We start from the raw sequence: 83,258 nt of genomic DNA on the forward strand, positions 1-83,258 counted from the left end.
ACTGCTTTGAGGTTGCAGATAGAACTGACGAAGTCAGCTCAAAGCACTGCTTTGAGGTTGCAGATAGAACTGACGAAGTCAGCTCAAAGCACTGCTTTGAGGTTGCAGATAGAACTGACGAAGTCAGCTCAAAGCACTGCTTTGAGGTTGCAGATAGAACTGACGAAGTCAGTAACATATCTACGGCAAGGCGACGTTGACGAGGTTTGAAGAGATTTTCGAAGAGTATTATCTTTTCACATTCGGTCTCCTTATATAAAAAAGCGATTCATTTTGAACCGCTTTTTCTTATTTATCGCCCTTGTTACGAATAACAAAGCCTGTTTTCTTTTCGCTTGAAGTATTGCGTGGTTTTTTATTATCCTTACGGTAACGTTTTTCCTTATCAAAACGATCGTTGCCACGACTTCCTTTGTTGAACTCATCACGACGACCACCACGACGGTTGTCTCCACGGCGATTATCACGACGGTCATCTCCACGACGACCTCCTTTAGCTTTACCACCGAAGCCATTACCTGACGGTTTAAACGGTAGTGGTTTTTCACGCGCAATCTCCACTTCAGGAAGGCTATCTGGATCTTGGACTGTCAGACTCAAGATATACATTGCCAATTCTTCTGGAGTAAATTCGGCAGCTAGCTTACGAGCGTCCTTACCAAATTTCTCAAAGTTGGCACGAATGGTTTCATCTGCAAAATCACGTTCGATTTTCTTGAGAGCTACTTGTTTTTTAGCTTGGAAGGCTTCTTCTGCACTTGCAGGTTTGAGACCTTTCATGCGTTTCTTAGTCAAGTTTTCAATGATTTGGAGGTAGCCCATTTCATTTGGTGATACGAAAGTAATAGACTGACCTGACTTACCAGCACGACCTGTACGACCGATACGGTGAACATAGCTTTCAGGATCTTGTGGAATATCGTAGTTATAGACATGGGTCACACCTGAAATATCCAAGCCACGCGCTGCAACGTCCGTCGCAACTAAAACATCAAGGTTCCCATTTTTGAAGTCACGAAGGACACGAAGACGTTTGTTTTGGTCTAGGTCTCCATGAATTCCTTCTGCACGGAAGCCACGGATTTTCAGACCACGAGTCAATTCATCCACACGGCGCTTGGTACGACCAAATACGATAGCAAGTTCTGGTTGTTCCACATCCATGAGACGAGTCATGGTATCAAATTTTTCTTGTTCTTTAACTCGGATGTAGTATTGATCAACCAATTCTGTGGTCAATTCCTTAGCAGCAATCTTGACATGCTCAGGTTCTTTCATAAACTGAACACCGATACGTTTGATGGCATCTGGCATAGTTGCTGAGAAGAGCAAGGTTTGTCTATTTTCAGGGACACGCGAGATAATGGCTTCGATGTCTTCAAGAAAGCCCATGTTGAGCATTTCATCGGCTTCGTCAAGGATAAGCGTTTCAATATCTTGTAATTTCAAGGCCTTGCGTTTAATCAAGTCCAAGAGGCGACCTGGAGTTCCCACCACGATATGGGCACCAGATTTAAGAGCCTTAATTTGTTTTTCAATGCTTGATCCACCATATACTGAGCGGACTTTGACTCCCTTACTACGACCAAAGCGGAAGAGTTCTTCTTGACTTTGGACAGCGAGTTCACGAGTTGGAGCGATAACCAAGGCTTGGATGGTCGCTTCTTCTGTACGGATTTTTTCAAGGGTTGGCAAGCCAAAGGCTGCGGTTTTTCCTGTACCAGTCTGAGCTTGACCGATAACGTCCTTGCCTTCTAGAGCCAAAGGAATGGTTTGTTCTTGGATAGGACTGGCTTCTACAAAACCAGCTTTTTCAATCTCTGCTAGCAAATCAGCAGACAAGTTTAATTCATTAAATTTCACGTTGTTCTTCTTTCTAAAGGTGGTGCGAAGCCACCCTATAGGACTTAGTTTATACTTTTCTTTTTATGACGTATTTTCATATACTGGATACAAAATCGTGTTGCTTCTTTTCCACAAAAGAAAAGTACTGTTTTCTTTGCAACCCATCTAGTATAACACAAGACCAGAGCAAAAGATAGCCCCATTTCTACAGAAAATCATGTAAGCGGTTTTTGGCTTTCCTTTTTGATGGAACGACCTAGATAATAAGACAAAGCCAAGGCGATACTATATAAAATGATAAAAACGAACAAGGTTTGTGTGTAAGAATGAGCCATTTTATAAGTTTCTGCTAATAAAATAGGTCCTGCTAAACCAGCCATGGCCCAAGCTGTTAAAATATATCCATGCAGAGCAGCCAATTCCTTGGTTCCAAAAATATCACTGAGATAAGCTGGAATCAAAGAAAAACCAGCTCCATAGCAAGTCATCAAAATAGACATAGCGACTACAAATAAAACGGAATCTGTAAAGAGCCAAAGTGAGAGAGAAAAGAAAAGATTGACAAGCAGTAATATACTAAAGGTTAGGGGGCGACCGATATAGTCAGATAAGCTCGCCCAGAGCAAGCGACCAAATCCATTGAAAATCCCTAAAACGCCCACCATTACTGCTGCATGACTTGTAGACAAGCCAGCCATCTCCTGTGCCATTGGCGATGCCGCTGAAATTAAGCCTAAACCACAAGCTATGTTGATAAAGAAAATAATCCAAAGTATATAAAACCGATTGCTTTTTAGAGCCTGATTTGCAGCCATTCCTTGCGTCAAAGAGGCTGTTTTTTCTTTCCCTGAAGCAGATAAAATTGCAAGCTCTTGCTCATTTGGACGCTTAATGAATTGTGAAGCTAGGAGCATGATAATAAAGTAACTTGCACCTAAAATATAAAAAGTTTCTACAAGCCCTACCCCTGCGATGAGATGTTGCGCTATGGGACTAGTCAATAAAGAAGCAAAACCAAACCCCATAATCGCTAAACCTGTTGCGAGACCACGTTTATCAGGAAACCATTTTATAATCGTTGACACAGGGGTAATATAGCCTGCTCCCAAACCAAGCCCACCTAAAATGCCATAAGCGAGATACAACAACCACAGTTCCTGACGGTCTATCGCAAATCCTGTTAAGATATTTCCACCTGCGTATAGAAAAGCAGATAGACTCCCCATGACTCTCGGACCAAATTTTTCTACCAAACGTCCCATAAATGCAGCAGATAAGCCCAAACAAAAGATTGCTAGACTAAAGGCAAAGGCAACAGAAGCCTGATCCCATCCCGTTTTTTCAATAATAGGGTTGCGATAAACACTCCAAGCATAAGTAGAACCCAGCATTAAGTGTAAAATGACCCCAGCAAAGGCAATAATATAACGATTCGATTTCATAAAACCTCCTATTTTCGGAAATTTATTCTATCTTATATAAAAATAGATAGGATTTTAGTTTATCAAGCTTGTCAAAAAATTACTAGTTTTTTGTCTGGAAAGCGTTTTTATCTTTTTCTGTCTTTTTCGTAGCAGAATTGTGCAAAAGTTTTTTTCTTGTGCTAGAATGAAATGCGAATAGGAGGAACTCTAAATGTTAACTTATGATTTAATCGTTATCGGATTTGGTAAAGCTGGTAAAACACTAGCTGGTAAATTGGCTTCAGCTGGCAAAAAAGTTGCCCTCATTGAACGTAGCAAAGCTATGTACGGTGGAACTTGTATCAACATCGGATGTATCCCAACTAAAACTTTGCTAGTTGCTGCTGAGAAAGACTTGTCTTTTGAAGAAGTCATTGCTACCAAAAACACGATCACTGGTCGCCTCAATGGTAAAAACTATGCTACTGTTGCAGGTACAGGCGTAGATATCTTTGATGCGGAAGCTCACTTCCTTTCAAATAAAGTCATTGAAATTCAAGCTGGTGATGAAAAGAAAGAACTGACTGCTGAAACAATCGTCATCAATACTGGTGCTGTTTCAAACGTCTTGCCAATCCCTGGACTTGCTACAAGCAAAAACGTCTTTGACTCAACAGGTATCCAAAACTTGGACAAATTGCCTGAAAACCTTGGAGTCCTTGGTGGTGGAAATATCGGTCTTGAATTTGCCGGCCTTTACAACAAACTTGGAAGCAAGGTCACAGTTCTAGATGCCTTGGATACTTTCCTTCCTCGTGCAGAACCTTCCATCGCAGCTCTTGCTAAACAATACATGGAAGAAGATGGCATTGAATTGCTTCAAAATATCCATACTACTGAAATCAAAAACGATGGTGACCAAGTCCTTGTCGTGACTGAAAACGAAACTTACCGTTTCGACGCCCTTCTCTACGCAACTGGACGCAAACCAAATGTAGAACCACTTCAACTTGAAAATACAGATATTGAACTAACTGAACGTGGCGCTATTAAAGTAGACAAACATTGTCAAACAAACGTTCCTGGTGTCTTTGCAGTTGGAGATGTCAACGGTGGCCTTCAATTTACTTACATTTCACTTGATGACTTCCGTGTTGTTTACAGCTACCTTGCTGGAGATGGTAGCTACACGCTTGAAGACCGTCTCAATGTACCAAACACCATGTTTATCACACCTGCCCTTTCACAAGTCGGTTTGACTGAAAGCCAAGCGGCTGATTTGAAACTTCCATACGCCGTTAAGGAAATCCCTGTTGCAGCAATGCCTCGTGGCCATGTAAATGGAGACCTTCGCGGAGCTTTCAAAGCTGTTGTTAATACTGAAACAAAAGAAATTCTTGGAGCAAGCATCTTTTCAGAAGGTTCTCAAGAAATCATCAACATCATCACTGTTGCTATGGACAACAAAATTCCTTACACTTACTTCACAAAACAAATCTTCACTCACCCAACCTTGGCTGAGAACTTGAATGACTTGTTTGCGATTTAAGTTGAAATCTCATCTTAACTGACAGCCCTCTTTGGGCTGTTTTTGCTTCTGCGAAACACCAAATCTGTCTTTTCCCTCTTTTGTGATATAATAGAAACATGAACTTAAAAACTACTTTGGGCCTTCTTGCTGGGCGTTCTTCCCACTTCGTTTTAAGCCGTCTTGGCCGTGGAAGTACGCTCCCAGGAAAACTTGCCCTTCAATTTGATAAAGATATTTTACAAAACCTTGCTAAGAACTACGAGATTGTCGTGGTCACTGGAACCAACGGAAAAACCTTGACAACTGCCCTCACTGTCGGCATTTTAAAAGAGGTTTATGGTCAAGTTCTAACCAACCCAAGCGGTGCTAACATGATCACAGGAATTGCGACAACCTTCTTAACAGCCAAATCTTCTAAAACTGGGAAAAATATTGCCGTCCTAGAAATCGATGAAGCCAGCCTATCTCGTATCTGTGACTATATCCAGCCAAGCCTTTTTGTCATCACCAACATCTTCCGTGACCAGATGGATCGCTATGGTGAGATTTACACAACTTATAAGATGATTTTGGATGCTATTCGTAAGGTGCCTACTGCCACTGTTCTTCTTAATGGAGATAGTCCACTTTTCTACAAACCAGCTATTCCAAATCCTATACAGTATTTTGGTTTTGACTTGGAGAAAGGGCCAGCCCAGCTGGCTCACTATAATACAGAAGGGATTCTCTGTTCTGACTGCCAAGGAATCCTCAAATATGAGCATAATACCTATGCAAATTTGGGTGCCTATATCTGTGAAGGCTGTGGATGTAAACGTCCTGATCTGGACTATCGCTTGACAGAACTGGTTGAGTTGACCAACAATCGCTCTCGCTTTGTCATTGACGGACAAGAATACGGTATTCAAATCGGTGGTCTCTACAATATCTACAACGCCCTAGCTGCAGTTGCTATCGCCCGTTTCCTTGGTGCAGATTCACAACTCATCAAGCAGGGATTTGACAAGAGCCGTGCAGTCTTTGGACGCCAAGAAACCTTCCACATCGGGGACAAGGAATGTACCCTCGTCTTGATTAAAAATCCAGTCGGTGCGACCCAAGCTATCGAGATGATTAAACTAGCTCCTTATCCATTTAGCCTATCTGTCCTCCTAAATGCCAACTATGCAGATGGAATTGACACCAGCTGGATCTGGGATGCTGATTTTGAACAAATCACTGATATGGACATTCCTGAAATCAACGCTGGCGGTGTTCGCCATTCTGAAATCGCACGTCGTCTACGAGTAACAGGCTATCCAGCTGAGAAAATCACTGAAACAAGTAGTCTGGAACAAGTTCTTAAAACCATTGAGAACCAAGACTGCAAGCATGCTTATATTCTGGCTACCTATACTGCTATGCTTGAATTCCGCGAACTGCTGGCTAGTCGTCAGATTGTTAGAAAGGAGATGAACTAATGGTTTATACTTCACTTTCCTCAAAAGATGGCAATTACCCCTATCAGCTCAACATTGCCCACCTCTACGGTAACCTCATGAATACCTACGGGGACAATGGAAACATCCTCATGCTCAAGTATGTTGCTGAAAAACTGGGAGCCCATGTGACGGTTGACATCGTTTCTCTCCATGATGATTTTGATGAAAACCACTATGACATCGCCTTTTTTGGTGGTGGTCAAGACTTTGAACAAAGTATTATTGCAGACGACCTACCTGCTAAAAAAGAGAGCATTGACAACTACATCCAAAATGACGGTGTGGTTCTGGCTATCTGCGGTGGTTTCCAACTATTGGGTCAATATTATATTGAAGCTTCAGGGAGACGTATCGAAGGGCTAGGTGTCATGGGCCACTACACGCTCAACCAGACCAATAACCGTTTTATCGGTGACATCAAGATTCACAATGAAGATTTCAATGAAACCTACTATGGCTTTGAAAATCATCAGGGCCGTACCTTCCTCTCAGATGATCAAAAACCACTGGGACAGGTTGTCTATGGAAATGGAAATAACGAAGAAAAAGTCGGCGAAGGGGTTCATTATAAGAATGTCTTTGGTTCCTACTTCCACGGGCCTATCCTCTCTCGTAATGCCAATCTGGCTTATCGCCTAGTCACTACAGCCCTCAAGAAGAAATATGGTCAGGACATCCAACTCCCTGCCTATGAAGATATTCTCAGCCAAGAAATCGCTGAAGAATACAGTGATGTCAAAAGCAAGGCTGACTTTTCTTAAACAAAAGGAAATTATATCAAAGAACTCTGTTATCTTGTGGGAGTTCTTTTTGTCTGTTCTTTTACCCTTCTCCCTTGCATTTTCTCTCATTTTTTGCCAAAATAGAGGAGTAGAAAGAAGGTAGCATATGTCTAAATTACAACAAATCGTAACATATCTTGAATCAGAAAAACTAGACGTCGCTGTCGTATCTGACCCCGTCACAATCAATTACCTCACTGGCTTTTACAGTGATCCCCATGAACGCCAAATGTTCCTTTTTATCCTAGCGGATCAAGAACCCCTCCTCTTTGTCCCAGCCCTTGAGGTTGAGCGTGCTACTAGCACTGTTTCCTTCCCAGTTGTGGGCTATGTGGATTCTGAAAATCCATGGCAAAAAATGAAACATGCTCTACCACAGCTTGATTTCAAACGTGTCGCTGTTGAGTTTGACAATCTCATCTTAACCAAATATCATGGCTTGAAAATAGTCTTTGAAACTGCTGAGTTTGACAACCTCACACCTCGTATCCAACGCATGCGCCTCATCAAATCAGCTGATGAAGTGCAAAAAATGATGGTTGCAGGTCTCTATGCGGACAAGGCTGTTAAGGTTGGTTTTGATAATATTTCTCTTGATAAGACAGAGACAGATATCATCGCTCAAATTGACTTTGCCATGAAACGTGAAGGCTATGAAATGAGCTTTGATACCATGGTCTTGACTGGTGATAATGCTGCAAATCCGCACGGCATTCCGGCAGCTAACAAAGTTGAGAATAACGCCCTTCTCCTCTTTGACCTTGGTGTTCTAGTCAACGGTTACGCATCAGACATGACTCGTACAGTCGCTGTCGGTAAACCTGACCAATTCAAGAAAGACATTTACAACTTGACTCTTGAAGCCCAACAAGCTGCCCTTGACTTTATCAAGCCAGGTGTGACTGCCCATGAAGTGGACCGCGCTGCCCGTGAGGTCATCGAAAAAGCTGGTTATGGCGAGTACTTCAACCACCGTCTCGGTCATGGTATCGGTATGGATGTTCACGAATTCCCATCTATCATGGAAGGAAACGACATGGTCATCGAAGAAGGCATGTGCTTCTCTGTTGAACCAGGAATCTATATCCCTGGTAAAGTCGGTGTCCGTATCGAAGACTGCGGTGTTGTTACCAAGAATGGCTTCGACCTCTTTACAAGTACCAGCAAAGACTTACTTTATTTTGATTAATATTCATCTAATACTCAATGAAAATCAAAGAGCAAACTAGGAAGCTAGCCGCAGGTTGCTCAAAGCACTGCTTTGAGGTTATAGATAGAACTGACGAAGTCAGCTCAAAACACTGTTTTGAGGTTGTGGATAGAACTGACGAAGTCAGTAACCATATATACGGTAAGGCGACGCTGACGTGGTTTGAAGAGATTTTCGAAGAGTATAAAATCTTCCCACAATAAAACGCATACTATCAAGGTTTTCAATACCTGATACTATGCGTTTTTTCTGATTTTTAGGACTTTCTCCACATCCTCTTTACTTAATCTTCTTAATACTTTGACTAAGGATAAATCCTACAATCATCCCTACCATATTTTGCATGAAATTTGGTAAGATCTCTGGTAGGGCTGCTGTCCAGCCATTCATCAATGTAGAACCCAAGGCGTAACCCCCTACCATGGCAATCGTTGCTAAGATAAGGCCTAACCACTGAGTTTTTCCTTTAAGTCCTGCGAAAAATCCCTGCAAGCCATGGTTGAGCAAGCTAAAGAACATCCACTGAGGGTAGCCTGATAAGAGGTCAATCAAGAAACCTGCTAGTCCTCCGACTACAGCCCCTTCGCGACTACCAAAGTAGAAGGCCGTAAAGAAGACACCCGCATCTAAAAGAGTTAGAATGCCTGTCGGTGTTGGAATTTTTAAGAAATAACCTAGAACCACAGAGAGGGCGGTTAATAGTGATACAAGGGCGATTTTAGTTGTTTTGGTTTGCTTCATATTGTCTTACTCCATACTGATCTGCTTGTGCAATAGCACGATAAACGAAAGCCTTAGAGCTTTCTACTGCTGGTAAAAGTTCATCACCTTTGACTAGATGACTGGCAATGCTGGAGGCAAAGGTACAACCTGCACCAGCATTTTGCCCTTGGATGACGGGATTTTCTAGGACTGTAAAGGTTTGTCCATCATAAAAGACATCTACAGCCTTGTCCTGACTAAGGCGATTGCCTCCCTTGATAATGACTGCTGACGCTCCTAAGTCATGCAATTTCTGTGCTGCAGTTTTCATATCTTCAAGGGTTCTAATCTCTTGATCTGCTAGTAATTCTGCTTCAGGAAGATTAGGCGTAATCACACTGACATGAGGGAAAAAGCGAATCAATTCTTGACAGAGCTCACTTACAGCTACGTCGTGCGTTTCCTTGCAGACCAAGACAGGATCCAGAACCACAGGCACTCCTGGGCGTTGTTTGATAAAGTCCAATGCCTTCTCAGCCACACTGACAGTTGGAAGAAGACCAATCTTAATTCCCCCAAACTCCACATCACGCAAGCTATCTAATTCATGTTGAAAAATGGTATCGTCAGTTGGAAAGACTTCAAATCCTTTTTCTGTCAAGGCTGTCAAACAAGTCACTGCTACAAAGCCATGCAAGCCGTTCAAGGTATAGGTAGCCAAATCCGCGGACAAACCACCACCACTAAAAATATCATTTCCAGAAAGTGCTAAAATACGATTATTCTTCATAACGAATCTCCTTTAAATATAAACCATTTGGTGCTGCAGTGGGACCTGCAAGTTGCCTGTCCTTTTTCTCCAAGATGAGGTCAATCTGCTCTACTGGCATGCGGTTATTGCCAATTTTGAGTAGCGTCCCCACCATATTGCGAATCTGCTTATACAAGAAACCATTTCCTGAAAAGGTAAAGGTCAAAAACTGGCCTGTCTCATCCACCCTAAGGCTAGCTTCTGTAATAGTGCGAACCTTATCTTCTACACTAGTCCCAGAGGCTGTAAAGCCTGTGAAATCGTGGGTTCCCTCTAGCTTTTTGATTGCAATCTGCATTTGTTCCACATCGAGTTGGTAGGGAAAGTGAGTGGCATAGTGACGGCGCATCGGATTTTTGGGACGCCCCCTATCCACGATAAACTCATAGGTTTTGCTATGTTTGGCATAACGGCAATGAAAATCATCCGCTACAAGCTCAATCGAGATCACATCAATATCTTCAGGGGACTGAGTGTCTAGAGCAAAACGGAGCTTCTCCTCATCCATTTGATAAGGCAGGTCAAAATGAATAACCTGTCCTAAAGCATGAACCCCACTATCTGTCCTACCAGCACCGTGAACAGTGATAGCTTGCCCCTTATTTAACCTGGTCAAGGTTTTTTCAATTTCTTCCTGAACGCTACGCGCATGAGGCTGGCGCTGAAAACCAGCAAAGGCGTAACCATCATAGGAAATAGTTGCTTTATATCTCGTCATAACTTCTATTTTATCAAGAAAATAATCTGTAAACAAGTTCCTAAATCAAATAGTGTCTGGGTACAAAATTCACAAAAAGAAAAACTTAGGAAACCAATCCTAAGCTCTCTTTTGAAGTAAGTACATGACAAAGATAGATGTTACAATCAACCAACCTCCTAAGATGGTAAAGACTAGCATGCCATTGTGAGTTAGTAAGCCAATTGCACCTAGAACAAATGGGGTCGTAAAGGCTCCAAAACTACAGCCTAAAACTGCAAATGAAGTGGCTTGATTGAGGAGTTTAGCTGGAATTCGTTCAGAGACAAGTTGAAAAACTGTCGTCAAGGCTACACTGTAGGCAAAACCAGCCAGAATGCTTCCTGCTACTACCACCCACAAGGATGGAGCCAGAGCAATCACAATTTGCCCTAAACCGAAGGTAATACCAGACCAGAGGAGCAGTTTCTCTTTAAAGATAGAAATCAAGAAAGAAAAACTCACACCAGCCACAATCCCGATCAACTGCATGACACTAAGAACAAAACTAGATAACTGGGCATCTCCAAGTCCTCTTTCCACCATCAAACTTGGAATACGAATAGTAATAGCCGTATTGGTACAAACTACAACCGCTGCTTCAATAGCTAGGGTAAAAATCAAGCCTTTCATTTCTCGAGTTAAGCGACTTGCTTCCTTCGCTTTTTTCTTGACTTCTTTCTTTTCTTTTCTATAAGGGACAAAGAGCAGATAAAGGGTCAGCACCAAAAATCCAGCACTATAAGCTAGGAAGGTAGCTGTCCAACCAAAGGCCAACAACTGGCCGACTGCCAAGGTAATGAGAGAAGCTCCAACAACCTCTGCAGAACCACGTAGCCCTAACATCTGAATTCGCGTTTTCCCTTGATAACGCTCACTGATGATAGAAATAGCCTTGGCATTGATCATCCCAACTCCCAAACCAAAAAGAATCCGTGTTCCAAATACAAAAGGATAGGCTTGATACCAAAAGGGTGCTGTTCCACTCAGTGATAAAATCAGCAATCCCAAACTAATTTGTAAGCGCTCAGGAAAGATTTTTTCTAAAAAACCATTTAGTAGTAACATCATCATAATCCCAAAAGAGGGCAAGCTCGCCAAAAGCTCAATTTGTTCCTTAGGATAACCTTGATAATAGTCAAACATGGCTGGCAGGGCACTCGAGATGGAAAAGGACGTAATCAAAACGAGGGAGAGAGCCAAAATACTGGCCCGTTCTAAAAATTGTTTCATGAAATCTCTTTCTATATTTCTCTTAATCTTCTAATTTTTTGATAGTTATCAAACAAGCAAGAAAAGAAGAAGCCTCTTTAGTGTACAGACTCCTTCTTAAACTCGAAAATGAATCCCTTGTGTCTTAGGATGACTTTCTCTTGATTTGCTTAATAAAGTAGAAGATAAATCCTGCTACCATATAGGCAACAAAGATAATCAGACACCACTTGAATACGACATCCCATCCCTTGTTCACATTCAAAAAGAAGTAAGGGAAAGGATTATCCTTGGCATTTGGAATATTGAGTTTTAGAACCAAGCCATTAAAAAGAGCAAACATCATATACAGCAAGGGTAAAATCGTCCACACAATTGGATCCCAAATCTTGTATTGACCCTGTTTGTCAAAAAAGAGGGTATCTGCGAAAAACCAGAGGGGAACGATATAGTGGCAAAGGAAATTTTCCAGAGTATAGAAATTAGTCGCAATGGGCGCTAAGAGGAAATGGTAAATCACACAGGTAATCATGATACTCATGGTGACCCCACCTTTTAAACGCAAGAGACTTGGTCTTTGCCAGTTTTCACCTACACGGCTCATAACCTTTAGGAGATAAAGGGTAAAAATAGTTACCAAGAGGTTGGACAGAACCGTGTAATAGAGAAGCATCCCAAAACCACCATGCTTGGTAATTTCAAGATAAACTCCCGTAAAAGCCGCTAGAAACAAGAAGATACGGCTATAAAATACAAATTTATAGTGTTTTGACATACTTAAATCTTCTTCACAAACTCTGATTTGAGTTTCATGGCACCAAAACCATCAATCTTACAGTCGATATTGTGGTCGCCTTCTACGATGCGGATATTTTTCACGCGCGTCCCTTGTTTCAAATCTTTTGGCGCACCTTTTACTTTCAAGTCCTTGATGAGAGTTACTGTATCACCGTCAGCCAATTTATTTCCGTTGGCATCGATAGCGACAAGGCCCTCTTCTACATCTGCAACTTCAGCAGGATTCCACTCATAAGCACACTCTGGGCAAACCAGTAGGGCACCGTCTTCGTAGACATACTCTGAGTTACATTTTGGACAATTTGGTAAGTTGTTCATGGTTTCTCCTTATCATCATTCACTATTCTTTGAAAATCAAAATTTCTCGAACAGCAACTATTATACCCTAAAATCAGCATTTTGACAAATTTAGAAAAAACCGATATCCATCTATCGGCTTTTCTACATTTACATTCTTTTTTCAGCTTCTGCTTTGATTTTTTCAACTACTTCTTGAATGTTCAATCCAGTTGTATCAAGGTAAACTGCATCCTCTGCTTGTTTGAGAGGCGAAGTCTCACGATGACTATCCTTGTAGTCACGCGCAGCAATTTCCTCTTTTAGTATTTCAAGGTTTGTTTCAATTCCCTTGGCAATATTTTCCTTGTAACGACGCTCTGCTCTTTCATCTACCGAAGCTACTAGGAAAATTTTTAATTCTGCTTGTGGCAATACAACAGTTCCAATATCGCGGCCATCCATGACAATCCCGCCTTGCTGGGCGATTTTTTGTTGGAGAGAAACCAGTTTCTCACGCACTTGAGGAATTGCTGCAATAGCAGAAACATGATTGGTCACTTCATTTTCACGGATAGGATGAGTAATATCCACATCGCCTACAAAGACAAGCTGATCTCCAGTTTCTGAGCGTCCAAAGCTGATTGGATGCTGGTCCAACAAGGCTAGAAGGGCTTCGACTTCTTCTACTCCTAACTGGTTCTTGAGAGCCATGTAGGTCGCTGCACGATACATGGCACCTGTATCTAGGTAAGTATAACCAAAATCCTTAGCAATAATCTTTGCGACCGTACTCTTACCACTTGAAGCAGGACCGTCAATAGCAATTTGAATTGTTTTCATATCGGCTCCTATTTTATTTTTATAACATCACCTGGATTAGCAAACCAAGATCCTGTAGCCATGTGCCCAGGATTCAAGGCCTCTAACTGAGCAATGGAGATTCCTGCACGAGCTGCAATAGCTGCTTCCCCTTCTCCTGCTAAGACTTTTGTCGTCCCTTCTGGATCTGTAGCTTCCTCCGAGTGTTCAGAAGAAGATTCTGAACTCTGTTCAGGCTGGGAACTACTAGATGATGAAATCTGTACTACATTTGCATCTGAATCGTGAAAATCTTTCAAGGCTGCTGTGCGATTACTCCCACCTGATGAAAGATAGATGAGAACAATAATCATCACCACCACAATTACAAAGAAAATACTGGCTAGGATCGTCAAGACACGATTGGCCACTACATCTCTGCCTTGAGTTCTCTTACGACGTTCTGATCTTGTTTCTTCTTGATTTTCATAAATATCTTCTTGCCACGGTTCTTTTTCCATACCCTGCTCCTTGTTTTTTTTTACTTTTCTTATTACAATATAAATATGAAAATCACACTTATACCTGAACGATGCATCGCCTGTGGGCTTTGCCAAACTTATTCTGATTTATTTGATTACCACGATAATGGAATCGTGCGTTTTTACGATGACCCTGACCAACTAGAAAAAGAAATTTCTCCTAGCCAGGATGTCTTAGAGGCTGTTAAAAATTGCCCAACTCGCGCCCTGATTAGCAATCAGGAAGCCTAAATCAATAGCGATAATCCACTTCCTCTAGTTTAGCACATTTCCATGTAAAATTATAGTCTTTTCACTTTATTTTTTTCTGTAAAATCAGGAAGGTCACTTTTTTCTTTGATCAGATAAAGTGGTCTTTTTTTAGTCTCCAAATAAATTTTACTAATGTACTTGCCGAGAATCCCAATGGTCAAGAGTTGAATGCCTCCAAGAAAGAGAATGACAGCCATCAGAGAGGTCCAACCTGATGTCGGATTGCCCAAAATGAGGGTCCGAACCACAACAAAAAAGGTCATCAGTAGAGAAATAAAACAAGATAGGAGACCAGCTACAAAGGCTATAGTCAAGGGAAAATCTGAAAAATTAACAATCCCTTCAATGGAGTAGAAAAAGAGTTGCCTAAAACTCCAACTGGTCTTGCCAGCCTTCCTTTCGACATTTGGATAGTCCAGATAGTGGGTTTTAAAGCCGACCCAGGCAAAAAGTCCCTTCGAAAAACGATTGGACTCAGTCAAGCTTAAAATGGCATCGACCACAGACCTTCTCATCATGCGAAAATCACGAACACCTGACGGCAGGGCTACTGGACTGATTTTTTTCATGAAGCCGTAAAAGAGATCAGCACAGAAACTGCGAAAGAAGGGTTCTCCCTCCCGACTGGTTCTGCGTGTTCCTACACAGTCTAAATCTGCATTCTGGTCTAGTAAGTTTTTCATCTCAAGCAACATACTAGGAGGATCTTGGAGATCTGCATCCATCACCACCACCAGATCTCCTGTCGCATATTGCAAGCCTGCATATAGAGCAGCTTCTTTGCCAAAATTTCGCGAGAAAGAAATATAATGAACTGCCGGATTTTGTTCTCGATAGGCCTTTAAGAGTCTCAAGGTCCCATCACTTGATCCATCATCGACAAAAACATACTCGATTTCTGTTTCCAAATCTGGAAGTAAAGCTTCCAAAGCCTGATAAAAAAGAGGAAGTACTTCCTCTTCGTTTAAACAGGGGACAATGATTGACATCACCATCTTAGTCTTCAAATCCATTTGGATGCTTGCTTTGCCAACGCCATGCGTCTTCACACATTTGGGTGATGCCGAGTTCTGCTTCCCAGCCGAGTTCTGCTTTGGCTTTTGCAGGATCTGAATAGCAGGCTGCGATATCCCCTGGGCGACGTTCTACAATGCGGTAAGGAATTGGGCGCCCCACTGCTTTTTCCATGTTTTGGATAATTTCAAGAACAGAATAGCCTTTACCAGTTCCAAGGTTATAAACATTTAGACCTGAACCTTTTTGAATTTTTTTCAGAGCTGCAACGTGACCTTTAGCCAAATCGACAACATGGATATAGTCACGAACACCTGTTCCATCTTCCGTATCGTAATCATCTCCAAACACTTGCACTTGCTCTAGTTTACCAACGGCTACTTGAGTCACATATGGCAAGAGATTGTTTGGAATACCGTTTGGATTTTCTCCCAAATCTCCACTCTCATGGGCTCCGATTGGGTTAAAGTAACGAAGCAAGACCACATTCCATTCTGAGTCTGCTTTGTAAATATCCGTCAAAATTTCCTCTAGCATAAGCTTGGTGCGGCCATATGGGTTGGTCACTGAAAGTGGGAAATCTTCCAAGATTGGCACTGTATGCGGATCTCCGTAAACTGTCGCAGAAGAACTGAAAATAATGTTTTTACAGTTGTTTTCTTCCATGACCTTCAAAAGACTAACAGTTCCAGCGATATTGTTGTCATAGTAGGCAAGAGGGATACGGGTTGATTCGCCAACAGCCTTCAAACCAGCAAAGTGAATGACCCCTGTTGGTTCTTCTTGTTTGAAAATATCTCTGAGAGTATCAGTATCACGAATATCTGCCCCATAAAACGGAATTTCAACTCCTGTGATTCTTTCAACAACTTCTAAACTTTTTCTGTTACTATTCACAAGGTTATCCACCACAACAACCTGATGACCTGCTTGGATTAACTCAATAACTGTGTGGGTTCCGATAAAACCTGCTCCACCCGTTACCAAAATCTTTTCTTGCATCTTTTTTCCTCGATTCTCGGATCATTTTTTCTTATTTTACCATTTTTGATAGGGAATGTCATTTGCCATCCTAGAGGGGAGGCTAAAATTTCAGTAAAATTCTTATTTGCTTTTTACTCGTTTGACATAGTTTTCAATTGGGTAGTTTGCTGGGTCTAAGGTCATTTCCCTGCTTTGGACCAGTTGGGCTAGGTGGTAACCAATGATAGGACCAGTTGTGAGGCCTGATGAACCTAGTCCACTAGCAGCATAGACACCTGCTAAGCCAGGTACTTGCCCAAAGAAAGGTGAGAAATCACTGGTATAGGCACGGATTCCCACACGCTCAGCTCTTGAAGTCGCTACTGCCAAGATTGGATAGTGAGGCAAGGCTGCCTCCTCCATTTGTTGGAGTAAGGTTTCATCTACCGTCAAATCAAATCCCATGTCATTTTCATGGGTAGCGCCTAGGGATGATTTCCCACCTGCAAAAGGAATCAAATCCCACTCCCCTTCTGGCATAACAACAGGGTAAGCTGCCATGTCTTGGGCAAGCTGATAATCTCGGAGTTGTCCTTTCTGAGGACGAACATCTACAGCATAACCCAAGGGTTCTAATATGTGACCCAACCAAGCTCCCGTTGCCAAAACAACCTGGTCAAACACCTCTTCACCAATCTGGTAACCTGATGCTAAAGGTGTCAGAGTCACTTTTTCTTTGACCAGCTTGACATGACTGGCTTCCAGCAAACGAGTCACTAAGAGTTGACCATCTACTCTCGCTCCACCAGAAGCATAGAGCAAGCGGTCAAATCCCTGTAAGCCAGGGAATAATTCATTAGCTGATACTTGGTCTAGAATGGCTAATTGCCCTATCAAGGGAGATTCTTCTCTACGCTGGAGGGCTAGTTGATAGAGTTCTTCCAACTTGGATTCATCTCTTTTCAGGAGAAAGACTCCCGAACGTTGGTAAAAGTTGATTTCTTGCCCTGACTTGTCTAAATCAGCTAATAAATCCACATAAAAATCAGCCCCCAAGCGCGCCATCTTGTACCAAGCTTTATTGCGGCGTTTGGAAAACCAAGGACTGATAATTCCTGCTGCAGCCTTGGTTGCCTGACCCTGTCCATGGTCAAAAACGGTCACCTCTAGGTCACTTTCTTTCGAGAGGTAGTAGGCAGCTGTTGCTCCCACAATTCCTGCTCCGATAATAGCAACTTTTTTCATTGTTTTCACTTTCTAACTAGATATGGTGGAAAGGATTGGTCGATGCTTGACTAGGTACAATATCAATAGTCCAGCCATTTTCTCCTTTCCATTGATTAAGAAGCTCTGCGATTTTTTCCACAAACAGCACTTCGATATAGTGTCCTGGATCCAGTGCCAACAAGCCATCAGACAGCATATCCTGGGCAGTGTGGTAGTAAATATCACCAGTGATATAGACATCCGCTCCTTTAGCTAAAGCATCCTTATAGAAAGACTGCCCGCTACCACCACAGATGGCAACTCTTGAAATAGGCTTCTGCAAATCGCTCTCTTGATAATGCACCAATCGAAGGCTATCTAAACCAAAGACTTGCTTGACATTCTGGGCCAATTCCTCAAATGTCTGAGGCTGAATATTTCCAATACGTCCAATCCCACGTTCAGGGCCTGTTTCCTGCAGATAAGTCGTTTCCTCGATACCTAACATCTGACAGAACCAGTCATTGAGACCATTTTCAACGATGTCAATATTGGTATGACTTACATAAACTGCAACGTCATGCTTGATGAGATCAATGTAAATCTGATTTTGTGGACGGCTGGCTACCAAATCCTTGATGGGACGGAAAATCGGCGCGTGCTTGACAATAATCAAGTCCACACCCTTTTCAATGGCTTCAGCCACCGTTTCTTCACGAATATCCAGAGCAACCATGACCCTTTGGATATCCTTGTCCAAAGTTCCAATTTGCAGGCCACGACTGTCTCCCTCCATAGAAAATTCCTGGGGGCAAAAGGCTTCATAAGCTTGGATCACTTCACTTGCTAACATGGAGCACCTCCTTGATGGCTTGAATTTTATCGACTAGAACTTGACGTTCCTCCAGATTTTTTTCTGGGATTTGTCCAAGGGCAAACTCTAGCTTAGCAGCTTCTTTTTGCCATTTTTGGACAAAGACTGGACTGACCTCTTTGCACAAGAAAGGGCCAAAGTGAACATCAATGGCTGATAGCTTCATTTGTCCTGCTTCCACCACCAAAATCTCGTAAAACTTGCCAGCTTCTTCTAAGATGCTTTCAGCTACAATCTGAAACCCATTCTCTTGTAGCCAGATGCGCAAGTCGTCTTCACGATTATTGGGCTGGAGGATCAATCGTTCTACATTAGCTAACTTGTCCAAGCCTTCTTCTAAAATCCTAGCAATCAAACGACCACCCATACCAGCAATGGTAATGACAGACACTTGGTCTGCCTCTTCAAAAGCTGCCAGCCCATTGGCTAAACGGACTTGGATTTTCTCCTTTAGACCATGAGCTTCAACGTTTTTGACTGCGGACTGGTAGGGACCTTCCACCACCTCACCTGCAATAGCACTTTTAATTTGGCCTCTCTCGACCAAGTCGATAGGCAGATAAGCATGGTCACTTCCCACATCTAATAAAATGGCTCCCTGTGGCACAAAGGAAGCCACTAATTCTAATCTCTTTGAAATCATTCTCTCTCACTTTCCAAACTCTATTACCTCTTATTATACCACATTTCAGCTAGCACTCCTCCACCTAAAAAGACCGCAATCCACAGATTGCAGCCTTTCTTTATTTTTTCGCTTGGTAACGACTGGTTAAGATAAATATCACGGTAAAGACCAACATCATGACACCATAAACAGGTAAAGTTTGTCCTGTTAAGGTTGAAATTTCAAGCAATTTTTGAATTCTTGGGAAGAGAGCTGTTGCTAGGAAGCCTCCTACTGACCAAACAATCAAGAGGACACGCCATAGGGTAAATGGCATGCAGGCTCTAAATACGGATAAGAAACCAATTGACCCCAAGAGATAATAGAGTAGAGTTGAGATTTCTAACTCAGACCAACCTTGGCTACTTCCAAATATTTTCACAAACAGAACGCTGAACACAACCATGAGAGCACTTGGTAGGGCACGAAGCATGGATCTTCTAAGGAAATTTGGCTCAACAGGTTTGATATTTCTCTCAAAAGTCAGAACGAATGGCGGGAAACCTTCCACAAACTGGTCAATCATAGTAATCTGGATCGGAATGAAGGGGAAAATCAAGATCCATTCAGACCGCCCCAGAAGAGCACTGGCAATACAGATGACTGCGAGCAAGAAAGAATAGATGGTCTTTATCAAGAAAATAGGGGCGATATGGGCAATGTTATTGACTACACGACGGCCTTCAAAGAGAATCTCAGGAACATCATTAAAGTCAGAGTTCAAGAGAACTAGATTAGCAATCTGACGAGTCGCCGGATCTCCCTCAGCCATCACGATAGAACAATCCGCCTCACGAAGGGCCAGGATATCATTAACTCCATCCCCAGTCATAGCTGTTGTATGGCCTGCTTTTTTCAACGTTTGGATGATGAGTTTCTTTTGATGAGGGGAAACACGACCGAAAATGGCTGTTTCCTCAGCCATATCAACCAATTCCTCATCCGTGATTTTTGAGCAATCTACATAACTGTGATAGTCTGCAAAGCCAGCCTTCTGGGCAATACTGGACACAGTGACCGGATTATCACCAGAGATAATCTTGAGGCCCACTTCCTGAGAACGGAGATAGTCCAGCGTCTCTGCTGCTCCTTCTCGAATGGGATCCAAGATTTCCAGCAAGGCTTGAGCCTGAATATCAGATGGTTTCTGTGGTTTGTGATGGTCTAGTTTTTCCTGACTGAGGGCTAAGACCAAGACACGTGAACCTCTCTCCAAGGCCTCTCTGGCTTCTGGGACCTCAGAATCCAGCAACATCTCAGGCGCCCCTAAGAAAACTGTTCCCAAACCTTCCAATTCCATTGCTCCCCACTTGCGGTCGCTAGAGAAGGGGAGATTGGAAATCATAGGATAGGCTACTAGACCTTGGAAACGCTGGCGAATAGCTTGGGCAGTTGGATTTTTATCCTCACTATGGGCTATGTAGCTTGTCAGGATGCTAGCAAGCGCTGACTCTCCATACTGTTCGGTCAAAGGAAGAACGGCTTCCACCTGCATCTTTCCTTGGGTGATGGTACCCGTCTTGTCCAGACAGAGCATGTCCACGCGCGCCAAGGTCTCAACAGAGTACATCTCCTGCACCAAGACCTTTTTCAAACCTAGCTTGATCACTGCAGTCAAGAGCGAAGTAATGGTCAAAAGGGCGATTCCCTTGGGCAACATTCCCAGTAGGGCTGTCGACGAATTTACAACGGATGACTTGAGAGGCAGGCCTTTTAAAAGCAAGGCTTCTAGCAAGAGAGCCAGACCAAAGGGAATGATAATCTTCCCAGTAAAACCAGCTAACCTGTCCAGCGATTTCATGATACGAGAGTTGATTGGTTTAACGGTCTTGGCTTCCAGCATGAGTTTGGCAGCATAGTTGTCTGCACCGACATGGTGAACTTGAGCTAAAACTGACCCACTGGCTAGGAAACTTCCAGACAAAAGCAAGGCGTCAACTTCCTTTTGCACCAAATCACTCTCTCCCGTTAGCATGGCTTCATTGACTTCCGCAAAACCTTCCAAAACCAAGGCATCACTGGGAATCTGCTCTCCTGCAGACAAACGAATGACATCTCCTAACACCAATTCTTCAGGATTCAGAGCCACTTCTTGGCCATCACGAATGGTTTTGACCTTTTCCTTGGTCATGAGATTGAGCTTGTCCACCATGTGTTTAGCCCGCAGCTCGGTCACAATCCCAGAAAAAGCGTTAAAGCAGATAACAGCAAAAAAGACCAAATTGCTCCAAGCCTGCACAAAGGCAAGGGCCAAAGCAATGGCAAAGTTCAAAGCGTTAAAAAGGGTAAAGACATTTCGTTTAACGATTTGCCAAGTGCTAGTACTGGCCGATGCAGTAAAATCATTGACCAAGCCCTTAGCCTGTCTTTCCTTGACTTCTCTTTGGGTTAATCCCATAATCTTATTTTTATCCATAAATTCTATCATATCATTTTTTTTAACAGAATTCTAATCTCATCCCAAATATGCACCTAGTCAAGGGAAAAGTTTGCCAGCCCTCCTTTGATAAGGTATAATAATAACAAGAAAATAATCGAAGGAGATCGCATGTTTTATACTTATTTACGTGGATTGGTTGTCTTGCTCCTATGGTCCATCAATGGCAATGCCCACTATCATAATACTGATAAAATTCCTAATCAAGATGAAAATTATATTCTGGTTGCACCTCACCGCACCTGGTGGGATCCTGTTTACATGGCCTTTGCGACCAAGCCAAAACAGTTCATCTTTATGGCCAAAAAAGAACTCTTTACCAACCGTATCTTTGGTTGGTGGATTCGTATGTGTGGCGCTTTTCCTATCGACCGTGAAAATCCTAGCGCTTCTGCCATCAAATATCCTATCAATGTCCTCAAAAAAAGTGATCGCTCTCTTATCATGTTTCCAAGTGGGAGCCGTCACTCAAATGATGTTAAGGGTGGCGTAGCCTTGATTGCCAAAATGGCCAAGGTCCGTATCATGCCGGTTACCTACACAGGTCCCATGACTTTGAAGGGCTTGGTTAGCCGTGAGCGTGTTGATATGAACTTCGGAAATCCAATCGATATCTCAGATATCAAGAAAATGAATGATGAAGGCATTGAAACAGTCGCCAATCGCATTCAAACAGAATTCCAACGTTTGGACCAAGAAACGAAACAATGGCACAATGATAAAAAACCAAACCCACTCTGGTGGCTTATCCGCATCCCTGCCCTTATCCTTGCGGTTATCCTCGCTATCCTAACTATCATCTTTAGCTTTATCGCAAGCTTCGTATGGAATCCAGATAAAAAGAGAGAAAACCTTGGTTAAATAAATACAACAATCCCTTGGCAAAAGCCAAGGGATAAATCTTTTATTCGATTTTCCATTTTTTGGCCAACCAGCTGGAAAAAACTAGAAATCGCTCAGCTACTTGTTCATGGTGTCCATAAGGATCAAAGACAAACTGACCATTCGGATAGCGTTTCTCAAGACTAGTATGGATCTGCTCAGCATAGGCTGGTGCTTGAGCCAAGCGATTAGTATGGTGTGCTCCTTCTGTTTGACCATTCTGTAAATACAGCAAACAGTCTAGATTTTTCACTGTCTCTGCCTTGCAGTAAGTCACAAAATCAGGATACCAAAAGGAACCGCAGATGGAGAAGACACAGGAAACATTGTCAAAGCTGAAAAGACTGTAGACTGCCACCAAACCACCTAGTGAGTAACCTCCATAAGCAAGGCGATTTTTATCCAAGCGATAAAGCGACTGCAACTTGTCCAAAAGACCTCCAAATAAATGACTATGATAGGCATTTGCCTGACCGCCAAAATCTGGAGCCCCATCTCTCAGAGCAGATGTCGCCCATGGAGTGTAGTCGTCTAGGCGATTTTTAGAGGTTAAGCCCACTAAAATCACAGATTCGGAAAGAAACGATAGGAAATCCAAGTTTCCATCATTCAATAAAATAGCCGGATAGGTTTGATTGGGGTCGTAGTTAGAAGGAAGGCTGATTTTGACTTGAATTCCTTCCCAATCAAACTTATTATTTATTGATAAAGTCATTGATTTTCTCAAGGGAATCAATCACTGCTGGACCATAGTCCATCAATTCATCGTAAGAGATGGTCATGATTTTTTGATTCTTAATAGCAGGAACGCTTTCCAAAACAGCATTTGCCTTCATCAACTCTACTGCTTTTTCATCCAATTTTTTATTACGATCGCTGGTTACATAGATAATCAATTCAGGATCCATTGACACGAGGTTTTCCAAGGTCAAGCCTGATGTCCCCGTAGCAACGTTTGTATAACCAAGTTGGTTCAGCAAACTTTCTTGCAAAGCAGACTTGTAGGCACCGAAGGTTTCATCATTATAAGCAACCATAATCAAAGCCTTTTTCTTTTCACCTTGACTTGCTGGATTTGCTTTCTTAACAGCGTCAATTTTAGTTTGTAATTGGGCCGCGTATTCATTGGCCTTGTCCTGAACATTAAAAATCATTCCAAGATTTTTGACATCTTCTACGATATTCCCCAAATCTTGCTGAATTGTTGAGAGAGAAGCTTTTTGAGTATAAACTGGGATTTTGTTTTCATTCCAAGTGCTAACTGTCCCCAAGGATTTTTCAGAAAACATCATGTTTCGACCCATCACAGCGTCTGGCTCATAAGAAAGGACTGTCTCTTGTGAGACTGTTTTTTTATCCCCAATTTGAGGAATAGTCGCAATCGCGTCCTTGTATTTGTCCGTCACAGCATTGTCTGGATTGAGCATGCCAACAATTTTATCCTTCAACCCCAACTCCAATAAAATTTCAGTGGTTGAAAGATTATTTGTAATAACTTTTTCAGGTGTCTTGTCAAAAACTTGTTCGACTTCATTCCCTTTCGCGTCATAGGTCTTAACCGTTAACGGATAAGTCGTCTCTGTGCTCGCCTTTTGACTTGTTTCTGAGCTAGATTGAGTGGTAGCTTTTTCTGTAGTAGTATTGCCACAAGCTGCCATGGTTAGGGTAGCTACTGTTACCAGTAAAATGCTGAGTGTTTTTTTCATCTTGTTTTCCTTTTCATTCTTATAAATAGTGAATCATGGCTTGCTGATCCTCGGTCCAAGTCACCTGACTTTGAACTCCATATACAGTTTGCAATGACTCAGGGGTGATGGTCTCCTTTGGAGTCCCTTGGTAAAGGATTTCTCCCTCTTTCATTAGATAGAGATAATCCGAATAGCGACAAGCAAGTTGAATATCATGCAGGACAGCTAAAACATTGACCTTGAGCTCCTTCACAATGGCCAACAAGTCTAACTGATACTTGATATCCAGGTGATTGGTTGGTTCGTCCAGGAGCAAGAGAGTCGGTTCTTGCGCCAAGGCGCGGGCTAACAAAACTCGCTGTTTCTCTCCTCCTGACAGGGACGAATAGAGACGAGTTTTCTTCTCAAGCATATCCACCTTAACGAGGGCATCTTGAACGAGGGTATAATCTCTTTCCTTTTCCTTCTGTAAAAAAGAGAGGTGGGGAGTTCTTCCCAGCAAGACGATTTCCTCAACTGTAGAATCAAACTGCAGTTGGTTAAACTGGGTCACAACTGCCATTTGCTTGGCTGTTTCTTTGAGCGTCCATTGTTCCAGAGGCTTTCCATCTAGGCTTATCAAGCCTTTGTCCACCTTTTCCTGACGATAGAGGAGTTTAAGTAGACTGGTTTTCCCGCTTCCATTTGGTCCTAATATCGTGTGAAATTGATTTCCTTCAACCTTAAAAGAGACTCCTTTGAGGATTTTTTTCTCTCCCAGTCCAAAGTGGACATCCTGACAAATCAAGTCCATATCAGGTCCTCACCTCCCTTCGCCTACCTCCAACAATGTAGATAAAGAAGGGAGCACCTACTAAGGCTGTGAAAATACCAATAGGAAGCTCTGCGTTTGGAATGGTGATACGAGAGAGTACATCTGCCCAGATGACAAAAAAAGCACCCAGTAAAGTCGCAACAGGAAAAAGTCTCTTGTAATTCGTTCCTACTAACCCTCGAGCTAAATGTGGAGTAATCAGACCGACAAATCCAATAATCCCACAGGTTGCCACTAATACTGCTGTCAGCACAGCCACCATTGTCACATAAAGATACCAATAAAAGCGTAAGGGAATCCCCAAAGTTAAAGCAGCCTCATCTCCCATCATCATCGCATTGAAAACACGATACTGGGTAGAGAAAAATAGAAAGGCTGTTCCTACTACTATAGTTGGCAGGACCAAGTCTGCCCAGGAAGTCCCAGCGAGCGAGCCCATGGTCCAAAACTTAATGGTCATCACACTGTCCGCATTAGCGCCAACTGAGATAATAAAGTTGGAAAAAGCTAGAAAGAGAGCATTGACCACCGTTCCTGATAAGATCAGACTAGATGTTGTCATCCTTCCCTGCATAGAGGCAATGATGAGGACAGCAATTGTTGCCAAAATAGCTCCAAGAAAAGCTCCAAGGCTAATCATCACTTTTAAACCAAGAATGATGCTTAAGGTTGCCCCTAGAGTTGCACCCGCAGAGATTCCTAAGACATAGGGCTCAGCGATGGGATTGTTTACCGTGGACTGCATCACACTACCACACATAGAAAGGCCTGCTCCTACTATCAGACCTAACAATACTCGAGGAAATCTCATGTTCCATACAATGGCAAGAGTAGACTTGGAAACCTCTCCTATCTCAAGAGGAAATCCCAACCTTCTCAAAATAATCCGATAGGTATCTCCTAGATCAATCGCAACAGATCCCATTGAAACTGCTAGAAAGAGAGAAATCCCTAAAATACCTAGCAAAATAACTAAAAGTAACACAAATTGCTGGTCTTGTCGGCTTCCAGAAAATTTGGAAAGCATGCAAACCTCCTTTGATAGAATCTTAAAAATTTAGAAAATTCTCATGAAAAGTATACCATATTTTCAACAATGGAACAAGATAAGAAAAATAAATATAGTTGATCTTACAGTGCTAATAATCGTAACCTAAGATTATACTTGAGTATATCGAGGCAAAGTGACAACATAAAAAGCCCTCTGAAGTCAGAGAGCTGATTTGAGCTCGGGCTAAAATCCTAGTGAAACAAAAAAATCTACACGATCAGAAAAGTCTCTATCGTGCCATTTTCATACATGATATATAGTCCAAGTAGAATGAATACTAAGGGCACAATGATTCGCTCGTATTTTTCAATTGTCTCGAATATTAAGGGAATAGAGGATAAGACCCGACTAATCTCGCATAAGATAATTATGCCGATTACAAACACAAGCAAGGCCACGAGGGTCTGTGACCAATCTAATGAAGCAAAATAAGGTATATAGATACCTAAATTATCTCCGCCAGACGCAATTGTTAGCAATGTAACTGTCCAAAACAGTTGATTTGCCTTGCTTTGTTCTAATCTTTCAATAATTTCTTCCTCTTCTTCCTCTTCTTCCTCACCTTCTCCAACAATTGCAAAGCGAATCCCTAAATAGATAGGGATTAAACCAAGCAATCCAACCATCCATTCTTCAGGCACGAAATTAACGACATAAGCAGCAACTAAACTCGCCCCTACAAGTAAGCCTGTGCCTAGATATTGCCCCGCATAAATATGCCATTTTTGTTTATTCTGTGATAGCTGTGCAAATAAAATAAATAAAATAATTAAATAATCGATACTGGTGGAAATATAAACACCAATAGCAGATATGATTGTCTGTCCCATAAAAAACCCTCCTGTATTAGTCAGTAATAAATCAGCAGATTTTAGGAGAGCACAGACACATTAATTTAGCTATCGCTAGTGGGTAATTTCGAACATAGGAAAGCATTTTACTCCTCCTCAAAACGTAGTTACAAAGTAATTTCTAACTGGAATTCGGTGACTACTTCCATGTAAAGTATAACATACTATACTTTACTTCGTAAAGTGTGGGCTCTCCGAGTAGCTACGCACCTTTATGGTGTAATTAGCTGATACCATTTGAGGTTTTTGTAGTCTCCAAAATTGTGACCGATAAAACCTCAATAAAAAAGCCCTCTGAAAATCAGAGAGCTGATTTGAGCTCGGGCTAAAATCCTAGTGAAAAAGATGAAACTCCTTGTGTTCATCGAACACTGTGTCATTTCCCTATTTTCATACGGATTTCTTACGCCCTTAGCATCATGATTCTTGCTGGATAAAACGTTTATAGACTAGACGGCGAGGAGAAGATTGTACAAAATTTTTAGTGAAACAAAAAATCTCCCCGAAGGGAGATCATTCTGGTTTATTTTACCTTACAGTGCTAGGAACTGTAACCGAAGATTATACTTGAGTATATCGAAGTAAGGTAACAAAAGTAAAAAGCCCTCTGAAAATCAGAGAGCTCCAGTCTTGCTGGATAAACCGTTTATAGACTAGGCGACGAGGCGAAGATTGTACTAATGGTACATCGAGCCGAAGCCAACGAAGTATAGAAACGGTTTAGACGCAAGATTAACGACGAAGTCCTAGAGAGTTGATTAACTCACGGTAACGGTTAACGTCGTTTTTACGCAAGTATGCAAGCAAGTTACGACGGCGACCGATTTTTTTCATCAATCCACGGTAAGTAGCGTGGTCTTTTTTGTGTTGTTTGATGTGTTCGTTAAGGTGGTTGATTTCCCAAGTAAGGACAGCAACTTGAACCTCTACTGAACCTGTATCACCTTCGTGACGTGCATATTGTGCGATGATTTCATTTTTTTTCTCTTTTGAGATTGCCATGATGTTTCTCCTTTTTATTTGGCTTCATCCGAGTGACAGGTTGGCATGCCTGTAACCAAGAAGAAGTTATTTGTCTTTACGACATTCACTATTCTACCAATAACTAACTTCTTTGTCAACAGATTTACTTTCTTGTTTTAAACATGCTATAATAATCATAGCAAGAAATCTAAGTTATCTGTTGTTAAACGAGGTGATTATCATGCCTAGATTCTATTCCCATCTCCCCTACTATCTGGTCATATTTTTCTTTTATTGGCCACTTTATGAGTTGTTATCACTAATCATTTCTGACCCCCTTTTTCTCAAGAGTCTCTACGTAAATAATATTCTCTTCTTTACACCTCTGGTAATCTTGATTGTATCGTTACTCTATAGCTACCGTTTCCGTTTCACACTTTGGTGGTTAATTGGTAACGGACTGCTCTTTTGCTTTACTATCATAACTTTTGGTGAGTTTATACTAATTTACTTGCTAATCTATGAAACCTTGGCTCTGGTGGGCATGGCTTCTGGTATTGGCATCAAGCATATTCTACAAAAATGAAAAACAAAAAACTTTCACAAAATCCTTGAAAAATCTCACAATCATGCTATAATAATTCATAGAGACAAGTCACTTAGTCCCTTTCTACTAGAGAGTGCGTGGTTGCTGGAAACGCATAGAGAGCCTAAACTGATACTACTCTTGAGTTTTTTATGAAAACATAAAACGGTGGCCACGTTAGAGCCAATCAGAGGTGTCCCTCTCTTTTGAGGTACATAAATGAAGGTGGAACCACGTTGCGACGTCCTTTCGAGGATGTCGCAATTTTTTATGAGGAGGCTAACTATGGAGTTGCAAGAATTAGTGGAGCGCAGTTGTGCAATCCGACAAGCTTATCACAAACTGGAAGTTAAGCATCATGATTCCAAGTGGACGGTAGAAGAAGACCTCTTGGCTTTGTCTAATGATATTGGAAATTTCCAACGACTAGTGATGACCAAGCAAGGACGCTACTATGATGAAACACCTTACACACTGGAACAAAAACTTTCAGAAAATATCTGGTGGCTAGTAGAACTTTCTCAACGTCTGGATATAGACATTCTGACGGAAATGGAAAACCTCCTCTCTGATAAAGAAAAGCAATTGAACATTAAGACTAGGAAGTAGTCTGCAAAAAAGTCAATGCTTAGAAACTATGAAATAATAAAAAGGAGAACATCATGATTAACATTACTTTCCCAGATGGCGCTGTTCGTGAATTCGAATCTGGCGTTACAACTTTTGAAATTGCCCAATCGATCAGCAATTCCCTAGCTAAAAAAGCCTTGGCTGGTAAATTCAACGGCAAACTCATCGACACTACTCGTGCGATCACTGAAGATGGAAGCATCGAAATTGTGACACCTGATCATGAAGATGCCCTTCCAATCTTGCGTCACTCAGCCGCTCACTTGTTCGCCCAAGCAGCTCGTCGTCTTTTCCCAGACATTCACTTGGGAGTTGGTCCAGCCATCGAAGATGGTTTCTACTACGATACTGACAACACAGCTGGTCAAATCTCTAACGAAGACCTTCCTCGTATCGAAGAAGAAATGCAAAAAATCGTCAAAGAAAACTTCCCATCAATCCGTGAAGAAGTTACTAAAGACGAGGCACGTGAAATCTTCAAAAACGACCCTTACAAGTTGGAATTGATTGAAGAACACTCAGAAGACGAAGGCGGTTTGACTATCTATCGTCAGGGTGAATATGTAGACCTTTGCCGTGGCCCACACGTCCCATCAACAGGTCGTATCCAAATCTTCCACCTTCTCCATGTAGCAGGTGCTTACTGGCGTGGAAATAGCGATAACGCTATGATGCAACGTATCTATGGTACAGCTTGGTTTGACAAGAAAGACTTGAAAAACTACCTTCAAATGCGTGAAGAAGCTAAGGAACGTGACCACCGTAAACTTGGTAAAGAGCTTGACCTCTTTATGATTTCTCAAGAGGTTGGTCAAGGTTTGCCATTCTGGTTGCCAAATGGTGCGACTATTCGTCGTGAGTTGGAACGCTACATCGTAGACAAAGAGCTAGCTTCTGGCTACCAACACGTATACACTCCACCACTTGCTTCTGTTGAACTTTACAAGACTTCTGGTCACTGGGATCATTACCAAGAAGACATGTTCCCAACTATGGATATGGGTGACGGGGAAGAATTTGTCCTTCGTCCAATGAACTGCCCGCACCACATCCAAGTCTTCAAACACCATGTTCACTCATACCGTGAATTGCCAATCCGTATCGCCGAAATCGGTATGATGCACCGTTATGAAAAATCTGGTGCCCTCACTGGTCTTCAACGTGTGCGTGAAATGTCTCTTAACGACGGTCACCTCTTTGTGACTCCAGAACAAATCCAAGAAGAATTCCAACGTGCTCTTCAGTTGATTATCGATGTTTATGAAGACTTCAACTTGACTGAATACCGCTTCCGCCTCTCTCTTCGTGACCCTCAAGATACTCACAAGTACTTTGATAACGATGAAATGTGGGAAAATGCTCAAACCATGCTTCGTGCAGCCCTTGATGAAATGGGCGTGGACTACTTTGAAGCCGAAGGTGAAGCAGCCTTCTACGGACCAAAATTGGATATTCAAGTTAAGACCGCTCTTGGAAAAGAAGAAACCCTTTCTACTATCCAACTTGACTTCTTGCTTCCAGAACGCTTCGACCTTAAATACATCGGAGCTGATGGCGAAGAGCACCGTCCAGTTATGATTCACCGTGGAGTTATCTCAACTATGGAACGCTTCACAGCTATCTTGATTGAGAACTACAAAGGTGCTTTCCCAACATGGCTTGCACCACACCAAGTAACCCTCATCCCAGTATCTAACGAAAAACACGTGGACTACGCATGGGAAGTAGCGAAGAAACTCCGTGACCGTGGTGTTCGTGCAGACGTAGATGAGCGCAATGAAAAAATGCAGTTCAAGATCCGTGCTTCACAAACAAGCAAGATTCCTTACCAATTGATTGTTGGGGACAAGGAAATGGAAGACGGAACTGTTAACGTTCGTCGCTACGGTCAAAAAGAAACACAAACTGTCTCAGTAGATGATTTTGTTCAAGCTATCCTAGCTGATATCGCCAACAAATCACGCGTTGAGAAATAAGAACCTAGCACAAAAGCCTCCAGTCCGGAGGCTTTTTCGTCTCTTCTCACTCAAGGACTAGGTTCACTTGAGCAAACCGAATCCGCACTGTCGTTCCTTTTCCGACCTCAGACTCGATGCGAATCTGGTGCCCCAGTTCTTCAGAAATTTTCTTAGATAGGTAAAGTCCAAGTCCAGATGACTGCTGGGTTAGGCGTCCATTATACCCTGAAAAGCCACGTTCAAAGACTCGGAGGACATCACTGTTTTTTATCCCGATTCCTGTATCCTTGATACAAAGCTCTTGCCCGTACATATAAATCTCCAGACCACCTTCCTTAGTGTACTTGAGACTGTTTGAAATGATTTGCTCAATGACCACTAGTAGCCACTTTTTATCCGTTACGATTTCTTTATCAAGGTCATGTAGATTGACATTTAGGCCTTTTTGAATAAAGAAAAGAGCATATTTACGAATTATTTCCTTAACCAGATCCTCAATTTGAACCTGCTTTAAGACCAAATCATCATGGAAACTTTCTAAACGCAGGTACTGTAAAACTAGATTGGTATAGGAATCAATCTTGAAAATTTCCTGTTCTAATTGCTGCTTCAGTTGGCGGTCGGCTACTTCTGCAACTAAGAGTTGACTAGCTGCAATGGGGGTCTTAATCTGATGGACCCACAAGGTATAGTAATCCAGCAAATCCGTCAGTTTTCTTTCTGAATCTGATCTCTGCTGATAAAGTTCCATCTCACGCGCTTCTAATTTTTCAGCCAAGGCTCTTTCCAAAGGAGACTTGGCTTCCCTCTCACCATAGAGAAGTTCCTGACGATAGACCTGCATCTCCGCCAATATGTCCCAAGTGAAAAATAAGATGGTTACAAAGCAACACAAGAGGAAAAAGTAGAGAAAGTAAGTTCCTAAACTTGCGAATAAAAACTGAAAGAGCAAAACCAGAAACGTCAAAGAAAGCAGATAGACAAACAGGCGACTACGGGAGCGCAGATAGGCTAGAAAAAATTGTTTCCAATCAAGCATTCTTCAGTCCGTACCCTATTCCTTTCTTGGTCTCGATAAATCCTACCAAGCCCTGCTCTTCCAATTTTTTACGCAAACGAGCCACATTGACAGAGAGAGTATTATCATCAATGAAAAAGTCACTGTTCCAAAGCTCCCGCATGAGGTCATCACGCGCTACAATATTGCCCGCATGCTCAAACAAAACGCGTAAAATCTGGAATTCGTTCTTGGTCAAATTCAAGACTTGGCCTTGATAATGCACATCCATGGATTTGGTATTGAGGATAACACCAGCATATTCCAGTAAACTCTCGTCACGCCCAAACTCATAGGAACGACGCAACAAGCCCTGAACCTTGGCTAAAAGAACCTGCTGATCAAAAGGCTTGGTCACAAAGTCATCCGCCCCCATATTGATTGCCATGACGATATCCATAGCCTGGTCTCTCGAAGACAGAAACATGATGGGTACCTTGGAAATCTTGCGAATCTCCTGACACCAGTGATAGCCATTAAACAAAGGCAGTCCAATATCCATTAGGACCAGATGAGGTTCCGACTGAACAAATAGACTCAAAACTTCCATAAAGTCTTCTACCAGGACCACTTCAAATCCCCATTCAGAGAGCATTTTCCCGACCTGTTGACGAATGACCTGATCATCTTCTACTAATAAAATCTTGTGCATGCGCTCCTCCTTTTCTATTATTATAACAGATTTTTCCATGCTCGAAGGTCTGAAACTGAATTTGAAAGAGCTTGTTTTTAACCAGCAGATATAGGCAAGCCGACTAGCTAATTTGAGGGAAATTTGATAAGATAAAGAAAAGAAAGGAGCTCTTATGGCCAATATTTTTGACTATCTGAAAGATGTCGCATACGATTCCTTTTACGACCTTCCTTTGAATGAGTTAGACATTCTAGCCTTAACAGAAATCACCTACCTCTCCTTTGATAATCTGGTCTCCACAGCTCCTCAGCGACTTTTAGAACTGGCACCTCAGGTTCCAAGAGAACCTAACATGTTGACCAGCAAAAATCGCCTCCAGCTATTAGATGAACTAGCTCAACACAAACGCTTCAAAAATTGCAAACTCTCCCATTTTATCAACGACATCGACCCTGAGCTGCAAAAGCAATTTGCTGCTATGACATACCGCCTCACTCTCGATACCTATCTGATTGTTTTTCGAGGTACAGATGATAGTATTATTGGTTGGAAGGAAGATTTCCACCTGACCTATATGAAGGAAATTCCTGCTCAAAAGCACGCCATTCGCTATTTAAAGAACTTTTTTGCCCAACATCCTAAGCAAAAGGTCATTCTGGCTGGGCATTCCAAGGGAGGAAATCTAGCCATCTATGCTGCTAGTCAAATTGAGCAAAGCTTGCAAAATCAAATCACAGCAGTTTATACCTTTGATGCGCCTGGTCTCCACAAAGAATTGACACAAACCGAGGGCTATCAAAGGATAATGGATAGAACCAAGGTCTTTATTCCACAAGGTTCCATTATCGGTATGATGTTGGAAATCCCTGCCCACCAAATCATCGTTCACAGTACTGCCTTGGGTGGTATTGCCCAGCACGATACCTTTAGTTGGCAAATTGAGGACAAACACTTCGTTCAACTAGATAAGACTAATAGTGATAGTCAACAAGTCGACACAACCTTCAAGGAGTGGGTGGCCACAGTCCCTGATGAAGAACTCCAGCTCTACTTCGACCTCTTCTTTGGCACCATTCTAGATGCTGGGATTAGATCCATCAATGACCTGTCTTCCTTCAAGGCTATCGAACACATTCGTCATCTCTTCGTCCAAGCTCAATCCCTCACTCCAAAAAAAAGAGAAACCATGGGACGCCTCACCCAGTTATTGATTGATACCCGTTACCAAGCCTGGAAAAATAGATAAAAAGCTTATGAAAAGGTAATACTCTTCGAAAATCTCTTCAAACCACGTCAGCTTTATCTGCAACCTCAAAGCTGTGCTTTGAGCAACCTGCGGCTAGCTTCCTAGTTTGCTTTTTGATTTTCATTGAGTATAAAAACCTTTTCATAAGCTTTTTTGTTTTAAAGAAAAAATCACTCCTTCATCTGACTCTCTGCATCAGCCACGACTTGCTCTAAACTGGTCTGACCAAGTTCAGCCTCCATAGCCAGCTGAATTCTCTCCAATTTTTGATCCAAAACATCATGAATATGAGCTCCAACTGGGCAATTTGGATTTGGATTGTCATGGAAACTAAAGAGTTGACCGGTCTTACCAAGACACTCAACCGCTTGATAAACATCTAAAAGACTAATGTCCTTGAGATCCTTGACAATCTCTGTTCCGCCCGTTCCACGCGCTACTGAAATCAGCTCTGCCTTCTTCAACTGGGACAAGGTTTTTCTGATAATGACAGGATTGACCCCGACACTAGCAGCCAGAAAATCACTGGTCACCTTGCTTTCCTTCCCCTTGAGGGCAATAATAATCAGCATATGAGTCGCAATGGTAAATCTACTTGGAATTTGCATCCTCTTCTCCTTTTTATGAGGCTAGCCTGCCTCTACTCTTCTTTTTCTATTATTATACCCTTTTCAGTTGTAATGTCAATCGTTACCACTTTTCAACCAAGCATCTAATTCCCTATCATAACCCTCTTTCTGGGCCAATTCTCTCAAAAATTCCTGATGATGAGTATGGTGGATCCCATTGACCAGACTTTCATAATAAACCTCAAAATAGGGAAGTTTGAGGTCTTTAGCCAACTGCAATTCAGCTGCCACATCGTAGTCTACCCGTCGGAAGTCCATATCTACCAAGCCCTTGTCATCAAACTCCAAAATCATATACTGGGCCCGCAAGTCCTTCCGTAGCTGAGCGTCTAAAAAGAAAGGTTGCCCAATCGAACCAGGATTGACAATCAATTGTCCACCAGTCCCGTAACGAAGCAACTGCTGGTGAATATGACCATAAACAGCAATATCGCAAGGCGGATTGGTCACCAAGCGATCAAAATCCTCTTGCGCTCCAGTATGAATCAACTCTCGTCCCCAATTCTTATCAGGAAGATGGTGGCTAATTCCTACCGTCAAATCCCCAAACTGACGATGGATCTGGAGTGGTTGATTATGGAGCAGTTCAATTTCTTCTAGGGAAATCTCCTCTAGAACATACTGGCACTGGCGCAAGAGATAGCGTTGGCTGGGACGAGTACTATCCAATTCCTTACGGATACCATGCCACAGACTATCTTCCCAATTTCCCAAAACTCTAGCTGTAATCGGTAGTTGAGCCAACAAGTCCAAAATCCTTCTACGCCCTGTCCCTGGCATGAGAATATCTCCCAAAAGCCAGTATTCATCCACTCCTCGCTGCCGAGCATCTGCCAAAACAGCCTCCAAGGCGGTGGTATTTCCATGAATATCTGAAAGAAGAGCTATTTTCGTCATATCCATCTCCTCGTTTTTTCTCTTGCAATAAGTATAACATAAAAAGTCACAGCTAGAGAAATCTAGCTTTTTTTGATATACTAGATAAAGATATTAGACAAGAGGAAGCGAATGACCCCGAATAAAGAAGACTATCTAAAATGTATTTATGAAATTAGCATAGATTTGCATAAGATTACCAACAAGGAAATTGCTGCCCGCATGCAAGTCTCTCCCCCTGCCGTAACTGAAATGATTAAACGGATGAAGAGCGAAAATCTCATCCTCAAGGACAAGGAATGTGGCTATCTACTGACTGACCTCGGCCTCAAATTGGTCTCTGAGCTCTATCGTAAACACCGCTTGATTGAAGTTTTTCTGGTTCATCATTTAAACTATACGAGTGACCAGATTCACGAGGAAGCTGAGGTATTGGAACATACTGTCTCTGACCTCTTCGTGGAAAGACTGGATAAATTGCTTGGATTTCCCAAGACCTGCCCTCACGGAGGAACCATTCCTGCCAAGGGAGAACTCCTAGTTGAAATCAATAACCTCCCACTAGCTGACATCAAGGAAGCTGGCTCCTACCGCCTGACTCGGGTGCATGATAGTTTTGACATTCTCCATTATCTGGACAAGCACTCACTTCACATCGGTGATCAGCTCCAAGTCAAGCAGTTTGATGGCTTCAGCAACACCTTCACTATCCTTAGTAAAGACGAGGACTTACAAGTAAGTATGGACATTGCAAAACAACTCTATGTCGAGAAAATCAACTAATTTCTCCAATCCCCTACCAACCCTGAAAGTTTGATTTTCAGGGTTTTCTTATCTATTTTTTATATCAAAAATAGCATAAAAATCTAGTTATCCGCATAAAAACTGGACTTATCACACTTTATCAAGGTCAAAACCACTCAATTTACTACTAATTTACTACTTATGAATGAGCTTTGATACGACGATTTATCCTTGAAAAGTGAAGATATAAAGATACTTCCAATAAAATTTGAATATTTAATAGGTAGACACTTCAAAAAATGAGGTGTCTATTTTTTTACCCGATTTTGAAAGGAAGTGAACTTATGAAAACAAAAAATCAAGAATCAAAAGGTCGTTCCCCACTCTTTAAGACCATCAAACATTCATTCAGCCAATAAAAAAGAAAGGATAGGTAAAAATATGGAACTTAAATTTGTGATTCCCAACATGGAAAAAACATTCGGCAATTTAGAATTTGCTGGCGAGGATAAAGTCGTTCAGCGAAGAATCAACGGACGGCTAACTGTCTTATCAAGAAGCTATAATCTCTATTCTGATGTTCAAAGAGCAGATGATATTGTGGTGGTGCTTCCTGCTGAAGCTGGCGAAAAACATTTCGGCTTTGAGGAACGTGTGAAGTTAGTCAATCCACGTATTACCGCAGAGGGCTACAAAATCGGCACTCGTGGTTTTACAAATTACCTTTTACATGCTGACGACATGATAAAAGAATAAAGAAAGAGAGGAAAAATGATGAGATTAGCAAATGGCATTGTATTAGATAAAGACACGACTTTTGGAGAATTGAAATTCTCTGCTCTACGTCGTGAAGTGAGAATCCAAAATGAAGACGGGTCGGTTTCAGATGAAATCAAGGAACGTACCTATGACTTAAAATCCAAAGGACAAGGACGCATGATTCAAGTAAGTATTCCTGCCAGCGTGCCTTTGAAAGAGTTTGATTATAACGCACGGGTGGAACTTATCAATCCCATTGCGGACACCGTTGCTACTGCCACCTATCAAGGAGCAGATGTTGACTGGTATATCAAGGCAGACGATATTGTGCTGACAAAGGATTCTAGTTCATTCAAAGCTCAACCACAAGCAAAGAAAGAACCGACACAAGACAAATAGTCGCTAGGTAGAAAGGAGACTTTTTCGCATGAAACAGCGTGGTAAAAGGATTCGCCCATCTGGTAAAGATTTAGTCTTTCATTTTACGATAGCGTCACTCCTGCCTGTTTTCCTGCTGGTTGTCGGACTGTTTCATGTGAAGACAATCCAGCAGATCAACTGGCAGGATTTTAACCTATCACAAGCAGATAAGATTGACATTCCCTATTTAATTATCAGTTTCAGTGTCGCAATTCTTATCTGCTTGCTGGTAGCGTTTGTATTCAAACGGGTTCGCTATGATACGGTTAAACAACTTTACCACCGTCAAAAACTGGCAAAGATGATACTTGAAAACAAGTGGTATGAATCTGAACAGGTCAAAACAGAGGGTTTCTTTAAAGATAGTGCTGGTCGTACAAAGGAAAAGATAACCTACTTCCCTAAAATGTATTATCGACTTAAAAATGGCTTGATACAGATACGGGTGGAAATCACGCTGGGAAAATATCAAGACCAACTCTTACACTTGGAAAAGAAATTAGAGAGTGGCTTGTACTGTGAGCTGACGGATAAAGAGTTAAAGGATTCCTATGTGGAATATACTTTGCTCTATGACACCATAGCCAGTCGTATTTCTATTGATGAAGTAGAAGCTAAAGATGGTAAACTTCGCTTAATGAAAAACGTATGGTGGGAATATGATAAGCTCCCTCATATGTTGATTGCTGGTGGTACAGGTGGCGGTAAAACTTACTTTATACTGACACTGATTGAAGCCTTGCTTCATACAGATTCAAAACTGTATATTCTTGACCCGAAAAATGCTGACCTTGCGGACTTAGGTTCTGTGATGGCAAATGTCTACTATAGAAAAGAAGACTTGCTTTCTTGCATTGAAACATTCTATGAAGAAATGATGAAACGTAGTGAGGAAATGAAGCAGATGAAGAACTATAAGACTGGCAAAAATTATGCTTACTTAGGTCTCCCGGCACACTTCTTAATCTTTGATGAATACGTCGCTTTCATGGAAATGCTGGGAACAAAAGAAAACACCGCAGTTATGAATAAGCTGAAACAGATTGTCATGTTAGGTCGTCAAGCTGGCTTCTTTCTAATACTGGCTTGTCAACGTCCAGACGCAAAATATTTAGGCGACGGAATCCGTGATCAGTTTAATTTCAGAGTGGCTTTAGGTCGTATGTCTGAAATGGGCTATGGCATGATGTTTGGCAGTGACGTACAAAAGGATTTCTTCTTAAAGCGAATCAAAGGTCGTGGCTATGTTGATGTAGGAACAAGTGTCATATCAGAGTTTTATACTCCCCTTGTACCAAAAGGATATGATTTCTTGGAGGAAATTAAAAAGTTATCCAACAGCAGACAGTCCACGCAGGCGACGTGCGAAGCGGAAGTCGCAGGTGTGGACTGATCTTGCTGGCTGGTGTGGCAATAGCCACGCCAGCACTTAACCCCCCGTATCTAACAGGGGGGTACAAATCGACAGGAAACAGTCAAAAAAACATTAGAAAATCCTTTGGTTACAAGGGATTTACAAAATTTCAGCGTATGTCAAATGGGCTTTAAAAGTTGACATACGCCTTTTTGATTGGAGGGATTTTTACTGAATGAACAAACTTGGTTACAGCATTTAAAAGAAAAACGCTTGGCTTATGGACTATCTCAAAACCGTTTAGCTGTTGCGACTGGTATTACAAGGCAGTATCTAAGCGATATTGAAACAGGAAAAGTCAAGCCATCAGAGGATTTACAGCAGTCCCTTTGGGAAGCTCTGGAACGCTTCAATCCCGACGCTCCCCTTGAAATGCTGTTTGATTATGTAAGGATTCGCTTTCCGACAACAGACGTACAGCAGGTGGTCGAAAACATCTTACAACTGAAACTGTCCTATTTTCTTCATGAGGACTATGGTTTCTATTCTTATTCAGAGCATTATGCTTTAGGCGACATATTCGTCCTTTGCTCCCATGAACTGGACAAAGGAGTTCTGGTGGAATTGAAAGGTCGTGGGTGCAGACAATTTGAAAGCTATCTTCTGGCACAACAAAGAAGCTGGTATGAGTTCTTTATGGACGTTTTGGTGGCTGGCGGTGTGATGAAACGCCTTGACCTTGCCATTAACGATAAGACAGGGATTTTGAATATCCCTGTACTCACTGAAAAGTGCCAACAGGAAGAATGTATCTCCGTCTTCCGCAGTTTTAAAAGCTATCGCAGTGGCGAACTGGTACGCAAAGAGGAAAAGGAATGTATGGGAAACACCCTCTATATCGGTTCATTACAAAGTGAAGTTTATTTCTGTATCTATGAAAAGGACTACGAGCAGTACAAGAAAAATGATATTCCCATTGAAGACGCAGAAGTAAAAAACCGTTTTGAGATTCGATTGAAAAATGAGCGTGCCTATTATGCAGTCCGTGATTTACTCGTCTATGACAATCCAGAGCATACCGCCTTTAAAATTATCAATCGGTATATCCGTTTTGTAGATAAAGACGATTCCAAACCTCGTTCTGATTGGAAACTGAATGAAGAATGGGCTTGGTTTATTGGGAACAATCGTGAACGATTAAAACTAACCACAAAACCAGAGCCTTACTCCTTCCAAAGGACGCTGAACTGGCTATCTCATCAAGTTGCCCCGACCTTAAAGGTTGCGATTAAACTTGATGAAATCAACCAGACGCAGGTTGTAAAAGACATTCTCGACCATGCGAAACTGACAGACCGACACAAGCAGATTTTGAAGCAACAGTCAGTAAAAGAACAGGACGTGATAACAACAAAAAAATAACTCAAATACAAATTCATTGAATATAGAGAGGAGAACATTTTTATGAATTTTGGACAAAACCTTTATAACTGGTTTCTATCAAACGCTCAATCACTGGTGCTTTTAGCAATCGTTGTGATTGGCTTGTATCTTGGCTTCAAGCGTGAGTTTAGCAAACTGATTGGCTTTTTAATTATTGCGATTATTGCGGTTGGCTTAGTCTTCAACGCTGCTGGAGTAAAAGACATTTTACTAGAGCTATTCAATCGCATTATTGGTGCTTAAATAAAACCGTTCTTTTGTGGAATATAAGTGGTTTTCTTATGTTCCGCAAAGGAATGGTACACCAAACGAAGTGCGGTAGGGATTTTTGAATCTCTACAAAGAAAGGACGTGAATATATGGACGATATGCAAGTCTATATTGCGAATTTAGGCAAATACAATGAGGGCGAATTGGTCGGTGCGTGGTTTACCTTTCCCATTGACTTTGAGGAAGTCAAAGAGAAAATCGGCTTGAATGATGAATATGAGGAATACGCCATTCATGACTACGAGTTACCCTTTACGGTTGACGAATACACTTCCATTGGCGAACTCAATCGACTATGGGAAATGGTATCGGAATTACCCGAAGAATTACAATCGGAGCTATCTGCTCTGCTCACTCATTTTTCAAGCATTGAAGAACTAAGCGAACATCAAGAGGATATTATCATTCATTCCGATTGTGATGATATGTATGACGTGGCACGCTACTACATTGAAGAAACGGGTGCTTTAGGCGAAGTACCAGCTAGTCTTCAAAACTATATTGATTATCAAGCCTATGGTCGGGATTTAGACCTTTCAGGAACGTTTATCTCAACCAATCATGGGATTTTTGAAATCGTCTATTAAATCTGTCGGTACATTACTACTGGCAGATTTTCTATTTTACGGGGTGGCTCAATCAGCTACCCCTATTTTTTATGAAAGGATTGATTACATGAAGAAAATACGAAGCTATACCAGTATCTGGTCTGTGGAAAAGGTACTGTATTCTATCAATGATTTTAGACTTCCGTTTCCCATAACCTTTACGCAAATGACATGGTTTGTCGTGTCACTCTTTGCAGTGATGATACTTGGCAACTTGCCCCCTCTTTCCATGATAGAGGGAGCATTTCTCAAATACTTTGGGATTCCTGTGGCTTTCACATGGTTTATGTCTACAAAAACTTTTGATGGTAAAAAGCCTTATGGATTTTTGAAGTCTGTCATTGCTTATGCACTGCGACCAAAGCTGACCTATGCAGGAAAAAAAGTAACGCTTGGCAGAAACCAGCCACAAGAAGCCATTACAGCAGTTAGGAGTGAATTTTATGGCATATCCAATTAAATACATTGAAAACAATCTCGTCTGGAATAAAGACGGGGAATGTTATGCTTACTATGAGCTTGTTCCTTACAATTACTCATTTCTAAGTCCAGAACAGAAAATACAAGTGCATGATTCTTTCAGACAGCTTATCGCACAAAATCGTGATGGCAAAATTCATGCTTTACAAATCAGTACAGAATCCAGCATACGTTCTGCACAAGAGCGTTCCAAAAATGAAGTCACTGGCAAGCTCAAAGCGGTTGCCTATGACAAAATCGACCAACAGACAGACGCTTTAATATCCATGATTGGCGAAAATCAAGTGAACTACCGTTTCTTTATCGGCTTTAAGTTGCTTCTCAACGATCAGGAGTTTTCTATGAAAAGTCTTACCGTTGAAGCAAAAAATGCTTTGTCTGATTTTGTCTATGATGTGAACCATAAGCTGATGGGCGATTTTGTTAGTATGAGTAATGATGAAATCCTGCGTTTTCAGAAGATGGAAAAGCTCTTAGAAAATAAAATCTCTCGTCGTTTCAAAATCCGCAGGTTAGATAAGGACGACTTCGGCTATCTGATTGAACACCTTTACGGACAGACAGGCACTGCCTATAAAGAGTATGAGTACCATCTATCAAAGAAAAAGCTGGATAATGAAACGCTGATTAAATACTATGACTTGATTAAGCCTACTCGCTGTTTGGTGGAAGAAAAACAGCGATATTTGAAAATCCAGCAGGAAGATGAAACCGTCTATGTAGCTTACTTTACCATTAACAGCATTGTCGGAGAACTGGACTTCCCGTCCTCTGAAATCTTCTACTACCAGCAACAGCAATTTACATTCCCGATTGATACGTCAATGAATGTGGAAATTGTAGCGAATCGTAAAGCCCTATCTACTGTCCGCAATAAAAAGAAAGAACTGAAAGACTTGGATAACCACGCTTGGCAAAGTGATAATGAAACCAGCTCCAATGTGGCGGAAGCTCTGGAAAGTGTGAATGAGCTGGAAACCAATTTAGACCAAAGCAAGGAATCTATGTACAAGCTGTCTTATGTGGTAAGGGTATCAGCAAATGATCTTGACGAACTCAAACGTCGTTGTAATGAAGTGAAAGATTTTTATGACGATTTAAGCGTAAAACTGGTACGACCATTTGGGGATATGCTCGGCTTACATGAAGAATTTTTACCTGCCAGCAAGCGTTATATGAATGATTATATTCAATACGTGACCTCTGATTTCCTCGCTGGTTTAGGTTTTGGTGCTACTCAAATGCTGGGGGAAAATGAGGGGATTTATGTTGGCTACAGCTTAGATACTGGACGCAATGTCTATCTGAAACCTGCTCTTGCCAGTCAAGGGGTTAAGGGTTCAGTAACCAATGCGTTAGCGTCGGCTTTTGTTGGTTCGCTGGGGGGTGGTAAATCCTTTGCGAATAACCTTATCGTCTATTATGCGGTGCTTTATGGGGCACAAGCAGTGATTGTAGACCCAAAAGCAGAACGTGGCAGATGGAAAGAAACCTTGCCAGAGATTTCCCATGAAATCAATATCGTCACTCTGACTTCTGATGAGAAAAACAAAGGCTTACTTGACCCTTATGTGATTATGAAAAATCCCAAAGATTCTGAATCACTGGCTATTGATATTCTGACATTCCTTACGGGGATTTCCTCTCGTGATGGGGAACGCTTCCCAATCCTTAGAAAAGCCATTCGTGCAGTAACCAATAGTGAAGTACGAGGGTTGATGAAAGTGATTGAGGAATTACGGGTTGAGAATACGCCACTAAGTACCAGTATAGCCGACCATATCGAAAGTTTTACAGACTATGACTTTGCACATTTATTATTCAGTAATGGTTATGTGGAGCAGTCTATCAGCTTAGAAAAACAACTGAACATTATACAGGTTGCGGACTTGGTACTTCCCGACAAGGAAACTTCCTTTGAGGAATATACCACTATGGAGCTTTTATCCGTTGCTATGCTGATTGTCATTAGTACCTTTGCTTTAGACTTTATCCATACAGACCGAAGCATTTTCAAGATTGTAGATTTAGACGAAGCATGGAGCTTTTTACAGGTAGCACAAGGAAAAACACTATCTATGAAGCTGGTTCGGGCTGGTCGTGCTATGAACGCTGGGGTATATTTCGTGACCCAAAATACAGACGACCTCTTAGATGAAAAACTGAAAAATAACCTCGGCTTAAAATTTGCATTTCGTTCCACTGACCTTAACGAGATTAAAAAGACCTTAGCCTTTTTTGGTGTAGACCCAGAGGACGAAAACAATCAGAAGCGATTGCGTGATTTGGAAAACGGGCAATGCCTTATCAGTGATTTATATGGTCGTGTCGGTGTGATACAGTTCCACCCTGTATTTGAAGAACTGCTCCATGCCTTTGATACCAGACCACCTGTGCGAAAAGAGGTGTAAATGTGAAACCATCAATAGTAAACAGAATAAAATCAAACTGGACGCTGAAACGTCTAGGTAAAGTGGCAATGACAGTGGCTTTCACACTTGTGATTGCCATTTTTCTTTTAGCCATGCTGGGAACGGTGGTTCAAGCTGCGGGCTTGGTAGATGATACGGTCAATGTGGCAAATGAATACAGCCGATACCCACTTGAAAACTATCAACTGGATTTTTATGTGGATAATAGCTGGGGCTGGCTTCCGTGGAACTGGTCGGACGGGATTGGAAAACAGGTCATGTATGGACTATATGCCATTACCAATTTTATTTGGACAATCAGTTTGTATGTTTCCAATGCGACAGGTTACTTAGTACAGGAAGCCTATTCCTTAGACTTCATTTCCGCTACAGCAGATTCCATTGGTAAGAATATGCAGACCTTAGCTGGTGTGAGTGCAAACGGATTTTCAACAGAGGGTTTCTATGTTGGATTCCTCTTACTCTTGATTTTGGTTCTTGGGGTTTATGTTGCCTATACGGGACTGATAAAGAGAGAAACCACAAAGGCAATTCATGCCATTATGAATTTTGTGCTGGTGTTTATCCTATCGGCTTCCTTTATTGCCTACGCTCCCGACTACATTAAAAAAATCAATGACTTTTCATCAGACATCAGTAATGCCAGTTTATCACTTGGCACGAAGATTGTCATGCCCCATTCCGATAGTCAAGGCAAGGACAGCGTGGACTTAATCAGAGATAGCCTGTTTTCCATACAGGTTCAGCAACCGTGGCTACTGCTTCAATACAACAGTTCAGACATTGAAAGTATCGGTATTGACCGTGTGGAAAGCCTGCTCTCCACCAGCCCAGATTCCAACAATGGCGAAGACAGAGAAAAAATTGTTGCGGAAGAAATTGAAGACAGAAGCAATACCAATCTAACCATTACAAAGACCATTAACCGTTTAGGTACAGTCTTCTTCCTATTTGTCTTCAATATTGGGATTTCCATATTTGTATTCCTATTAACAGGAATCATGATTTTCTCGCAGGTACTTTTTATCATCTATGCTATGTTTCTGCCTGTGAGCTTTATTTTAAGCATGATTCCATCATTTGATGGTATGTCAAAACGAGCCATAACAAAGCTCTTTAATACCATTTTGACACGAGCTGGAATCACATTGATTATTACGACAGCATTTAGTATTTCAACCATGCTCTATACCTTATCGGCTGGTTATCCGTTCTTTTTGATTGCTTTTCTACAGATTGTGACCTTTGCAGGAATCTACTTCAAGCTGGGCGATTTAATGAGTATGTTTTCTCTACAGAGTAACGATTCTCAAAGTGTGGGAAGTCGTGTGATGAGAAAACCTCGTATGCTTATGCACGCTCACATGCACCGTCTACAGCGGAAACTTGGACGTTCCATGACTACTCTAGGGGCTGGGTCTGCCATTGTTACAGGTAAAAAAGGACAGTCGGGTTCGGGGAGTTCTGCAAGGACACAAGCAGATCACTCCCGACCAGACGGAAAGGAAAAATCAACACTTGGAAAACGTATCGGTCAAACCATCGGTACAGTAGCTGATACCAAAGACAGAATGGTAGACACTGCTAGTGGTTTGAAAGAACAGGTTAAAGATTTGCCGACCAATGCAAGATATGCAGTATATCAAGGAAAATCCAAAGTAAAAGAGAATGTCCGTGATTTAACCAGTAGTATTTCTCAAACCAAAGCGGACAGAGCCAGTGGACGCAAGGAACAGCAGGAACAAAGGCGAAAAACCATTGCGAAGCGTCGCTCTGAAATGGAACAGGTCAAACAGAAAAAACAGCCTGCTTCTTCTGTTCATGAAAGACCGACTACAAGACAAGAACAATATCATGATGAACAGACCTCAAAACAGTCTAATATTCAGACTTCATATAAGGAATCTCAACAAGCCAAACAAGAGCGTCCAGCAGTTAAGTCCGATTTTTCAAGTCCAAAAGTGGAACGCCAAGGCAATACCGTTCAAGAAAAAATCGTTCAAAAGCCAGCAACTTCAACCACTACAGCAGATAGAACTTCACAACGTCCAATCACAAAAGAACGTCCGTCTACTGTTCAAAGAGTACCACTACAAAATACAAGAAGTAGACCACCAATCAAAACCGCCACCATTAAGAAAGTCGGTAAGAAACCATGAAGTTGAAAACTTTAGTGATTGGTGGTTCTGGATTATTCTTGATGGTCTTCTCACTGCTTCTGTTTGTTGCCATTTTATTTTCAGATGAACAGGACAGCGGAATTTCCAATATTCATTATGGAGGTGTGAATGTTTCCGCAGAAGTGCTGGCTCATAAGCCTATGGTAGAAAAATATGCCAAAGAATATGGCGTTGAAGAATATGTCAACATACTTCTTGCGATTATACAGGTGGAATCGGGCGGTACTGCGGAAGATGTTATGCAGTCCTCGGAATCCCTCGGTCTTCCACCTAATTCATTGAGTACAGAAGAATCCATTAAGCAAGGTGTGAAGTATTTCAGTGAATTATTAGCCAGTAGCGAAAGGCTCAGTGTAGATTTAGAATCGGTTATCCAGTCCTACAATTATGGTGGTGGTTTCTTAGGGTATGTGGCTAATCGTGGAAATAAATATACCTTTGAACTGGCTCAAAGTTTCTCAAAAGAGTATTCAGGTGGCGAAAAAGTGTCTTACCCCAATCCCATAGCCATACCTATCAATGGGGGCTGGCGATACAACTATGGCAATATGTTTTATGTGCAACTGGTAACGCAGTATCTTGTCACAACAGAGTTTGATGATGATACGGTACAAGCCATCATGGACGAAGCACTGAAATATGAGGGCTGGCGATACGTTTACGGTGGAGCTTCCCCGACTACTTCTTTTGATTGTAGCGGACTGACACAATGGACGTATGGAAAAGCTGGAATTAACTTACCACGAACCGCACAACAGCAATATGATGTGACCCAGCATATCCCACTATCGGAAGCACAAGCTGGCGATTTGGTTTTCTTTCATTCTACCTATAACGCTGGCTCTTATATTACTCATGTTGGGATATACCTTGGCAATAACCGTATGTTTCATGCAGGCGACCCAATCGGTTATGCCGACTTAACAAGCCCCTACTGGCAACAGCATTTAGTGGGAGCAGGACGAATCAAACAATGAGAAAGGAAGATTTAATGATGAAATTTAGAAAAAATCAGAATAAAGAAAAACAGATACCAAAGGAAAAGAAACCTCGTGTCTACTATAAGGTCAATCCTCATAAAAAGGTTGTGATTGCCTTGTGGGTACTTTTAGGGCTTAGTTTCAGCTTTGCGATATTCAAGCACTTTACAGCTATAGATACTCATACTATTCACGAAACAACTATCATAGAAAAGGAATACGTTGATACTCATCATGTAGAAAATTTTGTAGAGAACTTTGCGAAAGTCTACTATTCATGGGAGCAATCCGATAAGTCCATTGATAATCGAATGGAAAGTCTAAAAGGCTATCTGACAGATGAACTTCAAGCTCTCAATGTTGATACAGTACGCAAAGATATTCCTGTATCGTCTTCTGTAAGAGGATTTCAGATATGGACGGTAGAGCCAACTGGCGACAATGAGTTTAATGTAACCTACAGTGTAGACCAGCTCATTACAGAGGGAGAAAATACAAAGACCGTCCACTCTGCTTATATAGTGAGTGTCTATGTAGATGGTTCTGGAAATATGGTACTGGTTAAGAATCCGACCATTACCAACATACCTAAGAAATCAAGTTATAAACCAAAAGCCATTGAAAGTGAGGGGACGGTTGATTCCATTACAACCAATGAAATCAATGAGTTTTTAACGACGTTCTTCAAGCTCTATCCTACAGCGACAGCCAGTGAACTTTCCTACTATGTGAATGACGGGATATTAAAACCAATCGGAAAAGAGTACATCTTTCAAGAACTGGTAAATCCTATTCACAATCGTAAGGATAATCAAGTCACGGTATCGCTGACAGTGGAGTATATCGACCAGCAGACCAAAGCAACGCAGGTATCTCAATTTGATTTGGTACTTGAAAAGAACGGGAGTAATTGGAAGATTATAGAATAACAAATATTGGTACATTATTACAGCTATTTTGTAATCACGTACTCTCTTTGATAAAAAATTGGAGATTCCTTGACAAATATGCTCTTACGTGCTATTATTTAAGTATCTATTTAAAAGGAGTTAATAAATATGCGGCAAGGTATTCTTAAATAAACTGTCAATTTGATAGTGGGAACAAATAATTGGATGTCCTTTTTTAGGAGGGCTTAGTTTTTTGTACCCAGTTTAAGAATACCTTTATCATGTGATTCTAAAGTATCCGGAGAATATCTGTATGCTTTGTATGCCTATGGTTATGCATAAAAATCCCAGTGATAAAAGTATTTATCACTGGGATTTTTATGCCCTTTTGGGTTTTTGAATGGAGGAAAATCACATGAAAATTATTAATATTGGAGTTTTAGCTCATGTTGATGCAGGAAAAACTACCTTAACAGAAAGCTTATTATATAACAGTGGAGCGATTACAGAATTAGGAAGCGTGGACAAAGGTACAACGAGGACGGATAATACGCTTTTAGAACGTCAGAGAGGAATTACAATTCAGACAGGAATAACCTCTTTTCAGTGGGAAAATACGAAGGTGAACATCATAGACACGCCAGGACATATGGATTTCTTAGCAGAAGTATATCGTTCATTATCAGTTTTAGATGGGGCAATTCTACTGATTTCTGCAAAAGATGGCGTACAAGCACAAACTCGTATATTATTTCATGCACTTAGGAAAATGGGGATTCCCACAATCTTTTTTATCAATAAGATTGACCAAAATGGAATTGATTTATCAACGGTTTATCAGGATATTAAAGAGAAACTTTCTGCCGAAATTGTAATCAAACAGAAGGTAGAACTGTATCCTAATATGTGTGTGACGAACTTTACCGAATCTGAACAATGGGATACGGTAATAGAGGGAAACGATGACCTTTTAGAGAAATATATGTCCGGTAAATCATTAGAAGCATTGGAACTCGAACAAGAGGAAAGCATAAGATTTCAGAATTGTTCTCTGTTCCCTGTTTATCACGGAAGTGCAAAAAACAATATAGGGATTGATAACCTTATAGAAGTGATTACGAATAAATTTTATTCATCAACACATCGAGGTCAGTCTGAACTTTGCGGAAAAGTTTTCAAAATTGAGTATTCGGAAAAAAGACAGCGTCTTGCATATATACGTCTTTATAGTGGCGTACTGCATTTGCGAGATTCGGTTAGAATATCGGAAAAGGAAAAAATAAAAATTACAGAAATGTATACTTCAATAAATGGTGAATTATGTAAAATTGATAAGGCTTATTCCGGGGAAATTGTTATTTTGCAGAATGAGTTTTTGAAGTTAAATAGTGTTCTTGGAGATACAAAACTATTGCCACAGAGAAAAAAGATTGAAAATCCGCACCCTCTACTACAAACAACTGTTGAACCGAGTAAACCTGAACAGAGAGAAATGTTGCTTGATGCCCTTTTGGAAATCTCAGATAGTGATCCGCTTCTACGATATTACGTGGATTCTACGACACATGAAATTATACTTTCTTTCTTAGGGAAAGTACAAATGGAAGTGATTAGTGCACTGTTGCAAGAAAAGTATCATGTGGAGATAGAACTAAAAGAGCCTACAGTCATTTATATGGAGAGACCGTTAAAAAATGCAGAATATACCATTCACATCGAAGTGCCGCCAAATCCTTTCTGGGCTTCCATTGGTTTATCTGTATCACCGCTTCCGTTGGGAAGTGGAATGCAGTATGAGAGCTCGGTTTCTCTTGGATACTTAAATCAATCATTTCAAAATGCAGTTATGGAAGGGATACGCTATGGTTGCGAACAAGGATTATATGGTTGGAATGTGACGGATTGTAAAATCTGTTTTAAGTACGGTTTATACTATAGCCCTGTTAGTACTCCAGCAGATTTTCGGATGCTTGCTCCTATTGTATTGGAACAAGTCTTAAAAAAAGCTGGAACAGAATTGTTAGAGCCATATCTTAGTTTTAAAATTTATGCGCCACAGGAATATCTTTCACGAGCATACAACGATGCTCCTAAATATTGTGCGAACATCGTAGACACTCAATTGAAAAATAATGAGGTCATTCTTAGTGGAGAAATCCCTGCTCGGTGTATTCAAGAATATCGTAGTGATTTAACTTTCTTTACAAATGGACGTAGTGTTTGTTTAACAGAGTTAAAAGGGTACCATGTTACTACCGGTGAACCTGTTTGCCAGCCCCGTCGTCCAAATAGTCGGATAGATAAAGTACGATATATGTTCAATAAAATAACTTAGTGTATTTTATGTTGTTATATAAATATGGTTTCTTGTTAAATAAGATGAAATATTTTTTAATAAAGATTTGAATTAAAGTGTAAAGGAGGAGATAGTTATTATAAACTACAAGTGGATATTGTGTCCTGTATGTGGAAATAAAACACGATTAAAGATAAGGGAAGATACTGAATTAAAAAAATTCCCCCTCTATTGTCCGAAATGCAGACAAGAAAATTTAATTGAAATAAAGCAGTTCAAAGTAACTGTGATTACAGAGCCAGACGCAAAGACGCAGAGCCGATAAAATGAGATTAATACAATCTCATTTTATCGGCTCTTTCCGTTATGTATGGATTCTTTTAATTAGTCTTCGATGTTTCTTGCTTCGTTGATACCGCTGGCTAAAGATTCCATTAAGGATAGTTCTTTGTCTGTAAAGCTATCCATGTATTTCTCTATCTGTAATCGTCGGGTGCTTTTTACCAAGTTATTAGCAGGTAGGGGTCCCGAGCGCCTACGAGGAATTTGTATCGATAAGAAATAGATTTAAAAATTTCGCTGTTATTTTGTACATTTAACTTGACGGTGACATCTCTCTATTGTGAGTTATTAGTGGTACAGTTTTCAACCGTTTTAATTATAAAAAAGTGGTGCATTTTTAAATTGGCACAAACAGGTAACGGTTATTGCAGGTGTATTTCTTATCTATGGGTTTAACATGGATTTTATCATTAAAATCATGAGTATTGTCCGAGAGTGATTGGTCTTGCGTATGGTTAACCCTAAAGTTATGGAAATAAGACTTAGAAGCAAACTTAAGAGTGTGTTGATTGTGCATTATCTTAAAATTTTGTATAATAGGAATTGAAGTTAAATTAGATGCTAAAAATTTGTAATTAAGAAGGAGGGATTCGTCATGTTGGTATTCCAAATGCGTAATGTAGATAAAACATCTACTGTTTTGAAACAGACTAAAAACAGTGATTACGCAGATAAATAAATACGTTAGATTAATTCCTACCAGTGACTAATCTTATGACTTTTTAAACAGATAACTAAAATTACAAACAAATCGTTTAACTTCTGTATTTATTTATAGATGTAATCACTTCAGGAGTGATTACATGAACAAAAATATAAAATATTCTCAAAACTTTTTAACGAGTGAAAAAGTACTCAACCAAATAATAAAACAATTGAATTTAAAAGAAACCGATACCGTTTACGAAATTGGAACAGGTAAAGGGCATTTAACGACGAAACTGGCTAAAATAAGTAAACAGGTAACGTCTATTGAATTAGACAGTCATCTATTCAACTTATCGTCAGAAAAATTAAAACTGAACATTCGTGTCACTTTAATTCACCAAGATATTCTACAGTTTCAATTCCCTAACAAACAGAGGTATAAAATTGTTGGGAATATTCCTTACCATTTAAGCACACAAATTATTAAAAAAGTGGTTTTTGAAAGCCATGCGTCTGACATCTATCTGATTGTTGAAGAAGGATTCTACAAGCGTACCTTGGATATTCACCGAACACTAGGGTTGCTCTTGCACACTCAAGTCTCGATTCAGCAATTGCTTAAGCTGCCAGCGGAATGCTTTCATCCTAAACCAAAAGTAAACAGTGTCTTAATAAAACTTACCCGCCATACCACAGATGTTCCAGATAAATATTGGAAGCTATATACGTACTTTGTTTCAAAATGGGTCAATCGAGAATATCGTCAACTGTTTACTAAAAATCAGTTTCATCAAGCAATGAAACACGCCAAAGTAAACAATTTAAGTACCGTTACTTATGAGCAAGTATTGTCTATTTTTAATAGTTATCTATTATTTAACGGGAGGAAATAATTCTATGAGTCGCTTTTGTAAATTTGGAAAGTTACACGTTACTAAAGGGAATGTAGATAAATTATTAGGTATACTACTGACAGCTTCCAAGGAGCTAAAGAGGTCCCTAGCGCCTACGGGGAATTTGTATCGATAAGGAATAGATTTAAAAATTTCGCTGTTATTTTGTACAATAAGGATAAATTTGAATGGTACCATAAACGACCGTTTATGGTACCTTTTCATTTTCCTGCTTTTTCTAAATGTTTTTTAAGTAAATCAAGTACCAAAATCCGTTCCTTTTTCATAGTTCCTATATAGTTATACTTAATGAGTTATGGTACATTTAAATTATAAAATTAAGGAGGTTTTTTTATGATTTTTGGCTATGCTCGAGTGAGTACGGATGATCAAAATCTTAGTTTACAAATTGATGCACTTACTCATTATGGAATTGATAAATTATTTCAAGAAAAAGTAACTGGTGCGAAAAAAGACCGACCGCAATTAGAAGAAATGATCAACCTACTACGTGAAGGAGATTCTGTTGTCATTTACAAGTTAGATCGAATTTCACGATCAACTAAACATTTGATTGAACTTTCTGAATTATTTGAAGAACTTAGTGTCAATTTTATATCTATTCAAGATAACGTAGATACTTCAACGTCTATGGGAAGATTCTTTTTCCGAGTTATGGCTAGTTTAGCAGAACTGGAACGGGATATTATTATTGAACGAACTAACTCTGGTCTTAAGGCAGCCAGAGTCCGAGGAAAAAAAGGGGGCCGTCCAAGTAAAGGTAAGCTATCAATTGATTTAGCTTTAAAAATGTATGACAGCAAAGAGTATTCTATTCGTCAAATTCTTGATGCCTCTAAATTAAGCAAAACAACCTTTTACCGTTACCTCAATAAAAGGAATGCTTAAGATATGGCTATGAAAAGAATTTTAACTACTTCACAGCGTGAACAACTTCTTTCTGTAGACCACTTATCAGAAGAGGATTTTAAAGCGTATTTTAGTTTTTCTGATTATGATCTGGAGGTTATTAATCAACACCGTGGAAAGGTCAATAAACTAGGATTTGCGATACAACTTTGTTTGGCCCGGTATCCTGGGTGTTCTTTAAGTAATTGGCCGATTAAATCAACCAGACTAACTTCTTATGTGAGTCGACAGCTCCATCTTGATGCAATTGATTTAAATTCATATGATCATAGAAATACACGTGCAAATCACTTCAACGAGATCTTAGAAGTATTCAACTATCATCGATTCGGTAGTGCTAATACACAAAAACAGTTAATAGAATATTTAATTGAACTAGCTTTAGAAAATGATGACTCTATCTATCTAATGAAAAAAACAATTGATTTCTTAACTCGAAAAAGAATTATTTTTCCATCTATAGCTACACTTGAAGACATTATAAGCCGCTGTCGAGATAAAGCAGAAAACAACTTATTTTCAATATTACTCTGTTCATTAACAGATATACAAATTGAAAAACTAGAGAGTTTGTTTCAAATTTATGAAGAGACGAAAATAACTAAACTCGCTTGGCTAAAAGACATTCCAGGTAAGGCAAATCCAGAAAGCTTTATGAGTATTTGTAAAAAAGTGGAAGTGATTGCTTCCATGGGACTCGGGACAATTAATGTCTCCCATATTAATCGGAACAGGTTTCTTCAGCTAGCTAGACTAGGGGAAAATTATGATGCATATGACTTCTCCCGTTTTGAGCTTGAAAAAAGATACTCTTTACTTATTGCTTTTTTAGTCAATCATCATCAATATCTGATCGATCAACTGATTGAGATTAATGACCGCATTTTAGCAAGTATTAAACGCAAAGGGACACGTGATTCACAAGAACAGTTAAAAGAAAAAGGAAAATTGGCTACTAAAAAATTGGAACATTATGCTTCTTTAATTGATGCTCTTCACTTTGCAAAAGATAATGATAGTAATCCTTTTGACGAAATTGAACGAATCATGCCTTGGGAAGATTTAGTACAAGATGGAGAAGAAGCTAAAAAAATTACAGGTAATAAAAATCATGGCTATTTAGAAATGGTTCGAAATAAAGCTAATTACCTCCGAAGATACACGCCAATGTTATTGAGGACCCTTTCGTTCAAAGCAACTCCGGCAGCAAATCCAGTCCTCATGGCCCTAACTCAACTAACTGATTTACACAATAGTGGTAAAAGAAAAATACCGGCAGATACTTCTACTGATTTTGTGAGTAAAAAATGGAAAAGCCTTGTTCGGCCAGAAGAGGGGAAAATAGATCGGTCTTACTATGAGTTAGTAGCTTTCACCGAGCTAAAGAACAATATTCGATCAGGAGATATTTCAGTTGAAGGAAGTATGATCCATCGAAATATTGATGATTACTTAGTTGATTTATCTGCTTGTATTGATTCAGAAACTATTCCAGACACGTTTGAGGACTATTTAAAGGATCGGGAAATAATTTTAGATTTACAGCTTCAATTTTATTCGACAGTTGATAAGAGAATTTCAAGAGCAAACCTTAAAAAGTTGGAAAAAGTTACACCTAGCGAAGCAGAAATATATAGAAAAAAACTTTATTCAATAATTCCTAAGATAAGGCTTAGTGATCTTTTAATTGAGGTGGACAGTTGGACCAACTTTTCACAAGAATTTAGTCATGATTCTACAGGGAAACCGCCGAGTGAACAAGAAAGAAAAATTATTTTTGCTGCTTTGCTGGGTTTAGGGATGAATATTGGTCTTGAAAAAATGGCCCAATCAACTCCTGGAATTTCTTATTCTCAGTTAGCCAATGCCAAACAATGGCGCTTTTATAAAGAAGCTCTGACTCGTGCTCAATCTGTTTTGGTTAATTATCAGTTAAAGCTTCCTGTTGCAGACTTTTGGGGTGAAGGAAAAACCACTGCTTCAGACGGAATGCGCGTCCCAGTGGGCGTCTCAGCTCTAAAATCCGATGTTAATCCACATTACAAAAGTATGGAAAAAGGAGCTACAATGATTCGATCAATAAATGATAGGCATACGACTCATCATATCGAGGTTGCTTCAACTAATACAAGGGAAGCTACTCATACCCTTGATGGCCTACTTTATCATGAAACAGATCTAGATATTGAGGAACATTTTACTGATACAAATGGGTATTCTGATCAGGTGTTTGGAATGACCGCATTACTAGGCTTTGATTTTGAACCTCGCATCAGAAATATAAAAAAATCACAATTATTTTCTATCAAATCACCTTCCTACTACCCTAACTTATCAGAAGATATAAGCGGAAAAATCAATGTAAAAATTATTGAAGAAAACTATGATGAAATTAAACGAATCGCCTATTCGATTCAAACAGGAAAAGTATCTAGTTCTTTACTATTAGGAAAGCTAGGCTCATACGCACGTAAGAATAGAGTAGCTCTTGCACTGAGAGAACTAGGTCGCATTGAAAAGAGCATTTTTATGATAGATTATATTACAGATAGTGAGCTACGGCGAAGGATCACTCATGGACTAAATAAGACAGAAGCGATTAATGCTTTAGCTAGAGAACTATTTTTTGGGCGACGCGGAAAATTTATGGAGCGCGATATTCGCCGACAACTTCAAAGTGCTAGTGCGCTTAATGTGTTAATAAATGCAATAAGTATATGGAACGCCGTCTACTTACAAGCAGCTTATAATTATCTCGTCAAAATAGATCCCGAAGTAACTAAGTATATGAAGCATGTATCTCCTATTAATTGGGAGCATATCACTTTTCTTGGAGAGTATAAATTTGACTTGTTATCTATTCCTAAACACTTAAGAGAATTGAATATAAAAAATAAATAGGCCTTGAAACATTGGTTTAGTGGGAATTTGTACCCCTTATCGATACAAATTCCCACTAAGCGCTCGGGACCCCAGGTAAGAAAAATTCATCAACGGAAACATGAAGTAACGATACAAGGTCATAAAGAACTTGTATGCTGGGGTGTTGCCCTTTATTTTCAATATTAGTTAAGTACCGTGGGTCAATTTCAATCAATGCTCCCACTTGTTCACGAGTTAAACCTCGTTTCAATCGAGCTTCTTTAATGGCTAAACCAAAGGCTCTAAAATCATATTTATCTTCTTTTTTACGCATAGTAGACCACCTCTATACATTTTATTGTTCCTACTGAATTAAAAACAGGTATAGAAAAACGTGTTATATGGTTTATAGGTTTATATTTAATAAAAAGCACTACTAAACGCCAATAAAAAAACCGTTATATGGTAGTGCTATTTACGCTGTTAAAATATTGTATATTACTTCCAAATGGCGGTTTGTTGGAGGTCAACGTCGCCATGAAGTACATCATATACAATAAATTTCCTTACATTGGGTTCTTGTCAAAAAAAGTCGTCTATCTGCAATAGATAAGTACGTCCACCAATGTGGTTTTATAAATCATATAGATAGAATAACAGAAGCATGTAAACAGAGAAATAAATCTGTTTATATGCTTTTTTGGCTATTCAGAACTTTTTTACAAAGTTTATTTATCAGTAATGCAACAAATCCCCCTTTCACATTGGGACTAAGAGTGAAAGGAGATAAACGAGCAAGGCTCACTTCCTTTCCTAGACAGAAAGGGGGTGAGAAACATGAAACCATCTTCTTTTCAGACCACAATAGAAAATCAGTTTGACTATATCTGTAAACGTGCTATGGAAGACGAGCGAAAGAATTATATGCTTTATCTTTCAAGGATTGCAAAGCGTGAGGTGTCCTTTTCGGATGTTGGCGATTATCTTGTTAGCCAGTTTGCGACAACAGATAACTATTCAACTGACTTTCAGATTTTTACACTCAATGGGTTATCAGTAGGCGTTGAAAATGATTTGTTGAGTGAAGCATTACGTGAGTTGCCAGACAAGAAACGTGAAATTCTACTGCTGTTTTACTTTATGGACATGAGCGATTCAGAAATTGCAGACCTGTTGAAATTGAACCGTTCTACTGTCTATCGGCATAGAACCAGTGGACTAGCCTTAATTAAAAAGTTTATGGAGGAATTTGAAGAATGAAAACACAATATCCTATGATTCCCTTTCCTCTCATTGTAAAGGCAACAGATGGCGATACCGAAGCGATTAACCAGATTCTACATCATTACAGAGGGTACATAACGAAGCGTTCCCTACGACTTATGAAAGATGAATATGGCAATCAAAGTATGGTCGTTGATGAAGTCTTACGTGGAAGAATGGAAACCAGACTGATTACAAAGATTTTGTCATTTGAAATTAAGTAATATCCTCTCTCCTTTCGTGGAAGCGTGCTAAACCATTCCACGCTTCCCGAACAGGGAGGTTTGTTATTCCACCAAAGCATATTGAGCTTTCAATGTGTTTTGATAGGCTAACGAGCCATTGTTCTTTGAAAACTGAATAAAAGTAATCGAATACGTTTCGATAAGAAAAGAGCCAACGGAACTAACCGCCATGACCTATCTTATAAAGATAGCGAGCGATTCATGTTAGTGATCCGAGAAGCAATCTTTAGCAGGATTGCCTGCAACGACATTCTTATCGTGATAATGATACTCCCATACAGTCAATAGTCCGAGCGTGATAAAACCGTCGCAGGCAATGAGTATGGCTACATGAGAACCATGCAGGGGTGGAACTCCCGTGAGCTTTGCTAAAGCTGTTCGATTGCTGGTAAAACAACTTTTATGAAATCCAAATAAGTGATTTGGAAAGGAGGATTTTATGAAGCAGACTGACATTCCTATTTGGGAACGTTATACCCTAACCATTGAAGAAGCGTCAAAATATTTTCGTATTGGCGAAAACAAGCTACGACGCTTGGCAGAGGAAAATAAAAATGCAAATTGGCTGATTATGAATGGCAATCGTATTCAGATTAAACGAAAACAATTTGAAAAAATTATAGATACATTGGACGCAATCTAGCGTCGCCAAAGGGTCTTGTATATGATAAAATAGTATTAAGTCGTATCAAGGCTCTTTCCATAAAGGAAAGGAGCAAATGCCATGTCAGAAAAAAGACGTGACAATAAAGGTCGAATCTTAAAGACTGGAGAGAGCCAACGAAAAGACGGAAGATACTTATACAAATATATAGATTCATTTGGAGAACCGCAATTTGTTTACTCGTGGAAACTTGTGGCTACAGACCGAGTACCAGCAGGAAAGCGTGATTGTATCTCACTTAGAGAGAAAATCGCAGAGTTACAGAAAGACATTCATGATGGTATTGATGTTGTAGGAAAGAAAATGACACTCTGCCAGCTTTACGCAAAACAGAACGCTCAAAGACCAAAGGTTAGAAAAAACACTGAAACTGGACGCAAATATCTTATGGATATTTTGAAGAAAGACAAGTTAGGTGTAAGAAGTATTGACAGTATTAAGCCATCAGACGCTAAAGAATGGGCTATTAGAATGAGTGAAAATGGTTATGCTTATCAAACCATCAATAACTACAAACGTTCTTTAAAGGCTTCATTCTATATTGCTATACAAGATGATTGTGTTCGGAAGAATCCATTTGACTTTCAACTGAAAGCAGTTCTTGATGATGATACTGTCCCTAAGACCGTACTAACAGAAGAACAGGAAGAAAAACTGTTAGCCTTTGCAAAAGCTGATAAAACCTACAGCAAAAATTATGATGAAATTCTGATACTCTTAAAAACAGGTCTTCGTATTTCAGAGTTTGGTGGTTTGACACTTCCAGATTTAGATTTTGAGAATCGTCTTGTCAATATAGACCATCAGCTATTGAGAGATACTGAAATTGGGTACTACATTGAAACACCAAAGACCAAAAGTGGCGAACGTCAAGTTCCTATGGTTGAAGAAGCCTATCAAGCATTTAAGCGAGTGTTAGCGAATCGAAAGAATGATAAGCGTGTTGAGATTGATGGATATAGTGATTTCCTCTTTCTTAATAGAAAGAACTATCCAAAAGTGGCAAGTGATTACAACGGCATGATGAAAGGTCTTGTTAAGAAATACAATAAGTATAACGAGGATAAATTGCCACACATCACTCCACATAGTTTGCGACATACATTCTGTACCAACTATGCAAATGCAGGAATGAATCCAAAGGCATTACAGTACATTATGGGACATGCTAATATAGCCATGACGCTGAACTATTACGCACATGCAACATTCGATTCTGCAATGGCAGAAATGAAACGCTTGAATAAAGAGAAGCAACAGGAGCGTCTTGTTGCTTAGTAGTACAAATGAATTTACTACTTATTTACCACTTCTGACAGTTAAGACATGAGGAAATATGCAAAGAAACGTGAAGTATCTTCCTACAGTAAAAATACTCGAAAGCACATAGAATAAGGCTTTACGAGCATTTAAGAAAATATAAAAAGATAATTAGAAATTTATACTTTGTTTCAAAGAAAAAAGATAGTAAACGCTTTCGCACTCCAACTAAATATTGTATAATAATTATATTCAATATTACGTCACTAACAGATGAAAAAAGGAGGTTTTAGCATGAAAAAAATCATCTTCATCAAAACCATTGAGCTCCTTGCCATCGATGGAATTATGCTGGCATTTTTGACATTTAAAGAGGGGCTCACTTGGGATTGGATTTTAATTTATAGTGGTTGGCTCATTTTCTTTCACCCTGTGCTATTGGCCTATCTTTCAAACCAGCTTTGTGACCACTTTAGTCACCTCTATTCCCAGATTAGACCAAAATTCTGGCATTTTGCCTTACAAATCCTTCTATGGGATAGCCTGATGATTCTCTCCTTGATATGTTTGAGTGGTGTGCCACTTCTCCTTCAGGGAACTCTCCTAATCCTAGGACATCTCATCTCTTCCTATCGCATAAGCCAAAGACTGAAAAGAGACTTCCCAAAAGCCTATCAAGAAACGATTTCATTTTGGAGTATTTTATGATAGATGAGAAAAACCAAGCCGACTGGGCTTGGTCTTTCTTATCTATTTTTAGTATCTAGGATAATGGTAACTGGTCCGTCATTGACCAGCTCAACTTGCATATCCGCTCCAAAGATACCTGTCTGAACGGGTACTTCTTGCGCTAATTTTTGATTGAAAGCGTCATAGAAGTCTGATGCCATATCAGGCTTGGCTGCACCTGTAAAGGCTGGACGATTGCCTTTCTTAGTATCCGCAAAGAGGGTAAACTGAGAAATAGAAAGGAGTTCTCCTTCAATATCTTTGACAGACAGGTTCATCTTGCCTTCTGCGTCTGAAAAAATCCGCATGTTGACAAGCTTTCTCACAGCATAGTCCAAATCTTCCTCTTGGTCCTCTGGTCCTACACCAACCAGCAATAAGAGCCCCTGATTGATTTTCCCCTGAATCTGACCTTCGATACTCACTTGGGCTTTTGTAACCCGTTGGATAATGATTTTCATAATAGCCTTTCTAGTAAGAGCTCGGGCAATTAACCGTTAGTCCGTTTGACAGAGTAGACTTCTGGCACACTCTTAATCTTGTCCACAACCGTGGTCAATGTAGAGAGGTTGGCAATGCCAAAGGACACATGGATATTGGCAAACTTCATATCCTTAGTTGGTTGGGCGTTGACTGTTGATATATTCTTGGTTGTGTTTGAAAGAACTTGCAGTACATCGTTCAACAGTCCTGTACGGTTGAGACCGTAAATATCAATATGGGCCATATACTCCTTATTTGAGTTTGAGTACTGGTCTTCCCATTCCACATCAAGGAGACGTTGCTCGTAGTTTTCTTGGGCACGCAGGTTCATACAGTCCACACGGTGAATAGCCACACCACGGCCCTTGGTAATATAGCCGACAATATCGTCACCAGGAACAGGATTACAACACTTGGCAATCCGCACTAGGAGACCTGAGGCACCTTCAATGACCACACCACCCTCATGCTTGACCTTGAGGGTTTCTTTGTTTTCAACCTTGACTTCGCCACCCTTGACAAGTTCTTCTGCCTCCGCCTTGGCCTTGGCACGTTCTTCCTCACGACGTTCCTTTTCAGTCAGACGGTTAAAGACAGTAATAGCTCCAATTTCTCCAAAACCAATAGCCGCAAAGAGGGATTCTTCTGTCTTGTAGCTGGTCTTTTGTAGAACTTGGTCCATGTGGCGCTTGTCCATGAATTTATTTGCCACATAGCCGTTTTCTTGGAACTGGGCCATCAACATCTCACGACCCTTGTTGACTGACAGTTCCTTATCTTGGTTTTTAAAGAACTGACGAATCTTGTTACGCGCCTTGCTGGTCTTGACCATATTGAGCCAGTCACGGCTAGGACCAAATGAATTCGGGTTGGTGACAATTTCAACCTGATCCCCAGTTTTTAACTTGGTTGTCAGAGGAACCATACGACCATTGACCTTGGCACCAGTCGCTTTTTCACCAACCTTGGTATGGATTTCATAGGCAAAGTCAATCGGTCCTGAATCTTTGGGAAGAGAACGGACAGCTCCATCTGGGGTAAAGACGTAAATCTCCTCAGCCAGATAGTTTTCCTTGACAGAGTCCACAAATTCCTTGGCATCATCAGCCTGGTCTTGGAGCTCCATCATCTCCTTGATCCAGTTCATCCCAATAGCAGATTCCTTGCTGTTAACCTGCCCCTTAACGCCTTTCTTATAAGCCCAGTGAGCCGCAACCCCGTACTCAGCCACCTCGTGCATGGCCTTGGTCCGAATTTGGAACTCAATCGGTCCTTTTGGCCCATAAACTGTCGTATGGATAGACTGGTAACCATTGGCCTTGCGGTTAGCGATATAGTCTTTGAAACGACCAGGCATCGGTTTCCAAAGTTCATGCACATAACCCAACATGGCGTAAACATCACTTTGGGTGTCTAAAATACAACGAATGGCAATCAGGTCATAGATTTCCTCAAACCGTTTTCTCTTGTCCTGCATTTTGCGGAAAATCGAGTAAATATGCTTGGGACGACCGTAAATCTTCCCTTTTAGGTGACGATCTGTCGTATATTCCTCTAATTTTGTGACCACCTCATCCACCAAGGCTTCACGCTCCCTGCGCTTTTCCTTCATCATATGGGTAATCTTGTAAAACTCCGTTGGATTGAGATAACGGAAAGACAGGTCTTCCAATTCCCATTTGACACTGGAAATCCCCAGACGGTGGGCAAGTGGGGCATAGATTTCCATGGTTTCTTTGGAAATGCGCTCCTGCTTGTCTTTTCGAAGGTGCTTTAGGGTCCGCATATTGTGCAAACGGTCAGACAGTTTAACCAAGATAACACGGATGTCCTCAGACATGGCCATGAGCATCTTACGATGATTTTCCGCTAATTGCTCCTCGATTGATTTGTACTCGACCTTACCAAGCTTGGTAACCCCATCTACGATTACCCGCACATCAGGACCAAACTCTCTTTCCAAATCGTCCAAGGTCGCATCTGTATCCTCCACCACATCGTGCAAGAAACCACAAGCTACCGTTACAGCATCTAGCTTGAGTTTGGCTAAAATACCTGCCACTTGGATAGGGTGAATGATATAAGGCTCGCCTGATTTGCGATACTGACCACTGTGGCAATCCACCGCATAGACCAAGGCCTTATGGACAAAATGGACATCCTCTTCTGTTAAATATTCTTTGGTTAAAGCGACAACTTCTTCGCCTGTTAAATTCACTTCTTTTGGCATCTCTACTCTCCAATTCTTCCTACCATTTTATCACTTTTTTAAGAATATGAAAACTAGATTGGAACAGAATAGGAAAAAAATATTTCAGAATTGCTTGACAATTCTGAAATATTTTTTTATAATACATTGTACAGTTAGATTTTCTATTTAGGTGATAGAAGGAGAGATAGAAGAACGGAAACCATATTGTAACCTAAATATAATTTAACTCCCTATCCTTATCACCTTTTCATTCAAGTCAATATAGTTGAATGACGTCGTTTTACAAAGGAGTATTCTATGAAAAAAACTGTACTAACACTATTAGGAGCTACTGCTCTATCTATTACCGTTCCAATCACTGCTGCTGAAACTAGTACAACAAATAACTTTGAAGGTCCTCGTTATGAGCGTATATATTCTCATCGTTATAGTAAAACAGTAACAAAATACTATAACGATGATGGTTACATCCCACCAACTATCTACTATTCAGAATATAATGATAGTTTCCATTCAACCTTCAAAGGAACACTTGAAATAGACAGTGTACGAAGATCAAACGGTGGGACTCGTGTCACATACACTGGTACCTTGACTGGATTTTGGAATTAAAAATCCTCAAGATGCTTTCTTTTATCCTTTAGTTTATAAGGAGAACGCCTATGAAAAAAACTGCTATTTCTATCTTTGCTCTCCTAGTGTTAGGAGTTTGCTGCCTGTTCCTATTCAGCCAGCAAAGCTATAAAAAAACAGTCGTTCAATACTATGCTAACGACCAGAACCTGCCCAATAGGATAACTTATAGTGAATATAATGATAAACGAGAAGCCAACTACGGTGGCACTCTAAACATCACATCTATCAAACAAGCTAATGACGGAGTTTATGCGACCTATGAAGGGCAATTGACACCTCTCCAATATTGATAAATTGATAACCAGCCTGTCTTCATCTAGTCATGCTGGTTTTTAAGTTCATTCTAAATCCTTACCTATTCGCCCCAACTGTGCTATACTTAATTTAGTACATTCTTTGAGATTGGAGCCAATATGAAAATCCATAAAACCGTGAATCCTGTTGCCTATGAAAACACCTATTACCTAGAAGGCGAAAATCACCTCATCGTTGTCGATCCTGGCAGCCATTGGGAAGCTATTCGTCAGACAATAGAGAAGATCAACAAACCGATCTGTGCTATTCTCTTGACCCACGCCCATTATGACCATATCATGAGTCTGGACTTGGTTCGTGAGACTTTTGGCAATCCTCCTGTCTATATCGCAGAGAGCGAAGCTAGCTGGCTCTATACTCCTGTCGATAATCTCTCTGGGCTTCCTCGCCACGATGATATGGCAGATGTGGTCGCAAAACCTGCAGAACACACTTTTATCTTTCACGAAGAATACCAACTGGAGGAATTTCGTTTCACTGTCTTGCCAACACCAGGTCACTCTATCGGCGGTGTTTCTATCGTCTTTCCTGATGCTCATTTGGTCTTGACAGGTGATGCCCTGTTCCGTGAAACAATCGGACGAACGGACCTTCCGACTGGTAGCATGGAGCAACTCCTCCATAGTATCAAAACCCAACTTTTGACCCTACCAAACTACGACGTCTATCCAGGGCATGGTCCAGCTACTACTATCGCTCACGAAAAAACTTTCAATCCTTTTTTCTAGTAAAATGATGACAATGTCTATCGCATTTTAAGTACACTATCCAGCAAATCTTTCTATTACAAAAGGCATCCAGCCAAGGTTTTCACACCTGATTGGATGCCTTTTTTCTGATAACTAGATTTTTTGCATTACCAAATAATCACGCGCTCCTCTGACGAACGCCACATACCATCTCCTTCTTTGACATCATAGGTTGTAAAGAAATCATCGAAGTTTGGTACTTGTACATTGACACGGAGTTTGGCTGGCGCGTGCACATCGACGCTAGCCAAGAGTTTCATAAATTCTGGACGACCTTTCATGCGCCAGATACGACCGAAGTTGTAGAAGAATTCTTCTGCCGAGAAGTCTGGTTCTCTCTTAGCTGCTTCAAGCGCCGCAGCGATTCCTCCCAAGTCAGCCACGTTTTCTGATACAGTCAATTTACCGTTGATAGTTGCTCCATAAGAATCCTGTCCATCAAACTGGTCAATGACTTTTTGTGTTTTCTCCTTGAAGGCAGCATAGTCGCTCTCTGTCCACCAATCCTTGAGGCTACCATTTTCATCAAAGGAAGCTCCGTTGGTATCAAAGGCGTGGGAAATTTCATGGGCAATAACTGCCCCAATACCACCGTAGTTAGCAGAAGATGACTGATGCAAGTCATAGAAAGGTGCTTGTAAAATAGCCGCTGGGAAGACAATCAGGTTCTTCTGTGGATTGTAGTAGGCATTGACCATATGAGCAGGCATGCCCCATTCCTTGTAGTCAACAGGTTGGTTCCACTTGCTCCAACTGTGTTTGATTTCCACACGCGCAAAGGCTAGAGCATTGTCAAAAAGGCTAGCATTTTCATCCACTACCTTATCCTTGTAGCGTTCTGGCAATTCTTCTGGGTAACCGATATAAGGCTTGATAACATTGAGTTTGACGATGGCCTTGTCACGAGTTTCAGGAGTCAGCCAGTCATTTTTAGCCAAGCGTTCCTTATAGACATCAATCATAGTTGCCACTTTTTTCTCCACATCCGCCTTGGCTTCTGGGGAGAATTTTTCATGGGCATACCAGAGACCCAAGGCTTGTTTGAAAGGACCTTGTGCTAGCTGGTAGGCTGCCTTGACCTTGTCTTTGGCTTCTGGAACTCCTGAAAGCGCACGGCTATAAGCACCTGACAAGACACGGATTTCTTCTGTTAAATAGCTGGTTGAAAGATTCACAACACTTAAAATTAAGGTTGCCTTGAGGAGAGGCCATGTCTCTTCACTATAGAATTGATCTGCTGCTTGCCAGAAACGTTCTTCGTCTACGATAACCTTGTCTGGCACTTGTCCAAGAACGGCTTGGAAAAAGTCATCCAAAGGTAGGGCAGGCGCAAATTTCTTGAAATCTTCATATGAGTATGGATGGTAGAGTTTAGCATACTCTGAACTTTCTTCATTAGAAAGCACTACTGACGCCACTCGACGGTCCAATTCTAGTCTTTTCTCTAACAAGTCTTCAATTTCTACATCAGAGAAATCATAAGCCTTGAGGAGATTTGCGCTGCTTTCTTTCCAAAGAGTCAAGAGTTCCTCACGTTGAGGATGGTCTTCTGCATAGTAGGTCGTATCTGGTAGGATCGTGCTTGGAGCGCTAGCCCATAGAACATTGATTCTGGCATCCATAAAGTCTGGCGATACACCAAAAGGAAGGAAATTAGGTTTGCCAGCAAGCTCAAACTCTGCTAGTCTAGCTGTAAAATCTGCAAAAGTCTCCAATTCTTGGAATTCTTTAAGGAGTGGTAAGACAGGTGTGATACCGTCAGCTTCTCTCTTATCAAAATCACGAACTAGGCGGTGGTATTTGACAAAGTTTGCCAAGATAGCATCCTCAGGCACCTCTTCACCTGCCAACCACTTGTCTGTTGTCGCCAACATCAAGTCTTCAATTTCCTGGTCTAAATCAACAAAACCTCCCGTTTGAGACTTATCTGCTGGAATTTCAGCTGTCTGTTGCCATTCCCCATTGATAGCATCATAAAAATCATCTTGATAACGTGTCATCTTGTTCTCGCTTTCATTTGTACTTGCTTTTAGCTTAACAAAAATTGCTTGAGAATGCAATTAAAAATGAACGGATGTTTCCCATCATTTTTCAGTTATTATTTTAATTTTTTCAAAAATTAACTTGACTTAATTTTTTTTTTAATGTATATTAATAAACAGGAGGTATACAAGTGTATGATACGTATCGAAAACCTAAGTGTCTCTTATAAAGAAACGTTGGCACTTAAGGATATTTCACTGGTGCTCCAAGGACCAACAATTACCGGTATCATTGGTCCAAACGGCGCTGGGAAATCAACACTATTAAAAGGGATGCTGGGAATTATCCCACATCAAGGTCAGGCATTTCTCGATGACAAGGAAGTTAAAAAATCCTTACACCGAATTGCCTATGTCGAACAAAAAATCAATATCGACTACAACTTTCCCATCAAGGTCAAGGAATGCGTCTCGCTAGGACTCTTTCCTTCTATCCCTCTCTTTCGCAGTTTAAAGGCTAAACATTGGAAGAAAGTGAAAGAAGCCCTTGAAATCGTCGGTCTAGCTGACTACGCTGAACGGCAAATCAGTCAACTGTCTGGAGGTCAATTCCAGCGGGTCTTGATTGCCAGATGTTTGGTACAGGAAGCCGATTATATCCTCTTGGATGAACCCTTTGTTGGGATTGACTCTGTCAGTGAGGAAATCATCATGAATACGCTGAGAGATCTGAAAAAAGCTGGGAAGACGGTTCTCATCGTCCACCACGACCTCAGCAAGGTTCCCCACTACTTCGATCAAGTCTTGCTTGTCAATCGAGAAGTGATTGCCTTTGGTCCAACCAAAGAAACCTTTACCGAAACCAATCTCAAAGAAGCTTACGGTAATCGACTCTTTTTCAATGGAGGTGACCTATGATTGCAGAATTTATCGATGGATTGCAAAAATTCCATTTCCTACAAAATGCCTTGATAACAGCTATTGTCGTCGGGATTGTAGCTGGAGCTGTAGGATGTTTCATCATTCTACGCGGGATGTCACTCATGGGAGATGCCATTTCACATGCTGTCTTACCAGGTGTAGCCCTCTCCTTCATCTTGGGCCTTGACTTCTTTATCGGAGCCATTGTCTTTGGACTGCTAGCTGCCATCATCATTACCTACATCAAGGGAAACTCGATTATCAAAAGCGATACCGCCATCGGCATTACCTTTTCTTCTTTCTTAGCCCTCGGTATCATCTTGATTAGTGTCGCTAAAAGTTCAACTGACCTTTTCCATATCCTTTTTGGTAATATCCTAGCCGTCCAAGATACGGATATGTTTATTACTATGGGTGTTGGGGCAGTCATTCTCTTGTTAATCTGGATTTTCTTCAAGCAACTCTTGATAACTTCCTTTGATGAACTCTTGGCTAAAGCCATGGGAATGCCTGTCAATTTCTATCACTACCTTCTCATGGTACTCTTGACTCTCGTGTCTGTGACAGCCATGCAAAGTGTCGGAACTATCCTGATTGTAGCCATGCTGATTACCCCAGCTGCAACTGCTTATCTGTATGCTAATAGCCTGAAAAGCATGATTTTCCTTTCCTCAACCTTTGGAGCTACTGCTTCAGTTTTGGGGCTCTTTATCGGCTATAGCTTTAACGTTGCGGCAGGTTCTAGTATCGTGCTTACAGCCGCTAGTTTCTTTCTCATTAGCTTCTTTATCGCTCCCAAACAACGATATTTGAAACTAAAAAATAAACATTTGTTAAAATAAGGGGCAAAGCCCTAATAAATTGGAGGATCTAATGAAAAAATTAGGTACATTACTCGTTCTCTTTCTTTCCGTCATTGCTCTTGTAGCATGTGCTAGCGGAAAAAAAGATGCAGCTTCTGGTCAAAAACTAAAAGTTGTTGCTACAAACTCAATCATCGCTGATATTACTAAAAATATTGCTGGTGACAAGATTGATCTTCATAGTATCGTTCCGATTGGTCAAGACCCACACGAATACGAACCACTTCCTGAAGATGTTAAGAAAACTTCTGAGGCAGACCTCATTTTCTATAACGGTATCAACCTTGAAACAGGTGGCAATGCTTGGTTTACCAAATTGGTAGAAAATGCCAAGAAAACTGAAAACAAAGACTACTTTGCAGTCAGTGAAGGTGTTGAAGTCATCTACCTTGAAGGAAAAAATGAAAAAGGTAAAGAAGACCCACACGCTTGGCTCAACCTTGAAAATGGGATTATCTTTGCTAAAAATATCGCCAAACAATTGAGTGCTAAAGATCCTAACAACAAGGAATTCTATGAAAAAAATCTCAAAGAATATACTGATAAGTTAGACAAACTTGATAAAGAAAGTAAGGATAAATTTAATAACATCCCTGCTGAAAAGAAACTCATTGTAACCAGCGAAGGAGCATTCAAATACTTCTCTAAAGCCTATGGTGTCCCAAGTGCTTACATCTGGGAAATCAACACTGAAGAAGAAGGAACACCTGAACAAATCAAGACCTTGGTTGAAAAACTTCGCCAAACAAAAGTTCCTTCACTCTTTGTAGAATCAAGTGTGGATGACCGTCCAATGAAGACTGTTTCACAAGACACAAACATCCCAATCTACGCTCAAATCTTTACTGACTCTATCGCAGAACAAGGTAAAGAAGGCGACAGCTACTACAACATGATGAAATACAACCTTGACAAGATTGCTGAAGGATTGGCAAAATAATCTAGATGTTAGTTTATCTATTACTAGGTTCTTGTCTCTCTTTACATTACTTCTAATATTAGCTTTGTTAGTTCTATCTCTAGCTAAAAAAAGCGTTTATAAGAATAAAGATTTCTTAAATCAGTACGAACGAAGTGAGTTTTTACCAGATATTTCTCACTGTAGTGGTATCCTAGATAAGAACTTTGATCTTATCTAGGACGGAATTTTTGAGACCTAAGGCTCAAAAATTAGGGATGAAATTCCGAAGGAAGTTGCTCCCGTCCGCACTACCTTCGAGAAATATCAAATAGATAAAAAATCTGAAAAACGTCATTCTCACATTGAGCTGGCGTTTTTTTCTATGCCCATATTTCCGGTCAAATCATTGGAAAATTCCGACTGTTTCAGCTAAAATGGAAGAAAAAAGATTGGAGTATCTTATGGTAACTTTTCTCGGAAATCCTGTGAGCTTTACAGGTAAACAACTACAAGTCGGCGACAGGGCACTTGATTTTTCACTCACTACAACAGATCTTTCTAAAAAATCTCTGGCTGATTTTGATGGCAAGAAAAAAGTCTTGAGTGTCGTGCCTTCTATCGATACAGGTATCTGCTCAACTCAAACGCGTCGTTTTAATGAAGAACTGGCTGGACTGGATAATACAGTTGTCTTGACTGTTTCAATGGACCTACCTTTTGCCCAAAAACGTTGGTGCGGTGCTGAAGGTATTGAAAATGCCATCATGCTCTCAGACTATTTCGACCATTCCTTTGGACGTGATTATGCCCTCTTAATCAATGAGTGGCACCTCCTGGCACGCGCAGTCTTTGTCCTCGATACTGACAATACGATTCGCTACGTTGAATACGTGGATAATATCAACTCTGAACCAAACTTCGAAGCCGCAATTGCAGCTGCTAAAGCCCTATAGAAAAAATCCTCTGTCACAAAGAGTTTTCTGCTCTTTGAAGCGGAGGATTTTTGTTTACAAGTAAATACAAGATCAATCAGCTAAAAACAACTACCTTATACTCTTCGAAAATCTCTTCAAACCATGTCAGCTTTATCTGCAACCTCAAAGCGGTGCTTTGAGCAACCTACGGCTTGCTTCCTAGTTTGCTCTTTGATTTTCATTGAGTATTACTCTACAGATTTCAAGGCTTCAAGCATATCAATCTTTCTCAGATGGCGATTGACAAAGAAACCAAGCAAGGTCAGAATGGTGCTTACTGCTGCCACTGGAATTACATAGACTTCCCAACCTACCTGCGGATAAAAGAGAATAGTCGCAGGCGAAATCATTTGAATCAAAAATTGGTGTAAATAGAAACCAGCTACCAGACCAAGTACGATTCCCACAAGGGACAGCACAATCGTCTCACGGTAAATGTAGAGAGTGACTTCTTTATTATGAAAACCGAGAACCTTGATAGTAGAGAGTTCACGGATTCTCTCAGCTACGTTGATGTTAGTCAGATTGTAGAGGATAACAATAGCCAACAGAACCGATACGATGACCAAGATGGTCATGGTCTGATTGAGTGAACTTGCGACCGAGTCAAAGAGTCGAATGGCTGAAGCATTTTGGACAACGCTGGACACCGCAGATTGATTCATAAGCAAGCCTGCCTGCCTTTCGATACTAGTAGCACTGGTATCCCTTAGCGAGACCAAATAAGTGTTGGCTTGGGGTAGCTGTCCGTAAAGTTGCTCATAGCTAGCCTGACTCATATAAATAAAGTGACCAACGTAGTTCTCAGTAATAGCAGCGACCTTTAGCCCCTTACCTTCAATTTCTAAAGTTTGTCCAAGCTTGACACCTGCCAACTGGGCGAGTTTAGCTGTGATGACAACTCCATCTTTTAATGTCAACTCTTGCTGATGGTCTTGCAGATGAATAAAGGGAGTCAAATCCTCCTTCTCTGTCATCATAAGCGTAATGGTTTGAAGACCAGCCTTACCTTTGAAATCCTTGTCTAGCGTTTTAGAATAGATTTTCTGATAGGCTTTGATGTCCTGCCCTTTCAACACTCCTTCTAGCTCTTTCTTGTCCTGATTGGTCGCACTAGGATTTTCAGAAACAATCATCTGATACTGTTGGATTTGTTGAAACTGTCTGGACGGAACTCCTGCCACAGAGGATTGGATTCCCAAACCTGCAAAGAGAAGGGCTACAGAACCTGCCACACCAAAGATCGTCATCAACATCCGCTGCTTATAACGGAAGATATTGCGGGCTGTTACCTTATGAGTAAAACTGAGACGGCGCCAGATAAAACCGATGCGCTCCAGTAAGATTTTAGCTCCTTTAACAGGAGGTTTAGGCAGTAAAAGCTGGGCTGCTTCGTCATGAAGTTCCCTCCGAGCTACCAAGTAGGCTGGTAACACACTCGCCAACCAACTTAAGACAAGAGCCAGTAAGCTATAGGTCCAATAGAACTGAATCTGGGTTTCTCCCACCACCATGCCTTTTGTAATGACACTTGAAATCACACTGGCTAGTAAATAATGGCCAAGTATACTACCTAGAGCTGTTCCGACAGTCCCAGCTACTAGGCCGTAGAGGAGAAACTTGGCGATAATATCCTTGCTACGATAACCCAAGGCCTTAAAAATCCCAGCATGTGTTCGCTCTTCATCCACAAAGCGAGTCATGGTCGTAAAGGTCACCATGGCTGCTACGGCATAAAGCACCACAGGAAAGATATTGCCCACTGCTCGAATACTGGATGAAGCATTGCTATACATGAGATAGCCCTGACCACCTGGCATAGTCTGACGATTATAGACCTGATACCTTGGCTCCACCAAATCATCCAAGACTTGCTGATGTTTTTCTAATTTTTCCTTTTCTTGGTCTAGATTTTGTTCAGCCTGCTTTAGCCTATCCTCTTCCTTGCTCAATTCCTGCTTGGCTTGGGTAAGTTGAGCACTGGCCTGCTCTCTCTGGGCTTGAGGAAGCAAGGCTAGTTGACTTTCTTGAGCCTGTATACGAGCTTGAGTAGCTGCTAAACGACGCTTGCCTTCCTGCAAATTAGTCTCAGCCTTGTCAAGGGTCTCTTGCCCCTTATCGAGAGACTCTTGCCCTTCTTTTTTCAACACTTGCAGACGTGCCTTGCCATTATCTGACAAAGCTTGTTCAAGCTCTTCCTGATGTTGCTTGGATTTCTCTTCATAAGCTTCTGAAAAAACATTTAAACCTGCCAAATCTTGATATTTCAAACGAGCTATATTGTAAACTTTCTGATCAAACTGACTAGGTAAAATCACTCCATAGGCTGTCAGAGTCCCACTTCCACTTGCTGCGTAGCCCATATCTCGCTGGGAGAGGATTTCAGCTGAATCCACAAAACCAGTAATGGTATATGTATGATTTTTTAAAGAGGAATGACCACCTTCTTTTTCTTTAAAGCTAATCTCCTGTCCCACACGATATTGACCTTGCAAATGACTTGCCAAGGCGATTTCCTTATCTGACTGCGGAAGTCGTCCCTTTCTTAGCTGAAAGGTTGAAATTCGATCTGGTTTGGAGTACAGCCGAATGGCATCCTGCCCATTATCCATAGTCACATCTGTCAAATAGCCAAACTCAACCTCTGCGCCCTGCGTCTGTTTTAGTTCTTCTTGATCTTCTTGATCCAAACCATAATTAGACATAACTGCCAAATCCAAGGTTTGAGCAGCTCTTAAATAAGCATTAGCTGTCGCCTCCATGTTGGGGCTAGTCACTTTGAGGCCTACTAGGGCTAAAGAACCCAACATCATCAAGGTCAAGATGGATAAAAAACGCCCCTTGGAGCCTGTGAAGGACTGAATTAAGTCCTTCCAATAGGTTTTTCGCTTGATCATGCTAGTACTCCAAACTATCGATATCCTGAGGATGCTGGTTGATCACCACATCCTTGACACTGGCATCGTGCATATGAATCACGCGATCAGCAATGGGCGCCAAAGCTCCATTGTGAGTCACGATAATCACCGTCGCTCCCTTTTGACGAGACATATCTTGGAGGATTTTCAAAACCTGCTTGCCCGTCTGATAATCCAAGGCACCTGTCGGTTCGTCACAAAGGAGAATTTTAGGATTTTTGGCTACCGCGCGTGCAATGGAGACTCGCTGTTGCTCCCCTCCAGAAAGCTGAGCTGGAAAGTTATTGAGACGATGAGCCAGACCTACATCTGTCAAGACCTGTTCAGGATCCAAGGCATCCGTCACGATTTCAGAAGCCAGTTCCACATTTTCCTTAGCAGTCAAATTGGAAACTAGGTTATAAAACTGAAAAACAAAACCGACATCATTGCGGCGGTAATTGGTTCGCTGGTGGGAACTATAGTCTGCAATATTGGCACCATCAATCCAGATTTCCCCCTCATCATTGGTATCCATTCCCCCTAGGAGATTGAGAACTGTTGACTTACCTGCACCAGATGCACCAAGGATAATAACCAATTCACCCTTCTCAATCTCAAAATTCACATCACGATTGGCCACAATCTCCGTGTCCCCAACCTGATAACGCTTGTAACAGTGTTTCATCTCAATATAAGCCATCAGACCCACCCTCTCTTAAACAAATTATACTCCTCGAAAATCTCTTCAAAACACTGTTTTGAGCAACCTGCGGTTAGCTTTCTAGTTTGCTCTTTGATTTTCATTGAGTATTACTTCCTATTACCATTATAACGCTTTTTCAACTAGTTGGAAACTGCTTACATTCTCAAATCCTTATTAAAAGGCAGTCTCAAACCACTGCCTTCTAACATCTTCTTAAAAATAAAATTGAACCAGATTGCCTTCTGCTGTTGCTACCGAAATACAATCTTTCTCTATGCATTTCGCTTTTATTGTTTCTTTATCCAATTTAATCACACTCTTCTCAATACCTGGATAAGAGACTCTCAATTCTCCTCCACTTCTTGATAAAATGGTCATCTGTAAGAGTTTTTTATCCTCCCACCTCATGCTCACTTCAAAATGTCCACGTGCCATTAAGCCTGAAACGGAACCTGTTGACCATGCATCAGGTAGGGCAGCTAGAGGTACCAGATAAGCTGTATGAGACTGGAGCAACATTTCTGCCATGCCACTAGTAGCACCAAAATTACCATCTATCTGAAAAGGAGGATGGCTACACCAAAGATTTGGCAAGGTGGATGACTTTAACTGCTCTGCTAATAATTTATGGGCTCGATTGCCATCTCCCAAACGCGCCCAGAGATTGATCTTATTAGCCTTGGACCAACCTGTGCCCCCATCTCCACGATCATTGAGACTAGCACGCGCGGCTTCAAGATACTCCTGCCCCTTATAGCTAAAGAGATTGCCAGGATAGAGTCCCACCAGATGGGAAGCATGCCGATGTTGGGCCTCCACTTTCTCATTTTGAAAATACTGCTCTTCCTCCTCATACCACTCCCTGATTCGACTAGATTGATTGATTTGAAGAGGATTAAGCAAGTCAAACTTCTGCTTGACCTCAGTCAACAAAGCCCCATCCAGTCCCAATTCTTGAGCAGCCTGAATAAAATCATGAAATAACTGCCAAATCAGAGATTGGTCATAGGTATTGCCAATCGAAATCGGCCCATGTTCTGGCGAATAAGACGGAGAAGACACCCAACGCTGCGCCTGCTGATCCTTATGTAAAAAGGCATTCCAAAAACGAACCGTTTCCCTCAACATGGGATAAATTTTCTCCCTGAGATAGTCTTGGTCCCTATAAAATGAATAGGCTTCATAAACAGTTTGCATCATCCACGCATTGGCAGCTGGTGACCAACCCCAATAGTAATCCCAACCAGGTGCCGTCCAGCCAAAAGGAGTCGCTTGAGTATGAACCAACCAACCATTCTCCTCTCCTTCCCGAGAGACGATTCCTGCATACCTTGCAGCCGCTATGCGACCATAGACACGCAAAACATCGATATAGTTGATAACCGGAAAGGCCGTCTCTAGGAGATTGGTAACATAGGCTGGCCAATAATTCATCTGCAGGTTGATATTCAGGTGATAGTCCGAATTCCAAGGAGGATTATCGACCGCATTCCAGACTCCCTGTAGGTTAGCTGGTAGAGCATCCGGACAGTCTCTAGAAGAACTAATCAATAAATACCGTCCATACTGGAAGAACAACTCCTCCAAAGCCTGCCCCTCTTGTGGCTTATAATTTTTTAACAAATCATCTGTAGTGGATGTGTCTACATCAGCTCCCAAATCCAATTGAACACGCTGGAATAATGCTTGGTAGTCCTCAATATGCCTTGATTTCAATTGGGCATAGCCCTTTTCTTTAGCTGTGTCCACCAAGTCTATCACCTGTTGCTCTAAATCTAGTTTCTTGCGATAATTACTAGCAGGATTTTGGGCAAAATCTGTCTTAGCCGCCAAGAAGAGATTGGCATAACTGGCTCCTGATATCTGAATCTTATCTGACCAGACTCTAATGTCTCCATCCGTTTCCCAAGCTAAACAGCTAGCAAACCGCAGGTCATTGTCCTTAACCCTCCCCTTCATCAAAATATGAGAATCAGTAATATCCAACTTGCATTCCTTGTAATCAGATTTTTCCTGTTCATACTTTCCATCAGAAGCCAAATCACGGGTCAAGGATAGTTCTATAGTAAAATCTAGAGTTTCCAACCCTTCCTTAGTAAAGCGCTGAATCAAGAGATCATCTGGAAAACTGGCAAAGGCTTCACGTTCAAATTTCGTTCCCTTATAGACATAAGAAGTCGTCGCAAGTGCCTTACTAATATTCAGCTGTCTCTGATAGTTCGTCACCTGAGACAAAGTCGTACCTTGCTGGCTGAACTCAATGAAAATATCCCCAAAGGACAGATAGGTCCCATATTGACTCGTTTTGGGCCCGACCAGGTGCTGTTCAGCCAGTTCCTTAGCCCGATTGTAATCTCTCTTTTCCAAAGCCTGCCGAATCTCAGCTAAAAAGTTATGCTGTTCTTGAAGATTTCCACCCTGATAATCTGAACTATCAGGAAGTGGACATCCAGACCAGAGACTTTTTTCATTGAATTGAATCCGCTCAGCCCCTATAAGCCCAAATACTTTTACCCCTAAAGAACCATTTCCTATCGGTAAGGCCTCTTCTTCCCAGCCCTTATATGTTGTTGACGCTGGTTGCTTGTAGGCCAGTACATAATCTTGTTTTTTATTCCTTATCATACTACCATACTAACATAAAAAGCCTAGAAATCAATTCTAGACTTACAATTTTTTATTTTCCAAGGTAGTATTCAGAAACTACGTTCAATTTTTCGTCAAATTCGAATACCAATGGTGGGAAGTTAGGGATTTCCACGTCCATGATTTCGTCATCTGACAAACCTTTGATATGTTTTACAAGGGCACGGATTGAGTTACCGTGAGCTCCTACGAATACGTTTTTACCATCTTTAAGAGCTGGAGCGATTTTATCTTCCCAGAATGGAAGGGCACGTTCCAAAGTCACTTTCAAGTTTTCAGCATCTGGGATAACTGAGTCGTCAAGTGAAGCGTAACGACGGTCAGTGTGAGCTGAGTGCTCATCATCACGGTCCATGTTTGGAGGCAATACATCGTATGAACGACGCCAGATGTGAACTTGCTCATCACCAAATTGTTCAGCAGCTTCAGCTTTGTTTTTACCAGTCAAACCACCGTAGTGACGTTCGTTCAAGCGCCATGATTTTTCAACTGGAACCCACAATTGGTCAGAAGCTTCAAGAGCCAAGTTAGTTGTTTTGATCGCACGTTTCAATACTGAAGTGTAAGCTTGGTCAAATTCGATACCAGCTTCTTTGATCAATTTACCAGCGTCAATCGCTTGTTGTGTACCTTTTTCAGACAAATCAACATCAGCCCAACCAGTGAAAAGGTTAGCTTTGTTCCATTCAGACTCACCGTGGCGAGCAAAAACCAATTTTACCATTAGATGGATTCTCCTTTAAATTTTCCGAGGTTTCCCCTCGTTTATCTATTCTATTTTACACAATTTTTCACAAAAAAGCTAGTCAAAACCAAAAAGGAAAGAGTTTCACACATGAAGAAACGAAACCTATCTTCATGTGCTACCCTAATTAGTAAATTTATTTTCCTCATCAAAAATTGAACTTCTAAAATCATCAGTTTTATCTAGATAAGCTTTGAAAATAGCTTTTTTAAGTTTGTAAACTTTACTACTTTCTTTTGGATATAATATTGAAGCATAATTAGTAGCATCCGCCTGAACCGCTTCTTTAATTATATTTCTTAACTTAGCAATACTATCAATAGTTATTGTCTCTTGACGACCCCAATTGTTAGGGTTTACAAAGCTAATTCTTGATAATTTATTGAATTTATTTTCTCGTTCTTTATACATCGCTTTTTTAAACTCAACCCAAGAAGAATATTCATCATTAAATACTTTTTTAAGCACTAGTTTATCTGTGACCAATCCTATTTCTTTACCATATGAATTAATCTTGCTTCCATTAGCTTTTGCTTCTTTTTCATACTGATTAGAAATATACGGAACCATACCTTCTTTATATCCTTTAGCAGCTAATAGTTCAAATGCCATACGACGCCCCATTAAATCACCTGGAGTTCCTTTATCACTACTTAAGGCAGAATATATAGGTGAGAAAAGATTAATTGTGTAGTATCCATTTCGTTTATACTCACCTTCATTTATATATTTTCTTCTTGTGATTATATCGTTTTCTATTAAACTATTGAAAGAGGTTAACTTGTTTAGCTCATCAAGATTTAATCTACGAACAACATTTGTTGCATAAACTTCATTTCCATCAGGATCAGGTTTATACTCATTCTCTATTTTCCTTAATAGCTCACCTTTCTCATTGGCACCTAAGTTAACTACTGCTTCTCCTTCTAATTTTTCAAGTGTATAAACTAAATCGAATAAGTTATGCATATATTTACGCAAGTCTTCTGCATTATTAAATCGTTGAGTTGGATTTTTCACTTGTAGTCTATTAGCATTTTCCGCTTCATCATATTTCAATACAGAGTTTATCGTGATTGTTGCATCATCTGGATGATCGGGAGCTTGTAATAATCCTTTTGCATAAAACTCTGGTCCTAATCCGCTTCTTCTTCCATATCCTCCAAGATAAATTTCTCTATCTGAGTTATGTGTCATTTCATGTGTATAAGTTACCGCTCCAGATTTATCTAACATACGATAAGCCATATAGTAGAATGCATCACCCGTAGCATAAGCACCATGTTGATTATGAACTACATTGTTTCCTGCTGGCCCAAAGAAATATTTTATCGCAGGGTGATTTGTTGAAAAATCCGCTTGGCTAACTACTTTATTATCATCATTACCAAATCTAAATGCATCATAAACTAGTACACTTCTATATAATTTTTCTTTATTTTCTTTATCTAGAATTTTATACCAATAATCATAATGATCTCTAAATCGTTTAGCCGCTGCTTCTGCATTCTCTTCAACAAATTTATTTAATTTTTCTCCCTTAGGATAGTCAGAACTTCTATATCTGTCATAGGCTCCAAATCCTATAGTTGAAATATTCGCTATCATAAACACTGATTTTTCAGGTAGTGTTAATAACGGTAACACCATACTTTGATATTTCCAAGAAGGGCTAGTTAATCTATCATATACTCCAATAGAATACTTCGTCCCTTCCTTAGATTGTTTTTCGCTTACTTCAGGAATTGTAGATTTTTCTTCTACTATATAAGCTTTAGATTGTTCTTTAAACCATTCGTTATTTGTTTTATTCGGCACTAAAACTTTTCTATATTTTTCCAATGCCTCAAATAAACTCTTAGTTCCATAATTTTTTGATAATAATACATTATAAGTAATTACATTATTTTTAGCTAATAAATTGTTAAATCCTGATTTACCTAGCTCAATAACATTATCTAATGCAGAACTATTAGATTTACCAAAGAAATCTAAATGATATAATACTAAATCTTTTGCACTTGCATTATCATATTTAAAATTATACCAACGTTCAAGATATGTTAAACCTAAAAGCAACGCCTCTTTATTATTCTTAATTTTTTCTACTACATAATTATCTATTATCGAATTATTATTTTCAGCTATTGCCGCATCTGCAGAAAGAAGTTTTGATAAAGTATCTTCAATATTTGCTTTTGTTTTATCGAACTGTTCATCTAGATATAATTCTGTTAATTTTATATCATTAGAAATATCTAATACTTTTCTAACATCAGCTGAATTATATTGAACAGATTTCAGATCATTTAAAACAGATTTTACAATATTATTGTAATTATGTAATAACGTATTAGGTGTGTATATTAATTTTGTATTAGTTATTTCGTATTCTGCTACTTTAGAGAAATCTTGTAGATATTTTATATCTAATGTTTGAGAAGTATTATCTGAATAATGTAGTAACAACTTATTAATACTAGCTTTATGTTTATTAATATCAGAAATTACTTCTTTGTCATGCATTGAAACTACAGACACAAGATCCTTAGTATATAAAGCATTATTAGTATCCACTAAATTACCATACTTAACAATAGTCTCTCTGTTATAAAATGGCAGTAATTTTTCTATATTTTTATACACCCTTAACCTAGAAACATCAACATCTTTTAATTTACTATAATCCGTTCCATATTTAGAAGAGAAATTAAAGTCCTCAGTTTTAATATTATTTTTAGGAACAAGTTGAGCTTTTTTCACATTAATCTCATCCGCTTCTAGCACAGTTCCTCTTTGCTCTTCAGAATCTTTACTTAGCACTTCATCATCTACTTGAACTACTTTTACTACCTTATTATTTTTATTACTATAAGTGTCCTTTGCTTTTATACCGTCAAAATCATAACCAGCTATAGCATTACCGTTAGTAACATTGACATCGCTTAGTACATTAGAAAGTCGACCTGAATTTTCAACTTCACCTGAATTATCCCAAAGATTACCTACTACACCACCAACTTTACCAAATTGTTTAACATTATTTAGATTTCCTTCAACATAACTATTTTTGATAGTTGCATTTTTATCAATGGCTCCCGCTATACCACCAACAACTTGGTCTCCTTTATTAGCATTCGTAGCCATATCGATTGTTGAAATTGATCTGTCTATTGAAGCATTAACACCTGAAAGTTTTCCTACTAAACCACCTATTTGATAAGTAGCATTTGTATTATAAGTATTTGTTATTCTACCTGTAAAACTACTATTAGAAATTGTAGAGTTAGTTACTTTTGAAACTAAACCACCAATACTGCGTTCACCAGCAATTACACCAGATGAATGAACATTAATAATTTTAGAACCATTACTCGCCTCTTTCGCTATTGTAGCAGCATCTTCTTTCAAAGAAACATTAGCTTCTTTTATTGAAAGATCTTGAATAGCAGCATGATTTAAAACTTTAAATAACGGTTTTTTCAAGTTATATATAGCATAGTTCTTATCATTGTTTGTACCTATTAATGTACCACTAAATTCTTGATTTATATAACTTTCTTGACCATCCGAAAGTTCTACTTCACGAGCATCCATAGTTGCTCCTAAACGAAACGTACCATGTAAATTTCTATTCATTGCTTCTACTAGATTTTTAAATGATGTATAAACTTCGTTTTCACTATTAATAGTTTTTGGTAAATAATAAGTATAATTTTCTACAGTACTATCATTTTCATGTTGAATTAAATCATTTGCTCGACCAACAATTTTATATACTTCTTGATTATCTCTTCTGACACTTGTAATACTTGAGACAGGTAACATCACATCTTTAAACTTCTCTGATTTTACTTTCATAAAGTAGTTACTAGGATTATTTGGAACCGTATCAAATGAGGTTACATGTCGATATTTATTATTTTCTACTGTAAATAATTCCACATTTGAAATATTCCTAAGCTCTAGTTTCTTGTCGACTTGTTTTTCTTCTGCTTTTGGTGCTGATTCTTCTTTTCCTGTAGATGTTCCTTCTGTTGACGCTGTTGGGTCTGATCCTACTTGTACAGCTGGTTCATCACCCTGTGGTTTTTCTGAATCTGAATTAGATGATTCTGAGTTTTCGTTCACAGTCGAAGCTTCAGTATTTTGTGAATTTGTTTCTTCTTTATTGCCTTCTGTTACTGAAGGTGATGACTCTGAATTACCTGAATCATTTGTAGCATCTACAGATGGAATAGTTGAAGTTTCTGACGTTGGTTCGGATTTATTTTCTTCTCCAGCTGGTTGTGTAGCTGGTAACCCACCTTCAGAGACAGTTTCTGAAGCCGGCTGTTCTTCTGTAACTGTTGTATCCCCTGCAGATGAATCTTCTTCTTTCGACTCTGATTCTGATGGTACTTCTGAAGCTGGGGTTGCCGCCTCTGGCTCTTCCGCTTTTGGTGCTGTTGCTGTTTCCGTAGTTGCAAGTTCTTCAGCTTCCGATGTTGAATCTGTTTCTTCTTCTACAGCTGGCTGCGTAGCTGTTGACTCCCCTTCAGAAGCAGTTGATGAAGATTCAGTTGAAGAAACTGAATCCTCCGCTTTACCTTCTTCTCCTGATTCTTTTGGTGCTGGGGTTGCTTCTGCTATTATTCCTGGTTCTTCAGCTTCTTCCGTTGCTTCGGCTTTACCTTCTTCTCCTGCTGGTGTTGATTCCACAGTTGCAGATGTTCCTGGTTCTGCTGACTCTTCTGCTTTTGCTTCTTTTTCTGTTGCTTCTGGTGTTGTTACCGCTTCTTCTTTAGACTCAGCTGACGGTGTATTTGTTGCGCTATCTTGTTTTCCTGTCTCCTCAACAGAGGTTTCTTCTGCATTGCCTACTTCACTTGAAGTTGTAGCCTCTGTAGCTGCTTCTGTTGAAGCTGGGGTTTCTGGTTTTGATGGTGCTGGAGTTTCTTCTGCTGGTTGGCTTTGTTCTCCTGAAGTTGTAGCCTCTACCACTGGTGCTTCTGAAACTTCTGCTTTTGGTGTTGTTCCTGAAGCTTCTTCTGTTGAACCTAGAGTCGCTTCTGAACTTCCTTCCGCTGCTGGTGCACCTGTTGTAGCTACTTCTGAACCTGTTCCTGCTTCTTCAGTTTCTTTTACTTCATTTCCTGCTGTTGTTCCTGCTTCTTTTGGAGCTGGTTTCGCTGCCTCGGACTCTGTTACTTTTGGTTCCGGTGCTTCTGTTGCACCTGGTTGTTCTTCTTTATTTTCTGGAGTTGTAGGTGCTTCTGTTTTTGGTTCAGCCAATTCTGCTGACTCTGTTCCTGTTTCTCCTTCTGAAACTGTTCCTTCAGGTGTATCTTCTTTTGGAGTTGTAGGTGCTTCTGTTCCTGATTCTTCAGTTTCTTTTCCTGTTACTCCTGGAGTTACTTCTGAAGCCCCTTCTGTTCTTCCTGAAGCTCCATTTGCCACTAATTCTGTTGAATCTGGTGCTGATTCTGCTGTTCCTGTAAATGTTCCTTCAGGTGTTGATTCTGCTTCTTTAGGCTCAGCTGGTTTGGCTACCTCTGGCTCTTCTACTTTCGGCGCTGATTCTGTTGGTTCGGATTTACCTTCTTCTCCAGCTGGAGCTGGAGTTACAGCTTCTTCAGTTGTATTTCCTGATTTACCTGAAGTTGTACTATCCGCCTCTGGCTCTTCCGCTTTTGGTGCTGGAGTAGTTGCTACTTCTTCTGCTTTTGGTGCTACTGGAGCTTCTGTTTCTTCTTTAACTTCTGGGCTTGTCACAGCTGGTGCTACTAGGGCAGGCTCTTCAACTGATTCTTCCGCTCTTTCCACTACTGGTACTGATACAGGCTGATAAACTGGGCTATAGTTCACAGTCATTTTTTCAACTTTCTCAGTGACATCTGTTAATTCAAAGGTAACAGCTTTTGTTTCTTGGTCTTTCTTGAGCAAGACCTCATAAGTGCGAACTTCGCCACTTGCACCACTTTCTTTGATGACAATCTTGTGTTTTGTGACTGTATCTGAAACTGTTTCAGCTTCAGTAAAGTACAATTCATTGTGCGGTAAGAATAAATTCTTGCCTGAAGCTTGATTCATTTCTTGGAGTACATCTACAGGGATATTGCTTGCTTCGCTGATAACACTTAATGTATCTC

General features: G+C 40.4%; 77 protein-coding genes and 5 pseudogenes. 45 read left to right on the forward strand and 37 right to left on the reverse strand.

From position 1 onward, the window contains the following. A partial coding sequence (locus OVN23_RS06815) for a hypothetical protein (RefSeq protein ID WP_267240875.1) occupies window positions 1–200 on the forward strand: 200 nt, incomplete at its 5' end. Between the two features lie 88 nt (window positions 201–288). Here OVN23_RS06815 and OVN23_RS06820 read toward each other — a convergent pair. Beyond that, on the reverse strand, window positions 289–1,863 hold the full coding sequence (locus tag OVN23_RS06820; protein WP_173218596.1) for a DEAD/DEAH box helicase: 1,575 nt from the start codon (window positions 1,861–1,863) through the stop codon (window positions 289–291). Window positions 1,864–2,060: 197 nt separating this feature from the next. Then, window positions 2,061–3,287, reverse strand: coding sequence for an OFA family MFS transporter (locus OVN23_RS06825; protein WP_173218594.1), 1,227 nt, complete (start codon window positions 3,285–3,287; stop codon window positions 2,061–2,063). Window positions 3,288–3,480: 193 nt separating this feature from the next. On the opposite strand from OVN23_RS06825, the gene OVN23_RS06830 reads away from it, so the two are divergent. The 5 genes from OVN23_RS06830 to OVN23_RS06850 all read left to right on the forward strand — a co-directional run bounded on the left by OVN23_RS06830 (window position 3,481) and on the right by OVN23_RS06850 (window position 8,455). After that, on the forward strand, window positions 3,481–4,797 hold the full coding sequence (locus OVN23_RS06830) for an FAD-containing oxidoreductase (protein ID WP_061817748.1): 1,317 nt from the start codon (window positions 3,481–3,483) through the stop codon (window positions 4,795–4,797). Between the two features lie 98 nt (window positions 4,798–4,895). After that, the gene (gene murT / locus OVN23_RS06835) at window positions 4,896–6,239 is read left to right on the forward strand and encodes a lipid II isoglutaminyl synthase subunit MurT (protein ID WP_173252855.1); all 1,344 of its coding nucleotides are present in this window, start codon (window positions 4,896–4,898) and stop codon (window positions 6,237–6,239) included. Then, window positions 6,239–7,021 carry a lipid II isoglutaminyl synthase subunit GatD gene (gene gatD, locus OVN23_RS06840; RefSeq protein ID WP_033686811.1) on the forward strand — a complete coding sequence of 261 codons (783 nt, stop codon included), beginning with the start codon at window positions 6,239–6,241 and terminating at the stop codon, window positions 7,019–7,021. Before murT ends, gatD begins: the two co-directional genes overlap by 1 nt. Window positions 7,022–7,148: 127 nt before the next feature. Next, window positions 7,149–8,231, forward strand: a complete 1,083-nt coding sequence (locus OVN23_RS06845; RefSeq protein ID WP_173252854.1) for a M24 family metallopeptidase — start codon at window positions 7,149–7,151, stop codon at window positions 8,229–8,231. A 17-nt stretch (window positions 8,232–8,248) separates the two neighbouring features. Further along, window positions 8,249–8,455 (forward strand): hypothetical protein, encoded by a 207-nt coding sequence (locus OVN23_RS06850; RefSeq protein ID WP_267240876.1) that lies wholly within the window; start codon window positions 8,249–8,251, stop codon window positions 8,453–8,455. Between the two features lie 76 nt (window positions 8,456–8,531). Here the strand turns inward: OVN23_RS06850 and OVN23_RS06855 are convergent, their stop codons facing one another. From OVN23_RS06855 to OVN23_RS06890, 8 genes are all read right to left on the reverse strand, one after another. Then, on the reverse strand, window positions 8,532–8,993 hold the full coding sequence (locus tag OVN23_RS06855; RefSeq protein WP_050390887.1) for an ECF transporter S component: 462 nt from the start codon (window positions 8,991–8,993) through the stop codon (window positions 8,532–8,534). Beyond that, window positions 8,971–9,744 carry a bifunctional hydroxymethylpyrimidine kinase/phosphomethylpyrimidine kinase gene (locus OVN23_RS06860; RefSeq protein ID WP_173218585.1) on the reverse strand — a complete coding sequence of 258 codons (774 nt, stop codon included), beginning with the start codon at window positions 9,742–9,744 and terminating at the stop codon, window positions 8,971–8,973. The genes OVN23_RS06855 and OVN23_RS06860 overlap by 23 nt, the downstream gene beginning before the upstream one ends. After that, the gene (truA, locus tag OVN23_RS06865) at window positions 9,734–10,483 is read right to left on the reverse strand and encodes a tRNA pseudouridine(38-40) synthase TruA (RefSeq protein ID WP_173218583.1); all 750 of its coding nucleotides are present in this window, start codon (window positions 10,481–10,483) and stop codon (window positions 9,734–9,736) included. The genes OVN23_RS06860 and truA overlap by 11 nt, the downstream gene beginning before the upstream one ends. Before the next feature lie 99 nt (window positions 10,484–10,582). Further along, the gene (locus OVN23_RS06870) at window positions 10,583–11,734 is read right to left on the reverse strand and encodes an MFS transporter (protein WP_173218581.1); all 1,152 of its coding nucleotides are present in this window, start codon (window positions 11,732–11,734) and stop codon (window positions 10,583–10,585) included. A gap of 124 nt (window positions 11,735–11,858) precedes the next feature. Further along, the gene (locus OVN23_RS06875) at window positions 11,859–12,488 is read right to left on the reverse strand and encodes a Pr6Pr family membrane protein (protein ID WP_173218579.1); all 630 of its coding nucleotides are present in this window, start codon (window positions 12,486–12,488) and stop codon (window positions 11,859–11,861) included. 2 nt (window positions 12,489–12,490) lie between these two features. After that, the gene (locus tag OVN23_RS06880) at window positions 12,491–12,829 is read right to left on the reverse strand and encodes a zinc ribbon domain-containing protein YjdM (protein WP_001061596.1); all 339 of its coding nucleotides are present in this window, start codon (window positions 12,827–12,829) and stop codon (window positions 12,491–12,493) included. A 129-nt stretch (window positions 12,830–12,958) separates the two neighbouring features. Further along, the gene (gene cmk / locus OVN23_RS06885) at window positions 12,959–13,630 is read right to left on the reverse strand and encodes a (d)CMP kinase (protein WP_173218577.1); all 672 of its coding nucleotides are present in this window, start codon (window positions 13,628–13,630) and stop codon (window positions 12,959–12,961) included. 8 nt (window positions 13,631–13,638) lie between these two features. Next, window positions 13,639–14,109, reverse strand: coding sequence for an SAG1386/EF1546 family surface-associated protein (locus OVN23_RS06890; RefSeq protein ID WP_173218575.1), 471 nt, complete (start codon window positions 14,107–14,109; stop codon window positions 13,639–13,641). A gap of 45 nt (window positions 14,110–14,154) precedes the next feature. Here OVN23_RS06890 and OVN23_RS06895 point away from each other — a divergent pair, with 45 nt between their 5' ends. Next, complete coding sequence (locus OVN23_RS06895) at window positions 14,155–14,361, forward strand: ferredoxin (protein WP_173218573.1); 207 nt, start codon at window positions 14,155–14,157, stop codon at window positions 14,359–14,361. Between the two features lie 50 nt (window positions 14,362–14,411). On the opposite strand, the gene OVN23_RS06900 is transcribed toward OVN23_RS06895, so the two are convergent. From OVN23_RS06900 to OVN23_RS06925, 6 genes are all read right to left on the reverse strand, one after another. Next, complete coding sequence (locus tag OVN23_RS06900) at window positions 14,412–15,377, reverse strand: glycosyltransferase family 2 protein (protein WP_173218571.1); 966 nt, start codon at window positions 15,375–15,377, stop codon at window positions 14,412–14,414. Window position 15,378: 1 nt separating this feature from the next. Then, window positions 15,379–16,398 (reverse strand): UDP-glucose 4-epimerase GalE, encoded by a 1,020-nt coding sequence (galE, locus tag OVN23_RS06905; RefSeq protein WP_173218569.1) that lies wholly within the window; start codon window positions 16,396–16,398, stop codon window positions 15,379–15,381. A 102-nt stretch (window positions 16,399–16,500) separates the two neighbouring features. After that, a complete protein-coding gene (locus OVN23_RS06910) occupies window positions 16,501–17,604 on the reverse strand; it encodes an NAD(P)/FAD-dependent oxidoreductase (protein ID WP_173218566.1) in 1,104 nt (367 codons plus the stop codon). Window positions 17,605–17,620: 16 nt separating this feature from the next. Then, a complete protein-coding gene (locus OVN23_RS06915; protein WP_173218564.1) occupies window positions 17,621–18,418 on the reverse strand; it encodes a Nif3-like dinuclear metal center hexameric protein in 798 nt (265 codons plus the stop codon). Beyond that, window positions 18,405–19,082: a tRNA (adenine(22)-N(1))-methyltransferase gene (locus OVN23_RS06920; protein ID WP_173218555.1), complete on the reverse strand. Its 678-nt coding sequence runs from the start codon at window positions 19,080–19,082 to the stop codon at window positions 18,405–18,407. Before OVN23_RS06920 ends, OVN23_RS06915 begins: the two co-directional genes overlap by 14 nt. A gap of 100 nt (window positions 19,083–19,182) precedes the next feature. Then, complete coding sequence (locus tag OVN23_RS06925; protein WP_173218553.1) at window positions 19,183–21,519, reverse strand: cation-translocating P-type ATPase; 2,337 nt, start codon at window positions 21,517–21,519, stop codon at window positions 19,183–19,185. 132 nt (window positions 21,520–21,651) lie between these two features. Between OVN23_RS06925 and OVN23_RS06930 the strand changes: the two genes are divergently transcribed. Next, entirely contained in the window at window positions 21,652–22,401 is a 750-nt protein-coding gene (locus tag OVN23_RS06930; protein ID WP_173218551.1) for a lysophospholipid acyltransferase family protein, read from the forward strand. 43 nt (window positions 22,402–22,444) lie between these two features. Here the strand turns inward: OVN23_RS06930 and OVN23_RS06935 are convergent, their stop codons facing one another. From OVN23_RS06935 to rpsO, 6 genes are all read right to left on the reverse strand, one after another. Continuing rightward, window positions 22,445–23,137: an alpha/beta hydrolase gene (locus OVN23_RS06935; RefSeq protein ID WP_173262089.1), complete on the reverse strand. Its 693-nt coding sequence runs from the start codon at window positions 23,135–23,137 to the stop codon at window positions 22,445–22,447. Next, window positions 23,118–24,128: an ABC transporter substrate-binding protein gene (locus OVN23_RS06940; RefSeq protein WP_173262086.1), complete on the reverse strand. Its 1,011-nt coding sequence runs from the start codon at window positions 24,126–24,128 to the stop codon at window positions 23,118–23,120. The genes OVN23_RS06935 and OVN23_RS06940 overlap by 20 nt, the downstream gene beginning before the upstream one ends. A gap of 19 nt (window positions 24,129–24,147) precedes the next feature. Beyond that, complete coding sequence (locus OVN23_RS06945) at window positions 24,148–24,903, reverse strand: ABC transporter ATP-binding protein (RefSeq protein WP_173218545.1); 756 nt, start codon at window positions 24,901–24,903, stop codon at window positions 24,148–24,150. A gap of 1 nt (window position 24,904) precedes the next feature. Then, on the reverse strand, window positions 24,905–25,951 hold the full coding sequence (locus tag OVN23_RS06950; protein ID WP_267240877.1) for a FecCD family ABC transporter permease: 1,047 nt from the start codon (window positions 25,949–25,951) through the stop codon (window positions 24,905–24,907). Between the two features lie 233 nt (window positions 25,952–26,184). Further along, window positions 26,185–26,805 carry a CadD family cadmium resistance transporter gene (locus OVN23_RS06955; protein WP_045611205.1) on the reverse strand — a complete coding sequence of 207 codons (621 nt, stop codon included), beginning with the start codon at window positions 26,803–26,805 and terminating at the stop codon, window positions 26,185–26,187. 753 nt (window positions 26,806–27,558) lie between these two features. After that, entirely contained in the window at window positions 27,559–27,828 is a 270-nt protein-coding gene (rpsO, locus tag OVN23_RS06960; RefSeq protein WP_001018251.1) for a 30S ribosomal protein S15, read from the reverse strand. A 202-nt stretch (window positions 27,829–28,030) separates the two neighbouring features. Between rpsO and OVN23_RS06965 the strand changes: the two are divergent. The 3 genes and pseudogenes from OVN23_RS06965 to thrS all read left to right on the forward strand — a co-directional run bounded on the left by OVN23_RS06965 (window position 28,031) and on the right by thrS (window position 30,981). Further along, a pseudogene (locus OVN23_RS06965) lies at window positions 28,031–28,404 on the forward strand (hypothetical protein). Between the two features lie 256 nt (window positions 28,405–28,660). Continuing rightward, entirely contained in the window at window positions 28,661–28,984 is a 324-nt protein-coding gene (locus tag OVN23_RS06970) for a MazG-like protein (protein ID WP_173218539.1), read from the forward strand. Between the two features lie 53 nt (window positions 28,985–29,037). Continuing rightward, window positions 29,038–30,981 carry a threonine--tRNA ligase gene (thrS, locus tag OVN23_RS06975; protein WP_000608345.1) on the forward strand — a complete coding sequence of 648 codons (1,944 nt, stop codon included), beginning with the start codon at window positions 29,038–29,040 and terminating at the stop codon, window positions 30,979–30,981. Window positions 30,982–31,027: 46 nt separating this feature from the next. Here thrS and OVN23_RS06980 read toward each other — a convergent pair whose 3' ends face one another. Both OVN23_RS06980 and OVN23_RS06985 read right to left on the reverse strand, forming a co-directional pair. Then, on the reverse strand, window positions 31,028–32,002 hold the full coding sequence (locus tag OVN23_RS06980) for a sensor histidine kinase (RefSeq protein ID WP_173218537.1): 975 nt from the start codon (window positions 32,000–32,002) through the stop codon (window positions 31,028–31,030). Continuing rightward, window positions 31,995–32,672 carry a response regulator transcription factor gene (locus OVN23_RS06985; protein WP_173218535.1) on the reverse strand — a complete coding sequence of 226 codons (678 nt, stop codon included), beginning with the start codon at window positions 32,670–32,672 and terminating at the stop codon, window positions 31,995–31,997. Before OVN23_RS06985 ends, OVN23_RS06980 begins: the two co-directional genes overlap by 8 nt. Window positions 32,673–32,826: 154 nt before the next feature. Here OVN23_RS06985 and OVN23_RS06990 point away from each other — a divergent pair, with 154 nt between their 5' ends. After that, the gene (locus OVN23_RS06990; protein ID WP_001273811.1) at window positions 32,827–33,900 is read left to right on the forward strand and encodes a DUF2974 domain-containing protein; all 1,074 of its coding nucleotides are present in this window, start codon (window positions 32,827–32,829) and stop codon (window positions 33,898–33,900) included. 170 nt (window positions 33,901–34,070) lie between these two features. Here OVN23_RS06990 and OVN23_RS06995 read toward each other — a convergent pair whose 3' ends face one another. Together OVN23_RS06995 and OVN23_RS07000 are read right to left on the reverse strand one after the other, a co-directional pair. Further along, complete coding sequence (locus OVN23_RS06995; protein ID WP_001166796.1) at window positions 34,071–34,508, reverse strand: Rrf2 family transcriptional regulator; 438 nt, start codon at window positions 34,506–34,508, stop codon at window positions 34,071–34,073. 75 nt (window positions 34,509–34,583) lie between these two features. Then, window positions 34,584–35,426 carry a metallophosphoesterase family protein gene (locus OVN23_RS07000; RefSeq protein ID WP_164226489.1) on the reverse strand — a complete coding sequence of 281 codons (843 nt, stop codon included), beginning with the start codon at window positions 35,424–35,426 and terminating at the stop codon, window positions 34,584–34,586. 111 nt (window positions 35,427–35,537) lie between these two features. Here OVN23_RS07000 and OVN23_RS07005 point away from each other — a divergent pair, with 111 nt between their 5' ends. From OVN23_RS07005 to OVN23_RS07080, 16 genes and pseudogenes are all read left to right on the forward strand, one after another. Continuing rightward, window positions 35,538–36,188: a metal-dependent transcriptional regulator gene (locus OVN23_RS07005; RefSeq protein WP_054384446.1), complete on the forward strand. Its 651-nt coding sequence runs from the start codon at window positions 35,538–35,540 to the stop codon at window positions 36,186–36,188. 402 nt (window positions 36,189–36,590) lie between these two features. Next, window positions 36,591–36,905 carry a YdcP family protein gene (locus tag OVN23_RS07010; protein ID WP_000420682.1) on the forward strand — a complete coding sequence of 105 codons (315 nt, stop codon included), beginning with the start codon at window positions 36,591–36,593 and terminating at the stop codon, window positions 36,903–36,905. A gap of 15 nt (window positions 36,906–36,920) precedes the next feature. Next, window positions 36,921–37,307 (forward strand): YdcP family protein, encoded by a 387-nt coding sequence (locus OVN23_RS07015; RefSeq protein ID WP_000985015.1) that lies wholly within the window; start codon window positions 36,921–36,923, stop codon window positions 37,305–37,307. A gap of 28 nt (window positions 37,308–37,335) precedes the next feature. Beyond that, the gene (locus tag OVN23_RS07020) at window positions 37,336–38,721 is read left to right on the forward strand and encodes an FtsK/SpoIIIE domain-containing protein (protein ID WP_000813488.1); all 1,386 of its coding nucleotides are present in this window, start codon (window positions 37,336–37,338) and stop codon (window positions 38,719–38,721) included. A gap of 2 nt (window positions 38,722–38,723) precedes the next feature. Then, the gene (locus OVN23_RS07025) at window positions 38,724–38,876 is read left to right on the forward strand and encodes a hypothetical protein (protein WP_000879507.1); all 153 of its coding nucleotides are present in this window, start codon (window positions 38,724–38,726) and stop codon (window positions 38,874–38,876) included. Between the two features lie 22 nt (window positions 38,877–38,898). After that, window positions 38,899–40,104, forward strand: coding sequence for a MobT family relaxase (gene mobT, locus OVN23_RS07030; protein WP_000398284.1), 1,206 nt, complete (start codon window positions 38,899–38,901; stop codon window positions 40,102–40,104). 42 nt (window positions 40,105–40,146) lie between these two features. Further along, window positions 40,147–40,368, forward strand: a complete 222-nt coding sequence (locus OVN23_RS07035; RefSeq protein ID WP_001009056.1) for a hypothetical protein — start codon at window positions 40,147–40,149, stop codon at window positions 40,366–40,368. A gap of 116 nt (window positions 40,369–40,484) precedes the next feature. After that, window positions 40,485–40,982 (forward strand): antirestriction protein ArdA, encoded by a 498-nt coding sequence (locus OVN23_RS07040; protein ID WP_000342539.1) that lies wholly within the window; start codon window positions 40,485–40,487, stop codon window positions 40,980–40,982. An 88-nt stretch (window positions 40,983–41,070) separates the two neighbouring features. Further along, on the forward strand, window positions 41,071–41,463 hold the full coding sequence (locus tag OVN23_RS07045; RefSeq protein ID WP_000723888.1) for a conjugal transfer protein: 393 nt from the start codon (window positions 41,071–41,073) through the stop codon (window positions 41,461–41,463). Then, a complete protein-coding gene (locus OVN23_RS07050) occupies window positions 41,447–43,894 on the forward strand; it encodes an ATP-binding protein (RefSeq protein WP_267240880.1) in 2,448 nt (815 codons plus the stop codon). Before OVN23_RS07045 ends, OVN23_RS07050 begins: the two co-directional genes overlap by 17 nt. Before the next feature lie 2 nt (window positions 43,895–43,896). Then, window positions 43,897–46,074 (forward strand): CD3337/EF1877 family mobilome membrane protein, encoded by a 2,178-nt coding sequence (locus tag OVN23_RS07055; protein WP_050199214.1) that lies wholly within the window; start codon window positions 43,897–43,899, stop codon window positions 46,072–46,074. Continuing rightward, the gene (locus tag OVN23_RS07060; RefSeq protein ID WP_000769868.1) at window positions 46,071–47,072 is read left to right on the forward strand and encodes a lysozyme family protein; all 1,002 of its coding nucleotides are present in this window, start codon (window positions 46,071–46,073) and stop codon (window positions 47,070–47,072) included. Before OVN23_RS07055 ends, OVN23_RS07060 begins: the two co-directional genes overlap by 4 nt. Continuing rightward, entirely contained in the window at window positions 47,069–48,004 is a 936-nt protein-coding gene (locus OVN23_RS07065; protein ID WP_001224320.1) for a conjugal transfer protein, read from the forward strand. Before OVN23_RS07060 ends, OVN23_RS07065 begins: the two co-directional genes overlap by 4 nt. 313 nt (window positions 48,005–48,317) lie before the next feature. Continuing rightward, a pseudogene (locus OVN23_RS10410) lies at window positions 48,318–48,365 on the forward strand (hypothetical protein); the annotation flags it as partial. A gap of 15 nt (window positions 48,366–48,380) precedes the next feature. Beyond that, window positions 48,381–50,300, forward strand: a complete 1,920-nt coding sequence (tet(M), locus tag OVN23_RS07075) for a tetracycline resistance ribosomal protection protein Tet(M) (RefSeq protein ID WP_002843300.1) — start codon at window positions 48,381–48,383, stop codon at window positions 50,298–50,300. Window positions 50,301–50,418: 118 nt separating this feature from the next. Further along, window positions 50,419–50,586, forward strand: a complete 168-nt coding sequence (locus tag OVN23_RS07080; RefSeq protein WP_000336323.1) for a cysteine-rich KTR domain-containing protein — start codon at window positions 50,419–50,421, stop codon at window positions 50,584–50,586. Window positions 50,587–50,645: 59 nt separating this feature from the next. Here the strand turns inward: OVN23_RS07080 and OVN23_RS07085 are convergent. After that, a pseudogene (locus OVN23_RS07085) lies at window positions 50,646–50,783 on the reverse strand (XRE family transcriptional regulator); the annotation flags it as partial. A 283-nt stretch (window positions 50,784–51,066) separates the two neighbouring features. Here OVN23_RS07085 and OVN23_RS10335 point away from each other — a divergent pair. The 5 genes and pseudogenes from OVN23_RS10335 to OVN23_RS07105 all read left to right on the forward strand — a co-directional run. Continuing rightward, a pseudogene (locus OVN23_RS10335) lies at window positions 51,067–51,150 on the forward strand (MLS leader peptide); the annotation flags it as partial. Window positions 51,151–51,198: 48 nt separating this feature from the next. Then, a complete protein-coding gene (locus OVN23_RS07090) occupies window positions 51,199–51,282 on the forward strand; it encodes a 23S rRNA methyltransferase attenuation leader peptide (RefSeq protein WP_001814874.1) in 84 nt (27 codons plus the stop codon). Window positions 51,283–51,406: 124 nt separating this feature from the next. Continuing rightward, window positions 51,407–52,144: a 23S rRNA (adenine(2058)-N(6))-methyltransferase Erm(B) gene (erm(B), locus tag OVN23_RS07095; protein ID WP_001038790.1), complete on the forward strand. Its 738-nt coding sequence runs from the start codon at window positions 51,407–51,409 to the stop codon at window positions 52,142–52,144. Between the two features lie 354 nt (window positions 52,145–52,498). Further along, window positions 52,499–53,053 (forward strand): recombinase family protein, encoded by a 555-nt coding sequence (locus OVN23_RS07100; RefSeq protein ID WP_000576156.1) that lies wholly within the window; start codon window positions 52,499–52,501, stop codon window positions 53,051–53,053. A 3-nt stretch (window positions 53,054–53,056) separates the two neighbouring features. Further along, window positions 53,057–55,975, forward strand: a complete 2,919-nt coding sequence (locus OVN23_RS07105) for a Tn3 family transposase (RefSeq protein WP_001240982.1) — start codon at window positions 53,057–53,059, stop codon at window positions 55,973–55,975. A gap of 73 nt (window positions 55,976–56,048) precedes the next feature. On the opposite strand, the pseudogene OVN23_RS07110 reads toward OVN23_RS07105, so the two are convergent. After that, window positions 56,049–56,270: pseudogene (locus tag OVN23_RS07110) on the reverse strand (helix-turn-helix domain-containing protein); the annotation flags it as partial. A 503-nt stretch (window positions 56,271–56,773) separates the two neighbouring features. On the opposite strand from OVN23_RS07110, the gene OVN23_RS07115 reads away from it, so the two are divergent. Both OVN23_RS07115 and OVN23_RS07120 read left to right on the forward strand, forming a co-directional pair. Next, window positions 56,774–57,196 carry a sigma-70 family RNA polymerase sigma factor gene (locus OVN23_RS07115; protein ID WP_000804885.1) on the forward strand — a complete coding sequence of 141 codons (423 nt, stop codon included), beginning with the start codon at window positions 56,774–56,776 and terminating at the stop codon, window positions 57,194–57,196. Beyond that, entirely contained in the window at window positions 57,193–57,423 is a 231-nt protein-coding gene (locus OVN23_RS07120; RefSeq protein ID WP_000857133.1) for a helix-turn-helix domain-containing protein, read from the forward strand. The genes OVN23_RS07115 and OVN23_RS07120 overlap by 4 nt, the downstream gene beginning before the upstream one ends. 225 nt (window positions 57,424–57,648) lie before the next feature. Here OVN23_RS07120 and OVN23_RS07125 read toward each other — a convergent pair whose 3' ends face one another. Beyond that, a complete protein-coding gene (locus OVN23_RS07125; RefSeq protein WP_001845478.1) occupies window positions 57,649–57,900 on the reverse strand; it encodes a hypothetical protein in 252 nt (83 codons plus the stop codon). On the opposite strand from OVN23_RS07125, the gene OVN23_RS07130 reads away from it, so the two are divergent. The 3 genes from OVN23_RS07130 to OVN23_RS07140 all read left to right on the forward strand — a co-directional run bounded on the left by OVN23_RS07130 (window position 57,884) and on the right by OVN23_RS07140 (window position 60,076). Beyond that, window positions 57,884–58,087, forward strand: a complete 204-nt coding sequence (locus OVN23_RS07130) for an excisionase (RefSeq protein ID WP_000814511.1) — start codon at window positions 57,884–57,886, stop codon at window positions 58,085–58,087. The two genes, OVN23_RS07125 and OVN23_RS07130, sit on opposite strands and share 17 nt — an antisense overlap. A gap of 81 nt (window positions 58,088–58,168) precedes the next feature. Beyond that, complete coding sequence (locus OVN23_RS07135) at window positions 58,169–59,386, forward strand: tyrosine-type recombinase/integrase (RefSeq protein WP_001291561.1); 1,218 nt, start codon at window positions 58,169–58,171, stop codon at window positions 59,384–59,386. Window positions 59,387–59,662: 276 nt separating this feature from the next. Further along, entirely contained in the window at window positions 59,663–60,076 is a 414-nt protein-coding gene (locus OVN23_RS07140; protein ID WP_078465556.1) for a hypothetical protein, read from the forward strand. Window positions 60,077–60,114: 38 nt separating this feature from the next. On the opposite strand, the gene dtd is transcribed toward OVN23_RS07140, so the two are convergent. Together dtd and OVN23_RS07150 are read right to left on the reverse strand one after the other, a co-directional pair. Beyond that, window positions 60,115–60,558, reverse strand: a complete 444-nt coding sequence (gene dtd, locus OVN23_RS07145; protein WP_173219879.1) for a D-aminoacyl-tRNA deacylase — start codon at window positions 60,556–60,558, stop codon at window positions 60,115–60,117. 29 nt (window positions 60,559–60,587) lie between these two features. Beyond that, complete coding sequence (locus OVN23_RS07150; protein WP_173219876.1) at window positions 60,588–62,810, reverse strand: RelA/SpoT family protein; 2,223 nt, start codon at window positions 62,808–62,810, stop codon at window positions 60,588–60,590. Between the two features lie 279 nt (window positions 62,811–63,089). Here OVN23_RS07150 and OVN23_RS07155 point away from each other — a divergent pair, with 279 nt between their 5' ends. The 3 genes from OVN23_RS07155 to OVN23_RS07165 all read left to right on the forward strand — a co-directional run bounded on the left by OVN23_RS07155 (window position 63,090) and on the right by OVN23_RS07165 (window position 64,471). Next, window positions 63,090–63,404 carry a hypothetical protein gene (locus OVN23_RS07155; RefSeq protein WP_016397434.1) on the forward strand — a complete coding sequence of 105 codons (315 nt, stop codon included), beginning with the start codon at window positions 63,090–63,092 and terminating at the stop codon, window positions 63,402–63,404. Window positions 63,405–63,490: 86 nt separating this feature from the next. Continuing rightward, a complete protein-coding gene (locus OVN23_RS07160; RefSeq protein WP_319946286.1) occupies window positions 63,491–63,718 on the forward strand; it encodes a hypothetical protein in 228 nt (75 codons plus the stop codon). A gap of 123 nt (window positions 63,719–63,841) precedes the next feature. Continuing rightward, a complete protein-coding gene (locus OVN23_RS07165; protein WP_267240882.1) occupies window positions 63,842–64,471 on the forward strand; it encodes an MBL fold metallo-hydrolase in 630 nt (209 codons plus the stop codon). Window positions 64,472–64,599: 128 nt separating this feature from the next. On the opposite strand, the gene pepO is transcribed toward OVN23_RS07165, so the two are convergent. Continuing rightward, complete coding sequence (gene pepO, locus OVN23_RS07170) at window positions 64,600–66,492, reverse strand: endopeptidase PepO (RefSeq protein WP_267240883.1); 1,893 nt, start codon at window positions 66,490–66,492, stop codon at window positions 64,600–64,602. Window positions 66,493–66,669: 177 nt separating this feature from the next. On the opposite strand from pepO, the gene OVN23_RS07175 reads away from it, so the two are divergent. The 4 genes from OVN23_RS07175 (at window position 66,670) to tpx (ending at window position 70,112) form a co-directional block, all read left to right on the forward strand. Beyond that, window positions 66,670–67,392 (forward strand): metal ABC transporter ATP-binding protein, encoded by a 723-nt coding sequence (locus OVN23_RS07175; protein ID WP_172930282.1) that lies wholly within the window; start codon window positions 66,670–66,672, stop codon window positions 67,390–67,392. After that, window positions 67,389–68,237: a metal ABC transporter permease gene (locus OVN23_RS07180; protein ID WP_004263061.1), complete on the forward strand. Its 849-nt coding sequence runs from the start codon at window positions 67,389–67,391 to the stop codon at window positions 68,235–68,237. The genes OVN23_RS07175 and OVN23_RS07180 overlap by 4 nt, the downstream gene beginning before the upstream one ends. Before the next feature lie 31 nt (window positions 68,238–68,268). Next, complete coding sequence (psaA, locus tag OVN23_RS07185; RefSeq protein WP_055387639.1) at window positions 68,269–69,198, forward strand: metal ABC transporter substrate-binding lipoprotein/adhesin PsaA; 930 nt, start codon at window positions 68,269–68,271, stop codon at window positions 69,196–69,198. 422 nt (window positions 69,199–69,620) lie between these two features. Next, window positions 69,621–70,112, forward strand: coding sequence for a thiol peroxidase (gene tpx, locus OVN23_RS07190; RefSeq protein ID WP_267240884.1), 492 nt, complete (start codon window positions 69,621–69,623; stop codon window positions 70,110–70,112). A gap of 209 nt (window positions 70,113–70,321) precedes the next feature. On the opposite strand, the gene OVN23_RS07195 is transcribed toward tpx, so the two are convergent. The 5 genes from OVN23_RS07195 to OVN23_RS07215 all read right to left on the reverse strand — a co-directional run bounded on the left by OVN23_RS07195 (window position 70,322) and on the right by OVN23_RS07215 (window position 83,199). Then, window positions 70,322–73,030, reverse strand: coding sequence for an FtsX-like permease family protein (locus tag OVN23_RS07195; protein ID WP_173219867.1), 2,709 nt, complete (start codon window positions 73,028–73,030; stop codon window positions 70,322–70,324). 1 nt (window position 73,031) lies between these two features. Then, window positions 73,032–73,733, reverse strand: coding sequence for an ABC transporter ATP-binding protein (locus tag OVN23_RS07200; RefSeq protein WP_049494632.1), 702 nt, complete (start codon window positions 73,731–73,733; stop codon window positions 73,032–73,034). A gap of 216 nt (window positions 73,734–73,949) precedes the next feature. Continuing rightward, complete coding sequence (locus tag OVN23_RS07205; protein ID WP_267240885.1) at window positions 73,950–76,361, reverse strand: glycoside hydrolase family 95 protein; 2,412 nt, start codon at window positions 76,359–76,361, stop codon at window positions 73,950–73,952. Window positions 76,362–76,413: 52 nt separating this feature from the next. After that, entirely contained in the window at window positions 76,414–77,106 is a 693-nt protein-coding gene (locus OVN23_RS07210; RefSeq protein WP_000240129.1) for a phosphoglycerate mutase, read from the reverse strand. A 144-nt stretch (window positions 77,107–77,250) separates the two neighbouring features. Next, complete coding sequence (locus OVN23_RS07215; protein ID WP_267240886.1) at window positions 77,251–83,199, reverse strand: ZmpA/ZmpB/ZmpC family metallo-endopeptidase; 5,949 nt, start codon at window positions 83,197–83,199, stop codon at window positions 77,251–77,253. Window positions 83,200–83,258 lie beyond the last annotated feature (59 nt).

Origin of the sequence: Streptococcus sp. Marseille-Q6488, from assembly GCF_946902925.1 — a bacterium.
Classification (GTDB): domain Bacteria; phylum Bacillota; class Bacilli; order Lactobacillales; family Streptococcaceae; genus Streptococcus.

Excerpts from the sequence above, each read along its gene's own strand:
- OVN23_RS06825 (WP_173218594.1), bottom strand. The coding sequence starts at position 3,287 with ATGAAATCGAATCGTTATATTATTGCCTTTGCTGGGGTCATTTTACAC.
- OVN23_RS06830 (WP_061817748.1), top strand. The coding sequence starts at position 3,481 with ATGTTAACTTATGATTTAATCGTTATCGGATTTGGTAAAGCTGGTAAA.
- murT (WP_173252855.1), top strand. The coding sequence starts at position 4,896 with ATGAACTTAAAAACTACTTTGGGCCTTCTTGCTGGGCGTTCTTCCCAC.
- gatD (WP_033686811.1), top strand. The coding sequence starts at position 6,239 with ATGGTTTATACTTCACTTTCCTCAAAAGATGGCAATTACCCCTATCAG.
- OVN23_RS06845 (WP_173252854.1), top strand. The coding sequence starts at position 7,149 with ATGTCTAAATTACAACAAATCGTAACATATCTTGAATCAGAAAAACTA.
- OVN23_RS06850 (WP_267240876.1), top strand. The coding sequence starts at position 8,249 with ATGAAAATCAAAGAGCAAACTAGGAAGCTAGCCGCAGGTTGCTCAAAG.
- OVN23_RS06855 (WP_050390887.1), bottom strand. The coding sequence starts at position 8,993 with ATGAAGCAAACCAAAACAACTAAAATCGCCCTTGTATCACTATTAACC.
- OVN23_RS06860 (WP_173218585.1), bottom strand. The coding sequence starts at position 9,744 with ATGAAGAATAATCGTATTTTAGCACTTTCTGGAAATGATATTTTTAGT.
- truA (WP_173218583.1), bottom strand. The coding sequence starts at position 10,483 with ATGACGAGATATAAAGCAACTATTTCCTATGATGGTTACGCCTTTGCT.
- OVN23_RS06870 (WP_173218581.1), bottom strand. The coding sequence starts at position 11,734 with ATGAAACAATTTTTAGAACGGGCCAGTATTTTGGCTCTCTCCCTCGTT.
- OVN23_RS06875 (WP_173218579.1), bottom strand. The coding sequence starts at position 12,488 with ATGTCAAAACACTATAAATTTGTATTTTATAGCCGTATCTTCTTGTTT.
- OVN23_RS06880 (WP_001061596.1), bottom strand. The coding sequence starts at position 12,829 with ATGAACAACTTACCAAATTGTCCAAAATGTAACTCAGAGTATGTCTAC.
- cmk (WP_173218577.1), bottom strand. The coding sequence starts at position 13,630 with ATGAAAACAATTCAAATTGCTATTGACGGTCCTGCTTCAAGTGGTAAG.
- OVN23_RS06890 (WP_173218575.1), bottom strand. The coding sequence starts at position 14,109 with ATGGAAAAAGAACCGTGGCAAGAAGATATTTATGAAAATCAAGAAGAA.
- OVN23_RS06895 (WP_173218573.1), top strand. The coding sequence starts at position 14,155 with ATGAAAATCACACTTATACCTGAACGATGCATCGCCTGTGGGCTTTGC.
- OVN23_RS06900 (WP_173218571.1), bottom strand. The coding sequence starts at position 15,377 with ATGGTGATGTCAATCATTGTCCCCTGTTTAAACGAAGAGGAAGTACTT.
- galE (WP_173218569.1), bottom strand. The coding sequence starts at position 16,398 with ATGCAAGAAAAGATTTTGGTAACGGGTGGAGCAGGTTTTATCGGAACC.
- OVN23_RS06910 (WP_173218566.1), bottom strand. The coding sequence starts at position 17,604 with ATGAAAAAAGTTGCTATTATCGGAGCAGGAATTGTGGGAGCAACAGCT.
- OVN23_RS06915 (WP_173218564.1), bottom strand. The coding sequence starts at position 18,418 with ATGTTAGCAAGTGAAGTGATCCAAGCTTATGAAGCCTTTTGCCCCCAG.
- OVN23_RS06920 (WP_173218555.1), bottom strand. The coding sequence starts at position 19,082 with ATGATTTCAAAGAGATTAGAATTAGTGGCTTCCTTTGTGCCACAGGGA.
- OVN23_RS06925 (WP_173218553.1), bottom strand. The coding sequence starts at position 21,519 with ATGGATAAAAATAAGATTATGGGATTAACCCAAAGAGAAGTCAAGGAA.
- OVN23_RS06930 (WP_173218551.1), top strand. The coding sequence starts at position 21,652 with ATGTTTTATACTTATTTACGTGGATTGGTTGTCTTGCTCCTATGGTCC.
- OVN23_RS06935 (WP_173262089.1), bottom strand. The coding sequence starts at position 23,137 with ATGACTTTATCAATAAATAATAAGTTTGATTGGGAAGGAATTCAAGTC.
- OVN23_RS06940 (WP_173262086.1), bottom strand. The coding sequence starts at position 24,128 with ATGAAAAAAACACTCAGCATTTTACTGGTAACAGTAGCTACCCTAACC.
- OVN23_RS06945 (WP_173218545.1), bottom strand. The coding sequence starts at position 24,903 with ATGGACTTGATTTGTCAGGATGTCCACTTTGGACTGGGAGAGAAAAAA.
- OVN23_RS06950 (WP_267240877.1), bottom strand. The coding sequence starts at position 25,951 with ATGCTTTCCAAATTTTCTGGAAGCCGACAAGACCAGCAATTTGTGTTA.
- OVN23_RS06955 (WP_045611205.1), bottom strand. The coding sequence starts at position 26,805 with ATGGGACAGACAATCATATCTGCTATTGGTGTTTATATTTCCACCAGT.
- rpsO (WP_001018251.1), bottom strand. The coding sequence starts at position 27,828 with ATGGCAATCTCAAAAGAGAAAAAAAATGAAATCATCGCACAATATGCA.
- OVN23_RS06970 (WP_173218539.1), top strand. The coding sequence starts at position 28,661 with ATGGAGTTGCAAGAATTAGTGGAGCGCAGTTGTGCAATCCGACAAGCT.
- thrS (WP_000608345.1), top strand. The coding sequence starts at position 29,038 with ATGATTAACATTACTTTCCCAGATGGCGCTGTTCGTGAATTCGAATCT.
- OVN23_RS06980 (WP_173218537.1), bottom strand. The coding sequence starts at position 32,002 with ATGCTTGATTGGAAACAATTTTTTCTAGCCTATCTGCGCTCCCGTAGT.
- OVN23_RS06985 (WP_173218535.1), bottom strand. The coding sequence starts at position 32,672 with ATGCACAAGATTTTATTAGTAGAAGATGATCAGGTCATTCGTCAACAG.
- OVN23_RS06990 (WP_001273811.1), top strand. The coding sequence starts at position 32,827 with ATGGCCAATATTTTTGACTATCTGAAAGATGTCGCATACGATTCCTTT.
- OVN23_RS06995 (WP_001166796.1), bottom strand. The coding sequence starts at position 34,508 with ATGCAAATTCCAAGTAGATTTACCATTGCGACTCATATGCTGATTATT.
- OVN23_RS07000 (WP_164226489.1), bottom strand. The coding sequence starts at position 35,426 with ATGACGAAAATAGCTCTTCTTTCAGATATTCATGGAAATACCACCGCC.
- OVN23_RS07005 (WP_054384446.1), top strand. The coding sequence starts at position 35,538 with ATGACCCCGAATAAAGAAGACTATCTAAAATGTATTTATGAAATTAGC.
- OVN23_RS07010 (WP_000420682.1), top strand. The coding sequence starts at position 36,591 with ATGGAACTTAAATTTGTGATTCCCAACATGGAAAAAACATTCGGCAAT.
- OVN23_RS07015 (WP_000985015.1), top strand. The coding sequence starts at position 36,921 with ATGATGAGATTAGCAAATGGCATTGTATTAGATAAAGACACGACTTTT.
- OVN23_RS07020 (WP_000813488.1), top strand. The coding sequence starts at position 37,336 with ATGAAACAGCGTGGTAAAAGGATTCGCCCATCTGGTAAAGATTTAGTC.
- OVN23_RS07035 (WP_001009056.1), top strand. The coding sequence starts at position 40,147 with ATGAATTTTGGACAAAACCTTTATAACTGGTTTCTATCAAACGCTCAA.
- OVN23_RS07040 (WP_000342539.1), top strand. The coding sequence starts at position 40,485 with ATGGACGATATGCAAGTCTATATTGCGAATTTAGGCAAATACAATGAG.
- OVN23_RS07045 (WP_000723888.1), top strand. The coding sequence starts at position 41,071 with ATGAAGAAAATACGAAGCTATACCAGTATCTGGTCTGTGGAAAAGGTA.
- OVN23_RS07050 (WP_267240880.1), top strand. The coding sequence starts at position 41,447 with ATGGCATATCCAATTAAATACATTGAAAACAATCTCGTCTGGAATAAA.
- OVN23_RS07060 (WP_000769868.1), top strand. The coding sequence starts at position 46,071 with ATGAAGTTGAAAACTTTAGTGATTGGTGGTTCTGGATTATTCTTGATG.
- OVN23_RS07065 (WP_001224320.1), top strand. The coding sequence starts at position 47,069 with ATGAGAAAGGAAGATTTAATGATGAAATTTAGAAAAAATCAGAATAAA.
- OVN23_RS07090 (WP_001814874.1), top strand. The coding sequence starts at position 51,199 with ATGTTGGTATTCCAAATGCGTAATGTAGATAAAACATCTACTGTTTTG.
- OVN23_RS07100 (WP_000576156.1), top strand. The coding sequence starts at position 52,499 with ATGATTTTTGGCTATGCTCGAGTGAGTACGGATGATCAAAATCTTAGT.
- OVN23_RS07105 (WP_001240982.1), top strand. The coding sequence starts at position 53,057 with ATGGCTATGAAAAGAATTTTAACTACTTCACAGCGTGAACAACTTCTT.
- OVN23_RS07115 (WP_000804885.1), top strand. The coding sequence starts at position 56,774 with ATGAAACCATCTTCTTTTCAGACCACAATAGAAAATCAGTTTGACTAT.
- OVN23_RS07120 (WP_000857133.1), top strand. The coding sequence starts at position 57,193 with ATGAAAACACAATATCCTATGATTCCCTTTCCTCTCATTGTAAAGGCA.
- OVN23_RS07130 (WP_000814511.1), top strand. The coding sequence starts at position 57,884 with ATGAAGCAGACTGACATTCCTATTTGGGAACGTTATACCCTAACCATT.
- OVN23_RS07125 (WP_001845478.1), bottom strand. The coding sequence starts at position 57,900 with ATGTCAGTCTGCTTCATAAAATCCTCCTTTCCAAATCACTTATTTGGA.
- OVN23_RS07135 (WP_001291561.1), top strand. The coding sequence starts at position 58,169 with ATGTCAGAAAAAAGACGTGACAATAAAGGTCGAATCTTAAAGACTGGA.
- OVN23_RS07140 (WP_078465556.1), top strand. The coding sequence starts at position 59,663 with ATGAAAAAAATCATCTTCATCAAAACCATTGAGCTCCTTGCCATCGAT.
- dtd (WP_173219879.1), bottom strand. The coding sequence starts at position 60,558 with ATGAAAATCATTATCCAACGGGTTACAAAAGCCCAAGTGAGTATCGAA.
- OVN23_RS07150 (WP_173219876.1), bottom strand. The coding sequence starts at position 62,810 with ATGCCAAAAGAAGTGAATTTAACAGGCGAAGAAGTTGTCGCTTTAACC.
- OVN23_RS07155 (WP_016397434.1), top strand. The coding sequence starts at position 63,090 with ATGAAAAAAACTGTACTAACACTATTAGGAGCTACTGCTCTATCTATT.
- OVN23_RS07165 (WP_267240882.1), top strand. The coding sequence starts at position 63,842 with ATGAAAATCCATAAAACCGTGAATCCTGTTGCCTATGAAAACACCTAT.
- pepO (WP_267240883.1), bottom strand. The coding sequence starts at position 66,492 with ATGACACGTTATCAAGATGATTTTTATGATGCTATCAATGGGGAATGG.
- OVN23_RS07175 (WP_172930282.1), top strand. The coding sequence starts at position 66,670 with ATGATACGTATCGAAAACCTAAGTGTCTCTTATAAAGAAACGTTGGCA.
- OVN23_RS07180 (WP_004263061.1), top strand. The coding sequence starts at position 67,389 with ATGATTGCAGAATTTATCGATGGATTGCAAAAATTCCATTTCCTACAA.
- psaA (WP_055387639.1), top strand. The coding sequence starts at position 68,269 with ATGAAAAAATTAGGTACATTACTCGTTCTCTTTCTTTCCGTCATTGCT.
- tpx (WP_267240884.1), top strand. The coding sequence starts at position 69,621 with ATGGTAACTTTTCTCGGAAATCCTGTGAGCTTTACAGGTAAACAACTA.
- OVN23_RS07195 (WP_173219867.1), bottom strand. The coding sequence starts at position 73,030 with ATGATCAAGCGAAAAACCTATTGGAAGGACTTAATTCAGTCCTTCACA.
- OVN23_RS07200 (WP_049494632.1), bottom strand. The coding sequence starts at position 73,733 with ATGGCTTATATTGAGATGAAACACTGTTACAAGCGTTATCAGGTTGGG.
- OVN23_RS07205 (WP_267240885.1), bottom strand. The coding sequence starts at position 76,361 with ATGATAAGGAATAAAAAACAAGATTATGTACTGGCCTACAAGCAACCA.
- OVN23_RS07210 (WP_000240129.1), bottom strand. The coding sequence starts at position 77,106 with ATGGTAAAATTGGTTTTTGCTCGCCACGGTGAGTCTGAATGGAACAAA.
- OVN23_RS07215 (WP_267240886.1), bottom strand. The coding sequence starts at position 83,199 with ATGAATCAAGCTTCAGGCAAGAATTTATTCTTACCGCACAATGAATTG.